We start from the raw sequence: 115,343 nt of genomic DNA, 5'->3' as shown, positions 1-115,343 counted from the left end.
CTACTGAAGTTCCCTGAGCTTCGATGGCGGCAATCCCTTCCGGACGTAAAAAAGGTTTTACTTTCGGATAAATTTCAGCTAAAATTTTAGTTTCTTCTTCCGTTAAAGGAGCACCTGCATCGCCGTCTACACAACACGCGCCTTTACAGGCAGACAAATTGCAGACAAATTCTTTTTCTAAAATTTCTTCCGATACGATGGTTTTCCCTAACTGAAACATAATTACAACTTCTATTTGCCGCAAAGTTACAAAGTTTAAAACCATAATTCCCGAAATGACAAAAATTAACGATTTATTAGTTATTTTAGCTCCATAAAGAAATACTTTTGCACCTTCAAAAAACGACACACTATGGGATTTGACTGGAAAGAAATTTTAACCATTGGAATGGTACTTTTTGCTGTAATTGATATTGTGGGAACCATTCCGATTATCGTGGACTTAAGATCCAAAGTAGGTCATATTCAATCGGAAAAAGCCTCGATTGTTTCCGGAATCATCATGATTACCTTTCTTTTTGTGGGAGAAGAAATTTTGAAATTCATGGGGGTTGATGTAAAATCATTTGCCGTTGCCGGAGCCTTCATTTTGTTCTTTCTGGCCCTTGAAATGATTTTAGGCATCACCCTTTACAAAGACGAAGAGCCCAGCACGGCTTCCATCGTGCCGTTAGCCTTTCCTTTAATTGCCGGAGCAGGAACAATGACCACATTACTATCGCTTCGTGCCCAATACCAAACTATTAATATTGTGGTAGCGATTCTGATCAATATCATTATTGTATATATCGTTTTAAAATCGTCTTCAAAAATTGAAAAAGCCCTTGGCAAAAATGGCCTTGGCGTGATTCGAAAAGTCTTTGGCGTCATTCTCTTGGCAATTGCTGTTAAATTATTTGCCGGTAATGTTAAAGGTTTGTTTGTTTAACCTGAATTTTACTAATTTCACACCTTGTTTGATAAATCTAATGAAGATGAAAGTTTTTACCTATGTTTTGATTGCCCTGGCCCTGGGTCTGATAATTTTCAACATTACGTTGCTTGATTTCCAGAATCTTTTTGAAGGAAACAGTCTGATTGCACTTATCGGAATTGCTGCCTCGCTTTGTGCGGTTTGCATTTTACTTATTTTCCGCATGTCGAAAATGATTGACGAAAAAACCAGAGGCAACTAGTCCGCAGACGGGAGTAATCAGTTTGCAGAAAGCATCTTTATAAATCCCAAGAAGGATTCATTCTTTAGAAATCGTAAATTCCAAAAAACAACCATGTTTGACGTACTGATTATTGGCGGCGGTGTTTCGGGAGTTTCCTGTGCCTTAATTTTGGGATCTGCCCATAAAAAAGCTTTTGCTGTCGATAAAAAAATCGGGATCATCACCCATCAAAAAGCTTCTTCGCTTCAGGATGCGGTATTTCACAACGCTTACGGCATTTCCAACGGAAAACTGGGCTCGGAAATCCTAACCGAAAGCACCCAACATTTAGCCGACGCTTACCCTCATATTGAACAGCTTGCAAACGAGAAAGTCATTTCCGTAACCGGTACAGCCGGAAACTTCACCATTACCACAAATAAAAATACGTACGCTTCAAAAATCATCGTGGTTGCCATTGGCGCTTCCAATTTGTTTGCCATTGAAGGACTGACACAGTATATCGAACCCCATAAAAAATCAATCGCTGAGAAAAACCGCATTCAGCTTAAAAACAACGATCATAAAGTTGCCGAAGGCATTTATGTTTGCGGAACCCTTGCCGGGCACAGAAGTCAGCTTTCCATTGCCGCCGGAAGTGGCGCAGCCGTTGCAACCGACATTTTGGTTTTGTGGAATGACGGAATGGAAACCCATAGTCACGACAGCATCAGAAAATAGTAGGCAGTCATCAGTAGCAGTCTGCAGAATTTTACTTATTCCTTTTTACTTTCTACCAAGAACCGCTTTGACCATCGCGTCTTCTTTGAGCACAATCTGAAAATACTTATTCTCATCAAACAACTGACGTGCGAATTCGGCAGCGATATAGCGTTTCACTACAGGTTTTTGAGCCTCCAGATTAAAAATCAGTCCGCTTTTAGCAATATAGCTTTTAAAATTATTGAAGTACGCATCGGTCGCATTTAGTTTTGCAACCATTTGCGGAAAAGTAAGCCCTTGAAACGCTTTTCGGTCTTTGTCCAATTGTTCAAACACAAAATAGCTCATCAGTCCGGATTGCATCAGCATCCCTAATGCTTCATCGCCGTGACTGCCTTCAATCGGTACGAAAATATCCGGAATAATTCCGCCGCCGCCATAAACGATTCTTCCTTTTTTGGTTTTGAATTTCAAACTATCAGCCACCTTAATACTGTCGGCCGCAAAAAGTTCACCGCTCACAAAACGTTTTTCGAAATCACTGAAATACTCGTCTGTTCCGTGATTGTAAGGCTTTTGAATGGAACGACCGGAAGGCGTATAATAGCGCGCAACGGTCAATCGAACCGCTGAACCATCACCCAAAGGCATTTCTTTCTGCACCAGTCCTTTTCCGAAAGAACGACGTCCGACAATAGTTCCCCTGTCGTTATCCTGAATGGCTCCCGCCAGAATTTCACTTGCTGAAGCGGAATTTTCATTGATTAGAATATAGAGTTTCCCGTTTTCAAAATTCCCCTCTTCGGTAGCCAACGTTTTATCGATGTTCCCTTTTTTGTTTTTGGTTTTAACTATCAATTCGTTGTCTTTCAGGAATTCATCGGCAATATCCGCCGCCATTTCCATATAACCGCCGCCGTTGTCTCTTAAATCGACAATTAATTCGGTAGCGCCCAGTTTTTTCAGCTCCAACAAACCGTTGTGAAATTCCTTGTAGGTAGTTTCGGCAAACCGATTGATTTTGATATAGCCCGTTTTATTATTCAGCATAATGGCAATATCCACACTCTTTATGGGTACTACGCCACGGGTAATGGTGACTTTGAATTTTTTTTGTTCCGATTTACGGTAAATGGTCAGATTTACTTTGGAACCTTCTTCCCCTTTTAGCTTGGAAAACAAGCTGTCCGAAGGCAGTTTCCTTCCGAAAAGTTTCGAAGTACCGGCATATAAAATACGATCGCCGGCTTTCAATCCTGCTGCTTCCGACGGACCGTTTTCAATAGGTTTGATAATCGCCACCGAATCGTTGTACATGTAAAAATTAACACCGATGCCCACAAAATCACCTTTCATGCTTTGCGTCACCTGCTCCATTTCATTTTTAGCAATGTATACCGAATGCGGATCCAGTTTTTCCAGAATGCCGTTCACGGTCAAATCGACTATCGAATCGGTATTCACATCATCAACATACTCACTTTCGATTAATTCCATAAGCTTGTTGAGCTTGCTTCGGTTCGCATTGGCCGTAAAATTTCTTCCCGGTCCTGAAAAATTCAGGTAACCGCCAATCAGTACGCCCACCGCTAAAGCCGTTGCTAAAATAATCGGTAAGTATAGTTTTTTAATTCGCATCGTTTTTATTCCAATTCGGTAATAATATCAACCTCAACACCCGCTTTTCTTAAGAATTCTAATCCGGAATCGTCCTTATAACCTTCATGATACACCACACGTTTCACACCCGACTGGTGAATCAGTTTGCTGCATTCCTTACAGGGCGACAACGTAATATACAATGTTGCTCCTTCACACGATTGGGTGGAACGGGCCACTTTTGAAATCGCATTGGCTTCGGCATGCAGCACATACCATTTTGTCAATCCTTCCTGATCTTCACAACAGTTTTCAAAACCGGTTGGTGTGCCGTTGTAACCGTCGGAAATAATCATTCTGTCTTTCACAATAATCGCGCCGACTTTTTTACGCTGGCAATAGGACAACTGTCCCCATTCTTTCGCGATTCGTAAATAGGCTTTATCGTATTTTTCTTTTTTCTTTTCTTTCATATCTTAACACACACGATGCTTTAAAACATTGTGCTTTTATCTTTATCTTTTATTCCAAAGCGCCAGTTTTGCTTTCAGATCCTTGTATTCTTCTGCGAAAGCGCCGTCCAGTGTCCCGAATTTGGTTTCAAAATCCAAAAAGTATTTTCTGGCTTTCTCACTATTGGAAATGGCGGCAACAAACAACTTATTGCACAACACCATTGTCTCATCATTCAATTTAGCATCTGCTTTTTCAAATGCTTTCAAAACCTGTTGAATCTGATTTTGAGTATACTTTTTTATTCCTTTATTGATTTGAAAAATACGTTGGAGCTTGGCACCAGAATAATAAAAAGTCTCGGTAGACCAAACAAAATCCCTGTATTCATAATCATTTCCCAGCGGCAATGGGAGTAATGTTTCGATATTTAATTTATCATTTGAAAATCGGGTAAGACATGTAGCAGTAGCCCCCCAGAATTCAATGATTTTATCGCTTCCGCATTCCGAAATTACGAACTCGGAATAATAGCTTTTATCATCGATAATTTCTTTATAACCACAAAGAGCGATTTGCCTGTTATTTGAAAATGAAAAAATAGTATCCGATTTCTGAAAAGATGTCACCTCCGATTTCGGACAAAAACACTCCGCTTTTGACTGGCTGAATCCCATCGCAGAAAGTAAAAAACATAGTATTATCAGGTATTTTTTCATCGGTTCCAAATCTCACTATTAATAATCATGGGCAACACCACACCAATTACAAAGGCCGAAATCACCAAAGACCAATCGCGTTTTGAAAACCTGAAAAACGTTTGTACGATATAAGAAAGGATCAGAACGGTCAATACAATTATGATTTGCGCCACTTCAATGCCAACGGCAAACTCCAGCAACGGTATCAATTTATCCGAAGCACTTCCCGGCAAAATGGTTTTGAAATAATTGGAAAAACCCAAACCATGAATGATTCCGAAGAACACCGTAACCAAGGCCACAAAAGTAATACTCTCCTGTTTTCCAGACTTCCCTGCTGTAAACAAATGAAAAAATGCGGTGATTAAAATCGTAATGGGTATCAGGAATTCGACCAGACCCGGTTTGATATACACCACTCCGTAAACCGAAAGAATCAAAGCCAATGTATGACCGATGGTAAATAAAGAAACCAATATAAATACCCTTTTCCAGTCCTTAAAAGCATAAGGCGTAACCAAAGCAATCAGAAACAACACATGGTCATAGGCATTAATGTCCAACACATGATGCAGACCAATATTGAAATACGTTAGAAATTCCGACATTTTAAACAGTTTAAAGATTGGGTATTCAAACTTACAATTTATTTTGATAATTGCTTTCTTCCGTTAAGAAAAGCTTATCAATTTAATCTGAAAGCAACAGAAAATTCGTAAATTTGAGTTTCACTAAAACATACAGCTATGTCATTTTCAGATTTATTCGACAGCGAATTCAAAAGTCGCAACAAAGGGCATTTTTCGGCAATTGTAAGAGTGGCAATAGCCGATGGTGATTTAAGCATTGAAGAGAAAACTTTTCTCGATAAACTTGCTGTTAAACTGGAGATTTCTCAGGAAGAGTATGAAGAAATTCTCGAAAACCCAATGAAATATCCCATCAACGCGCCATCACTTTATCTTCAGCGACTGGAACGGTTGTATGATTTATCCAGAATGGTCTATGCCGACAATGTTTTAGGTCCAAGACAAAAAGAGATTCTCACAAAGTTCGCGTTAGCGCTGGGTTTCACCCCGGGCAACGTGAGTCTGATTGTGGAAAAAGCCTTATCGCTTTTAATTCTGCATGTGGATTTGGATACGTTTATTTATGAAATGCAGCATATGAATAAATAGAGTGGCTGAGTGGCTGAGTGGCTGAGTGCAAAAATAAAATAAAATAAAAAAGGCGTAAAAAACCATGGTTTTTTACGCCTTTTTATTCGCAAAATTTACTACTTTATAACTCAGCAACTTTATTTATATTTTGCCATAAATTCTTCGGCTTTTGCCACCATGTTTTTGCTTCCGCAGAAAAACGGCACACGTTGGTGCAATTCTGTCGGTTTAATTTCCATGATTCTTCCGTAACCGTCTGAAGCTTTTCCTCCGGCCTGTTCTGCGATGAACGCCATTGGATTGCATTCGTACAACAAACGCAATTTTCCGTTGGGCGCTTTGGAACTTGTCGGATAAATATACACGCCGCCTTTAATCATGTTACGGTGGAAATCGGAAACCAAACTACCAATGTAACGCGAAGTATACGGTCGGTCGCCTTCTTCCATCTGACAATATTTAATATAATCTTTCACGCCTTGCGGAAAATGAATGTAGTTTCCTTCGTTCACCGAATAAATTTTACCATCCGCACTGTATTGCATGTTCGGGTGCGACAAATAAAAAGTTCCGATGGCCGGATTCAGTGTAAATCCGTTAACCCCATGACCAGTGGTGTACACCAGCATGGTTGATGTTCCGTAAATCACATATCCTGCTGCCACCTGTTGGTCGCCCGGTTGTAAAAAATCTTCCAGCGTTACCGGTGTTCCCACTGGCGTTACTCTTCGGTAAACCGAAAAAATAGTACCTACCGAAACATTTACGTCAATATTGGAAGAACCGTCCAACGGATCCATCAATACCACATATTTGTTATTGTCATCCCCTGCTTTTCCGTGAACCGTTATAAAATCATCGTTTTCTTCCGAAGCAATTCCGCAAACGATTTCACGGTTAATCAACGTCTGAATAAAAACCTCATTCGCGTAAACATCCAATTTCTGCTGATCTTCACCCTGAATATTCTGTTCGCCTGCAGCACCCACAATATCCACCAAACCCGCTTTATTTACTTTGTAATTTACAACTTTCGCTGCCAAACGAATGGCATTGATAATTCGGGATAATTCTCCTGAAGAATATTTAAATTCTTCCTGTTTTTCGATGATGTATTCACCTAACGTTTTATTGCGTTCTTTCATGATTGTTGTGTTGCGTTTCCGTATGCAAATATTGTTTATAATTTTTGATTTTCACTAAATCTGGTAAAGAAAATCGTTTTCGAAAAAAATCTACCGTAAAGTTATTTTATATTTGAATCAAAATTCAGAAAACTGAAATCAGTACACCAAAACGCAACCGTAAAAGCAGCTATTTTGGCACATAAATTGCAAATAAGCACATTAAAAATAATAAAATCTCACAAATGAAAAAAAAGACCTTATTTATAGCACTTGCTTCCTTAGTAATGGGAATGACTCAAGCCAACGCACAAATTAATCTTGGGGAAAAAGCTTTGGGAGCCGTTCAGAAAGGGGTAACAGGATTTACGTTCAGTGATGCGGATGCCGCGGCCTTATCCAAAGACGCGGTTATAAAAATGGACAAGGAAAATCCGGTGGCCGATGACAAAGATCCGTACACCATCCGATTGAAAAAAGTTTTTGGAAAACACGCTGCCGAAAACGGCATGACTTTAAACTTTAAAGTATACAAACTAAAAGAAGTGAATGCTTTCGCTACTGCCGATGGAAGTGTACGCGTTTATTCCGGATTAATGGACATCATGGACGACAACGAATTGCTGGCCGTAATCGGTCATGAAATCGGACACGTGGCCAACCACGACAGTCGTGATGCGGTTAAAGCAGCCTACAAAAAAGAAGCGTTGCTTGATGCTGCGGCTTCACAATCTGATAAGGTAGCTGCAGTTACCGACAGCCAGTTGGGTAAAATCGGAAACGCAATGATTGACAGTAAACACAGCCGTAAACAAGAATCGGAAGCCGATATGTATTCGTATGATTTCATGAAACGTCATGGTTACAATGTGAACGCGGTGGAATCTGCTTTTAATATTTTAGCCAAATTGAGCGAAGGAAAAGAAGCTTCGTTCTTCGAAAGAATGTTGAGTTCCCACCCCGACTCTAAAGAAAGAGCTGCGGAAGCCAAGGCAAGAGCGGAAAAAGACGGTTTATACAAACCGTATGTAAAACAAACTGCGAAACCGGCAACCGCTAAGAAAACGACTAAGAAAAAGAAAAAATAATTCGCATGATCATCAGAAAAGGAACTATAGAAGACATGCCCGCCGTACTCGATTTGATTCGGGAACTGGCCATTTTTGAAAAAGAACCGGATGCCGTTGTTGTAACCGTTGCCGATTTGGAACGCGATGGTTTTGGTGACAACCCGTTATTTCATACGTTCATCGCTGAAACCGACAACCAAATTGTAGGTATGGCACTATACTATTACCGTTATTCGACCTGGAAAGGCAAAACCATTCATCTGGAAGATTTAATCGTAAAAGAAAAAATGCGCGGTACCGGATTAGGGTTGGCTTTGTACACCGAAATAATGAAACAGGGCCAAGCCGACGGGGTGCGACGCATCGAATGGAATGTATTGGACTGGAACCAAAATGCCATCGATTTCTATGAAAAATCAGGCGCCAAGGTTTTAGACGACTGGAGAGTGGTTCAGATGACCGAAGACGGCATCATCACTTTTTTAAACAATAACTAACTATATCAACAACTAATAAATCGCTGATTTCGAGTTAATACTGATTTCGGAATTGGAATAGTAAACAACATGAGAATTTTCAAATTTGGAGGTGCATCGGTAAAAGATGCCGACGGAATCAAAAACGTGTACAGCGTTTTGCAGCAAGTAGGTTACGAAGATGTTTTACTGGTAGTTTCGGCTATGGGTAAAACCACGAACGCTTTGGAAGTCGTAATCAAAAACTACTTTGACAAGTCTAATGAACTGAATGCTTCGATTCAAGAGGTAAAAAAGTACCACAACCAAATTTTACTGGATTTGTTTGACGACGAAAAAAACGATGTTTTCACAGCCGTAAACAAGCATTTCACTGATTTGGAATACTTCTTACATTCCAACAAATCCCCAAATTACAATTTCGTGTACGACCAGATCGTGAGCTTCGGAGAGATTATTTCCACTACGATTCTGAGTCATTATTTCAATCATGTCGGACTAAAAAACAACTGGCTGGACGTTCGTAACCTAATCAAAACCGACAACACCTATCGTGATGCAATTGTCGATTGGGAAACCACACAGAAAACCATTTCCAAAAACGTAAAAAAGAAAGTCTTAAACATCACTCAGGGATTCTTAGGTGCCGATGAAAACAACTTCACTACAACTTTAGGACGTGAAGGTTCCGATTACACCGCGGCCATTTTCGCTTATTGTTTGAATGCGGAAAGTGTAACCATCTGGAAAGACGTTCCCGGCGTTTTAAATGCCGATCCGCGTTATTTCGAAAACACCACGTTGTTGAATCAGATTTCTTATCGTGAGGCGATTGAATTAGCCTTTTACGGCGCCTCGGTAATTCACCCGAAAACCTTACAACCCTTGCAAAGCAAAGAAATTCCGTTGTATGTAAAATCGTTTATCAATCCGCTTTTGCCTGGAACGAGTATTTCAAAAGGCGCGCATCTGGAACCGCAAACCTCGTGTTTTATCGTAAAGAAAAACCAATTGTTGCTTTCGCTTTCGTCCATCGATTTTTCGTTTATCATGGAAGAAAACATCAGTGAGATTTTCGCGTTGTTTCACAAATACAAAATCAAAGTGAGTCTGATTCAGAATTCGGCCATCAGTTTTTCGGTGTGTATTGAAGACAAATTTGGGAATTTCAACGAACTGAATAAAATCTTGGCCAAGAAATTCAAAATCACTTACAACGAAAACGTTTCCTTATACACGATTCGCCATTTTACCGACAAAGCCATCAAAATGGTGGAAAAAGACAAAACGGTTTTGGTAAAACAAATGAGCCGCGAAACGATGCAAATTGTAACCAAAGAATAAAGCTATATGCAGCAGGGCACGCTTACAGCCATCGGAAAACTGTTCCTGAAACTCGGACTGATTGCTTTCGGCGGACCGGCTGCTCACATCGCCATGATGCGTGATGAAGTCGTTCGAAAACACAACTGGATGTCCGACAGCCATTTCCTCGATTTAGTAGGCGCCACCAATTTGATTCCCGGCCCGAACAGCACCGAATTGGCCATTCACCTCGGAAAAGAAAAAGGCGGCTGGAAAGGATTGCTTGTGGCAGGCTTGTGCTTCATCCTTCCGGCGGTGTTCATTACGCTTTTTTTTGCCTGGCTGTACAAAGCCTACGGTACTTTACCCGAAATTCAGCCTTTTATTTACGGTATCAAACCTGCGATTATTGCGATTATCCTTTCGGCCGTATATCCGTTGGCGAAATCTTCCCTGAAATCGAACTTGTTAATCGGCATCGGAATACTTGCTTTGATCGTTTCATTTTTTGGCGTAAATGAAGTCATTGTCCTTTTCGGATGCGGATTGTTAGCTTTAGCAATACACTATTTCCAAAATTCCAAAACCGAAATCAAAAGCCTTTCCCCGATGGGATTTTTGACGGTGACCAACACCAAACTCTTTTTCATCTTTTTGAAAATCGGAAGCATCTTATACGGCAGTGGTTACGTTTTGTTCGCTTTTCTCGATTCGGAATTGGTGCAAACCGGCATTTTACCGCGTCAGACGTTAATCGATGCCATTGCGGTGGGACAATTTACGCCCGGACCGGTTTTTTCATCGGTAACCTTTATCGGGTATCAGATTAATGGCGGGATTGGCGTTTTGGTTGCTACTATTGGTATCTTTTTGCCTTCGTTTGTTTTTGTGGCGATGTTGAATCCATTGGTTCGAAAAATGCGGAGTTCAAAACTTTTGGCTTCTTTTTTAGATGCGGTGAATGTGGCTTCCGTCGCCTTAATCATCGTGGTCTGTTTTACGATGGGAAAAGATTCCGTAACCGAATGGAAAACAGTTTTGATTGCTGTTTTGAGCCTGATTATCACTTTTGGCTTCCGAAAAATCAACAGCGTTTGGGTGGTTTTGGGCGGTTCGCTTTTGGGCTACCTACTTTCGTTACTGTAATCTGAAAACAATTTCTCGATTAATTACACTACTTTTGGTATTTCCGAGTTATAGTAGTTATGTTGAAACGGGCGTATGTACTCCTTTTTTTCTTTTGTCTTTCTGTCGCTACAGCACAGGAAACGAAAACGCCGTATCAATCCAAAAAAATTAGGGTTTCCGAAAATCCGGTGACCATTGACAGCGTAAGCATCAACAAGGAATTTTTAAAACTTTTGGACCAATCGGGCAACGAAATCGACACTGTTTTTTACAAAGTCGATTTTCAGAAAGGAACACTGGTATTTAAAAACAACTTTCAGTCTTCCGATACGCTAACTGTCCGTTACCTCAAATTCCCCGAATACCTTACCAAAAAATACAGCATTTACGACAAAAGTCGGGTGGTAAACAACGAAGCCGGCCAGCAATTGTATCAGATTTCCCGAGAACCGATTTCTATTTTCAAACCTTTTGACGGACTGAGTACTTCGGGAAGCATTACCCGTGGCGTGACCGTGGGCAACAATCAGAATACGGTGGTAAATTCGAATCTGGATTTACAGATTACCGGAAAAATTTCGGAGAAAGTCAGCTTGAGGGCTTCATTACAGGACAGCAACATACCGCTTCAGGAAGGCGGTTATTCGCAAAAACTGGACGAATTTGATCAGATTTTTGTCGAATTGTATTCCGACAAATGGGCGATTCGTGCCGGAGATTTGTTTCTGGAAAACCGCCAGTCGCGCTTTCTGAATTTCAACAAAAAAGTGCAAGGCTTGTCGACGCATTTCACCTTTGGCAAACCCGAAAGTAAAACCGATGTTTTTGCCGCCGGCGCCATTGTTCGCGGTCAATACGCCCGAAGCACCTTTACCGGACAGGAAGGCAATCAGGGGCCGTACAAATTGAAAGGTCCTAACGGCGAACTGTATGTGTTGGTCATTTCCGGATCCGAACGGGTGTTTGTTAACGGAATTCTGCTGGAACGCGGGGAAAACAATGATTATGTGATTGATTACAATGCCGGAGAAATCCGGTTTACGTCTTTGTTTCCGATTACTTCCGAAATGCGAATTAATATCGAATACCAATATTCCGATCGGAGTTATACCCGATTTGTAACCTATGGCGGTGTGACGCACGAACGCGAACAATGGAGTATCGGCGGATTTATTTATTCCGAAAACGATGTCAAAAACCAACCGTTACAGCAAAATCTTTCACCCGAACAGGCACAGATTTTAGCACAGGCCGGCGACAATCCGGATTTGATGACCGCGCCTTCCGCGTACGAAGATGGTTATTCTGAAAATAAGATTTTGTATAAAAAAGTACTGATTGGTGCTATTGAAGTCTTTGAATATTCCAACAACCCTACCGATGTTTTATATAACGTAAAATTTTCCTTAGTGGGCAACAATTTGGGGAATTACAAATTAAAAAGCAATCAGGCAATAGGTCGGATTTACGAATACATCGCACCTGTGGCTGGTGTTCCGCAGGGAAATTACGAGCCTATTACGCGCTTGGTTCCGCCTACGAAAATTCAGATTGCGACCGTTTTGGGAAAATACAATCCGGGTGAGAAAACGAATGTCGATTTTGAAGTAGGCATCAGCAATAACGACAAAAACTTATTTTCTTCGGCAGACGATAACGACAACAAAGGCATTGCCGGAAAAATCAATGCAAAACAACGTTTGTATACCGGAAAGTGGAACGTGGATGCCTTTGCCAATTATCAGTTGGTCCAAAAAGAATTCAAAACCATCGAAAGGTTGTTTACCATTGAATTCAACCGTGATTGGAATTTGACGAATCCATTAGGCGACCAGAGTTTGCTGATTTCCGGTGTAAATTTCACCTTACCCAACAAAGGATTTGCCAAATATCAATTAGAGAAACTCGATTTTTCGGAAAGTTTCTCGGGAACACGACATGTGGTGGACGGTTTTTTCAAATTCAACCGATGGACGTTTTCCAACAACAGCAGCGCTTTAAAAAGTGATGGAACCTTAGCCGATTCGCGTTTCATCCGAAGTCAGACCCGAACAAAATACCATTTTAAAAAGAATTGGATTGGCGGCAGTTTCCGAATGGAAGACAACGAAGAGAAAATCAAAGCTACTAATCAGTTTTCGGCTTTGAGTCAGCGTTACAAAGAAATTGGCGCCTTTATCGGTCGTGGCGACAGCACGAAAGTCTTTACCGAAATCGGCTATCTGCAACGCACCAACGACAGTTTAGTTGGTGGATTGGTCAAGAAAGTCAACACTTCACATTCCTATTATCTGAAATCGAAACTATTGCAAACCGACAAAAGTGATTTGTCACTGTTTGTGAATTACCGCAACCTAAAATTCGAAGATCCGAACCAATCCGACGAACCGTCGCTGAATTCCCGTTTGTTGTACAACGATCGTTTTTTCAACCAACTGATTCAACTCACAACCGCTTACGAAACCAGTTCCGGAAAGATTGCGCAACAGGAATTCACCTATCTGGAAGTTGAACCCGGACAGGGAATTTACATGTGGAACGATTACAACAACAATGGCATTCAGGAATTGCAGGAATTTGAAGTGGCGCCGTTTCCGGATCAGGCGAAGTACGTTCGGGTGTTTTTACCGAATCAGATTTTTGTAAAAACGCATCAGAATAAATTTTCGCAATCGGTAACCCTGAACCCGTTGCAATGGCAGAATGAAACCGGTTTCAGAAAATTATTGTCTTATTTCTACAATCAGACTTCTTTTATGATGGACCGTAAAATCCTGCGACAAGGCGACAATTTCGATTTGAATCCGTTTTCCGGAAGCGATACCGATTTGCTGGGACTCAACGCAAGCTTTCGCAACAGTTTGTTTTACAACCGCGGAAAACAACGTCATTCGACCACTTACACGTATTTGACGAATCATGCTAAAAACCTGCTTTCGGCCGGTTCGCAGGAAAACAAAACCGATTCGCATCAGCTTCAATATGCCCATTTGGTGCAGAAACTCTGGTTGTTCGGATTCAACGGAAAAACCATTTCGAACACGCTGACTTCCGAAAACTATCCGAGTAAAAATTTTGATTTGAAAGGTTATCAATTGGCACCGAAAATCTCCTATTTGTTTTCTCAAAACGCGAGTTGGGATATATTTTACGAATTTCAGAAGAAAGAAAACCAAATCAATGCGATGGAAACCTTACATCAGCAACGATTGGGAACCTCTTTCAATTATTCCTCCGAAAAGAAATTTACCCTGAACGGCGAGTTTTCATTTTACAAAAACAAATTTATCGGAAATCCGTTATCGGCAGTTGCTTTTCAGATGCTGGAAGGACTTCAGGCGGGTGAAAATATGACCTGGCGTTTGCTTTTACAGAAAAACTTAACCCAATATCTTGATGTTAATGTGAATTATCAGGGCAGAAAAAGTGAAACCAGTCAAACGATTCACACCGGAAGCATCCAGTTAAGAGCCTATTTTTAATTGTACTAATCTGACATTTTTTTCATACATTTATACTGATAATCAATAATTTGCTAAATCATGAAAAAATTAATTTTGCTATGTTTGAGCATAGCGTTATCAATGGGTGCCTTTGCCCAGGAAACTACCGTTAAGAAAACCACCAAAAAAGTAAAAGCCAAAACGGAAAAAGCGGCTGAAAAAACGGAAGCTGCTGTGGAAAAAGCGGAAGCTGCTGTGGAAAAAGCAGCTAAAAAGACTAAAGAAAAATCAAAAGAAGTAGCCGATAAAACCAAGAAGGAAGTAAAAAAAGTAAAAGAAAATTCAGCTTCTGAAAAAGGAGAAACAAAATCGACAGCCGGAAAAACAAAAGCAGCGGCAAACAAAGCAGATGCTAAAATTAAAGACGAAAGCAAAAAAAACGTAAAAAAAGTAAAAGAAACACCGAGCAACGAAAAAGCACCTAAAGTGGCAGATAAAGTTACCGGAGAATACAACGGTAAAAAAGTTTACACGGGGCCGAGAGGCGGAAGATATTACATCAATTCCAACGGAAACAAGACCTATATTCAGGATTAATTCCATATTAAACAAACATAAAGAGGTTGACTTACGCATTTGTAAGTCAACCTCTTTTGTTTTAAATAAAAGTTAAACTTTCAAAATGTGATAGTAATACTATTAACTTTGAATTGTTAAATATCAAATCATGCAAAACTTACTTTCAAATTTAAAAATAACCCTCAACGAAAAACTGTATGTAAAAGACCCTGAAACATCAGAGTTAGGTCGTAATATTTTAAAAAACAGCATTCTGTTGATGAATGAAATTGGGTTCGAGGCCTTTACTTTTAAAAAATTGGGCGAAAAAATACAATCCAACGAAAGTTCCATTTATCGTTATTTTGAGAACAAACACAAACTTTTGGTTTATCTGACTTCATGGTATTGGTCGTGGATGGAATATCGAATGGTACTTGCAACAACAAACATATCCAATCCCGTGGAGAAGTTGGAGAAGGCAATTAAGCTGGTGACCGAAAATGTAGCAGACGATCAAACCACTCCGCATATTAATGAAGAAATCCTGAGTCGCATTATCGTGGAAGAGTTCGCTAAAACCCTAATGACCAAAGAAGTGGACACCGAAAACAAGGAAGGTTTCTTCTTGGTTTACAAAAGGGTAATCAACAGAATCATAGCGATTATTCAAGAAGTCAATCCGGAATATCCTTTTGCCAAAAGTTTGGCTTCCAGTATTGTGGAAGGTGCCTTACACCAACATTTTTTAAAGAATCATTTAAAAACGATTACCAATTTGTCGGAAAAAGAATGTGCAACTGATTTCTATACCGATATGGTTAAAAAAATATTACTATGACACCGTTAGAACGATTTAGAAACCTCATTTTAATCGACAAACAGGATATTTACCAGATTTTCCTGTATTCGATTATTGCTGGGCTCATCAGTTTATCACTTCCGCTGGGAATTCAATCCATCATTAATTTTATCCAGGCGGGAAAAGTAAGTACTTCGTGGATTGTTTTAGTATTGGTGGTTATCATTGGCGTTGCCTTTGTCGGGGTATTAAAAATAATGCAATTCCGAATCACCGAAAATCTACAACAAAAGATTTTCGTTCGCTCTTCCTTTGAATTTGCTTACCGCTTCCCTAAAATAAAATTTAGTGAATTGCACAATCAATATCCGCCGGAATTAGCCAATCGTTTTTTTGATACCTTAACCGTTCAGAAAGGATTTTCTAAATTATTATTGGACATATCCGGGGCGGCATTGCAGATCTTTTTTGGAATAGCCTTACTTTCTTTGTACCATTCTTTCTTTATCTTCTTCGGTATAGTTTTGCTTTTGCTGTTGTATCTGATTTTCAAAATCAACTTTAATCTAGGTTTACAAACCAGCTTAAAAGAATCAAAATACAAGTATAAAATTGCCCATTGGCTACAGGAAATTGCCCGAAATCATTTAAGTTTTAAAAGCAATTCCATTTTTAATTTCTCGTTGCACAAAAATGACAAACTGGTTAACGAATACTTAAAACAAAGGGAAAACCATTTTCAGGTTTTATTGAAGCAATTCATTCAACTGACCGGTTTTAAAATCATTATAACTGCCGGATTATTAATCATTGGGGGCTTATTGGTGATTAACCAGCAGATGAATATCGGACAATTTGTGGCTGCTGAAATCATCATTCTTAGCATTATTACCGCCGTTGAAAAATTGTTTTCGGGGCTGGAATTATTTTATGATGTGCTGACTTCCTTAGAAAAATTAGGCTCCGTAGTGGATATGGAACTGGAAGAAGACATTCGCAATTCCAACTATTTAGTAGATGAGAATAAAATTACCATTGAAACCGAAAACGTGGCATTCCAGTATCCGAAATCGGACAAAGAAGTTCTCAAAAATATCAGTTTATCCATTCAGCCCAAACAGCACACCCTGATTTTAGGGGAAAACGGATCGGGGAAAACCACCCTGTTGCGTTTGCTGGCCCGATTGATTGAACCAACTTCCGGAAATATTTTCATCAATAATACCAATTACAAAAAATATTCTTCCGATGAATACCGTTCAAAAATCGGCATTATTACAGCCCATGAAATGCCTTTTGAAGGTACCATTCTAGAAAACATTACCTGCAATAATCCTGAAATAAAGATGGATACGGTTTTTGAGTTAATCGAAAAACTGAAACTTACCGAAGCCATTAAGGCGCTTCCAAAAGGTTTGGACACACAAATCTCATCGGAAGGCAAACAAATTAATTCGTCGACGATTCAAAAAATCGTGTTGGCCCGTTGTATAATTAATCAACCGAAACTGTTGTTTTTAGAAAATCCGCTGGACAAAACCGACGAAGAAAGCGGCAAAGAAATTATTGATTTCCTGAGTGACGAAAAACATCCTTGGACACTGGTTGTTATCAGCAAAAACACGCATTGGAAACAAATTTGCAAACAAACGATTCTTTTGGAAAAAGGAGAACTTAAAGCTATTTAAATCATGCTCAATATCACAAAAAACAGAATTGACCAATTCGTAAAAATTGATGAATTTAAATCGACTGCCATTTTAAAAGAACAAAAGTACTACAAGGTAATCCGTAAAATTATCTGGGCTTTTGTGGTGCTTGTTGTGCTCTTTCTTTTCCTTCCTTGGACACAAAACATTCAGGGAACCGGAAATGTTACTACTTTAAAACCGAACCAACGACCGCAAACCATACAAACGGTCATCGCCGGCCGAATCGAAAAATGGTACATCAACGAAGGAGATTTTGTCAAAAAAGGCGATACTATTTTATTTATTTCGGAAATCAAAGAAGACTATCTGGATCCTAATTTGGTTGAAAACACCGGAAATCAGGTTAAAGCCAAAGAAAATGCCGTGCAGTCCTATGCCGATAAAGTAAATGCCCTGGAAAATCAGATGAGTGCGATTCAGAACGAGAAAAACCTGAAATTAAAGCAAGCGCAAAACAAATTAAGACAAGCGTATCTGAAAGTACAAAGTGACAGTGTCGATTTTGAAGCCACCAAAACCCAACTGAAAATCGCAAAAACACAATTCAACCGTTCGGTAAACTTAAACAAAGAAGGGCTGAAACCCATGACCGATGTAGAGGAAAAAAGAATGAAATTGCAGGAAACGGAAGCGAAAATCATCACTCAGGAAAACAAATACATTGCCAGTAAAAATGAGGTTTTAAACGCCACAATGGAGCTGAACCGGATCAATGCGGAATATGCTGAAAAAAACGCAAAAGCCAGCAGTGACAAACAAACCGCCCTGAGTTCGCAATTTGACACCGAAGCTCAGGTGAACAAACTGAAAAACCAATACAAAAATTACCAAATCAGAAACGGGATGTACTACATTACCGCACCGCAAGACGGGTATGTCAATCGAGCGTTACAATCCGGAATTGGTGAAACGATTAAAGAAGGCACTCCGATTGTCAGCATTATGCCGGCGCGTTTTGAGATTGCCGTTGAAACCTACATAGAACCGGTGGATTTCCCATTGATTAACCAAGGAGAGAAAGTACGCGTTTGGTTTGACGGCTGGCCCACAATTGTATTTAGCGGTTGGCCCGATGTTTCATTCGGAACGTTTGGTGGTGTCATTGTCGCTAAAGAAAATTTCATCAGTCCGAACGGCAAATACCGCATCCTGATTGCCCCCGATCCAAAAGATAAAAAATGGCCGGAGCAATTGAGCATTGGTGCCGGAACCCAAACACTGGCACTTCTAAGCAATGTGCCGATTTGGTTTGAAATTTGGCGTACCTTAAACGGTTTCCCTCCTAATTTTTATCAGGCAAAAGCAACCGAAAACACTAAAAAGTAATGAAAACGAAACTGTTATATGTAATTCTTTTCCTTTGCTGCAGTATAAAAGTACTCGGCCAAAACAACGCGGCCGAATTCAGCTTCAATGAGTTTTTGGGGTATGTCAAAAAATACCATCCTTTGGTAAAACAAGCCGATTTAAAACTGAATGAAGCTCAGGCTAATTTAATGCAGGCTCGCGGTGCTTTCGATCCGAAAATTGAAGTCGATTTCAAAGAAAAGGAATTCAAAGGCAAGGAATATTATTCATTGCTCAACAGCAGTTTCAAAATTCCCACCTGGTATGGCATTGAACTAAAAGCCGGATTCGACAATGCAGAAGGCATGTATGTGAATCCGGAAAACACCTTACCCAATAGCGGTCTGACATCGTTTGGGGTTTCGGTGCCCGTTGGTCAGGGATTGCTCATCAATCAGCGCATGGCCGATATCCGAAAAGCAAAAATTGCCCGCAGTTTAAACACCGCAGAGCGAAATCTTCAGGTTGTCGAAGTTATTTATGACGCAGCGGTGAGTTATATGCACTGGAAAAGAAGTTTTGACGAGGTGCAACTCTATGAAACCTATCTGAAAAATGCTTTACGACGCTACGAAGGGGTTTCGAAATTAATAGAAGAGGGTGACAAACCGTCCATTGACAGTGTGGAAGCCGGAATTGCGGTAAAAACAAGACGATTACATCTCGAAGAAGCCAAACTAAAACTAACCAAGGCCAAATTGGAGTTGTCGAATTATGTTTGGTTGGAAAACAACATTCCGCTGGAGCTAAATGACAATTTACAACCCGAAAGCCTTCTTTCTAAAACTCTTAAAGAAACCCTGCGGATAAACGAACTCAACCCTATTTCCTTGGACAATCATCCGAAAATCAAAGCTCTGGATGCAAAAATTGCAGTATTAAAAGTAGAGCGAAAACAAAAAGCCAATTCTCTCTTACCCAAACTGGATTTGAGTTACCATTATTTATCCGAACCCAGCTATATCGATACTTATCGTTTTGAAGATTATAAAATCGGACTCAACTTTTCGTTTCCGGTGTTTTTAAGAAAAGAAAGAGCCGGCGTTAAATTGGCCGACCTTAAAATTCAGGACTCGGAATTTGGTTTGCAGTTCGAACGAAAAAATCTGGAAAATAAATTCAAATCACAACAACAGGAAATCATCTCCTTAGAAAAACAGCGCGATTACAATACTAACCTGGTAAAAGACTACAACACGCTTTTAAATGCAGAAGATCGCCTGTTTGAAATGGGAGAAAGTTCCCTGTTCATCATCAACTCGAGGGAAAATGCACTGATTGGTTCTCAAATCAATGAAATCATTTTAGAAAACCGATACTTGAATGCCCTACTGGGATTATACAAAACCGTTGCAAATCCGGAATAAAACAAAATCACCGTACAAAATCGTACACCCTAAAAAACAAAAACCGCAGCTTAAAAAAGTTGCGGTTTTTTTTGTGGAGAAGATGGGGCTCGAACCCACGACCTCTTGACTGCCAGTCAAAGTAAGTATGTTAACTTATTTTAACAAATGCTTATAAATAAAGGGATTTCAAAGATTTCACTTTTCACTTGTTAACTTTTATTATCACTTTAAATTAAGAATGTTTGACCTATGTTTGACCCAATTATTAAATCCAACCCAGACAATACTAAGCTTTTTTTACAACTGTAAACAGTATAAGTCATATTATCATATAAAAAACATTTGAAGAAAATATTCCTTCTTGTTTTCTTGACTTCACTATTTGCAATTTCATCATCTTTTGATGCACTTTTTAAAGTGATAATTAAACTAAGAATATCACAATTATAGAATAGAAAAATCCCTTCTACTTTAACATCTTTTTCAAGATATTTATAAACTTGAAAATTTAAACCAAGATAACAGTCTATCTCCCCTAACCACTCAACATTAAATTCATTAAGATAGTACTGTTCTCCAATCTTGAACTTTTCAAGAACTTGCAGCTTCTTTTTCATAGAATAAAAAAACCACCTCAAAAAGGTGGTTTGAAATTATAATTAAAGATATTAATGCCACGAACTATTAACTGTTAATTGCTCTGTACTTGTGTTGAATAGTAAATTAATCTCATAACAAATATCAGCACAATTAACTAACCATGCATTAGGGTTAGTATCAATTAGCACATCTTGAGTTTGATTCCCTGTAACTTTTAAATGCAAACTATCAAATCCCTCACCAAGACCTGAATTTAAATTACTTGGATTGTAGTCTGTAAGTTTGAGTTTAATACCAATTACATTACCTGTTAAATCCCTACTTACTGTTAAAGCTTGTTCAATGTTGCTTTGTGCATTTTGGGTTGCAACAACATTACCATCCTGCAAAAATTCAAATGTTACTTTTGATGTATTACCAGTTGCATCACACCAATCTGTTTGATAGTTTCCAGTTAGTTCAATCTTGTAGCTTGTATCTACTATTGTACTACCTTCTCTTTCATAAATAACGAAATCTGTTGTGTTTCCAACTTCAAAGAGTTTTATCTTATCAGGATTAATGAATGTAATGTTGTCCTTTTGAATAACAGTTACTGTTTGAGGAAATGTGCGTGTAAGTAATCCATTTACTAAAGTCCATGTTCCATCTTCTTCATAATATTCTGAACATGAAGAATAACTTCTGTAGTTAATATTTCTATCAGAGGTAAAAATATGAGTATTTAAACATTGACTGTTTACTGCTGAAACAGTTTCTGTTCCATTTGAATTGACATGACCATAGGCAACATATTTCCAAGTCCCTAATAATGCCTGTTCTTCTACACTAAGGTTTGAATTACTACTTTCATCATTTGAACTACAGCCATTAAGCATAATTAATGTAAACAGTAGAAAAATTGTCTTGAATAAGTTTCTCATAATATTAATTTTAATTACAGTATTTCTGAATAAGTTGATACGCCTCTTGATAGCCCAATTCTCCTGCTTTACTTAAATCCATACAGCCTTCATTTTTATTTCCCGAATTTAATCTATAGAATCCTCTGACATAATAAGCTATTCCTTCATAGGGTTTATATTTGATTGCTTCTTCAGCATCTTGCATAGCTCCTTGACTATCATCCAGTTTTAATTTGCACAAAGCTCTATATGCATATGCTTCAGCATTCAAGTCTTTTAATACATCCCCAAACACATCACTTTTAAGAGTTTTTTGATGGTCTTTGACAACAACATCGAAATCCAATATAGCTCCCCTATAATCTTGCAGGTTCATCTTTAAGATTCCACGTGTTTTGTATGCATTTATATTATTCTTATTGATTTGAATTGCTTTTGCTAAATCAGTCATTGCTTTTGAAATATCATTTATTCCCATATAAGCATTTCCTCTTAATTCATAAGATTCTGAGTCTTTTGGATTTTTAGCAATTGACAATGTAAATTGACTTATCGCTTCTTTATAGTTTCCTTCAATAAGGAATCTGAGACCTTTTGTATGATTTTCATCTTTTTGTTGAGAATACATATTGAAAGCATATAATAGAAGTAAGAGTAAATAGATACTTTTTTTCATAATAATAGATTGATTTATAGTTATCTCACATGATAACCAACTAAGCAAAAATAACACAAATTTTGAGTTGTCATAAACAACAACTAAAAATTGCTAAAATTCGACAATACAGTTCACAAAAAAGTGGGCAAACGCATCAAGGAAATAAGGACAGAAAAGAATCTGTCCCAACAAGACTTGGCTGCTAAATGCAACTATGAGAAAAGTAATATGTCAAGAATTGAAGCTGGAAGAGTAAATCTAACTTTAACTACTTTAGATAAGGTTAGTAAAGGACTTGAAGTTGAACTTATGGAATTATTCAGATTCTAAAAAGGTATTTCATCTTTATCAATCCCCTCATTTAAAGAATTCAGGTTTTCTTTTTGCTGGTAAAAGCCATCCTCATGGTCAGCAATGTTCGAGAATGAAAAGACTACATCATTAATCAAGAAAATATTCAGATTATCAGTATTGATATATCCATCTTCAATTGCATAGCCAATAAATGTTCTATACTTTTTGTGTTCCCATTCCCTTTTAATGTTTTTGATAGCTTCTCTGTCATATTCAGTATAACAGATACGTTTCTTATTGCAGAATCCTAATTGCAAATCACATTTACAGGCAACTTTTGAAACTGATTCGTTTTCAGGCGCTAATAGATATAGATTGTAATAAGCTTTAACAAAGGGATTGTTCTGTAATACTTCCCAATCCCAATTATCTTTAAACTTCTCCAAAATCTCTGAATCCCAATTAATGTTGTGATTGTCTGAGAGTAGCTTGAAATCAATATTCTTCTCGTAGTCTGTTATATCATCAATTGTAAAAGGATATTCCAAGAAGAGTATTCTCTTGAAATATGCCTGTTGGTACTCAATGGGATAGTCATTAAACTTTTTAGGAATCATAAAGAGTTATCTTGTGTGATAAAATTAAGAAATCGCTATTAATAATAATATGAACATTTCACAAGTTTTAAAATGAATAGCAATTTGGCTGTATTAGACCAGGAGAACAAATACATATAAGTTAACAAATCCCATTATCTGCGAAACTGTAATATCCATTTTTTGTTACAATTATGTGGTCAAGTAGCTTCACTTCTAAAAACTCTGATGCACTTTTGATTTTCTTAGTTATCTCTTTATCTGTAGAACTTGGTTCAAGTTTACCACTTGGATGATTATGGCTGATGATAATTGAAGTTGCATTGCATTTCAAAGCCACTGCAAAGAGTAGTTTAACATCTACGACAGTTGCTCCACCTCCACCTCTTGACATGTTGTAAATTCCTAAAACATTGTTAGCTCTATTTAAGAGAAGCACCTTAAATTCTTCCTGTAGTTCCATTGTACCAGCAGTCCAAGAAGCTTGTAATAGTTCATAAGCAGCATGACTGCTTGTAATTATTGGTTTTACCCTACTATTTGTATTGTAACTAACCTGTATTTCTGCAAGTGTATTTTCCATGATATAAAAAAGTTCTGAACAATCATTCATTTTTACATGAACAATTATTCAGAACATTACTGATTAAACAATTGAATTAGTGTTGAAGTACTCCATTTGATGAGAAGCTGTTTCTCAATGGAATATTACCTACTAATTCCTCAACTGTAAATTCTGATTTTTCAACTGCTGGAGTTGCTGCTTCAACTTCATCAACATATTCAAATCTGTGATGAAGTGTGATTACTTCGCCAGTGTCTTTAATGACATACTCATAAGGTTCACAAGCTACTTTTGCAATTGTTCCCGGCATTTCAGTTCCAATTAAAGCCTTACAAGCAACTTCATCAAATGTTGATGAAATAGTAGCCTTATTGGCTGTTGCATAGAATTTGCCAGTTTCTTTGGATTTAACCATTGTTATCCCTGACTGGATTTCGAGAACAAAAAACTCCTTACTGTTCTCTGACATTCTTTTTTGATAGTTTACAATTCTTACCATACTATTTAATTTTTGAGTTAGAAATAAATGCAATGACTTTGTTATAGAACTGAAAAGATGTTTAAATACACATATCTTTTTCCTGCTGGTATAATTTTATCATTGCTTAGTATGGGTGGGGGCTTTGGATTGACTTAGTGAGGGGGTGGGTGTTTTGAGAGGGAAGCCTACGTGTACAAATCAATCATGTAATTTTTTTAAAAAAAAAGTAACTGACATCAAAAACCATAAGTAGTAAAATTCCCTATTTTTGTTTGAACTAATAGTTTATAAAGACATGTTCAAGAAAAGTTGGCTAAGAAACAGAACACATTCAGAAATCAAAAAAAACTACAATGAGTTATACAAATCTCGTTGGAAAAATTTATGTTTCAGATTTTCAGAGTTGATAGTAGAAAGTAAAAATTGGTGGATTGTAATTCTTACAGTTTTATCTATATATATAATTTCAGGGTTGTTAAACATTAATTTCTTAAATATTCTTGAAATAAAATATGAGACAGCAAAAATATTAGTAGACCAAAGAGCCAGTAACATTGCTACTATCATAAGTATTACATTAGTAGTTGTTGGATTTATGATAAACAATTTAGCTGTTAAAGAGCCTTTTGCTTATAGATTATTATTTAAAAAGTCTTATCTATACCCTATCATCTACTTTATTCTTTCTGTTATTGGTTTTTTTATAATACTATCCACTTTAAGAGACCATTTAAATGAGTTTTTATTCGTGAGATTAGTTTTAACTGGAACATATCTCGCTATTGTGGTTCTTTTTGTAATAGGTTCCCTTTTTGCAACAATCATTAAATTTTCAAACAAAAATGAAATAAAAAAATTATTTCGAAGGGAATTAACAAGTGAAGCCTATAAACATCTTAAGCTTCATTTATTGGAGAAAACAAGCAAACAGATTTTCAATGATACTTTACAAAGCATAGGATTAAAAAAATATGATTTCTGGAACAATTTTAACATCTCAAATTCAACAAAAGTAGATGTTGGCTATTATGATGACAAACAACAACCAAAAGAAGTAGAAAGGAAAGTTGTATATGATATAGATATAGAAGGAATCGCTAAAATTGTAAAAAACAGTAAAACAAAAGATTTATCATACAAAGAATTATTCATTGGAGATATAACAACCAGCCCTCATGAATCGATAATAGACCTTGATGAAAAATCAAAAAATAAATTGAAAAAATGTTTTACATTGAAAAAAGTAAGAAATAAAGAAAGTGAAAACAACAATTTAGCAAGAACTTTTTTTGATGAAAAGATTGACGAATATTCTTCAAATGGCAATCACAAAGACTTAGAAGACATCTTAGATGCCTATTATGAATTGTATGAAATAGAAATTAAATATCAATTATAATGTCATTAAAATTAACTGAAGGTATTTATTCTAACATTTACAGCTCACTGTATAAATCAATAGAGAAAAACAACATTGAGAGTGTACAAGTAATAAATACATTTATTAGAAAGGTTTTAAGCCTGAGTATAAAAAATGAATCATTAAAACAATTCAATGAATATATTGACTTTCCAAACATAACTTACTACATCACGCATAGTGAGTTCGCAAAAAACAACTCATTAGAGAAACTGTATTTGAGATTTTCAAGAAATTGCTCAATGACATTAAAAGAAATAATATGGTACAACATATCATTTCATGAAAGAAAGCATTCTGATGACTTACAAAAATTAGTTGTATTAAATGATTTCTACTATTCTACATATAAAAGTTTTAGCAAACTTCTATATTACATGGTTAAGAATACAGATTTTACTCAATTCAAATTTGCAATTGAAGAGATTGAGCAGATTAGTGATGAACGCAATACATTTGGTTTAAGGAACCAACTTTTTTACAATCCTCATATAGAGATAGTCAAGAAGGAGAAAATAGAACAAGAATATAATATTAGAATCCAGCCTTCAAATTATAGACGTCATTTATTGACAGGTATTAAATACTGGATATTTTTCTTATTTAATACAGGTAAAATAGATGCATCCACGACATTAAAATTTATATCAGAAATAAAAATTTACTATTATGACCCTGAAGAATCTTTAAGTGATATTTTATTCTTCAGAAGTAACCAGTTATACGGGAGTAGATATATGGGATGGGAAGATTGGGATTACACTGAAAGAAGGTCAGGTAAAGTTTATTCTCCTCCAATGCCTTCAGACTGGCTGGTTTTAGGCTTTCTCATTGAACAAATTAGAGGAAATGTTTTTTCAGTAAATCCAAATAAATATTCTAAAACAGAAATTCAAGATTCTGAATTCTTATTAGACCGTTTAAAACACTTTCAAAGTCATTTAGTAGCAAATATTGATAAATGGAAAGAGATACTCAACGTTAAGAATGAGGAAGAATTAAATAAAAAAGCAGGAGAACTCATTTCAAAAATTGCTTTGCTTAAAAGAGTTAACAAAAGTCAAATTGAGAATGAAATTGCAGGCACTAAACTGAGTCTTGAAAAAATAAATTCATTTAAAGAAAGTGTCGCGGAAACATGGAAATCAACCAAATTTATAAGAAATTTATTCGATTTTTTTAATGCCTCAAAATTAATAAGTGATGATACAATAAAACTAAAAAATATTGGACAACATTTATTCTTCGAAAGAGCAAAAATGATGTTTATTGATGGGAAAAACTATCAAGAAATATATGGAATGAATGACATGGGAAGTAGAATTGCGAGATGGGAAAACGATTTATTTTTTAATTATATTGCTGAATCAGAAGTCACTACTCTTCACAATAAAGAATTAGTAAAAATTTTAGATGATTCAATCTCTGAACTTAAAAATAGGGGTTTCATTCCTTCATTAATTTTAATCCCTTATGGATACAGATATGATAAAAACGCATTTGTAAACAATCCTCTTTTTGTTCCAAAAACTGAAAGCAATATTGAAGACAAGTTTTTAAAATCTGAATTTGCTGGAAAATATGATAATATTTCTGTTTTTAAACATTCTAATAGCAATTTCAGAAATAAAATACTTGTCTGTGATTTGAAAAGCACAATAGTATTAAAATACAAGACAAATGATAATTGGGAGCAACAGCATTTATATATAGATGTGAAAGAAATTGATGATGATGAAGCAAAAAAGAAATTTGATGAAAGACCTGATTATTGGTCAAATCAAGAAGACGGGATAGCAAAACTTGACGAAAAAGATGCATTAATACTGATTAAGACATCTGTTATAATTGATTACTGGTCAACCATGGACTTTGAAATTTTAGATAAAAATGCTTGTATTATAGGTAGTATTGTTTCAGAACAATTATAGTTAAAAAGAGTAGGTTTACAGTGCATAAAATATAAATAAAGGGTTAATTCAAATGAACTTGAATATGAATAAAAAAGTTTTTATTTCTTATAGCTGGGGCAATAAAGAGCATCAAGAATGGGTTGTGAATTTAGGCAAGAGATTAATGTCTAATACTGTTCTAACAATCTTGGACAAGTGGAGTCTAAAAGATGGTCATGATATTCATGAATTTATGGAATCAATGGTCAAATCAGATGACATATATAGAGTTTTAATTATTTGCGATAAAAACTATAAAGAAAAGGCAGATGGTAGAAATGGAGGGGTTGGAACTGAAACCCAAATCATTACCCCTGAAATATATAATAATCAAAAACAAGAAAAGTTTATACCTATTGTTGTTGAAAGAGATGAAAACAATAATCCATATCTACCAATTTTTTTAAGCTCAAGAAAATATATTGATTTTTCAAATGAGGAGTTCTTTGAAGATAGTTATGAAGAACTTTTGAGAAATATATTAGAGGCTCCTGCTATTCCAATGCCCAAATTAGGCACTAATGTACCATTATATATAACAGAATCTGTTATTAACAACACACCTACAAATTCAATCATAAGAACATTAGAAAACCAAATAAAGAAACACCCTGAAAAAATCAACAGCTATTCCTCTGATTTTTTAGATGCTTTTTTAGATGCTTTATGGGAGTTTGAATTTAAAAGCAACGCATATGACATTGATACTTTTGGAGAAGAGCTGTTTAACAACTTGATTTCATATAAAATCCTAAGAGAAGATTTTATTCAGTTCTTAAATATTACAACTAAACCAGAGAACAATCTTGATGTTGACGAATTGATTAACTTTTTCGAAAAAAAGCTTATTTACAATAGACCAAAAGACGAGTCAACAAGTTGGAATTCAAATAACTACGATAACTTCAAAGTGATTTTTCAAGAACTTTTTTTATACACTATTACAATATGCCTGAAAAACAAAAATTATAGTTTAGTTGGAGATTTGTTTCATTCAAAATATTACTTTAAAAGTAACTATGGGCAAATTGAAACAAAAAGGTTTACAGAAATTTATGAATATCATCAAAATATAGAAAATTACATTTTAAGAAAGTATAATAGGTCTTCAGGATTCGGACATTTTGTAATAACTAATCTTTCAGACAAGGTAAGCAAGAATGATTTTATTTTTGCTGACACATTATGTCATTATATAGGAGAATTATTTTCTAATGGACATTCTTTAGACAATTGGTTTCCTGCCACATATGTTTACAAAGAAACTGGAAACAATGATTTTTTTGAAAAAATGAGCTCTGAAAGACATTTTAATAAAGTAAAAAACATTTTTGATGTCAGTTCAATAGAAGAATTAAAAAAACTACTTAAAGACTATAGTGAATCTAAAAATGGTAAAAATAGAACCGGATATGGAAGGGGCTATTACATTCCTTTTATACACGAATTAATACAAGTTGAAAGTATAGGGCAAAATAGGTAATTAATCATTTTTCAATACTTTAAGCCTATTTAGATATCTATTATAAATAGGCTTTAATCCATTTATTTCCTTTTTTGAAGAAAGCCATTCTAATATATCATAAGTTTCTCTGAATTCTTTAGTTGTCTCTTTTTTGTAAACATCAAAAATCTTTATAGCAACATTTCTTGATATCCCTGATGAAATTAATCTAATAATAGCCCCTTCTTGTGTCCCAAGCTCTAACATTGTTGGAAGGCTAAGAGTTAGTTTATATTCTTCCTTCTGACTATCACTAAGTACAACATTTAAAATATCAACCAAAACTTTAATATACTTAGGCAGAAGATAAGTAGTTATAGTTGAATTGAATTTTATAGTATTATTAATAACGCTATTGATATCATCTATACTATTAGAATCAATTTTATCTCTGCTCTCTAAATAATTAATATTACTATTGATTATTTTTCCAATTGGTTCACCACTTAACCATTTTTTTGATTGATAACACATTGAACGTGCTGATACCCAATTCTTGTACTTTACTTTACTTTCTTCAATTATAGAGAATATAGAATCAAGCCTTTCTATTAAATCTACAAATTGCCAATAAAAGGGTCTATTGTGATATGATATATTAATTATTTCATCAGAAGTTAAAAATTCATTGTAATTTGAGTTTTTATTAATCACCCAGTCTCTAATATTTGATTTAACAACTTTGTCGTAAAGCTCATTCTGCAAAATAGGGTCAATAGAGGGATTGTTATTTAATACAATTATAGGTACTGATATTGACCGCAAAGTATCTCTTAAATAGCTCATTGCTAAATCAACTTGATTAATACTTAGCTTTTTACTTTTTAGATATTTCAAAGCATGATTTTCTCCTTTCAAAAATTTATGCCTTAAAAAAACGGATAATTGCTTTGCTGTGGATGTAGAAGTAGCTGTTTCCTTTTCAATCAAATTAATTGGTAGTTTCAAATCATTAATATCCAACTCATTTAAGGCATATGAAGAGAAAATTTCAATTTCTTTGTTGTATTCTGCATCAAAATAATCACTAGCTTTTATTTTATCATTCTCCTTTTCAAGATAATAAACAGTACCATATAATGATGATTGCAATCTTCCAGCTCTACCTATTAGATTTCCAAATTCAAATTTGTTTAATGGCTCAGAATCCTTTTTAGGCTGCATCGTAAAAAGGTTGTTAGCGGGTAAATTAACCCCTTCTAACAATGTTGAAGTACAAAAAATATTAGTTATTTTCTCACTTGCAAATAGCTCCTCTATTTCTTTTCGTACTATATCTGGAAGACTTCCATGATGGTAAGCAATCTTTTTCTGTAAACATTCGATTAAAAAATATTTTTTATGAATATCTTCTTTTAAGAAATCAATTAATTCTTTTACCTCTTCATCTAAATCATTAACATCCTCAGTTATTTGAGCATATTTCAAAGCCCAATTTTGAGCTAAATTACCATCTTGAACAAAAATTATATTAAAATCATTTGGAGCTATGTGTTTTACCAGATTCGCAATAGTAGACCCTAATGTTGATGTTTTAGATGAGTCAAATCCTAAATCTTGAATAAATTTTTGAGATTTACCACTTTCAGTTTTTAGCTCAACTTCAAATTGAAAATTCTGGAGTATCTTCATTATTATTTTAAACTGAAATACAGGTGACAATTTTGTAATGACAGAAAATGATTCTTTCTCAAAAATCTCTTTAAAAGTTTTTTCTGGGTAATCAATATTTGGACCAGCAGTAATAAGTTTTGCACTAGGAAAACAGTGAGGGATTTCATTATAGACATATTCAAATGTTAACCCCCTACCAAATATATCTGCTACCCCTTGAATTTCATCAACAAATATAAAATCTACTTTTAATTTGCTATTTAAAAACTTAACACATCTTTCAGGAGTTAAAACGTAAATTTCCTTATCTGATATTTCATTTTCTTCTACATATGATGTTTTTATATGAACATCATTGCCAATTTCAGCTTTGAATTCTTCACCAACCTGATTAATAAGTGCTCTTGATGGCACAATGTATAATACTCTAAAGCTTTGTGTTTTTGAAAATTGATTTAAAATGAATTGCTTAATAATAAAAGATTTCCCTGATGATGTAGGTGCTGAAATAGATATTTCAGAATGTTTTTCTAATGCTTTCCAAAGTTCTTTTTGGAAATCAGTAATCAAATAGGAGTTGCTTGATGCTTCAATTATTCTACTCTCTCTTTCGTGAATCAACTCATTTGTTATGAAACTCCCAAACTCATATTTAGACCTAAGATTGATTGGGTTTTTTTCTTTTTGTTCATATAACCCATCTAAAAACTTTGTTGCTGTTAAATTCCCTAATCTTGAAAAAAGAATATAGCAAGTCTTTAAAATTTCAATATTATCTTTAAAATTTAAGAACAATAGAGAAGAAAAAAGCTGTCCTTTTCTTCTGTGTGATTCTTCATTACTAGTGCATAAAATTGAAGCTATCCAAATACCTTTCTTTAAATCTTCTTCCTCAATCTTTATTTTTGGAATAGAGTTAAATTTCTCTGACAATATTATTAATGAAAGATTGAAAATAAGTTCATTAAGAACATTATGATTATATGCCTGAACTGAAAGTTTCCTCATCTTTATATCAAATTATCCATAGTGTTATTGAAATTTTCAATACTATCTGTAGGAACTAATATAAAATCCAAATAAACCCTTTCAAGAAAAGGGTATTCTTTAACCTTTTCTGAAATTTTCTCCAAAGTAGAGTCTATCCTTTTTTGTATATTTTCACTAATCATCTTTTCTAATTCTACATTATCTGAAGCTTTAATCATTAAATCATTATAAGCTTTGGTTTCATACATAATTAAAATAGGATGGACTGCAACCTGACTTTTAAATAATTTTGAATTAGGATTAACTCTATCATACAATTCATCAATATCTATTTCATCGTCACTAAACTTGTCAATATCTTTTTCTGCAATAAAAAACTCTAAAGATTTGAAAGTAGCTTGTACTTTGGGGTCATAAAATCTATTTATAGAGTCCAATGCATCAGTTTTGGCACTAGAATAGGTTTTCCAAACTTTAGACTCTCCTATCAAATAAGCCGGTTTTTCAATTCCGCTTCTTATCTTGTAATCTCCTAAAAAAATCCCGTCCCCTCCTTTAACTTCGTCATGATAATTAGTAAGATTTGATATTTTGTGAGCAATCATCTTACAATTAAAAATAGATTCAACTAATCCAAATAACATTAATTCTCCATACTTCCCGCTTTTTGAATCTGGATTTTTTTTCTTGAAAAATCTTGCTGCTTCTCTATAGTTTCTACCACTTATTAAACTAATTGCCTTCTCTTTCAATTCAATATCAGAAGCAGTTGTACCTTCATTAATTGTTTTATCAACTTCTCTTTGAATTTCTTTATTAATATTTGACTTAGTTTTAAAATAATTAGGTAATAAATCAAGTAATGCATTAGCTAAAGAAATACAATCAACAGTTGTCCCAGATGGTATTATTGTATACAAACGAACTTTGAGTTTATCATTGATATACTTATCATAATGATGAGTTAATTCCCTATCAACCCATTTTTTATCTATTGAAATTAAACTATCAAAATCAATTGCCATATTACATCCAGTTATGCTCTTTAACAAAAATATCATTTTAGATGTAATTTTCTTTCAAATTGTTAAATTAATTCAACCCAGTCTAAAAAAGACTGGGTCAAAGATTAACTCAAAAACCAAGAATAGCGAGAATCACTACTTAGTGCTTTTGAAATACCCTGAGCAAAGTCAAAGGCATTAACTCCTCTTTGAAGGAAGCTATCTATATATGAAGATTTATTACTTCCAGTAAGTAAATTGTAAAATTGCCACATACTCAAATTTCCATTTTCTGCCCTGCAAAATCTCTCATCATGATAATAATCTTTTGCAACTGTTGACAAATGACTATCATTTAAAAGCATCTCAGGAAGCGCATATTTATCTTTTTTAGGAAGATAATTATACAACCTGCACTTACCTATAATTTGAGCAAATTGTTCCTCAGTCAGGCTAAAATTAAGTAAAGATTCCATTTCTTCTAAGTGCTGTTGCATGTTGTAATTCTCAATCACTTCAACTACTTTACTCTCCAAGTCCAAAGGACTTGCAGCCTTAATATCTCCTTTCATTCCATCAGTGTTTACGCATAAATTACAGCACACCATATTCTGAAATCCAATGAAGAACTGAAAATGTTCTAACCTTTTTGTACTGTACAGATTTTCTGTAGAATAGCTCCTCACACCACCAGCAACAAGGGAAAGTGTATTTCCATTAATAACTTTAGTTACACTTGGAATTCTCACTATCCATGCCATTCTTTCATAGTAGATGGTCTTCTGATGTTCTTGCAAATCCTTAGCAGGTATATGTAATGCATCAGGAGTTCTTCCTTTGATTTGATGACTCACCCTAATCTCAGGTTCAGTTAAGCTATCTTCTCCAAACATCTTCTTTAAACCAGCAGAAGAAAAATGTATGAATTCCTGATGAGAGATAGTGATTTCATTATCTTTTGTAAATACTGGAATAATGTTTTCATCCCTTAAATGAAAAAGGCTAACACTTTCCGTATTAGCCTCTATGAAAGGAGATAATTGATGTGAATTATTTGGCAGAAAATGAGGAGGCAAATGAAGGGATTTTTCTGCATCATATCCCAACTCATGCTTTCTTTCTTCTGCTGGTTTATTGTAACCTTGCTGTACCATTTGAAGTTCCATTTCCATTTGATGTTATGTTAGACGTTAATTTTTGAAGTAAGTCCCTTTTTGCTACAAAATCTTGTTCAATAGTTTTTGCTATATCAAAATTGTTATGATACAACTCAGTTAACTCGTTCATGTTGTTACATTCTGTAATCATTACTTTCAACTGCTCTTTAGTGAGTGTACTGTTGCACCAATCAAGTATTTTTTTTCCTGTTTGAGAATTTATGATAAATTGAGGTTTTCCCTCAAAGAGAAGTGTTCTGTCTTTTGAGGCAGTTGCGAAGTGCTTTGAGTCTATATCAAACACAATGGTAAATTCGTAGCTTATCTCATCGCGTTGAATAGCTTTCAAACCTACCTTTTCAGGAACCATTTTACCATTCTTTTCACTCAAGACATAATCTTGTTTAACCCGCATAGTGGCTATGAAATGAACATCACTTTGAAGTATCTTATTTACAAATGCTTTTTCTAATGGTTTTATCTTAGCCCAATTAGCAAAAGAGTTACCAGCAAGAGAAGAATGATAATCAAGCAAATAATCCCAGCAATGTGAGATAGAATCTAAAATTATTACCTCCATTCCTGCTGCAAGACATACATCTATAGCTTGAATATATCTTTCTGGAGAATGTGGGGTATCTAATGAAAGTACATTGTAATCTCCCAAATGTGAATACAAGTTTGCACTCCCATTTTCACTGTCAATAATGGCAACTTTGCTTAAATTACCATTTGTCAAACCTTGTGCAAGTAATATAGCACTTGTTGTTTTTCCTGAACCACTTGGTCCTTGTAAAGCCATCTTAATCTTAGCTTTACTTCTTTCTGATTTTTTTAATTCCATAGTTTCTACTTTCTTGGTTAATAAAAAGACTTGCTAAACAGCAAGCCCTGAGTATTGTTTTGTTAGCTCATATAGTGAAAAAGATTCCATCAACAATCTCTCATTTGCATCATCAATAATATCATTGTCAAAGTCTTTTAGATAAGCAGTTGTTATACTTACATTTTGATGCCCCATAGATTGACTGATAACATCAGTAGAAATCCCCAATTCTTTCAAATTGGTTGCAAAACTATGTCTTGCAACATAACTTGTAACAGGTTTATTAATACCCACAACTGAAGCTATCTTCTTCAAGTCCTTGTTAAATTGCTTTAGTTTCTTATCCTTTCTGTTTTCAATTTGCAATGGAGTTAACCCTTCTTTTAGAATGATTGGAAACACATAATCTGTAAATGAAATTGTGTCCTTATAATAATCTAATATGTCCTGTGCTGGTTTTAGAATTTTGACTACAAATTTCCTTTTAGTCTTAGAGCGCACATAGATAATTCTATCATTCTCAATATTAGACCATCTTAACTTCATCATGTCATAGAAGTTCATCCCTCTTGTAAAGTATGAAAACAAAAACAACCTCTTTGCCTCTGCCAAATGTGGATGTTCAAATTCATTAAGTTCCGCTATAAGTTTAACTTCAGCTCTTGTTAAAGCTCTCTTGTTATTTCCTTTTTTAAGTTTGGATATTTTGTAGGTCTTAAATGGATAATATTTTTCAGCCACAACTCCTTTTTTTATGGCATCATTATACAACGCTCTCAACTCTCTCATTTTAACACCTACCCCACCATCATTGTTATTATTAGCTCTTAAATAGGTTTCATATTTATCTAATAGTGTTGGAGTAATGTCTTTAAACATTAACTGATTATTCTTCACAAACTTGAAAAACGATTTTCTTGTTTCATTATAGGCTTTAGCATTACCTGTTCTTCCTGCCTTATTTAGGTCTTCCACTTTTTCATTCCAAAAGTTCAAAACTGTAACATCACTACCTGACTTATCTCTGAATTTCTCATCAAATTGATTTAATGTAAAGTCAATCTCTTCTAAACCGAAATCATTAATAATCTTTAATGCTCTTTCTTTAAGCTTATTGAGAAGTATGTTACTTTGCAAACTATTTGGAAAACTCTTTTTAAACTGATTGTTTGCTTCATCCCAATCTTTAGCAAGACACTTAAACTTAAGTGAAATAAGTTTAGTCTTTCTGTTCTTGGTTATCCTTAAAACTACTGGATATAATCCTTCACTTGTTGGTTTATCTCTTAATATAATTTTGATACTTGACATAATAATTTTGATTTGAAGTTGACAAATTCCAACAATAGGAAGTGTGGAATTTGTCAACATTTTAGTTAACCATTAGTTCCTTAAATTTTGCAATAAGTTGCTCTCTTAAATAATTCTTCCTTTTTAAAAGCTTATAGTTTTCAAGCATCTTTAAATACTTCCTTTTATTATTCATTTTAGTTTGCCTTTGATTATTGTTAATCAAATTCTCCCAATATGAAAAGCTGGAATACATACCTAATTTTTGAACATCCTTATCACTTATTGACTCACTTGAAAACCCATCAACAATCAACAATTCATCATACCGTTTCAGTAAATAATTAAAAAGTTTATTTAAAACTTGAACATCCTTTAAGTCATTGATGTTATAAACTCCAAGAGGATTAAATTCCTTTGAGTTTAAAAACTTAATCTCAAATCTCAATATGTTATCTTTCTTGATTCTATACTGCTTAGATTTATCATAAATCTTAATCTTATAATTATAATGCTCAAATTCTAAAAGATATCCTCTCCCTTTAAACTTTCTGATTGCTGTATGCTTCTCGAAATTATGCATCAAAACATTTTTTGATATAAAATCTTCAGGCTTAACCGGAATCTTAATATTTAAACCAAATTCAAATTGAGTGATTTTATTAGAAGCAATATCAATTACATTATCGTTTAAAAAATCAATCATTGAACATAATTGAGAATAACTAAAATCATTATGATTGTGTTCATCGCCTTCTAATAAAAGGTTGTTTAATTTGTGAATTGAATTTTTCACATAACCACTTTTCTCATTTATAACAATTTCCATATTCTCAAGGTTTACTCTATATGGGTACATTATTACCCCTGAATGATATTCAAGCACTGTAAACGCTTTCTCAAATTTGGTTTTATCAAGAACAAAAGTTTCCAACTGGTTCTTGTCATCATAGTGAACTCTTATAAAATCAATCATAACTTTGATTTTTGAGTTCGACTTAAATAAGAGTCTATCTCTTCGCCTATTTCATCAATAGACATAGATTTACTTTCCAACACCCAGTTTTCCAAATCTATTCTTCGGAAATAAATCTTCTTCCCACCAGGATTGTAAAAAGGAATTTCCTTTCTGCTGGTAATTTTGTACAGAGCTGACTTAGATAAACACAAGTAGTTAGCAGCCTCATCAAGAGTTAAAATCTCTTTATTGAATGCATGTTGTCTTTTTAACAATGCTTCAATCTCTAATAATTTTTGGATTATGTCCATAATTAAAAAAATTATGGATAAGCGCTTATCCTGATTATTTCGAGACAAAGGAAGCGCATAAAAAAACCCTCATTTTCGAAGTGTAATGAGGGTGTAACGAAAAGTGTAAGATGTTGTGTAAGGCTATTTCAGGTATTTCTTTTTGAGGTTTTTAAAGGTTTCATCAATCTTTATTTTATCAACTGGTTTAACAGTTCCTCTTGATGATGCAGTATTCAAATCAACTTGATTGAAAACTTTCCCTTGCTTATTAAAAAACAATCCACTCTTTTCAATTGCTACACGATTAAAGTTATCAAAGAAGGATTCTAATTGGTCTAAGTAATATACAGCAATAGGGTTAAAAACACGAAATTGAATTTTACTTTCAGAATTTGAATCCGCAAACATAAACACATTCAGAAAATCATCTTCAGAAACTTCAACATCATCAATTAACTCTAACTGATATGCAGTTATGTCATAAAGCTCATTAAAGAACTTCTTAGGAAGATTATTTTTAGGGTAAAAACCAGTATTTATTGGCTTATCATCTTCCTCCAAAACTTCCCTATATAATCTATGCTTTATTCCTAAATAACCATATTTTACATTCAAAGTTGAAACTATAAAAATAATTGCCTCAAGCAAAAAGTTATATTTCCCTTGCCTAAAGTCCTCCAACTTGAGAAAATAAGATTGTAAGATATTAAGTTGGTCTATTAAATATGATTTTGAATCTGTTTTTGATATTACACTATTATCAATAATCTTTAATGAGTCATCTATATAGTGTCTAATTACTTTCTTAACATAAGTGTCAAAATGCAATTGCTCAGAAATGTCTTTTTTCAATAACCATGCTTCAAATGAAAACTCTTTGTTATGCTCTGAAACAAGCTTGTAATCTTTGGTGTGAATTGTTTTATAATAAAAGGAGTCACACAATTTGTCAAAGCCATCACCAAAGACCAAGGAATCTAAAAACTTAAAAGGGATTTCGATTGTATTATCTTCAAAATACTCTTCAGTATTTTTCTTTATTTCAATTACTTCAAATATCAAACTAAAATTCACAGCAAGATAATCCTTAATAAGTTTTAGCTCATTATTTAACTGACTCTTCAACCATTCATTTTTTTCAATATTAATGATTCTGAGTTTATACATTTCTAATAGAGCTGACAAGTCTATCAAGTACTGTTCCTTTTCAGGTTCAGTTAACAATTTAAAATCTGAGTTTATTTTATCAAATGCTTTTACTCTGAATTGATTAAGTAGAAATTCAAAGTAATCTTCAAGAGTATCTATCTTGAGTTTTTCAAACTCTCTTTTCACACCAAGTTCAACTACAAATAGTTTATCGCTATCAAAATCGCTACATAATTTCTCAATGTAGTTTTCAAATAATAATTGATGGAAAAAATAAAGCGGAGTCCTGAGAATGTATCCTGACATTGTAAAACGTTTTGAAGTCCTAAAAATAAGAATTTAAAATGTTTGACCTATGTTTGACCCAATAAAACAAAAAAGACTCCACATCACTGTGAAGTCTTTATTTACTTGGTGGAGAAGATGGGGCTCGAACCCACGACCTCTTGACTGCCAGTCAAGCACTCTAGCCAACTGAGCTACATCCCCAAAAATCAGATTCGTTTGTCTATAAAAGTTACAGGCTTGCGACTCATCGGTGCAAATATAATCTTATTTATGATATCTTGAGCAATAAATTCAACTTTTGGCGTAACTCTTAATTTTGCCCTGAAATGATCTTTGATATGATTCAATAATTCTTCAGACGGAACATCGGAAGCGATTTTAATCAGAATCTCATCCGTACCCAGATCGTTTGAAGAAATTTCAATTACATGGCTTTGCACCCCTTCAAAATACGTCAGCAAATCGTGCATTGCCGGCGGATACAATGTAGTCCCTTTGTATTTGATCATGTGTTGTTTCCGACCCACAACCGGCCCAACACGCATCGTATTTCGTCCACACAAACAAGGTTCCGAATGCAGTTTAACAATATCGCCCGTTTTAAAACGCAACAACGGCAACGCTTCCACTCCCAACGTGGTAATCGTTAATTCACCGCTTTCTCCGGCTGCTACCGGCTGATTGTTGTCGTCTAAAACTTCTGCAATGATAAGTTCCGGATGATGATGTCCTCCCGAGAAATGTTCACATTCGTTAAAAGCAGTGCTCATTTCGGTGGAAGCATAGGTTGAAAACAATTCAACATGCCATTTATCGGTGATTTTTTGGGCTAGAATCGATGGAGAAAAATCCTGATTGCGTAGCGCTTCTCCAATACAGATTACGCCTTTTACACTCGAAGCGTTATAATCGATGTTATTGTTTTCGGCGTATTCGATCATTTTGAGTAAAAATGACGGTACCGTAATCAGATATTTTGGTTTGTATTTCAGAATCGAATCCCATTGCAGTTCCGGAATTCCGGCTCCCACACGAATTACTCCAGCACCCAATTTACGAAGACCTAAAAAATAAGCCAATCCAGCCATGAAACGACGATCCATGGTAGTCATCAGCTGTACTACATCGCCTTGTTGAATCCCCGAGCAAGCGAACGAAATGGCTTCGTTATACGCCAAACGATCCAAATCACTATCGGTCAATCCAAACGTAACGGGATTCCCCAAAGTACCCGATGTTGTGGCATAATCAATGATTTTATGCATCGGTACACAAAAAAAGTCTTCATTTTTTTCCTGTAAATCGGTTTTGGTAGTCACCGGAAGTTGCTGTAAATCTTCAATCCTATTTATGGTACGGATATCGATTTGCTCTTTCGCAAAAAGCGCTTGGTAAAAAGGCGAATTTTCACTTAAATACACCAGCGTTTCTTTCAGTTTTTCTTCCTGAAATTTTTTTATTTCCTCTAAAGAAGCCTTTTCAATTGCCGGTATCATTTGCGTTTTCGTTTTATTTTTTCAAGATATTTTTCAATTTGAAGCCTGTCCGGAACCGTAGTAATTTCTTTAGTCAGTGCTTTTTGAAATTCTGCTTCAGCAGCTTTGTACCAACCGTTTTCATAATAGTACTTTCCCGCTTTATAATATACTACCCAATAATTCGGGTTAAGATATTGATAGTCTGTCACGAAATCGGAGGTCAATTTTGTTTTCTTTTCGATGGCTTCATCAATAATGCGATCCTGAATCCGGAATTTTTCGTAATTCGCATATACCTCCGTAGTCAAAAACTCATCTTTGGGAATATTCATTTCATCGGAGGCTGAAACTACATAATTATTTTCCTTTTTAGCAAAAATTTCAGTTAAGTCATAGGCCACAAATTCCCCTAATTGATACGGATTTGAAGACACCCAGGCCATTTTACTTTCCGGTTTAAAAATAACACTGTGATGGGCCAATAGCTGATTCAGCGATTTTTCATTTCCCAAGCCAATTTTCGCTTCCTTCAAACCTTCCTTATTCCGAAGAATTTCAGCCATTTTGGTTGGATTCATTTTGTTTTTTTCCACCAACAATTCCTGCATTCGGTCGAACCTGTATTTCGAATGGCTTTCCAAAATTTGTTCCTTATTGCGTTCGTCCGACTGATAGGGTTCACTCTGAAAATGATTGGAACACACCAATTGATTCGTATTAGGAACATCAAAAACGCCAAATTTTTCAGGGGACACTTCAATCAGAACCGCTTTCTTATCGTTGGCACTCCCTACCATAATCGATTCGGAAACGAAAACCGGTCTTTTTTTCGCTATCGTCACGGCTTCTTCAATGGTGGAAGCATATTGTAAAATCTCTCTTGCAACTATGGAAATGGGAGTTTTAGCGACCAAAGGAATTTCCGATTTTCCGGCATTTATCGTTACGGTCAATCCTTCCTTGTTCATTCCCGACACGGTGCCAATCATTCCTCCCCAAGTAACTGTCATGAACGGATGTCCTTGTTCCGGGGTTACAAAAGCAACTACTTTATCTTCGGCGAAGGCATCACCCGCGTAAAAATCGAAATTTCTGCCGATTATTAGGGTACCGTCTTCCGATTTATCACCCCAAACCGCCACAGAAGAACAACCCACCAAGGCCAGATCCTGCAAGGCATGACCAATATCGTGGGCGCCGTGCAAATATAAGGTTCGAAGGTATTGTGGCGCAATCGCATTGAATTGTGGGGAAGTATACTGGGAAATCCCGTAAATCTCGGTCTGATATTCTTCGGGCACATGCAGGTATAATTTTCGGTTGTACCATTTCAGAAATTGGCGCAACAACTGCTGTTTGAATTTTGACGGAATGATATCCTGAATTTTAGAAAAGAAAACGCGTTCCTGTTTTTTCACCAAATGTTCTGAAAGACTGCCCGCCAACAAACCTCTCTGCAAAGGATCGCCGGCAATGTGCAATTCCCATAATTGTTGCTTGTTTTTAATCAGATAATTTGGTCCTGAAGAAAAAAGCGTGTCGGAATACTTTACTACAACCGGTTTCTCCTGATTATAGCCTTCCAATTGCGGCACATGGTGAATTGATTTGGAAATACCACAGGAAAACAGGGTAAACAAAACACCAAAAAGAACCGCTATTTGAAACTTCCGAATCATACTTGTTCTTCTAATGTACGGTTAATTTTATTGATCAGATAATCTTTCCCTAAAATTTCCGAGCAGGTTACCACGGCACCAATCGTAACGCCTAAAACCCCGTGCATGTTGATGCTCTGTCCGGTTAGATACAGGTTTTCCAGTTTCGTTTTCGGGGAAATAAAGGTCTTCATCGGATTGTTCGAATCTTTGATATAACCGTACAAATTCCCGTTATGCCCGCCGATATAATCCCGGTAAGACAACGGTGTAGAAGTGTGCATCGATTGAACACAATCCCTGATTCCTGGGAATTTTTTTTCTATTTCGGATAAAAATGCTTCCGCTTTCTCCACTTTGTACTTTTCATACAATTCCCCGCGTTCGCCTTTTTCGGAAACGGTATTATGCGTGTTTTCCCATTCGGCAAATTCCTCAAATTTCAGATAGGTAATGGCGGTCAGACTTTCAGCCCACACCTGATTTTCCTCTGAAATATTCATCGAAGCCATATACGCTTCCGGCCAGGAATCCTGAGTATACTCGTTGGCATTCCATACTCGGGTACTTTCCCTGAAATGGTAATAATTATGGTTTAAATACTTAAACGTATTAGGCTTAAACACTAAATAAAGACTAAAGGCAGAAGGCAAAACCTCAAGACTCTGAATCCGACTGAAATACGATTTTCGGAATTTATCCTCACCCACCATTTTCAAGGTCGTTTTGGGTTCGATATTCGAGATGAAAAGATCCCCGAAATACTCTTCGCCATTCTTCGTTTTCACGGAAATTAACTTGTCGCCTTCAAATCCAAAGCCTGTCACTTCACGGTGTTTGTATACCTCACCGCCGTATTTTCGCAACTGTTTAATCAATAACTTGGTAATCTGGCTTCCACCTTTAATACAGCGCCATGAACTTTGAATGTATGAGTTTACGGAAAGGGCGTGAACATAAAAAGGCGTTTTATCGGCAATCCCGGCGTATAAGAAATTGGAACCCGCCAAAACCGCTTTCAGTTTCTCGTTATCGGTTAATTGGTCAAGATAGTCTTTTGCATTGATGGACAGGATTTCGCTTTGATAGCCATCGCCTTGTTTTAAATTGTATAGCGGAAACGAATCACAGGTGTAAATGAGCTTTTCACAATATTCCCGAATCACGTTTTCTTCCTTAGGAAAATGTACCGCTAACTGTTTGATGAAATTCTCATACCCTTGTGCATGCGGATATTCGGTAGTATCGTCGTCAAAAGAAATTACATCAAAGGCATCTTCACTCATTTTTTTGAGTTTCAGCTGGTCCATAATCCCGATATAACTGAAATATTTATAGAGATTTTGTCCTTCTGCCAAGCCGCCGATATAGTGAATTCCGGTATCAAAAATGGTTTTATCCCGAACAAACGTTTGAAGATTTCCGCCGTATTGGTTGTTCTTCTCCAGAACACAAACGCTTTTTCCTTCTTTCGCAAGAAGAATCGCCGAAACTAAACCGCCCAGCCCGCTGCCTATAATTACTATGTCGTATTTTTTATTCACTTTTTATTTCTTTAAAACCAATAAGTCCTTCTCTTCCGTACTCACTTCAAAACCAAGACTTATAAAATGGTTTTTCAACTCAAAATTATCAATTAAAACGATTTGTTTTACATTTTCATCGCATTCAATTCGTTTTACAACATCGGTATTCACTCCGAAAGAAATCAAAATAGTATCCCATTTCCAACTGGCTGGAGAAACCGAATCCAGATATTCGATTTTGCGTTTTTTCAGAATATAATTTGTGGTAGCAATCGCTCTTCTCTCTTCGTCTTTGATAAAACCGGAGATTTTACGTTTGGGTTGCTGCAGTGCCAACAACACATCCAATTGCCCGTAATCGTTGGCCAAATGCAGTATTTTAGCTTCTTCGCCAATAACGGAATTAAGCCTGAAATACAATCCTTTTCGTTGTTCAAAATCGGATTTCACGTGCTGAATGACTTCATATTCTTTGTACAGGAAACTCAGCAAGAGTTTATTTTTGAAATAATTTTCTCCTTCGAATTCCTTTCGCAAAGCCGAAAACTCCTCTCGGAAATGCTTGTTTATTTTTTTGGTGCGCTCCGAATAATTTGCTCCGAAGGCAGTATCGTTTGCTTCAATACGATTGCCGATTACCACCGTGATATTTTCATCGTAAATAATATGGTCACCTTTAGGCAATGCTTCTGAATTGCCATGAATGTACACTGGTAAAACATCGAGATTGAAATGTTCCGCCAGATAAAACGCCCCTTTATAAAAACGATGGATCACACCGTCTTCCGAACGGGAACCTTCCGGAAAAACCATCAGCGAGAATCCCTGTTCTACCTTTTCTCTTAAATGCTCCACACTCCCTTCCACGCCTTGCGACACGGGATAAAAACCGGCCAGTTTTACAGCTCTTCCGAAAATCGGTGAATTGTACACCCAATCGTTCACCAGAAAAATAATTTTCGGACTCAACATTCCAACGGCAAGCGTGTCCAAAAATGAAGTATGGTTGGAAATGATTACCGCAGGTTTATCAAACGTCTCGCCGTTTTTATTGACGATTTCTTTCTTCACGAACGGATTGGTATACAAAACCGATTTCATGAATTTAGACATCGTGCGTCGGAACCACATCATTTTCACTTCTCTGTTCAACGGAATGATTTTCATTACCAATTGCCCTGTTACAGAAAGCAAAAAACCGCCCAATCCGTAATAAATAAACGAAAGGGTAGAATGAAGCAACAAACGCAAGGATATAGGCGATTTCCCTTTTTTAACTCGATTGAAAACACAGATTTTAAACAAAATCGGATAAAAAATGAACGTGATTAGCAAGGCAGCAAAAACCCCAATTAACGAAACGGAAGAAATCGATTTTAAGGCCGGATGTTCGGCAAAAATCAACGCGCCGATTGCCAGAATAGTGGTTAACGCCGCTAAAATTATCGAAGTTCGGTACGTTGGCATTTCATCTTTACCGGTCGTGTATTCTTTTTGGAGCGCACTCGTCATAAAAATACTGAAATCGACCCCATGACCAAAAATCAGGGTGCAGACAATCGTACTGAAAATATTGAGCTGAATGTTGAAAATCCCCATAATTCCGGCGGTAACCACTCCGGTAATCACAATAGGAATCGTACTGATAATCACCAATTCGATCCGGCGGAAGAAAACAAACAAAACCAAAATTACCGCCACAAAAGAGTAGTTGATTAAATCATTAAAGTCATCGCGAAGTTTTCCCAGGAATGTTTCGTTCATTTGCTGACGATCGATAGCGATAACATCTATTTCCGACGCCATTTTATCCACAAAAACATCACGTTGAGCGTTGGATACTTTCACGACGGAAGAAATGGTGTAAAAGCCGTTTTTCTGCGAAACAAATTCGTCTAAGAAAAACGCTTTTACTTTGGCATATTCTTCGAATCCGATTGGAGCAAATGGCGTTTGAAGCAAATCGTAAAAACGCTGATGGGTTTGCGGTTTGAAACCGATGGCAGCGCCGCTATTTATCAGATTATTCTGAAGCGCGGCTTTCTTTTCCGGAGTCCAGAACGCATTCCATTTATCGATTTTTTGTTGCTGAACCGCTTTCGGCAGGACAATACCCCCCAATGAGCTGAAATTCAGAATTTCATGGCGGTCTTTTTTTGCCGATAATTTTTCAAAAAGCGAGCTGTTCTGTTGTAAAACCTGTTCCATCGACGTTCCGTAAGACGCCAGATAAATCGATTTTGATGTTAAATTGGTAGCGTTTTCCAGTTTGGCTTCGGCCTTCTTAATTTCGGTCGGAATAAAATTCAGCTCTGAAAGATTGTTGTTAAACTTCACTTTTCCGAAAGTAAAAAAGCTGACCGCAATCAGAATCACACTTGAAATGATTAAAAACTTATTGCGTTCAAACGAAAAACCGGCCGCTTTGTCCAAAACGGTCTGGCGGTTTTCCTCATCCATTTTCGGTTTATAAAGATGTGGGATAATCAGAAGGGAAAACAAAGCCGACACCACTACACTAATCGCCGCAAAAATTCCAAGATCTTTTAACGCTTCGGAATTCACAAAAAGCAAACACAAAAATGCTAGAGCGGTAGTGGTACTGCTCATAATCAGTGGCATGGTGATGTCTTTGTACAACGTTTTCAAATCGCTGTTGTTCTTGTAATGCGTGAGGATGTGCAACGAATAATCGATGGTCACCCCAAGAAGTACGGCGCCCACACTTAGAGAAATCGCGGAAATAGTTGTTCGGATAAAATAAAGACAGGCGACGGCAAACAAGACTCCGAATATGGTCGGAATAAAAATGATTACCGGAATCAGTAATTTTCTGTAAAACAGGATTAAAATCAGCATCAGCGTTCCCAGGGAAACTAAAATCGTCGTGATAATATCGTGTTTGATCTGTTTCGCGTTGGCTACTGCAATCAGGGAAGCACCAAAATAATCAACACTTGCTTTTCCTTTGAATTGCTTATTCAGATGATCCTTTATTGAAGTGAGCTTATCTGCGAATACCGTATTTTTTTCGGTTTCCGTACCGCTTAATTTCGGATTGATGAACAGTAAAAGTTTGGATTCGTCTTTGGTAACCAGAAACCCGTTTTTGAGTTGGAATTCATCGCCTACACTCAGCTGTTGTAGTTTTTTCAGTGCGATAAAAGAAATCCCCATAGGATCGTTCAGAATGAAATCTTTGGCCACAATTCCGGTAGGCGAAATTAACGTTCTGTAATTTTTCTCCACCTGAACCTCGACACTGTCTTTGTTTAGTTTTTGTCCTATTTGATCGTAATCCTTATCCTCTAAAAACAACGGTAAATTATTGTAAACAAAATCAAAGGTTTGCTGAATATTTTCGTCTTCTACTTTTCCCTGGATGTCTTTGATATAGTCGTTACAACCCGCAATACTGTCCAAAAAAACAGTGGCCGTTTCCGACATATCGTCTACGGTTCCGTTTTTGTCTTTTTCGATAATAACGGTGATTTTATCTGAAAAATTCAGTTGTTGCAGCACCTTGGCCGTAACATCCGACTTGTCATTTTTAGGAATGATGCGGGTGATGTCCTCTTCAAATCTGATTTTTGAAGCAAAAAAACCGAAAAGCAGCAAAAATGCTAGTGCGATTCCTATTGAAACCAGCTTGTTATGCTGTACAAAACGATGAATTCTTATAAAATAGTGATGCATTTTACCCTTTTGATTTTTTCGACAGCGAAAGTAATAAATAACTTCCAACCCCGAAAAGAATTGCCATTACAGTTGCTAACACAAAACTCCCGATCAGATACTGAACAACGTGTAATTTGATATGATCCAGTGTTATTGGGGTGTTTAAACTGAATTTTGCAGTATCTTCCACGAAAAGTCCGCCGACTTTAAGCGATCCGTAAATAATAAACGGAATCATGGGTGGAATACTCACATTTGAAAATGCGAAGGCCAACATTTTGTTCCACCGCAACACCACGGCCAGAAAAATCACAATGGCAGTCTGAAATCCCCAAAACGGCGCAATGCCAACAAACACTCCCAAGGCGATAGACAGTGCTTTAACGGAATTAGAATCGGAACTCGCTAAAATGTCTTCACGGAGGAATTCTTTAATGCTTTTTTTTTTGAAACTTCTGAAAAAGTTTCTCGGTTTGATGTACAAAAGTGTGATGATTACCAGAATGGTATTGAGAATACTGATTCGAGTAAAATCCTTAAACGGACGGAAATGGGTTACGCGTTCGTTGGGATCGTATAAAATATTAATCGGAATGTTTTTAACCGCAACCCCATTCCAGGCAGTGCGGACAATCACTTCGATTTCAAATTCAAATTTTTTGGTAAAAAAACGTTTCGGAAGGGATTGCAGCGGATACAATCGGTACCCGGATTGCGTGTCTTCCAGCGTGATTCCGGTTTCGAACCAAAACCAGAAATTGGAAAATTTGTTTCCGAAACTGCTCTTTTTGGGAACTCCGTCCTGTTCCATGTTCCGGCTTCCGATCAACAAAACCTTTTTATCGGAATGATCCAAAGCGTCCAGAAAAACGGGAATATCATCCGGAAAATGCTGTCCATCAGAATCTATCGTTATCGCGTAGTCAAAACCTAAGGCCTTAGCTTTTGCAAATCCTTCCCGCAAGGCATTTCCTTTACCTTGATTGCGGGGCACATGAATTTGGGTGAATTGCGAATATCCGGCTAAAATTTCTTTGGTTGTATCGGTTGAACCGTCGTTAACAACGATGATGTCTTGGGTATATTTCAAAACCCCGTCGATAACGCGACGCAGTGTTTTGTGATTATTATAGGTGGGAATAATAACACACAGGTTCCGATTTTCAATTCGCTCACTGATGGATAGATTGGGGATCATGGTGTGTTATTTAAGAATAATTTGCTTGTCTTTTTCGGTAAACACTTTAGATTGTTTGACGTAACCTTGAATGTATTCTTTTAAATCCTTGGGCAATTTATCAAAAGAGACTACAATAATTTTTTTGTCTTCTTCGATATTGCCTTTGTATTTTAATAGTTTTGGCGTGTTTTCCTGTATACTTAAACGAACCAGACGAATTTCGGCATTATGAGGTTCATTTTTAACGGCGTTTTCAACGAGCGTTGCTCCTTCAATAAACAATTCTTTCTTTTGTTTTATACCGGAAGCGAATTTCGATTTAAGCGTAATAGCCGCACCTTTATAAGCTAATAATGTACCGGAATTTTTATTGTAACCTGCAACCAGGTTGTAAAACTGATCAGCGTTCTGTTTTGTCTTTGAAGCCGAATTGTAACTTTCCCGAACGTCAGGAAGTTCCTGAACCGCCAGAAAAAAGAAAGACAATACTATGGAAAACACTACTTTCAAACTATGCTTTTTTATAGGTATTGGAAAGTTTCAACGCTACGGTTTCGTCAAAAATTGTAGTGTTTTTCACTTTAATTTCCGAATCAAGATCGCCTGAAATTTCCAATTCCAATTTCAGCACCGGATTGATTTCAGGATTGATAAGCGCCATGAATTTAACATTCGAAGAGCTTGTCATAAACAAAGAACTTCCAACAATTTCCTGTGAAAGTTCTTTGATAATCTGCATCATGCATACACCAGGCGTTACGGGATTTCCGGGAAAATGTCCTTTAAAAATAGCGTGTTGGTTGTTTAACACCACCACCGCATTGTATTTCCTGTCGGAAACATTTTCGAGTTTTTCAACCGTATAAAAATCCTTTAGTAACATGGTAATCTGGTATTTATATTATTTAATATCAAAAGTATAGGTTGCGCCCACTTGGAAAACAACATTGGTATAATTATCGGTTTCGTCACCCCAAGTATCATTAACCGGAATGATTCCTTTTTTGATTCGAGCTTCCACTCCGAAATTCTTGGTAAAATCGTAACCAACCCCTGCGAAGAACGCAAAATCAATTCCGGTATATGGGTTATAATTAAATTCATAATACTGAGAACTGCCATCGTTTGGAGCGATGTCTTTATGAGAATCGTTCACTTTAATATCGATGGTTGGCCCTACCTGAAAATTGAAATTTTTGAAGGTAAATTTATTGGCAACCCCAATAGACAAATACGAAACATCTAAAGTTTCTGTACGTCTTACATTGCTAGCATCAAAAAATTCTCTTTCAGCTCCTTGTCGGGTATACACCAACTCAGGTTGCAAAGTATATATTTTGGTCAATTTTAATGCACCGAATACACCTGCGTAAAAATCGGTCTTTGAATTAAATTTTTCGTTTGTTCTGTCCGTTTGTGTGAAATGCGAAAAGTTAACACCCGCTTTTACTCCCGGTCTGAAAGTTACCTGAGCATTCATTTGTATTACTCCGAAAAAGCACAATAATGCTACAACAATCGATTTTCTCATATTTTTAGATAGTTTAATTACTGATTTGATTCAATTCTATTTTTAATTTTATGTTTTTATGCTGAATCGCAATATGCTCGGCAAAAATACTGTTTTTTGATTCAAAACCGAAGATAATCTTTTCCTTACTTTTTGAAGCATTCACCAACTTCATCAATCGGTTATCTTTTTTGCTTTCGAAAAAATAATTGAACCGTTTTTTATCGGCCGATTTATAAATCACATAATCTTCATTTTCAAAAACATCCGTAACGGTATGACGGGTTTTTAAAAGCAGTCGAAAATCGTCCCGCAAAGTATTTACGATAATTTTCCGGTTTAAATCCTCCATGATGTAATTCACCTTGAAATCATTTTCAGACAACTCGAAATCCAGTAATTTATTACCAAAATCGGTTGTAAAAACCACGCGATGCAAGGTGTCGTTCATTCGTTTGGCGATAAAAATGCCACTCAACTGATTTCCGTAAACCTCGATATGCGCTTTGTATACGTAATCGGTTTCCGGATTCGAAAAATAGCGGTTATCAAATGTTGCCACTCCATTTTCCCTTTTTTTGGCATTTTCTATCTGATAGGATTTACACGAAAAAAAGAAAAGGGAAAGCAGACTAATTAGTAAAAACCGAGTCATCCACTTTTGCATTGATTTGTTTGTTTTTGAACACGATTCGCGTAAAATCACCTGAAGGCTCAATCAGTTTTACCTGTGAAACCGTTGCTTCATCCATCGGAAAATACAAATCAACCTGTTTGATGTATTTTTTAATGGTTGTGGTTTTTGGCGTTAACTTGGCAATATAGGCGTCTTTGTTTTTGAAATATGCGATGGCAAACTCTTTGTCATCAAACATGTTCCCGCTCACACTGCCTACAATCAGTTTGTTGATTTTTTCGAACATTTTACTGTTCGCATCCACCGTACTTTTATTGCCCTGATCGTTGATATATACTTTGTTATTTTTAAAAACAATGCTGTACTGATAAGGCTTGGTATATTGCCAGTTCAGTAAATTGGGTTGTTTAAAGTACATTTTACCGGAAGTTTCGATGTCTTTTGACAGAAAATCCAGGTGTTTGTATTGAATAAAATCGGTTTTCAGAGATTTTATATTCTTGGTTTCTTTTTCTATTGTCGCTTTAAAAACCGAAATTTCTGAAGCCGACATCTTTTGCTCTTGCGCAAAAATGGTCAGACTCATTATAAGAAGTAATCCTAAAAAAACGCTACGCTTCATATGCCGGAAGGTTTAATAATTTGTCGATGGCAATCACATCGTACTTTTCTGATTGCAAAAATAGCAATAACTGTTCCAAAACGTTTACTGTTTTTTGGGAAGTGTCGTGCAGAAGAATAATTCCTCCCGGAGCCACTTTGCCTTTTACTCTTTCAAGAATTTTATTCTCATCGCCGATAACCGTATCCAGCGAGCGGTTGTTCCAGCCAATCACCTGTTTTGCGGTAGCTTTGGCGGCCCTCGCTATTCTCGGATTGGTAACCCCGAACGGCGGACGAAAAAACAAGACGTTCTTTCCGGTTAAATCTTCTATTAAAGCATCGGTCCGGCGGATTTCTTCAGTTACTTTATCGGTTGAAAAAATACCGAATCTGTTGGAATGCGAATAACTGTGATTGCCCACAACGTGACCTTCGGCGATAATACGTTTGAAAATTTCAGGATATTTTTCGATTTGGGTTCCGATGCAGAAAAAAGTAGCTTTTGCCTGATATTGTTGCAGCACATCCAGTACTTTTTCGGTCATGGGATGCGGACCGTCATCGAAGGAAATGGCTATTTTACGTTCTTTTTCATTCGGATTGTTACAATACGTTTTCACAAAATACCCCAACCGAATGTCCGAAGAACCCCAAACCGTCATCACCAGCCAAAACAAAAAAAGTAGCAGGAAATTCCACCAGGCCACTTCAAAAAAGAAGCTTAAAACAGACAGAATGACCAAAACAGCAACACAAAAAAGAAGTATATTTTTATGTTTTAGCATTTTTAAGCACGATTAAACTATGATCTTTTCCGCGGTATTGATTGTACAATAACACAGTAGTATACTTTTCTTTTTTAAGGGAATTCAAACTCACGATTTCCGGAAGCTCTTGGTTCTTAATGATGTTACAAGCTACCCAAAAACCAAACGAAGAAGCGGTATTGTACTCGCCACTCAAATGCTTGTAAAACACCTGTGGTGTGGCTTCAAACATTGTTTTGGTACTATCGTAATAGCCGTCGAATTCACTATCGCCGTTATTTCCCAAAACCACCGCATCAATATCGGAAGGTTTTAAATCATGGGCTGCCAAAAAAGTGCCGATATAATCCTGAACCTCATCCATTTCCAATGCACTCATAATTGAAACTGCTTGAACCGAAGCATACGAATTGTCTTTTTTCTCATTTTCCAGCACAAAAAAACTTGCCCCTTCGCTGAACACTACCCCTTTAGAGTTTGGCGTTACAACCGAATAAGGTTTATCCGCTTCCGATTTTATGATATTGATAAGTTTAAACAATTCCAAAGTGTGACTCGAAGTTTCGTCAACACCACCAATAAGAACATTGTTGGCTTCTTCATTTTCCACCTGCATTTTGGCATCAAGCAAAGCTGTTTCAAACGAAACCGCCCCATTCACATACGTAAAATTATAGCCTTTGCATTGTAGACCCAACGCAATCTGTCCGCCCACGGTATTGTGTGTGGATTGAATAAACGAAGTTGGCGTTAAAAACTGCTCGTTGTTATCCAAAATCGCTTTCAGGAATTTCTCCGAATCTTCCACACATCCCATTCCGGTTCCGGTAATAATGGCATCCGGCAGGTCAAGATTGGCTTCTTTAAGTGCTTTTGTTGACGCAGCGATTCCCATTTTAACGCCTTTGGCCATACGACGTATCATCGCTGGCGGAATGAATTCCTTGTAGGAAGGCTGATTAGCAAAAAGCACATTTTCCGTTTCATTGAGGGTAACTTCCGATAAAAATTCGGTTTCAAACGTATTTTGAGTCGAAATACATCCCACTCCGTTGATATAGCAAGTCTTCATTATTTTTTCGAAAATATTACGGTGGAACAATTCCCTCCAAACCCGAAAGAGTTGGACAATACATGATGGATCGTCTTTTCTTTCAAGGTGGTTTGCGGCACCAAATCGAATTCTTCCATCGGTGTGTTAAAATTCAGATTCGGGAAGATACTATTGTTTTGCAATGCCAATACACTGTAAACGGCCTCGATAGCAGCAGCAGCGGCCAACGTGTGACCGGTAAATGCTTTGGTGGAACTGAATTCCGGTACGTTTTCCTCAAAAATACGAAGAATCGCACGGCCTTCTGACAAATCGTTGTTAGGAGTTGCGGTTCCGTGGGCATTGATGTAATCAATATCCGAGGGCTTCAGATTGGCAATTTTCAAGGCTTTTTGCATCGCAAGGAAAGCACCTTCGCCATTTTCAGAAGAAGCTGTCTGATGATAGGCATCATTCGCATTTCCGAACCCGGAAACATAAGCCAGTACTTTTTTATTTTCTTTTTGAACCACATCATCGGATTCCAGCACCAAAAATGCGGCCGCTTCTCCTAAATTCAGTCCTTTTCGGTTGTGGTCGAACGGCGTGTTATAGGTATCCGATAAAATCATCAGGGTTTTGAATCCGTTGATGGTGAATTTTGCCAAAGCATCGGTTCCGCCTACAATCACACGGTCCAATTGTCCCGACTGAATAAGGCGTGCCCCCATCATAATCGCATTGGCAGCTGAAGAACAGGCGGTACTTACGGTAGTCACCAGTCCTTTTAACCCTAAATGCTCGGCTATTTTATGAGTGCTGTCTCCTCCATCGTGACTGTTGATGTACTTTCGACAGGCTTCATTTTCAAAATATTCGTAATAATACTTTTCGGTCATGTCCATTCCGCCCACACTTGTTGCCGAAATAAGCCCCGTACGGTATTCGTTTATATGCTGAATTCCGGCATGTTCCACGGCTTGTTGTGCTGCGATAGCACCGAGCATGGCTGTCCTGCTGAAATTATTATCGGAATCAAGACCAAGTTGTTGCGCTAACTGTTGGTTCGTTAGTTTGATTTCTCCCACTTTAATCACGTCTTTATGGACTGTTTCAAAATTTTCGATGGTGGAAATTCCCGTTTTACCGTTTACTAACGCATGATAATTCGCTTCGACATTGTTTCCAATCGAAGAAATTATTCCCATTCCGGTTATAGCTACTTTCATTTAGATTACTGGATAGTTAGATTATTAGAACTTTAGATTATTCAGATTGTCTAAAAGTCGAACAATCTAAAAATCTAATCAATCTATTTAGTTCTGTTTGCTGCAATGTATTTGGACATGGTTTCAATCGACTCGAAAATCGCTTTTCCGTCTTTAGGATCGGTTAGTTTGATTCCGTATTCTTTGTCCAACAACACGATTAGTTCTAAGGCATCGATAGAATCCAACCCTAAACCATCGCCAAAAAGCGCATCGTTATCGTTAATATCTTCAACAGCGATATCTTCTAAATTTAATACTTCAATGATTTTTGATTTTAATTCCTGTTTTAATGCTTCCATGATTATTTATTGTATAATGTATTTACTGTTTCTTCGTTATGTTCTGTATGCCCTTGTTTTTCTACCAAATAAACTACGGCTTTGTAATTTTCCTGATAGCATTCCACCCAGCCGCAAAGTACTTTTTCCGCTTTATTGGTTTCCAGAAGCAGATTGGCGTAATTGGTTATGAACCCCGCGTTAAATTCTTCGAATACAAAAAAGGCGTTCTCCGACTGTAACTTGTACTTGATGCTGATTTCACCAATACAAATATTCGGCAAAGTATACACGAAAACGGCCGGGCTCGGAAAATAATTGTCCTTATCCGCAATCGAGTTCTGGTATTTCACATCAGTATCCAAACTGGACGACCGGTTGGCAAAAACCAGTGCAATATTATTATTTTCTTCCTGATTTACAAGCTCTTTCAATATAATTTCGGAACCTAAAAAAGCCAATTTACTCAAATTATCCATTTTAAAAAACTTCGGATACTCCATATTGAAGTTTTTATAGGCCGCTTTCGCGAATTCTGAAAACGAACCGTTTTGCAGTTCAAATTCTCGTCCGCTGTTAAGGATAACCGAATTATTTTCGATCACACAATAATTTGATATATAATTGTTTGCCTTCAAAATTAACTCACTTTTTCAAATAAAACGGCCGTATTACAGCCACCAAAACCGGAAGCTGTTTTCAGGAAATACTTAATTTCTTTTGCCTTCTTTTCGGCAACGACTTCGATGGGTTGCGAAACGCCCATCGCTGAAAACCCTTTGGAACCGATCAACTGGTTTTTACGGGCACTTTCAATGGCAATTACCGTTTCCAAAAGTCCGGAAGCACCCAAAGTATGTCCATAATAGCCTTTCAGACTGTTCACCGGAACCTTTTGCAATCCCAATCGGTTGAACGCTATGGCTTCCATTTCGTCATTGTATAAGGTTGCGGTTCCGTGCGCCGAAATATAATCGGTTACGTTTGTTTGCAATCCCGATTCGGCAAAAGCACTTTTAATACTGCGGAATAAACCTTCCCCTGTTCGAGAAGGTCCTGAAATATGGTTGGCATCATTGATTGCGCCATCGCCTACAACTTTCACATCGCCCTGACGCACCTCATCCGAATCAGAAGTCAGGTACACTGCCGCAGTCGCTTCGCCTAATGTCACGCCACTTCTTTCTTTGTCGTAAGGCGTACACGGCATGGCACTCATCGCCTGAAACGAATTGAAACCGGACAATACAAATTCGGATACTTCATCGCCGGCAAGCACAAAAGCGTTGTCGTAAACACCGGTTTGAATCATTCTTTTCGCCACCGCAATTGCCAAAACACCCGACACACAGGCGTTGGAAACCACAATGGGCTCGGTTACAAATCCGAAGAAAGTGCTTATTTTTTTGGCCAAAGCCGATAAATGAGCCTTTTCAATAGGATTATTTTCATTTTCCAGCAAACGGATATTTCCTTTGGTGGTGGAAAACACAAAAGCCGTTCGGTTGGTAATCTTATGTTGACCGATAATTGGCGCTAAAGCCAAAATCAGCATTTTTTCTAATCGGGTAAAATGATTGTCTTTTGAAATTCCGGAAAAAGCGGTATCCAGTTGTTCCGAATCAATCACCGCGGCATAAAACGACTCCAGCATGCCCAATTTTTCGTGCAAGCCAATGCCGGACTGTCCTTTTAATAAGGCATCCCAGTTTGAAACCACATCAAAACCCAAAGGAGTGACGCAGTTGGTATCGGTTATGTATACGTTTTTTTTCATTTTCTTGTTTCCTGATTGGCTAATAGTTTCCTTTTTAGCCCCGACAGTAGCGGTATCCTTTTTCTTTTTTTAAGAAAAAGATGTAGCGGAGGGCGGGAATTGCGTTCACAAACACACCCAAACCATTCGCTTCTTATTTCAATAAACCCACTTTACGTTTCCATTCTTCAAAAAAGGGCGGAAAATTCAGCGATAAATTGCCGTTTCCATCCACAAATACCTGAACGGTTTCCCCTGTGCAGGCAATTTCGTTATTGGCATCGTAAATTTTATACCTGAAAATCATTTTGGCAGCCGGAGAATCGACAATGGTTGTTTCAATTCGGGCCACATCGCCGTAACGTAACGACAATTTATGTTCGCAATTCGATTTTACAATAGGCGTTGTATAGCCGTGCTCATGTACATCCAAATAGGAAATCCCGTGTTGGCGGCCAAATGCTTCGCGTCCATCTTCAAAATAAGTGATGTAATAGCCGTGCCAGACAATACCCAACGGATCGGTTTCATTAAAACGAACACGTATCTCTTGGGTAACCGTAAGTTCCGTGGCTTCGTTATACTGCTCTTTTCTTTTTATCATAGCCGATTGCAATGGTTATTGTAATTATAAAAAACAAAAGTAATAAATTAATTTCGGGAAGGATTTCAACGATGTTTCCGTTGCGCAAAAGCACGTCGTAAAAAGCATTCAATCCCCAGTTCATCGGCGAAATATGGGACACATATTGCATGATTTTCGGCATCGCAAAAACAGGCACCCAAACACCACCAATGGCTGCTAAAATCACCACAGAGGTCGCTCCAAATGGTGCCGACTGTTCCTGTGTCTTAGCAATAGTTCCCAAAAGTATTCCGAATCCGATAGCGGCTAATCCGGAGAAAAGCGCCACGATACTCATCAGCAGTAATTTACCGTCGACATCCAAGACCGGCAATCCCAAATACGGGAAAAGATAGACACCTACAGCTACCATCAGGAAAAACTGTATCATGCAAATCATTAAATAAGTAGCGGTTTTACCGGCAATAATTACGGCATACGGCACCGGATTGGTAATCAATCGGATTTGTGTACCCTGTCCTTTTTCCTTCACAATATTGATGGAAAGCGGCACTACGATAAAAAATATGGCGAACAAAGCCCAGGCCGGAACATTGTGTTGTACCGAATTGGGAAGAATTTCCTTGTCGTTGACTTTTGGAACGATTTCTTTGAAGGTAATGAAACTTTCCTGTTCGAAAATCGGTTCATCACCTTCGCCCAACTGATCCTGAAACGTACTGTAAATGGATTGGGTTTCAATCTGAGAAATCATTTTGTCGATGGCACTTTTCACCGCATTTTTGAAGGTTAGCTGGGTGGCGGGATCAAAATAAAGTTTGACTTCTTTGGATTTCACCACTACTTTTTCTTTAACAACCGAAGTGGTGTCTTCCAAACCTAACTGGCTGACAATTTTCCCGACATTCTGGTTTACTTTCAGTTGTAAATCGGCACTCAATTTTTCGGGAATAACGATGGCCAATTGGTATTTCCCTTTAAAAACAGCTTCTTTGGCCGAAGCTTCGGTTACCGTTGCGCCGTCTATTTTGGTTACGATTTCAAAAGAACCGCTTTCGTTTAAATTTTCTTTGACGGTTTTGGATATGTTGCCGTTATCGTGATCCACCAAAAGAATCGGAATACGGCTTTCATTAACCGATTTGAACGTACTGTCCTGAATCAGCGTAATGGTAACAATCAGCACCAATGGCATCACGAAAAGGATTACCAATCCGCCGAAATCCCTTTTTAATAAGAGCATTTCCTTGTAGACCGACATTAAAAACTTATACATCATCACGAAGCTCTTTACCGGTTAATGAAATAAAAACATCTTCAAGATTGTGCGCATGCGGCGTTCCGTGAATCAGTCCGTCCGGCGTGCCTTCCGCATAAATTTTACCTCTGTCGATAATGGCAATCTTGGTACAGAAATCCTGTGCTTCCGTTAAATGATGGGAAGTATAAATTATTGTCGTTCCTTTTGAATTCAATTCTTTCAGATAGTCGATAATGACGTTTTTGGACTGTACATCTACGCCTACTGTCGGTTCGTCCAGAAATAAAACCGAAGGTTGATGCAGAATACCCGCAATCAGGTTCACGCGGCGTTTCATTCCTCCGGAGAACGTTTCGATTTTTTTATCGGCAAACTTCAGAAGCCCTAAATGGTCTAATGCTTCGTCTACTTTCCGATGCAATTCTTTGCCTTTCAAGCCATACATGCTACCGAAATAGCGAAGGTTTTCACGCGCTGTTAATGTGGGATACAAAGCATATTCCTGAGGTACAACCCCAATTGTTTTTTTTATTTGTGTGGCATTCTTATCGTAGGAAAGTCCGCTGATGGTAAATTTTCCTGCAGTGGGTTTCACCAATCCGCATAACATGGAAATCAGTGTAGTTTTCCCGGCACCGTTAGGACCTAACAATCCAAAAATTTCGTTTTTTTCAATCGACAGACTTAAGTTGTTGACTGAAAAATCATCGGCATCTTTATACTTTTTATAAAGCTCTGAGATATGGATTATCGGTTCATTCATGGAATTAAATGGCCTTTTTAAGTTTTTTGAAAAAAGCTTCTTCCAGATCGGCTAACTTTAATAATTCATCGGCCAGGCTGTTGTAAACATCAGTTTGATTGCTTCGGTTTTTGTATACACGGGCAGCGTTTACGGCAAAATCGCGCCATAAATCGCCAATCGTAGTCATTTCAAGGGAAAGTTCCTTCAGTTTTTCATTTTTCAGGATAACCGAAGCCTCCTGAAGAAAAGCCGCATAGATGAATCGGAAGCCCCCGCCTCCGGTTCCGATTTCTTCCTGCATACGCACCAATTGCGCCAAATAATGATTGGCTACTTTCACGCCTTTTTTAGCAGGCCATTTTCGGATACTCCGTGACAGAAAACGCATGGCCGATACTCCAACAATGGGCACCGGAGCCAGCATGTCGTTACACGTATTTTTTATTCCTTTCTTTATTGCTGTTTCCCAATCGATTACCGCCGGAATGGCAACCGGATAGTACATTTGTCCTTTCGGCGCTAATGCTCCTTTGGCAAAACGCACTTTCTCTAACTCTTTCTCGGTTAAAGTAGTAACGGTTTCCATAACGGGATCGCTGATTAAAAAGGTATCGTCTTTTTTACCGTACACCACCAGATTGTGGGCATTAAAATGAAAACGGTATTCGTCGGGGAAATATGTCAGATTGTAAACCCCAACCTGTAATCCGGAAGGAATATTGTTTTTAAGATTGTCTTCCAAGGCTTTTTGCGCCGATTGCGGATTGGAAAACTTAACGCGTTTTACTTTAATCCCCAATCGTTTCGCAGCTTTATTAAATATAAAACCAGGCATTGGACGGTAACTTATGGCCGGGGCGTGATTTACCTTTAGCAAAGGCAAATAGAAAAAAAACAGTCCCGAACCGATTCCGAAAACCATGGGTTCACTAATGTTTATTCCCTGATGCTTCAGTAAATTGGAAGCAACGCCATTCTCGCAGTGAGCGGACTGATGATGAACAAAATTAGTCTCCATTATTCTCCTTTATAATTTTTTAGCTCGGCTACCGAAATTTCAAAAGCTTCGGCATATTTCGCTAACATTTTATCATTCATTTTTTTAAAAACCGATGGCTTTCCGTGACGTTTAACGCGCCAGGTCCACATTCCTACATAACCTGCAAGCGTCATCCAGTCCATTTTATGTACCTCCATGAAATACACAATCGGACTCAATGTTCCGTTTTTCACTCCTGCTTTCGCTGCTTCGATGCGTTCGTTAATATCCTGTATCGAATTTTCCAACGCGATCGTTTTGGGTTCCCAACCGGTACTTAAGGCGGTGGTATAATTCCCGTTTTCATCGGTGGCATAGCAAAGCTCTTTCATGTTATTGGATGAAAGATTACTGTTATCCTGTGGTACTTCTTCCTTCTTCATTTATCGTTTCTCCTGTATGAATAAATTTATTTCTGCTTCAAAAAGCAAAACCTCATTGCAAAATGTGGTGCACATCATGGTACAAATACTGTAATCGTCCGTATCGAAACGGGAATGCAAAACCGCATTGGTATTGATGGTCGTTCCTACTTTTGGTAAGGACAACACTTTTACTTTTTTAATACCGCTGATGAATCCGATTACTTCCACATCGTCTTTTACCTGATGGTTTTCATCTAGAAAAAAGGACTGTCCTACTATTGAGGAACAGGTTTGCGCCGCATTTTCAATCAGTCCTACTTCGGCAAAAGCATCATTTTCCACAAAAACATTATCGCTTTTGATTTCAAAAACCGTTTTCACTTCCTGATGACTGAGTTCCAAAATCCAGTCAACCATCAGCATTGGTTTGCGGTGTGGTAAATAGTGCTTTATGTCGATAGTATTTTCGTACTGCTCCATAATTTAAGATGCTAAAACCGTTTTCATTTGTCCGCGGGCGATTTCCTTGTCGTTGACTTTAGAAACAATATTCACTAAGGTTACTCCCATAAACTCCTGAAGGACATTAACGGTAGTTTCAATTTTCTCACCCAAAACCGGTAATTCGGCAATGGTGATTGATTTTATAGAACCGATGTAACCTGTTGGCGCGGGTTCGTTTTTCAAATAAAACTGATACCCGGTAAACAAGGCAACCGATTGGGCCATGTGTTCGATCAACCCGGATTCCTGAAACGTTCCGGCATTGAAAAATATATTATCCTCTGCAACCGTCAACCCTGCCACCACTTCATTTTCAGAAAAAGAAAGCAGTTTGTCAACCATTACAAACGGAAATTTCTGTGGAATCAGACTTCCTACAAAATCTTTGTCCAGTATAGGCAATATCTTTTCCATTAGCAAACCGTTAAATATGCATAAGAATAAGAAAAACGACCGCTTTCCGGAACCGACAACAAGATTGTGTCGCCTTTTTTCAATTGTCCGGAATTCATCAATTCTTCCAGCATCAGATAGATTGATGCCGAACCCACATTTCCGACTTTTTTAAGGTTCATGAACCATTTTTCCATCGGAACTTCTATACCTTCTTCTGCCAAGGCTTTGTATAATCCCGCAACAAAATAGTGCGATGAAACATGCGGTAAAAAATAGGTGATATCTTCCGGTTTCAAATTGTTTTTCGCCATCGCCGCCTTCATACTTTCGGCACCTTTTACAAGGATATGTTTGTCCAGTATTTTCACATCCTGTTTGATGGAAAACACAGATTCGGTAAGCCATTCGCTCGATTTATAATCGCTCCAAGGCTTGATTTGACCGTTCTCCATTTTATCGCCTCCGGCATACATGCAGGCTTCCAGTTCATGAGCGTATGAAAACGCTTCCATCCATTCGATTTTCAAGGAATTTTCGCCTCTTGGTTTGTTTTCCAATAAAAAAGCAGCGGCGCCGTCAGACAACATCCAACGCAAAAAATCTTTTTTGAAAGCAATAATCGGTTGTTCTTCCAAACTTTTAAGATTCACTACTTCGTTTTCGAATTTATCAGCAAGCATCCAGGTAGAAACCCTTTCCGAACCGGTACAAACGGCGTTATTGGTGTTTCCCGATTTCACGGAAAGATAGCCGAATTTCAACGCATTCATTCCGGCATTGCAAACACCGGAAGAAGAATTTAGTTCCACCGAACGGTTTTTCATCAGACCGTGTACCATAGCGGCATGAGACGGCAATAAGGAATCCGGAGTTGACGTTCCGCACGAAAGCAATTCCACTTCGTTGCGTGTAAAATTGCTATCGAAAAGTGTTTCGATAGCGTTGTTGGTCAATTCCGCATTCGTATGGGTAGGTTTTCCCTCTTTATCCAAAGCGTAATACCGCGATGTAATTCCGTTATTGCGCAGAATTATTCGTCGGGCTTTTGAGGCCGAGTTGTTTATCAGCCCAAGGAACGATTCCATTTCTTCATTGGTAACCGCTTCGTTAGGCAAATATTTCCCCGATTTTGTTATGTAGACTTCAAGCATATTGTATCAAAAATTCCTTTTAAACCCCTTTATAGTAGGCTTTTTCTTTCTTAATTTTCGCATATTTCAGCGGATATGTAAAAAGGTGCAAGATATAGACAATTGGTGACATTACCCAAATTGCCACCAACAAATAAATATTAAATCCTTTTAACCAAGCTGGTCGTGAATTTGTTTTTTTGATGATTGCATTGGCCCATATTTTAAACATCTTATTGGCTTTTTTATCCATTTCAATCAGAAACGGACGAATTTCAACCGCATCGTTGGCCACCAATTCCTGCTGTAGTGTTTCGTAAGAATTCATTTTCAGGTGCTTCAGGATTACCGTTCCGAACTTTGAAGATTCCTGAATGTCTTTCTCCGACACGCCCGGTTTTGGAAAAATGCCGAGATATTTTTCTTTTTTCCCTGTAAACATCCATTCGACAATGGTAATCACACTCACATGATTAATATGACGGTCTACCAAAGCAATATTTCCAACCAATTGGGCACCGGTATTTTTCAGCAGCACTTTCATTTTTTCCTGCGCCAAAGCCCACATGTTCCGGCATCCGATTAGTGTAATTAATGGTGTATTCTCCAATAATTCTTTTGCAAACTCACTTTTCAGAAAGGAGTTTACCGGAATGGAAGGCGAAAGGTACCACACCTGATAAGCCAAAATAACCAAATCGTATTTTTTAGCCATCACTGCTTCCGAAGGACGATGAATTTTGGCCGGAATCTGCAAAAAGGATTCGGGAAAAACATTAAAAAACTCTTTCGCTTTCCAGGGAAAAGGAAAAGGTTTTTCCATGTCGACGGTACAAAATGTAACGGAAACATCAGGGTCGTTCAAAAGCGGCTGGGCCACATTTTTTGCAATTTCCCCCAACTGACCGGATTGTGTATAATAAACTACAAGTACGTTTTTCATTTCCTTATTTTAGCATCGGGGCAAAGATAAAATTGCTCCTGTTTTTTCAAAACTGTTTTTTACGAATTAACGGTTACTTCCTTGAAAGTTCGTTTTTTATCTTCTCGTTTCTTATGAATAAATTCACTCCACGACGAAGGATTTTCCGCATCAAAAATAGTGATTTTCTGATTTTCATCGGGAAGCAACAAATCATCCGACTTGCAGTTTAAAATTCTTGCCGCTGCTTCCAATCCGGAATAGGTTGCGCCGGTAACTCCGTGTGACAATGTACTGGCGCCACACAAATACAGGTTTTCAAATTCGGTTTTATTCTTAAATGAAAACGGTCCGACCTGACGCAGTGTTTTTTCGGTGCCGTACACATTCCCGCGGGTGGAATTGATGTAAAACTGATTCGTTTTCGGAGTCCCTAATTCGGCCTGAACAATGTGCTGGCGGGCATTCGGAATTATTTTTTCAACACTGTTTAAGAACTTCTCAATAATCCTGTCTTTGAACGCCTGATACTCCGGACCATGGTAATCCTCGGCATCAAACGTAGCAAAACTATCATAATCTACATACGTTACCACTTCGAAATTATGATACCTGCCGTTAAAACTCACCGGATCTTTAATCGTAGTACAACTCATGAAAAAGGCCGGAAACTCTTCCCCTTCAAGAATATTTCCTTTGGTTAGGGTTTCAAAATGACTATCGATATTTTCGTCCTTGAAATTCCAGATATTTCCGGAATCGATGCCGAATTTTGTCACGTCCATATCCAACGTCAGAAACAAAATAAGCGAGGTTACCGAATACTTTGTGCCTTCGAGTTTCTTTTTGAGTTTTTTGCTGATCTTTTCTTCACCAATCAACCGCAGATAGGTTGTGGAAGGATCGGCATTGGAAACAATAGTTTTGGCTTTGATTTGCACACCATCGATTAATTCGACTCCGATTACCTTTTTATTTTCTATCAGGATTTTAGCAACCGATTGCTGCGTGCGAATAACACCTCCGTGACTTTTAATTTTGGACGTCATGGCTTTTACGATACCACTTCCGCCGCCCATTGGGTAAAAACCACCGTCGGCATAATGATTCATCACCGAGCAATGTACCGGAAAACTGGCTTTGTTGGGCGGTAAACCGTGATCGCCACATTGTGCATTCAAAACGGCTTTCAACATAGGATCTTTCACATGCCAGTTCACCACTCGTTTCAAGCTAAAAAGCGCAAATTTCCCGAAATGTTTGGTACGAAACGGCACGGTTATGTTTTGCCAAAATCCTTTCAGTTTCGGGATCAATTGCAGTTCTTCGCTGACTTTTATAACCAAATGAAGGTATTCTTTTATGTTTTTTTCCTCTTTGGGAAAATGAACAATTAAATTATCTTTCAGATTTTCAATTCCTGCCGGAATATCAATTTTTTTCCCGTTTATGATACAATGATCGTAGGCTTTCGGATTCATTCGGAAGAAAACGATATCGTTGGCAACACCCAATCCTTTATATAAATCGCTGGTGGATTGCCCTTCGTCCAGAAGTCCGATATAATGTACTCCGGGACTAAACCGTTGTCCGTTTAAGGTAAAACTGTGGCACCAGCCACCGGGAACAGAATGTTGTTCCAGCACCAAAACTTTTTGTCCGGCACGGGACAGACATAGCGCAGTGGCTAAACCTCCGGCACCTGAACCAATAATAATTGCGTCAAACTCTTCCATAATTTTAAAGGATAATTAGCTAAAATTGGAAAGAATCGGATTTATCAATTTTCGCCGGATTTGTATTTTATTTTTCCGATTTGTTCCAAAACAAAAAGTAATTGAACCATTGCAGCGGATATTTTTCAAGGATGGACTCCACACTTTCGACATAAGCCTTCAACAATCCTTTTTCGTCACGTTGTTTTACATTAGCCATTCTTGCATACAAATGGTAATGTAAATTTGGTTCTTTCATTACATACACAAAAACCACGGGAACTTTTAATCGCGAGGCAATCAGAAACGGCCCTGCCGGGAAATGGGCTTCTTCTCCCAGTAAGGTTTCGGTCATGATTTTGCTTCCTTCGAAATAACGGTCGCCGGTAAAACAAATCAATTCGTTTTCGGACAAAGCTTTGTTGATTTCAAAAATATGGGACAAATCATCTTTTACGATGATAAATTTCACGGAAGGTTTTTTGGTAACACGCTCCAGATATTCTTTAATCACCGAATGTTCGCCGTCGGACGTCACCAGATTAATCTGGCAATCCAAATCGATTTCCCCGAAAAAATGTTCGGCGATTTCAAAATTACCCACGTGAGCGCTGATCAGTACACCGCCTTTTTTTTCTGCCAGAAGTTGGTGCAGTAAATCAACCCCGTCAAATTCATAGGTGAATTTATTGCGAAGTCCGGCTGAAATAGCGGTTTTATCAATTAATGTCTGCCCAAAAGTGAAGTAACTTCTGTAGACCATTATTTTGGCCTTCAGGTAAGAATACTGAAGTCGGTTTCGGAAATAATAAAATGTGGCCTGATTGGATTTCTTTTCAAACAGAAAATAATAAAAAGCTACAAAAATCAAAACAGAATAGGCTGCTTTGATTCCGAGCTTTTTTATGCAAAAAACAAAAATTTTATACCCTAAAAGAGTTCCTTTGGATTTTCCATCCCACTGACTCATAGCGTATTAATTCTTGTTCTGGATTTTGGTTTCAATTAGATTATAGAAGTCCTGAAAAGTCGCGATTCCTACAAAATCTGCTTCTCCCAGTTTTACGCCAAAGTTTGCCTCGATGGTTACTACCAAATCCACATAATCCAAACTATCTAAACCCAATGTATCTTTAAGGTTTGATTCCGGGGAGATTACTTCTGCATCTACTTCAAACTCATCCACTAAAATCTCATTAATCTTCTCTAAAATCTCTTCTGTATTCATATTTACTCTTTAAATTTCTTTACCACAACTGCTGAATTTGTTCCTCCAAATCCAAAAGAATTCGACAAATATATATCAAATTTTTTATTTACGGTCTCGGTCGCAATATTTAACTTTTGGGAATCCTCATCGGGATTTTCGAAATTAATATTCGGTGCGATAAAATCATTTTGCATCATAATCGTCGAATAAATCACCTCACTCGCTCCCGCCATCCAGCATTCGTGACCAGTCATGGATTTTGTGGAACTTACGTGCGGATTACTTTCCCCGAAAACTTCATGAATTGCTTTCGCTTCATTGGCATCACCAAGTGGTGTTGATGTGGCGTGTGCATTGATGTAGCCCACTTCACTCGGATGTACGCCCGCCTGTTCCAAAGCGCGTCGCATGGCTGTTGCCGGTCCTTCTACATTTGGTGTAGAAATATGCCCGCCGTTTGAGGAAAAACCATACCCTATGATTTCCGCTATAATTGGTGCGCCGCGTTTCACGGCCGATTCATAACTTTCTATAATTAAAGTTGCGCCACCACCGCTTGGCACCAGTCCGTCACGGCCGGCATCAAAAGGTCGGGAAGCTTTGGCAGGTTCTTGTTCGTTGGGTGAAAAAACGCCCAATCCGTCAAAACTCGCCATGGCGTATTTGTTGATTTCCTGTGCGCCTCCGCAGATGATCATGTCCTGCATTCCCTGTTTGATTAACAGAAAACCTAATCCTATGGAATGCGAACCACTCGCACAAGCCGCACTGATGGTCATGTTTACACCGCGCAATCTGAAAATGGTAGACAAGTTCATGGTTACGGTAGAGTTCATCGATTTGAAAATCGCTCCGGAACCGATTAACGCCGTATCTTTCTTTTCACGAATGATATCGGTCGCTTCAATAATGGCTTTCGAAACACTGTCGTTTCCGTACAGGATTCCCACTTCGTTTTCATCGAAATAACTGTCTTCGATTTTAGCATTTTTCAATGCTTCGATTGTTGCCATATAGGCATATTCCGTTTCTTCCCCCACACTGATGCGTTGGCGACGGCTTAACAGGTTTTTTAAATCCGGTTTCGGAACCATCCCACTGATGGCCGATTGAAATCCGAATTCTTTTCGTTCCTCATCATATACTATCCCTGATTTTCCTTCGTAAAGCGATTGTTTCACTTCTTCCAACGAAGTTCCTATACAGGAATAAATTCCCATTCCGGTAATAACGACCCTTCTGTCCATTTTTTAAAAAGTAATGTTATGAATAAATTCCCCCGTTAATATTAATAACTTCTCCTGTAATATAGCCTGCTTTTCGTGACGCTAAGAAACCAACCAAATCGGCCACTTCTTCCGCTTCCCCGAAACGGTTGGCCGGTACCATTTTAATCAATTCTTTTTCATCCAAATCGCTGGTCATGTCGGTACGGATAAAACCGGGCGCTACTGCATTCACGGTAATATTACGTTTTGCCACTTCCTGAGCCAAGGCTTTGGTTGCTGCTACAACAGCGCCTTTTGCTGCCGAATAATTGGTTTGTCCCGCCGTTCCTTTAACCCCGGAAACCGACACCATATTTACGATACGGCCGTATTTATTGCGTAACATTCTTTGGATGAAGAAATTGGTCACGTTGAAAAAACCATTCAGACTGGTGTTGATTACATTGGTCCAATCTTCGTGCGACATCCACATGAACAAACCGTCGCGTGTGATGCCCGCATTGTTCACGATAACTTCAACCACTGCTTCCGGATTGGCTTCCTGCCACGCGGTCAGTGCATTTTTCACTTCTTCCGCATCGGAAACATTGAATTTTATAATTTCACCGGTTGCGCCTTTTTTTACCACTTCTTCCAAAGTTTTTTCGGCTGCTTCCTGATTGAACTGATAATTGATCAGTATATGATAATTTTTATCTTCTGCTAATTTCTGACAGATAGCACTTCCGATTCCTCGGGAGCCTCCTGTTACTAAGGCACATTTCATATCTTCTTATTTTTCAAATAATTCGGCATTTTCAAACCACTTTCCGCCTAAAACGCTTCCGTCGGGTTTGATATAGCCCCATTGTTTTCCGGATTTGACCCGTGCCAAACCGTTAAGGAATCCTTTATCACTCTTTTTAAACAACGCGGCTAAACCACCTGCTGTGATTTGGTAATTAGCAGGAATCACCATTTTTCCGCTGGTATTGATGAAGCCCCATTCCTTGTCTTTTACCGGCGCCAATCCGTCTTCAGAAAAAACTTCGGCATCAGCATAGGCAGGTTGTACTACATAGTCTCCTTTTAAATTGATGTAGCCCCATTTTTTTCCTTCCGAAACCGGCGCCATATTTTTCACAAAAGCTCTGGCTTTATCAAATTTAGGCTCGATAATCCACTTTCCTTTCATATCAATGAAACCGATTTTATCCCCTTTTTTGGCATAAGTATTGTCCTGTGTATGGAAATCCCAGATTTTATCCACGCCTTCAATAGCGGTAAATTTATTGCCGGAAACCAACCCAAATACTTCGCCTTTTCTGGCCCAAGTGGTATTTTTGAAAAAGTTTCCGATTTCATCGTATTCAGCATTCACCACCAACTTACCGGCTTTATCGATAATTCCCCATTTGTCGTTCAGTTTCACGCGGGCAAAACCTTCGTCAAATGATTTAATAATCTGATAGGTCGGCTGAAGGATAATATCGCCTTTTGGATTGATCAATCCAATTTTTTCATTTTGTTTTATGAATGCTACGCCTTCTTCAAAGTCAAATACTTTATCGGAAGTTGGCATTTTTAAGGTTTCCCCTTTTTTGTTAATGTAGAACCACTGCTTTTCTTTTTCGACCACACAGATGCCGCTGTTGAAATATTTCGCATCCGAAAACGACGGCTGGATTACCCAATCCCCTTTCGGGCTGATAAAACCCCATTTCCCGTTTTCTTCGGCAGCCGCCAACCCTTCTGAAAAATTCTTTGCCACTTTAAATTTCGGTTGAATGGCAAACTCTCCGGTTTTAGTGATATATCCGAATTTCCCGTCCTGACGCACCAAGGCTAATTCTTGTGCCGAAACCAACTGTACCAACAATACTAATAATAAAGCGACTTTTTTCATAATTAATAGGGTTTTAAAAGGTTTTATTCTGCCATTAAATACTCTTTCACTTTCTGAACAAACGGATACATCACCTGATCCTGTTTAAATTCAGGAATAATTACACGCACTTCATCGTACATTTTTCGGGTTACCGTAGAAACCTCGTCTTTAAATTCCAAAGCATCAATCGCCTGAACAATGGTAATCAATTCGATAGCCAAAACTTCAAATGCGTTTTCGATTACTTTACCGGTAATTACAGCCGCATTGGTTCCCATACTCACGATATCCTGATTGTCGTTGTTGTTCGGAATACTGTGAACATACATTGAGTTGGATAACATCTGGCTTTCCGCCGTAGTGGAAGTCGCCGTAAACTGAACACCCTGCATCCCGAAATTAAATCCTAACGTACCTAAATTCACAAACGGAGGCAAGATTTCATTTAGTTTGGAATTCAGCAAATAATTCAGCTGACGTTCCGCTAACATCGTTAATTTGGCCACAACTAATTTTAATTTATCCATTTCCAACGAGATGTAATCCCCGTGGAAATTTCCACCATGGTACACGTGTTGGTTTTTCACATCCACAATTGGGTTGTCATTGGCCGAATTGATTTCGTTTTCCAATACCGATGCCACAGTGTTTATGGTATCCAGTACCGGCCCTAGAATTTGCGGTACACAACGTAACGAGTAATATTCCTGTACTTTTTCTTTGAAAACGTCTTCGGTATTTTCACCGGTATAAAGATGATCTTCGCGTTTTCTTACCAACGCACTGTCGGTTAAATTTTCACGCATCATTTTAGCAACTTCCTGCTGACCGAAATGACGTTTGGTATTGTTTAATTCAGCCGATAAATGATCGTCATATGCCTGAACGATTTCGTTGATGGCACAAGAAAGTTTAATCGACCAGTCAAGTACTTTTTGAGCATTGTGAACATTCACAATTCCGATTCCGGTCATTACCGAAGTTCCGTTCATCAAGGCTAATCCTTCACGGATTTCCACATTGATGGGTTGCAAATTTTCAATTTCGAAAACCTCTTTTGTTGCTCTTCGTTCGCCTTTATAAAAAACCTCGCCTTCACCGATTAACGTTAACGCCAAATGGGCCAACTGAACCAAATCGCCGCTGGCTCCTACGCCGCCGTGTTCGAAAATAAGCGGTGTAATGTCACGGTTGATGAATTCCTTCATCAGGTGAATTACGGACGGATGCACTCCTGAATTCCCTAAGGAAAGTGTATTCAAACGCGCCAAGATAGCCGACTTCACACAAACCGGACTTAACGGTTTTCCGGTTCCCGAGGAATGGCTTCGAATTAAATTGTATTGCAATTGCAAACGGTCTTCGTCCTTGATGCGGTATTGCGCCATCGGTCCGAATCCGGTGTTTACTCCGTATATTACTTTATTCCCTGAGAATTCTTTTAAAAAATTAAAGCTTTCTTCCACTCGGTTTAAAACCCCGTCACTTACGGCAACTTTGTTGTTTTTAAACACGATTGCCGTGAATTCTTCCAAGCTTAAATATTCATTTATTGTATTCATTAAAACTGTATTTTTTTGCTTAAATATTATAAGCAATTTTATTTTAAAATTGAATTTATGTCTTTACATTTGAATGCTTGCAAAGGTAACATATTATTAAAAAGAAAAAAGAAAAATATGACACAGGAGTTTGTAGATGTTTTGATCATCGGTGCCGGACCTTCCGGTTGTGTTTCAGCATCTTACCTACACAATAACGGAACAAAAGTAAAAGTAGTTGAGAAAACAAAATTCCCGCGTCTTGTGGTTGGCGAAAGTCTGATTCCAAGAGTAATGGATCATTTTGACGAGGCAGGTTTGTTCCCGGCACTTGACGCGATGAACTTCGAGAAAAAACTCGGTGCACGATTCATAAGAGGGGAAGAAATTTGTGTTTTCGACTTCAGCAAAAAATTCGGAGAAGGCTGGGATTGGACCTGGCAGGTACCGAGAGCGGATTTCGACAATACGTTAGCACAGGAAGTCATTCGAAAAGGGATTGACCTGGAATTTGAAAGCGAAGTTTTGGCTGTGGAATTTAACGGAAGTGATTCGATTACTACTGTGAAAGACAAAGACGGCAACATGAAAGAAATCCATGCGAAATTCATTATTGATTCAAGTGGCTACGGACGTGTTTTACCTCGATTATTAGACTTAGATACACCATCCAAACTGGATCCACATTCTTCTATTTTCACGCACGTGAAAGACATTAACCGTCCGGAAGGCGAAGAAGGCACCTTGATTTCTTTTGATATTCTGGAAACCGAAGTTTGGTTGTGGGTAATTCCGTTTTCCAATGGCAACACCAGCTTAGGTGTTGTAGGCCCTACATCTTTCATCAATTCCCTTTCTGAAAACAAAGACAATGCCGAAGCGCTGAAAAATGCGATTCAGCTATCGGATTACTATATCAAACGTTTTGGCGGAGTAGAGTTTTTATTTGAACCGGTAAAACTGGAAAATTATTCCCGTTCGGTGAAGAAAATGTACGGCGACGGCTTTGCGTTAACCGGAAACAGTTCGGAGTTTTTGGACCCGGTGTTCTCTTCCGGAGTGGCTTTTGCTACGGAATCCGGAATGCTTTCCGCAAAACTGATTCACCGCCAGCTGAACGGAGAAAAAATTGACTGGGAAGTGGAATTCACCGAGTACATGCGAAGAGGTATTGGCGTGTTTACCACTTATGTAAAAGAATGGTACACCGGAAACCTGCAAACCTTATTTTTCCACCAGCCGGAAAATCCGGATGTGAAAGAAAAAATCTGTGCGGTTTTGGCAGGTTACGTATGGAATCAGGACAATCCGTTTGTGAAAAAACACGACAACGTGATTAAAAACATGGCTCATATGATTCAGCTCGAAAAAGAGCAGGCCAAATAAAAATAAAAACCCCGATGAAAAATCGGGGTTTTTATTTTTACAAAAATCTCTTCAACTGAATCACCATGTTTTTGGCCAGTTTTTCATAAGCGCCCGCCATTCGTTCACCTCTGTGACCGTTGTATTGATTGTCTTCCAAACCGATGGATTTCTCAAATTCCAGTGCGGCCAAAACATTCTTAGGATTCTCTGTTTCGTAAATAGTAATGATTGCGGTTATTTTAGCAGGTTCCACCACATAACCAGGATAGACCCAAACTGTTTTTACGTTCATGGTATATTGTAGGGAAGCATCTTTTACCAACTTGATTTCCCCTTTTGCAAATCGCTTGTTAAAATAAGCTATAAACTGAGGTTCGTAACGGTTTTCCCTGTCGCTGAACCATTCTTCCCTGAATTTTTCAGCTTTGCCTTCCACGTTCCTTCTTTTGTCCATTTTATCATTCAAAAAGGCCTCTTCGGTTTCATAACCGTGGACTTTCATATTCGAATAATCAAAGGTTATATTGTATTCGGAGATGCCTTTGAGATTTTTCAAATCCCCTTGCAGGAGTTCATATCGCTGGGCAGTCATTGTTGCCGAAGCCAAAAACACTAAAAAAAGGAGTACTCTTTTCATAACTGATTTATTTCCCGTTAAATTCGCTCATGGTGTTTCCCAAACCGGCCAGCGCAAACGATTTTACTGCAGCTATTGCCATATCGAGTCGCTCGGGCAAGGCTGTTTTTTCCTGATCGTCCCATTCGCCCAATACGTAATCCACCTGTTTTCCTTTTTTGAATTCGTCGCTGATGCCGAAACGGAACCGCGGATAGTCGGAAGTATTCAAGGTTTGCTGGATGCTTTTTAGTCCGTTGTGACCGCCATCGCTACCTTTGGGCTTGATGCGGATGGTTCCGAAAGGCAGATTCAGATCGTCGGTAATTACCAATACGTTTTCTTTGGCAATTTTTTCCTTTTCCATCCAGTACTGCACGGCTTTTCCGCTCAGGTTCATGTAGGTATTGGGTTTTAAAAGCAACAGCGTACGGCCTTTGATTTTACATTCGGCCAACGCCCCTAATTTTACAGTTTCAAAGGAAACACTTTCCTGTTTTGCCAAATGATCTACGACTTTGAACCCGATGTTATGACGGGTGTTGACGTATTCGGCACCGATATTACCTAAACCTACTATTAAAAATTTTTTGCTCACTTCGTTTTCATTGTTTTGTGGAGTTCGCAGAAGCTCCGATTTCATCGAATCGATTGCTTCTTTTGAAGAATTTTCTTTTTTGAAGATGTTTGTAAACCATTTCATAGCGCAAAAGTAATGTAATTTGTGAATTTGAAAATTAAAAATGTTTCCAAAAATTCAATACCGATACTCCAATAGCCCCGATTGGAGTGGCTCCCGATTTTTCATCGGGAAGAACGGAAAGCGGGAATAAGGATCCCTAATAAAGCCCGAGCGATTCGCTCCTACTAAAAATAAAAATCTGCAAACCTGAGGTAAACCAACATCGGTAAAAAAACACATAAAAAAAGTCCCGAATACATCGGGACTTTCGTGATATTGAAAAATATAGAAATTATTTTTTCTTTTTTCCTCCACCTTTTTCTGCTTTTGCAGCTTCTTGAGCAGCTTTCATTGCAGCACGAGAGATTCTCACCTGACACACTACAGTGTTGTCTGGGTGTAATAAACGGAAGTTGTTTGTAGGGATTTTAGTCACATACAATTTGTTACCCATTTCTAATGGTGTAATGTCTGCTTCTACGAAGTCAGGTAAATTTGCCGGTAAAGCTCTTACTTTTAATTTACGTTGGTTAAGACGTAAAACACCTCCTAAAAGTACCCCTGGAGAAGTTCCTGTAACTTTCACCGGTACTTCCATAGTAATTTCTTTGTCATCGTGTAATTGATAAAAATCCATGTGTAAGATTTTATCAGATACCGGATGAATCTGAATGTCCTGAAGAATAGCGTTGAATGATTTTCCGCCTTCCAACTCAATCACTACAGTGTGTACGTTTGGAGTGTAAACCAAGTTTTTAAATGCTTTTTCCTCTGCTGAGAAATGTACTGGTTGATCTCCTCCGTATAACACGCAAGGAACCATTCCAGCATTACGTACCGCTTTTGTTGAAGCTTTGCCCACGCTTTCTCTTTCTGATCCTTTAATCGTAATTGATTTCATTTGAACTATTTAAATATTAATAAAATACTACATTAAAAATTTACCGCTGATTGAGTTGTTGTTTTGCACCATGTGCATTACTTCTGCAAATAGTGGCGCACAACTTATCGCTCTAATCTTTTCGCTTTGTTGTTTCAAAGGAATCGAATCGGTAACTATTAACTCTTTAATTTGTGAGTTTTCAATTTTTTCGTAAGCGCCTCCGGATAAAATCGCGTGCGTACAAATTGCTCTCACGCTTAACGCACCTCTTTCCATCATCATGTCGGCTGCTTTTGCCAAGGTGCCTCCGGTGTCGATCATATCGTCTACCAAAATCACATTTCTTCCTCTTACATCTCCGATCAGCTCCATTGTATCAATTACGTTAGCCGCTTTTCTTTGTTTGTAACAGATTACCACATCGGATTCTAAAAATTTAGAATACGCATAAGCTCTTTTAGAACCACCCATATCCGGTGATGCAATCGTTAAATTCTCTAAATTTAAACTTCTCACATACGGAAGGAAAATGGTTGAGGCAAACAGGTGGTCTACCGGTTTTTCGAAGAAGCCCTGAATCTGATCGGCGTGTAAATCCATCGTCATGATTCTTGTAGCTCCTGCGGTTTCCAATAATTTGGCTACCAGTTTTGCTCCTATCGGCACTCTCGGTTTGTCTTTTCGGTCCTGACGCGCCCATCCGAAATACGGAATTACAGCGGTAATGTGTCGGGCCGAAGCTCGTTTAGCTGCATCAATCATCAACAAAAGCTCCATCAAATTGTCGGCGCTTGGAAATGTCGAGCAAACTAAAAACACGCGTAATCCGCGGATTGACTCTTCAAAAGACGGCTGAAACTCGCCATCACTATATTTTGAGAACGTTACCTTGCCCAGCTCCACACCGTAATGTGCTGCTATTTTCTCAGCAAGATAGACACTTTGTGAACATGCAAATATCTTTGCTTCCGGTTCAATGTGTGACATTTTAATTCGTTGTTATGTAGTTAGTTAGTGTTGTGTCGCGTTAACGAGGTGCAAATTTAGAAATTAAATTCAACTCTGAAAGCAATTTTTTCTTTTATTTTTTGATTGTTTGAAGAATTTTTATTTACATTTGCACCCACAAATTGAAACAATCAATTGTTCAGATGTTTTTGTTTTAGCTTTTTTGAAAACAGATTTATTTGAATTTGAAAAATAGATTCTTCACTGGTTTTCCAAACATCGAATTCTATTCTTCATTTGCCCGGATGGCACAACTTTAATTAATTTTTTCTAAAAATTAGTAAGTAAAACATCCAGCAAAAACGCCCGGATGGCTTATCTTTAATTAATTTTTCTAAAAAATTTAAAAGAACCATCCAATCCATTAGCCCGGATGGCGGAATTGGTAGACGCGCACGACTCAAACTCGTGTACTTAGGTGTGTGGGTTCGATTCCCACTCCGGGTACTAAACCTCTCAGCAATGAGAGGTTTTTTTATTTCCGACAATCCCCCTTCAACAAAATTTTTTACTTCGTTCCTAATTGCCTATTTTTGAACCGAACAAACTAATGATGTATGAGTACAACAACTAGACACAATTGGACCAAAGAAGAAATCATTGCGATATACAATAAACCTTTAATGGATTTGCTTTACGAAGCCGCTTCCGTTCACCGTGTAAATCACGACCCGAATGTAGTGCAGGTTTCTACTTTATTATCCATCAAAACAGGCGGTTGCCCGGAAGATTGCGGGTATTGTCCGCAAGCCGCACGTTATCATACCGATATCGAAGGCAACGACTTAATGTCGGTTTCACAGGTAAAAGCACAAGCCTTGCGTGCAAAATCAGGAGGATCGTCCCGCGTATGTATGGGTGCCGCCTGGAGAAACGTAAAAGACGGACCGGAATTCGATCAGGTTTTGGAAATGGTGCGTACCATCAACAAGTTAGACATGGAAGTATGTTGTACTTTAGGAATGCTAACCGAAAACCAAGCACACCGTTTGGCAGAAGCAGGATTGTATGCCTACAACCACAATTTAGACACTTCCGAAGACTATTATAAAGAAGTAATCTCCACCAGAGGATTCGAAGACCGTTTGCAAACCATTGAAAATGTTCGTAAAACGAATGTTACGGTTTGTAGTGGCGGAATCATCGGAATGGGAGAAAGCATCGAAGACCGTGCGGGAATGTTAGTTGCCCTGTCGACTTTAAACCCACAACCGGAATCGGTGCCAATCAATGCTTTGGTGGCCGTAGAAGGTACTCCAATGGAAGACGAAAAACCGGTAGAAATCTGGGAAATGATCCGTATGGTTGCTACAACCCGTATCGTGATGCCGGAAACTCAGGTACGTCTTTCTGCAGGAAGAACCCAAATGTCGCGAGAAGGACAGGCGATGTGTTTCTTTGCAGGAGCGAACTCGATTTTCGCCGGAGACAAATTATTAACCACACCAAACCCGGATGTAAACGAAGACATGAAAATGTTTGAAATGTTAGGATTACAGCCTCAGAAACCATTCATCAAACTGATGCAGCCGGAAACCGTGGAAGCGGAAGATTCTAAATTCCAGGCGTTAGGCGAAAAACCAAAATGGTCGCGTCCGGAACACAAAATCGAAAGAAACCTGGAAGCTCAGGCGAAAGGAAAATAATTTTCTTTCCACATTTAATTGACATAGAATACTTTATACAATACATTAAAGATTTTTCTTAACTTTGCTCTTAGCTGCCCCGCTAAGAGCATTTTTTTTTGCAAATCCTTTTAATCGCCGAATATGAAGTTACAGTTAACCGAAATAGCGCGTGTAAAAACCATTTCCAAAGAAGATTTTTACAACCATTATGTAAAAAAGCAAATTCCTCTCGTGATTGAGCAATTGACCACAGATTGGCCGGCTTACGAGAAATGGAATCTTAACTACATCAAAAGCATTGCCGGAGAAAAAACGGTTCCGTTGTATGACGACCGCCCCGTTTCCCATACCGACGGTTTCAACGAAGCGCATGCGGAAATGAAAATGAGCGATTACATCGACTTATTACAATCAGAGCCGACGAATTACCGCATCTTTTTGTACAATCTGATGAAACAGGTGCCCCAACTGCAAAACGACTTCATATGGCCCGATATCGGCCTAAAACTAATCAAGCAGTTGCCAATGCTGTTCTTTGGCGGTGAAAATTCGAAAGTCTTTATTCATTACGACATTGACTATTCGAATATTCTGCATTTTCACTTTCACGGAAAAAAGCAATGTATTCTTTTCGCACCCGACCAAACCCCATTTCTCTACAAAGTGCCGCACGCCTTGATTTCAAGGGAAGACATTGATTACGACAATCCGGATTTCGAAAAATGGCCGGCCTTAAAACAGGCAAAAGGATTGATATGCAATTTAAATCATGGCGAAATGCTCTACATGCCGGAAGGATACTGGCACTACATGAAATACCTGACACCCGGTTTTTCCATGAGTCTGCGCGCGTATCCGCGAAAACTAAGCAGTTTTTATTATGCGGTTTACAACATCGTGGTAATGCGTCATTTTGACGAACTGATGCGCAAATGGAAAGGGCAACAATGGATTGATTACAAAAACGAGCAGGCCATTGTGAGAACCCACAAAAAACTGAACCTCCCTAAATAAAAAATCCCGATACAAATCGGGATTTCTTATTTTATATTTTGCGATTAATAAACAACCTTCTTGGTTACCACTCGTCCGTTCTCTAAAATCACCTTAACGATTAAGGCACTTTGCGAAGGCATTATGTTACTTACTGCCGTTGCTTTTTCACGGATGTTTTTCTTTTCAGCAATTACCCGTCCGGATACATCATACACGGTTATACTCTTAATCTGTTCCGAAGAAGAAGTAACATTAATACCTTTATCAGCATAAATCAGCACCGAATTTGTTACGGCTTCGAAATCGGAATTTGACAGAGTCGCATTGGTAAAACGCAACACGAATCGGTCGTTAAATTCTCCCACTGGTGAAGAAAACACATAACCTGAAGTTTTCAAATCATGGATAACATTCAATTGTCGGTCTTCCAGATAAACATTCTGATTCTTTAAGATTCCCTCAACCATATCGATTGAAATAGTATAGGTTGTTTCAAAATTCGACTGGAATCCTAATACTACAAAATCATTCACTTCAAAAGCTCCCCTTCCCTGAATCTTGTATTTTTCACCTTCTATTATGGAATAAAGCGCTGCCGGTGTATTGGTTTTGGTATACGGACCATCATAACCATAATCCACACCGGAAGTAGCCTCAGAAAAGAAACCGGTTAACACCTGACTGAAAACGCCTTGAGTATTGGTCAAGTTAAGCCAAATTCTGTCGCGTTCCATAGTGGCACCTGCTTCACTTCTGTAAAAATTTGAATTGGCATAGGACCCACTTCGCATACTGTTATTGAAAACAACATTTCCGTTTACGGAAGCATCTACCTGAAACCCTTGTCCCGAAGCAATGAAACCGTTAGGCTGCGTGGTATTTCCCGTTCCGGTTGCTGCCGTAGCCGTTCCTCCGGAAAGATTGTAATATGCAAAATCATTCGGACTGTACTGACCTCCCGTCATATTGCCCACATGCGTCCAAAAATAAAGCGTTCCTGAAATCACCCCTGCATTGGCATTGATAAAATCATTAGCACTGATAGAGGACGGATACGGATTTCCGATTAAATTAAAATCGTCGTTATTTTTTGTATTGTCTAAACTCAGATTTACCGGAATATTGATAATTCCGTTGTTTACTTTCCCGTTGAAAACCACACTGGCCTGTCTAGGAAAAACACCCGACACATCTGCCATTGCAGCATACCCTCTTCCCGGAGTCATCGCTTCAGCCTGTGGTGTAAACACCCATGCATCACCATTATCATCTCGAGTATCATTATTATCGTCTCTGAAATTAGCTGCATTTAACTTGTAAATCGCCGCTTGATTCCATCCCGATAATACATTACCGATAGTGGTAGCCGCAACCGGTGAAGACCAAAACGTATAATCGTAACGGTCAAAAGAGGCCGATGTTTTGTTTATTGTTGTGGTACCGTTATTGGTCACCACTCCGGCATCATTGGTCATTACCAAAGATCCATTATGAAGTACGTTTAGCGTTCCGGCAGCATTTACCGTTAGATCTCCGGTGATTTCCACGTAATTATTAGCACCGATTGTAAGCGTATTTCCGCCATTAACAATTAAACTACAGCAAGTAAAACTTCCATTGGTAGCCGTATTGTAATTTCCGCTGATGGTAGCCACTTTCTTTTTAGAAGGGGTTCCGTTAGACCATGCCGCTCCGTTCCAAGTGGTTGTTATATCGCCACAAGTCCAGAAAGAACCGGTAAACATACCGCGACCAAAGGTTGCTGCTAAAATAGTTTTATCGATGGCGCGATAATCGAAAGACATTACTTTTACATCGCTCATTCCGTTATAAGACTGTACCCAATTCGGACTGGCCGCTGTAAAATTAGCCGTTCTCCAAACTCCTAATTCGGTTCCGACGATTACTTCATTTGCATTTCCCGGATTTTGTAAAATACATTTCACCGGCAGGTTAGGCAAGTCGCCTTCCTTATTTTGCCAGCTGGTTCCTCCATTGGAAGAATACCAAACGCTGGTTACTCCATAATTATGAAACGTTACAAAAATATCGTTGGTCGTGTTACCAAAACGAATGTCGGACACCGCACCTACCCAAGATGCGTCTCCAACCGAAGACCATGCCGGAGCACCACCGTTGGCACCCGTAATTTTAAGCAATCTTCCGGTAGCCGTACCCACGAATAAGGTTGTAGGTGTAAAAGGATTCACACGGAAGAATGTCGGCACCTGATTTAACAAGGCGTTACTCAAAGTAGCTGTTGCTGTTGTACTGGCTGCGCCTAGTGTATACCTGTAAATCTGATAGGTGGCACCGGAAGAACCATTGGCATATAAAATATCATTAGCACTATCCAAACCGCACTGATTCACGAAATCACCATCGGCTTGATTGTTCGCAATATCATACACCCATCCGCCATTAATATTGTGTCGGCTATAAACGTTGTACACGTAAGAAGAAATCATGTATTGATCTCCGGTATCGGTAAAATTCCAACAACCATCCCCACCATTAATTTCAGTTGCTCCAGAAATCCCAGCCGGTGCATTATTGATAAATTGCGTACCGTTATCCTGAGCGCCCGCCATTAATTTTTGGGTTGCACCGGTTTGGTTGATCGCCCCCATGTAAAACTGCGTCACGTTATAACCGTTATTACGTTCTGAAATGGTTGTTCCCGAATCGTTACTGTAATACACTCCTCCGTCGTTTCCGAAAACCATACGGGATGTTGTGGCAAAGGTCATACAATGCTGATCGGAATGCACGCCGTCTAAAGCGCCGTTTACTCCGGTCCAATCGGTTAATTGTGTCCAGGAAGTTCCGCTGTTAGTGGTTTTGAAAATCTCAATACCTCCTACAAAGACATTGGCATCATTGGTAGGATCAACCCCTATCATTAAATCGTAAAAATTCTGACCTCGGGTAAAATCGTTTGCGGCCGGCGGTTGTCTTCCGATACTCGTCGGAATCGTAACCGCTGTATTTACTGTTGCAAAACCGTCGGTAGACATTTTTATTTTAACTGGAGCAGCTGCCGCCACACGATCTTCCAACAAAACATACATTTTGCCTGCTGTGGTTTTGGAACACGCTACTTCCACCCTTCCGTTGGTACCGAAATTCCTTACATTGGTCCACGCACTTCCGTTAGATGTTTTAAACAACATCCCTCCAGCTGTTCCGTAAGTATAATTGTATTTTGTTCCCATGAAAAGATTCCCGTTCATGTCGATATCAAAACTATTGGGTGCATAGAAACGAGAAGAGCCATCGATGAAAGGAGCACCCGTCATTCGGGCGAAATTTGTTCCGTCCGTGCTGCGGTACAAACCAATGGTATTCAGACCCAACCATGCCCAACCCGGACCTGCCGCTACCTGTTCGCTGTAGTTCATCGCATCGGCGCCAAAGAAAACTTCCGTTTGGTTGGTTGTTGGATTGTTCCAGGCGATAATATCCTGAATGTACACAATATTATTATTTACATTCGCTCCCGGTGTTCCGAAAATTCGTGCCCAATTGTTTCCGCCATCGGTAGATTTATATACACCGTTTCCGTTTACCGAACCCCAAGTATATACTTCACCGGTACCCAAATACATAATCTGCGAATTGTTCGGATCCACGGTGATACAGGTTATGGAAAGATTACTCGGAACGCCGTTTACCCGTTGCCATTGTGTGGCAGCCGAAGTGATATCATTGTTTACCCATAAACCACCGCTTACACCTCCGGCAAACACTTTAACGGTAGAGCCGGGAGCGAAAAGCAAGGCACGCGTTCTTCCTCCTACGTTATTGGGTCCGCGTTCTTCCCATGGATTATCTGCATCTTCACCCGGAGATTTCATCGCTTTGCGCATCTCAGTCAATTCGTCGTTAAGTGCAAATAATGCTTCCGGTTGCGGACGTCCCAAAACAGGATTCATACTGTAGAGCCAATCCTGCTCGTTGTAAGCATTTGGCGGCATTCCTATTTTTTTTCGTTCCGCTTTTGACAAAACCATTGCTTTACGCATAGGATGATTTTCTAAAATATAAGAATAGCGTTCCCGCAGTTTGTTTACGGAATCCAATTCTTTATCGGAATAAGTATTAGGTAAAACCTCTTTTTTAAGAGGAAGCGATTTTAAATGTTGTGATTTTGGCCTCTTCTTGTTTTCGGCATACGTTTCTTTGACTGTCGTATTTGTCTGTACAACCGTTTTTTTAAGTATTGGTTTTGCTTCCGGGATTGATGTTTCCTTACTGTTTCTGTTCCAGAAAAAAGTCAGAGCAACCGCAGACAAAACAAAAATTAAAGCAGCACCCTTACGCATTTTATTATTCATAACTCCTACTATAGATTTGGAACACAAATATATATTTTTTAACAATTAGAATACAAATTATCAAAAAAAATCACAAAACGTTATAAATAAGAATTTACCTAACAATTTAACAAGCATCTTAGCAGCGTAATAAAACAAAAAAGGTTGCCCAATGGACAACCTTTTTTGTTTTGATATCGTAAACTTTAGTAGAGTACTTTCTTCGTAACGGTTTGACCGTTTTCCAAAGTTACTTTTACTATTAAAGCACTTTGTGTAGGTCTTACGTTGGTAAGCACAGTTTCTTTATGGTTTACATTTCTCTTATCGGTGATTAAACGACCTAAAACATCGTATACCACCACATCTTTGATACGCTCTAAAGATGAAGTCACTGTAATGCCCTGATTCGCATAAATAATCACGGAATTTGCAGTGGATTGGAAATCATCGTTACCTAATGTGTTATTTGTAAAACGTAATACAAATCGGTTGTTGAATTCACCTGCTGGTGTAGAGAATACGTAATTAGACGCTTTCAGATCATGAATTACATTCAACTGTAAATCTTCAAGGTAAACATTCTGATTGGTTAGTACACCTTGGATATCCCCGATAGAAACTGTATATGTTTTTTCATACGCCGAACGGAAACCTAACGGAATTCTGTCGTTCACATCAAAAGCGCTTCTTCCCTGAATTTTATAAGGTGTATTCCCAATCATGGAATAGAAAGCCGCATAGGTTGGCGATTTGGTATAGTAACCATCATAACCTCTGTCTACGCCCATAGTAGCCTGCGGGAAGAATCCGATTAACTGCTGACTGAAAATACCTTCTGAATTCGTAAGATTCAACCAGATACGGTCTTTCTGAGGTGCTGGACCTGCAGTTGCATCACGGTAAAAATCAGTATTGATGTGCGTTTTGTTACGCATTGCATTGTTAAAGGTTACAAAAGTAGCTGCATCAGCATCGACTTGGAAGCCTTGACCAGAAGCGATAAATCCGCTTGGCGCATTGCTGTTTCCGTTACCGGACAACAAACCGGCTCTTGTTCCGGTTCCTCCTGCCAAATTGTAATAAGCAAAATCATCCGGACTGAAATTCATGTTCATCGGACCAGGATTGATGGCTGCTACCTGAATATTACCTTCATGTGTCCAGAAATAAAGCGTTCCTGAAATATCCGGATTCGCAGTAATAAACGCATCAGCACTAATCGCAGAAGGATAAGGATTACCGATAAGGTTAAAATCATCATTGGCTTTCGTGTTATCCAAACTCAGGGCAATAGGTTGCGTAACAACACCGTTGTTAACCGCACCGCTATAAACCGCTCCTTGCTGTGCAGGGAAAGTCTGTGCAATTTTACCCATGGCCGCATACCCTCTGCCTGCCGACATAATTTCCGCTTGTGGGGTAAACACCCATGCATCCATATTGTCATCGTGAGAATCGTTATTATCATCGCGGAAAGCAGCCGTATTCAGTTTAAAAATATAATTCGTTTGCCATTGACTGAAAATACTGATTGGTGCATTTGCAACCGGTGACGACCAGAACGTATAATCGTATTTATCGAACAATGTACTCATTTTTCGCACATTGGTAGTTCCGTTATTGGTTACCACACCGGTATCGCTCACCATAATCAGTGACCCCTGGTTTTGAACTTCAAGTGTACCATTAACTGTTAAATCGTTTTGGATTAACACATAGTCGGTATCTTTAATATCTAAAGTATATGTTGCATTAATCTGCAAACTACAACATTCGAAATCACCGTTCACGGCAGTGTTATAATTTCCGTTGATGATCGCCAACTTACTTACTGTTGGCACTCCGTTGGACCATGCTGTTCCGTTCCAGGTTGTAGCATTCGAATCTGCAATTTTCACAGCATTCGTTGCAGTATAACAAGTTGCTAAATTCTCTCTGATCTGACAGTAATATTGGTAATTTACAACCGTTGCAACTGATGATATAGTTAAAGACGCCGTTGTTGCACCACTATAAATACCCCCATCAGTTACAGCCGTCCAAGTTGCACTTCCCGGCGCAACATAATACCATTGATACGCTAACGTTAATCCGCCGGCATAACCTTCCGTTCCCGCTGTTGTTAATGTTGCCGATGTTGTACCACATGTTGGTGAATAAGTTGGCTGTGCCGTTACTATTGGTGTAGTTCCTGTAGAAGATGGCAGTACTAATCCGGCACTCGGGTAACATTCACCCGCAATTAAAGGCGTCGTACTCCAGTCTGCCGCAACATAAGAAACTCTTGCGCTTAACGCCCCTGTGTTTCGCACCATATAGTAACCCGGTGCAGTAGGATACGTATCCACATCGTCGATAATAACCGTTCCGGCGGCATTTCTTAACTGAATACCGTCATCTTCATTAAATCCGCCATCTATAGTACCGTTTGTTGATGCCGGTCCGCAACTACCTACAGAAACTTTTAATATTCCTAAAGCTCCCGGAGCAATGGTACCCGTTAAATTAGCATAATCAATTTCATTGCCATCATCATGAATACTTGTTCTCCAAAGAGTATAATTTGTTAAATCAACGGTAGCTGCCGTTCCATTGTATAGTGTTATGAATCCACCCGAACCGGTTTTTTCGTCGTGAATATCATAAATAATTAAATCCGTAGTAGTAGCAGCTCCTTCACATGAAGTATTGTTTTTAGTGATAATTACATAAGCATTATCAACAGCACAAGGCTGACTGTCTTTTACAGACAACATCCCTGAAGTTGCGCCTGCCGGTATAACAACCACCATTTGAGTTCCTGTATTTGAAACTATTGTCGCATTCACTCCGGAAAAAGTTACCGTTGCCCCTGTTAAACCGGTTCCGTTAATAGTAACTTCTGTTCCTACCGGACCCGATGTTGGTGTAAATGATGTTACCGTATGCGTCGGAACACAAGCTGATAAAACATTTATAGTATAATCTTCAACTTCACCATACGTAAAGTTTGCGCCTCCGTTACACGAATTTGATACCGTTCCGTCAACCACAATTACTCGCATTCTGGTATTTCCGGTTAAAGCTGTAACCGGAGGCGTAATGGTTCCTGTAGCAGTAAAACTGGTTGCAACTGCCGTATAAGTCATCGGGATAGTCTCTCCGGCATCTAACCAGTCTCCATCCTGATTCCAATCCACAAAAGCATAAACATTATCAGTAGTATAAGATGGTGTTATCGTTACCGATATAGGCGTACCCGAACCAATTGTTGTATTGGCAACCTGAGCCGTATAATTAGCATACCCGCTACTTGCTGTATTGTTATTAATATCTGTACCAACCGTTACGTTGGAAATATGTTCAAAACTGGTATTGGTTGCTGTTAAAGTACAATATACCAAGTTAGGTGTCTGACAAACGGAAACGCCGTCGCTCCAAGTATTCGAATTAATATCCCTAACAAATACTTTATAGCAATAATTTAATCCGTTTGTTAAACCGGTAACCGTCACACCAGTTCCGGTACCTTTGTATACTACCTGATTAGCCCCAGAGTAAACTGTATTAGCTGTATATGCAGAACCATCACCCGAAGGCGTAAAAACTACAGCACCCTGATTGGCAACAACCAAATACTCATTACAAGCGGTAGGTGTAGGACGAGTCCATGACAGAGCCGATTGTCCGCCCGCTATCGATGCTGCTAAAGCTGAAACTTCCGGAACGTCTACGGTTACATTCGTAACCCTCCACGAACCAGGACTGTTGATTCCATTGGACCAGCCGGTTTGGGCAGCCCCAATATAAGCCACAACAGTAAACGAATAATTAGATAAATTGGTCAATCCTGTTATAGTCGCAGAAGTACCAGCACCTTTATAAACACACTTCCCTAAAGAAGGCGTTACCACTGTTGCCAATGAAAAATCGGAATTTGCCGTATACAAACTCGCGTTTCCGGGAGTCCCTGACGCTGGAGCAGTCGCTCCCGCTAATGCAAAAACCATGTATCCGTCCGGCGGAGTTCCTGTTGATGCCGTCCATGTTATGACTGTACTTGTATTTCCATAACATGCCGTAACTGCAGTTGCATTATTTGGAGCCGTATTATTAACGGTTAAAGTTGCATTATTTGAGGTTACGCTACCACAAGGCGCAGCCCCACTCACTACGCAATGATACTGATAGCCATCCATCGCCAAAGTTGTTGCGGGTGTGGTATAGGAATTTGTTGTACCTCCGGTACCTGAACTGACATTATTCCAAACCGTTCCTCCATCAGTGGAGAATTGCCACTGATAAGTCAACCCAGTACCTGCAGCCGTAACCGTAAAAGTTTTGGTAGCAGGAACATTCGCAGTTTGACTAACCGGATGAACCGATATACTTATTGGCGTATTCACCGTCATTACAATACTGCTTTGTGCCGACCAACAACCGGTTGTGTTATTTCTAGAGCGCACATAATAAGTTCCTGAAGTCGCAACATTATAAGTGGATGCTGTTGAAGATGTTGTACTGACTCCGTTGCTGGTTGTTCCTTGCCAATAATAGGTTTCTCCAGCTGGCGGCACCATTACATTTAGCGTAGTCGCACCACAAGAAGGATTTGCAACTGCCGTAGGCGCTGGCGGTGCAGCAGGCAACGCATTTACGGTAACCCCTCCGGAAACATTACTTGTAACCGGCGCTCCACAAGCAGCCGTAACCACGCAATAATAATATAAAGTTCCCGCAACAGCGGTTGAAGGTGTATAACTTGCACTTGTTGCGCCTGCGATAAGTGTTCCCCCTACATTTGAGTTAGCAGCATTACTATACCATTGGTAAGTTAAAGTTGTACCCGTAGCAGTTACCGACAAAGCCGTAGCTGCCGAACTCTGACAAAGGTTTTGAACCGTTGTTGAAGGTTGTCCTGTTATGGCCGCAGCTGTACATCCAGCGCTCGCTGTTATGGAAACATCATCCATTGTCATATTAGAAGTCCCTTTAGTAAATCTCCAACGAACAAATCTAGAAGCAGCATTTAGAGTATATGGCCCTCTAGTTGCACAAGTCGTAGGTAGATCTGTAGACCCAGACAAATTAACTACCGTAGAATAGGCGACTCCATCTGCCGACTCTTCCACCAATAAAGAGGATGTTGTTGCCGCGTTCGATTTCACAACAAAAGTTAACTGATTTGGACTCGCGTTAAAATTCACAATTTTCAAATCACCTGTTGTATCAAATTTGGCCCCATTACTACCAGAACAAGCGAAAATAGTCAAATAATTATCCAATGGTGAATCTGTCCAACCAATGGGAGTTACATCCCAAGCAGTTCTAGTAAGCGGTAAAGATGCCTGCCCCCAACCCAAGGTTGCGGAGAATAAAAAGGATAATAATAGTAATTTAAATTTCATACGATTTGAGGTAAAATTTTAAATAATTTCCTATATTTAGTCCGCTTTTTACAAACCTTTTCACAAAAAGCGGGCATCAAAGGTACATATTTTCAACAGAATTTCAAGTACTTACGATTAATTTAATGTTAAGTTATGAGCAATTTATGAACACCGACCCTATAAAATCCTTTACGGTAGACGAAGCCAAGCGAAAACTGGAGTATTACTGCAGCTATCAGGAGCGCTGTCATTATGAAGTGGTGGAGAAATTGCGTGGGATGAACATGATTCCGCAGGTAGTGGATACGATTGTGGTGCACCTCATCGAAAATAATTTCCTGAACGAGGAACGTTTTGCCCAAAGTTTTGCCCGTGGGAAACACAACATTAAAAAATGGGGAAAAGTCCGCATTGTGAACGAACTGAAATTCCGCAACATTTCCAAATACAATATCGAAAAGGCGCTGAAAGAAATCCCACAGGAAATTTATCTGAACACGTTTCATGAAACCGCCCAAAAACACTGGGATTCGATTAAGGAAACCAATCTTCAGAAAAAGAAAAAGAAATTTTGCGATTACTTACTCCGCAAAGGATTTGAAAGCCATTTGATTTTTGAAAAACTTAACGATTTATCCGAAAACTAAAGCGGTCCGGACAACAGCACACTTACTGCATTTCCGCCAAATCCAACCGCATTTACCAAAATCTTACGGATGGTTTTACGTTGTGGCTGTTCTTTAGCAAAAGGAACCGGAATAAATTGCTGATGTTGCAGCATGAAAACCGCCATCTCCAGACTTAAAATCCCGGACGACCCAAACGTATGCCCGATTTTCCATTTGTTAGTGGTAAGCATCGGCAAATTATCACCAAATACATTTTGAATCGCCTTATATTCCGACAAATCCCCTTTAATCGTTCCCGGCGCGTGCATTACAATCGCATCAATTTCGGTTAACGGAATGTCGCCAATCGCCATGCGCATCGATTTTTTAAAACAGTCGGCCTCCGTGGAAATGGAAATTCCATGCTCCAGAATATCCGTTGCATAACCGATTCCTTCCACATACGCTAACGCCTTTTCATGTCGACCCATTTCGAGGCAAACCACTCCGGCACCTTCTCCTAAAACCATGGTGTTTTTGTCTTTTTCCAAATCAAAAGCCTTGCACGGATAGTCGCTTTTGTCAGTGGAATAAATCTTTAACGCCTGCATCTGCGCGAGGGTAAACGGAGTTAGCGGGGCTTCACTTCCGCCAATCAAAAACTTATCTGCCATTCCGGCGCGCAGCCATGCTACGCCATTTAACAACGCATGCAAAGCCGTGGAACAAGTAATGGAATGTGATATTTCCGGACCAGTCGCTTTTAAATCATGCGCCACCCAAGACGAAATGTTCCCCATGGTGGTGGTTGGAGAAGCCAACGTTGACGTTTTTCCCGTGGTTACAAACTCTTCGTGAAAATTTTCAAACAGTTCGGTTGCCCCGCGGGACGATCCGATATTGATGCCGAAAACATCTTTTGCTGTCCATCCGGCCTGTTCTACTGCCATTCGGGAAGCCAGCATCGCATACAAAACCGAATGGTCCAGCGATTTGTACTTGTGATCCGAGGCTTTCAAATCAGCAACCATTTGTTGCAACGAAGCAGGCAGCGACGCCACCGGCAGATGGTACGCCCCAATTTGTCGCTCTTTAACAGCGGTCGTACTTTTGAGGTATTCGTTCCAAATCGATTCGGGCTGATTTCCCAACGAAGAAAAAGAGGCTAAGGCGGTGATGGCAATGGATTTCAAAATCTAAATTTTTACAAAGTTAGCATTCTGTCAACGCTTCTTCCAGTGTTTGGTAAATTTTTTCCAACTGCGCATCGGAAATCACATACGGTGGCAACACATAAACGATATTTCCCACCGGACGCAGGATAATCCCTTTGCCGATAAAGAAATTGTACAGTTTGTTTCTGAAAGCACCATAATAACTTTCCGTTCCGTCGGTTTTAATTTCCAAAGCAAAAATTACACCTAAAACCCGCGTGGTTGCGACTCTCGGATGATTTTGAATCCGTTGCTGAAAGGCTAAATGTTGTTTATTCACCCGTTGAATATTTTGCTTCATGACATCGGATTCCAACAATTGCATACTCGCCAGTGCAGCCGCACAGCCTGTCGGATTGGCCGTAAATGTGTGTCCGTGGAACAAAGCTTTATTCACATCGTCATCGTAAAAACCTTCGAACAATTCCTGAGTGAATGTGGTAATGGCCATAGGAATTGTGCCTCCGGTTAACGCTTTCGACAAACACATCATGTCCGGCTTTTCAGTTAAATAATCGCAGGCGAAATTTTTTCCGGTTTTCCCGAATCCTGTCATGACTTCATCAGCTATGGTAAACACCCGATGTTTTTTACAAAGCGCCATCAGTTTATCGAGTTCGGCAGGCGCATACATTACCATTCCGGCAGCGCCTTGCACTAACGGTTCGAAAATAAATCCGGCAAACTCATTGGTTTTCAGAAGTCGCTCCAAGGCTTCATAACTATCGGCTTCATGGCTCGGAGTTGGCACCGGAATACGAATCACTTCCAAAAGCGAACCTTTAAACGCTTCGGTAAAAAAAGAAATTCCGCTCGCCGCCATAGCCGCAAACGTATCGCCGTGAAAGGCATTTTCAAAAGCAATGATTTTGGTGCGGCGTTCGCCTTTATTGTAAAAATACTGCAAGGCAACTTTAATGGCGATTTCCACCGCAGTCGATCCGTTATCGGAATAAAAAAGTTTCTGCTGATTGTTGGGCAACAACTGCATAAGTTTTTCTGCCACTTGAACAGCAGGTTCATGCGTGAAACCACCAAACAAAACGTGTTCTAAAGTGGTTAATTGTTTATAAATCGCATCGGCTATGAATCGGTTGGAATGTCCGTACGGATTCACCCACCAGGACGCAATGGCATCAATGTATTCTTTTCCGTTTTCATCCCACAACAATGCGCCTTCGCCTTTCGTAATGGCAATATGCGGTTGCGCGGTTTTGTGTTGGGTGTAGGGATGCCAATTGTATTGTAAGTCTCTTTCGGATAGGTTCATTTTCAATTGCAAATTATTAATTACGACAATTCAAGTAAGGTTGTTCTGAATGTATCGGCATAATATCGGATAACATTGGAATCAAAATACGGTTCGTTATCGATGCGGCCAATGCATTTCAAACCCGTTTTTTTCAGAATAATGGTTTCCGATGCAGGATTTTCATCGCCGTTAAAAACAATTCCGGCAATATCCAGTTTTCTGTTTTTTAAAGCTTCAATCGTCAATAATGTGTGGTTGATGCTGCCCAGGTAATGTCGGGAAACCACAATTACTTTATAATCGGACTGAATCAAATCGATAACGCAATCGGTTTCATTCAACGGAACGAAAACGCCACCCGCGCCTTCCACAACAAGATTGTTTTTTGTTTTTGGTTCTTTGATTTTTTTCAAATCGATAGTAACACCGTCCAACTCTGCCGCCAAATGAGGGCTCGCAGGCGTATTGAGCGCATAGGCATTGTCAAAGAAATGCGTTTTGCCGTTTGAAATGTATTTTTTGATTTTATGCGTATCGGAATTGTCCAAATCGCCGGCCTGAACGGGTTTCCAGTAATCTGCTTCCAATGCTTCGGTGATGATAGCGGAAGCGATGGTTTTACCAACATCGGTTCCGATTCCTGTGATGAATAGTTTCATGATTCAATAATCTTTCTACAAAAATAAAAAACCCATCCTAAAGATGGGCTTTTATTATTCTTCTTTTAATTCGTCGATTACTTTCCGGATTTCTTTAGCATATTTCCCGTAAAAATGATGTACCCACCATTCGAGTGCTAACCCCATAATTAAAATGGTAACACCAACCACAACAAACAAAACGGTTAAATGTGTATTGTTCAAACCGGTTGAAAAATCGGTTTTTTTAGAAAATTCCAAATACGTAAACCCTAACATAAACAAGACCACAAACGGCGTTAAGGCAAAACCGAATGTTTTATACAATTCCATGTTCAATCGGATATCAAAATAGGTTTCATACAAACTGTCTTTGGTACTTAAGGCAGTCTTATTTAGTCGTTTATAGAAAATATACAGTTTCACCAAGTAATACACACAAACGGCCACAAAAATGGTAAACAGCAAATAAAATGGCGCGAAAGCTTTTTCCGGCAAACGATGAATAAATGGCACAAATCCAAGCAATACTATGGAAATGATCTGGTAAACGAACTCGTTTTTAAGGTTCTTTTTAATCATATCCAATGGCGTATTGGCCGATTGCAGTTTTTCTAAATGATTCGGAACAACAACATTTTCTGTCTTCTCATTGTTCCAAGCGGATTGTATGTCGTTAAAGTCCATATCCCTGATTTTTTATAATTTCTTTTAATTTTTCTTTTGCTCTGTTTAATTTCACTCTGGCATTACCTTCCGAAATACCCATATTCCGGCCAATTTCTTTATGCGAAAACCCCTCGAGTTGGTAAAAGATAATCGCTTTATCAATTTTATCCAATTGCTGCACCGCACGGTAAAAATGTTCCAACTGATTTTCTTTAACGTCTGCATCACTTTCTTCTTCACCGATGTTTTCGGAAGCAATTTCGTATTTGTCGACTTTTCTTTTTTCCTTTTTCAGAAAGACAATCGACGTATTAATTGCCACGCGGTACATCCAGGTAGAAAACTGACTTTCGCCCTTAAACGTTTCATAGGCCTTCCAGAGTTGACAAACTATTTCCTGAAACAAATCCTGTTGGTCGTCCGGATTGTCCATATACATCTTGGAAACCTTATAAAGTATGCCTTTATGGGTTTCAATCCGGGTTAAAAATTTTTTTTCCTTTGACTCCAAAACAGTTTACTTATTCTTTTCAATTCTGATTGATTTCCTGATGTTTCTTGATTGATGATTGAAATACCGCTTTTATTTTTTCCGCATTAACTGCATTGACATCATACTTTTACCGAAAATGATTGCAGCTATAATCAGTCCTATTGCCGAAACTTCTTTATCAAAGACAAAATAACTTACCAGAGAATAGCTTAACAGAAAAGAAGACAATAAGATTAAAGTAATAACAGCGATTGCTTTTACTTTGTTTGGAGTAATTTCTGTTTTCATAATTGTTTTGTTTAGTGGATTACGTCTCGTAAGTAATTCAAATTCCAAAACGTTACAGAATTTTTATATGTTTTTTTAAAGAAGCGAGGAAATACATGCCATAACAGCCGAAATTTCCTCTTTCGAATTGTAGCTGTGCAAGCAAAAACGAAGGCGTTCCTGTCCTTCGGGAACCGTAGGCGACAAAATGGCTTTAACGTCAAATCCTTTTTCCTGAAGCTGTTGCGCTATGCTTTTTACTTTCTCGTTTCCGGGAATGATGGCCGATTGTATAGCCGACTTACTGTGCACAAACAAAGGTTTTAAACCGAAGAGGTTTTTCTGCTGATTGAAATGTAGTATGTTTTCTCGGAGCGCATTGATTTTTTGAGCTTCCAATTGTTGGTACGCAATTAAAATAGTCGCTACCGAATGCGGAGACAACCCAGTGGTGTAAATAAAACTCCGCGCGAAATTGACCAGATAATTTTTTAACGGCTCACTACCTAAAACTGCCGCTCCATGACAACCCAAACCTTTCCCAAAGGTCATGATTCGGGCAAACACTTTATCCTGAAGGTTCATACTTTGCACCAATCCTTCTCCTTTTTCCCCGAAAACCCCCAAAGCATGCGCTTCATCCAACACCAAAAGACAATTGTATTTCTCACACAATACCGTAAGTTCTTCCAGATTCGGACAATCGCCATCCATGGAAAAAACGCTTTCCGTAACCACATAAATTTCGGAAGTATCGGTTTTAAAGCGTAACATCAACTTTTCCAACGCTTCGAAATCGTTGTGCTCGAATTTATAGGATTTAGCGTTCGACAACTGAATCCCGTCGCGAATGGAAGCGTGGCTCAATTCGTCATACAAAATCACATCGCTGCGCTGCGGCACCGAACTGAAAAAACCCACGTTGGCGTCGTAACCCGAATTAAAGAGTAATACACTTTCCGATTGGTGAAATTTCGCAATAAAATCCTCCGTTTCGGCATACAAAACATGATTGCCCGACAACAAACGCGAACCCGTAGCACCGTTGGTTTTTATGTTTCGATCCGATAAAAACCAGTGGGTTGCCTCAAAAATAGCTTCACTTTTCGCAAACCCAAGATAATCGTTGGACGAAAAATCTATCAGATTGTTTGGTTCCGATAACTTTCGCAACGAATGGCTCTGAATGCGTTGCTGTAACTTGTTCGCTAAAGATTTCGGGAAGTGTTTCATGCTTCAAAAATAAAAAAAGCACAAGAATTTCATAAGACTTTCGTTTTTTATTTAACAAGTACAATTTCAAAATTCTTTCAATATCTTTATTCGATGAAATCTACATCCGAAATCCTTCAAATCATCAACCATTACCATGAAATGGGCGAACCTGCTTTGGCCGGTGCCTTTGTGATTGAAGAATTCGGTCTGGCGCAACCCAATTTTCAAGGTTTTGAATTCCGGGAAAAAGCCAACCCAGACTATATTCTGATGACGACTGAAGGCACTTTCGGTACACCGCAAATCATCCGTATTCCGGAAAACGCTTTTGAATTCCCGTTCCCACTCATCATCAACCTCATCGCCCACGAAATGGTGCATGTGATTCAGAAAGCTTCAGCAACGATGGTTTCCGACAAAAACGAACGCGAATGGCAGGCCTATTGTGAAATGTTGTTTCATCATCATTTTCCATTGGTTCCCGAATGTTCCGATTATCACAAAAAGTTCTTCGCTTCAAAAGCCATCGAATACTACAACCGCATGGGCGAAGGCTCGGAATTGCAACAAAAATACGCCCAACAGAAATTGGAAGTGGAAAATTTAGTAGCTTCGCTGTCACAATAACAACTCTTTTCAATGGCAATACGATCCAAAAAGCAAAAGTTTTTTCTTTTTCTGAAACTCTTCGCAGTACTGTTACTGCTGGCTTTGGGCGGAATGTATTTTTTCCGCGATTCCTTATTGCAAAAAGCCCTCAACAAGGCCGAACATAAATTCGACAAGGAATATGACTGTCGTTTTTCGGTAAAACAGGCCAACTTTATTGGAATTTCGGGGGTAGAGATGCACGATATTGTGCTGATTCCCAAAAACGCCGATACGCTTTTATCGGTACAGAAAATTAAAACCAGCTACAGTCTGCTGGAACTGCTTACCGGCGACATTCAGTTGAAAAACCTGGAAATGAACAACGGTTTCATCCAATTGGTAAAAAACGAAAACGGCCGCAATTTTGACGCTTTCCTAAAAAGAGACACCACAGAACAATCCAATGAAAAACGCAATTATGCGAAATTGGCGTACCGTTTGTTGTCGAAAGCGCTAAATCTGGTGCCCACCGAAATGAAACTCCAAAACCTCTCGCTACGCATGGACGACATGGGCCGAAAGGTAACCTTACACATGAACGATTTACAGTTGGAAGACCATCAGTTGCAAACGGCTATCCATGTAAAAACCAATACGTTTTCGCAAAACTGGAACATCAAAGGATTCGCCGATCCGCGCGAAATGAAAGCCGATCTGAAATTCTTCAACAGCGACACGTCTAAAATCCAATTGCCTTATATCGACGAGCGTTTCGGACTCAAATCCAGTTTCGACAACATCCGCCTAAAACTGGACAAACTGGAAATGGAAAGCGGCGAATTGCACATCGATGGCTTTACTTCGATTGACAATTTCACCATCAATCACCCGAAAATTGCTAAAAAAGATGTGGTAATTCAAAACGCGCGATTCGATTACCGTTTCTTGTTGGGAAGCGATTTCATTTCGATTGACAGTACCTCATCGGCACAACTGAATAAGATTAAAGTACGCCCATTTGCCGAATACAATACCGAAGCAGACACGATTTACAAACTGAAAATCGACATCCAAAAGATGAAAGCACAGGATTTCATCACCTCGTTACCACAAGGCTTGTTCACCCATTTTGAAGGCATGGAAGCCGAAGGAATGTTCGATTACCAACTCGACTTCGAATACAACAAAAACAAACCGAACCAACTGGTTTTCGACAGTAAACTCAACAAAGAAAATCTCCGCATTGTAAAATACGGTGAAGCAAATTTGGCGAAACTCAACGGCGAATTTACCTATCGAGCGATCGATAAAGGCGTAGAACAACGCCCTATTTTAGTCGGTCCCGCCAACCCGAATTACACGCCTTTGGATCAGATTTCCCCGTATCTGGAAAAAGCTGTTTTAACCAATGAAGACCCGTCATTTCGCCGTCACCGTGGCTTTATTAATGAAGCTTTTAAACAATCGATTGTAAAAAACATTCGTACCAAAAAATTTGCCCGTGGCGCGAGCACGATTAGCATGCAGTTGGTGAAAAATGTCTTCTTAACCCGGGAAAAAACGCTTTCGCGGAAACTGGAAGAAATCCTGTTGGTCTATATTTTGGAAAACAACCGTATTGCGTCCAAATCCCGTATGCTGGAAGTGTATTTCAACGTGATTGAATGGGGGCCGAATGTGTATGGTATTGGCGAAGCAGCACAATTCTATTTCCAGAAAAGACCGAGTGACTTGACGCTGAACGAATGTTTATACCTGGCTTCCATCGTACCGAAACCCAAGAAATTCATGTGGCAGTTTGACAACGAAGGGAATCAGAAACCGTATGCGAAGAAAAATCAGAATTACATCAAAAACCTGATGTTGCGCCGCGCGTTAATCAGTTCTGATGACACCATTGGACAATCGGTGCCGATTTACATTTCCGGTCACGCCCGTTCGTTTTTGAAACTGAAAGTCGTACAGGATTCGATCCCAAGTGATTCGCTTTTGGTGGACGAGTTTGATTTTTAAAAAAGAGACTTATTTAAACAAACGGCTTTGACATTCCGACAAAGGAGGAATCCCATCAATTTATGAGATTTCTCACCGCAAAGCTTCAAAATGACAACTTACTCTGCTTGTGTAACTATTTAAAATTCCGCAGAAAATCGTCTTTGTAAGTTGGCGAAATTTCGATTTCCGCACCGTCATTCAGCATAATTGAACCACCCTTATTATAGGATTTTACGAAATTGATATTGATGATGTGCGACTTGTGTACGCGTAAAAAAGGAAACGGCAAAATTTCCGAAAAGTGTTTCAGAAAACGACAGACCATTTTCTTGCTACCGTCCGACAAATACAAATCGGTGAAATTTCCATTGCCGCGCAAACGCACGATGTCTTCCATTTTTACCACTTCAAAACCTTCTAAAGTGGGCAAAATTACCTGTTTTTTTTCGGGTTGGGTCTCGCGGAAATTTTCTACGATGATTTTGTTCCGATTGAACAATTCGTTGTTCAGAATATGTTGTTGTACTTTATTTACTGCGACAATTAATTCTTCAATGCTAATCGGTTTCAACAAATAATAGGCTGCGCTTTGGTTTAAAGCTTTCAGGGAATATTCGGAAAAAGCGGTTACGAAAATCGTTTCGAACTGCAAATCTTTACAGGCTTCCAACACGTCAAAAGCATTTCCGAACGGCATTTCCACATCCAGAAAAACCAGTTGCGGCGTAACTTCGTGCAATAACGGCACCGCTTCTTTGATGTTTTGCGCTTCACCAATCACTTCGACTTGCGGACAATATTTGCTCAGATAGTTTTTGAGCACTTCGCGGGCAGCGGCTTCGTCTTCTACAATTACGGCGCGTATTTTCTGTAAGGTCATCATGGTTTGTCGAGTATGGGAAACGTGATTTCTACTAAAGTTCCGGTGGTTCCGCTATTTTTTTCGGTGATGGAAAAAGCAATATTCGCTTTATACAATTCATTCAGCAAACTGATGCGTTCTTTGGTATTGGTCAATCCGCGCGACTGATGCACTTTTTGATTTTGGGTTTTCAGTTCGGCACTTTTGGTCAAACCGATGCCGTCATCGTCAATCAGAACCGAAATTTTATTGTTTTTTATACCGAAACACAATTGCAACAAACCTTTCGTTTCCCGATAGCGCAAGCCATGCCAAATCGCGTTTTCCAGATGCGGCTGAATGAGCATGTTGGGCACAAAAGTCGTTTCGGTGTCGAGATTTTCGTCGACTGTAATTTCATAATCGAATTTGTCCTGAAAACGCAAATGCTCCAAATCCAGGTATTTTTTCAACTGCTCGATTTCACTGCTCAGACTGATGAAATCCTTATTGGAGTTTTCCATCATGTTGCGCATTAAGTGCGAATACGACGTTAAGTATTTGTTGGCTTCCAGTTCTTTATTCTGCGAAATGAATTGGTTGACGCTGTTCAGACTGTTGAAAATAAAATGTGGATTCATCTCGCGACGCAACGACTGCAACGCAATTTCCTTATTTTTCGTTTTGATGGAATACAGCGCTTTGACAATCAGTCCGAAAAACAACAGCAATAACACCATCGATCCCATCAGGAAATAATTGAAGGTGTTTTTCTTGGAAATCAATTCGTCTTTTAAGGCTTTTTCCTTTTCCAGCTGACGGATTTTTTCTTCGGTAACCTGAAACGTTTTTTCATCAATCAACGAACTGTCGTTTTGAATCAGTTTATCAAAATGCTGAAAAAAATCGTCATACAACGCAATGCTTTCCTTGTCTTTTCCATTCGATTTATAATACTGTAGCAACTGCAACAAACTGGTTTTCACTTCCGCCGTTTTACCTTGTTGCATGGCAAGTTGATACGCCTGCTTTAAAACCGTGATTGCTTTTTCGGGTTCGTTTTTCTTGAAATAAATCGTCGCCAATTCCTGCAATTGTTTGATTTGGATGTCGAAATCGTTTTTTGCTTGGGCTTCGGTCAGCAATTTTTCGTTGATGGCAATGGCTTTGTCGAACTGATTGTCAGATGCGTACACTTTTGCAATTTCGTTTTTCAGTTTTACAACCGCTTCGGGTTGGTCTTTCGAATAGGAAATCGCTTTTTTATAGCTTTCGATGGCGACTTCCTTATTTTTTTGTTGCAGACTTACCTCCGCCTGTTGTACATAGGCATCGGCAACCTCAGCTTTTTTATCTTCTTTTTCCAGCAGTTGAATATTCGACTTGTTATAAACCGCCTGCGCCGCAGGATTATTGATGCTGCGCAAACGGTTCGCATCGTTTTGATTGACCTGCTCGTAGCTTTTATCCATCGAGGCGGCTCCGGCTGCTTCATAATTTTTGATGGCAGCTCCGACTTTATTCTGTGCTTCCTGCACTTTGGCCAATGCACGGGTCACACGGATTCTGTCTTCGGTACGCTTTAATTTAAGATAGCCTGCCAATGCTTTTTTGAGGTATTCTTCGCCTTTGGCATAGTCTTCCTTATCGATAAATCCCTGTGCGAGGTTTTCATAATTCTTGGCGATGCCCAATTCGTCATTGGAATTTAAGGATTCTTTTAAATCGTCTGCCGCTTTACTGATTTTGGAAACCGACGCTTTTTTGCTCTTCATAACCGGTTTAATAGTATCCTGTGCTAAAGCTTCCGAACTGAAACCCAGCATCAAAATTCCCGCTAAAACCATTTCTTTCAACCGCATCCGATTCGTATTTATTTCTAAATGTAAAGTAAATTATTTTAAAATCCTTTTCCTAATGGTTTCACCAAGTCAAAACCCCGTTTCACCCATTCTGCAAAAAACACCTGTTTTCTCTGAATAATTTTGGGATAGAATCATAAAACGAAAAACCATGAAAACCGAAAATTTAGCAATAGTATTGAATGCAACTGCATTAATCACCGGAATCCTTCTGAAAGACAAAATCACTCCGGAGAACAAATTCATCACACCTTATAAAAAAACCTTAACCGAAGAAAAACCTTGTGTATTTATGTCGGTCATGGGCGAACAATCCGTTACGGGTTACAACACCTACAAACAGGATTCCAAAAATACGTCGGCCATATCGCAAGGTGAAAATTGGCTGCTAAAAGCACAAAATAACGACGGTGGTTGGGGCGCCGGTTCGCACAACAATCAGGGAGAAATGAATCCGCATGCCGTGAGTTCAGATCCTGCTACAACAGCAATGGCAGCGATGGCCTTATACCGTTGCGGCTATACTGTTGAAAAAGGCGCTTACAAACAAAAACTTTCCGATGCCTTACATTTCTTATTAAACGAAGTCGAAAAAAACAAAGACAACGAATTCATTACGCAGGTGCGCGGCACGCAAATCCAAACCAAATTAGGTCAGAATATTGATGCCGTACTGACATTACAATTCCTAAATCAGGTGGTGCCGACTTTATCCGATAAGAAACTGACGAAAAGAGTCGAAAACGCGATTCAGATTTGCGTCGACAAAATTGAAAAATCCTATGACGGTAGCGGAAAAGTTTCTGGTGCGGGATGGGCCGGTGTTTTACAATCGTCGTTTGCCAATTCCGGTTTGGAACAGGCGGCAAAAAACAAAAACATCAAAGTGAGTAAAGACAAAATGGACGCCGCCCGTAATTATCAGAAAAGCAATTATGATGCCGACAGCAAAACGGCAAAAACCGAAGACGGCGCCGGAATCATGTTGTATGCCGTGAGCAGTTCGGTTCGGGGAAGTGCTGCCGAAGCCAAAGAAGCCGAAACCCTTTTCGAAGAAGCCAAAGCCTCAGGGAAAATCGACAAAAAAGCCACTTTAAACCGTGCCAATCTGGAAAAAATCGGCATCACGAAAGAAAAAGCCGCAAGTTATGAAGTAGCCGATAAAGTATACAAAGCCGCCAAAGTACAGGCGATGGACAACAACGTGATGAACGGCTTTGGGAACAACGGTGGCGAAGAATTCCTGAGTTTTCTGCAAACCGGCGAATCGATGATAGTAAAAAAAGACGCTGACTGGAAAACCTGGTACGACAACGTGAGCGGCAAAATGATTAAAATCCAAAATCAGGACGGTAGCTGGAACGGACACCATTGCATTACCAGCCCGGTTTTCTGCACCGCCACTTCCCTGCTGATTTTAACCATCGAAAACGACATCAAAACATTACAACAATAACTAAAAAAGCAACTCCCATGAAAAAGCACATCACCACCGCCCTTTTTGCAACCGCCTTATCTTTTGCAAACTGTACGAATGCCAAGACCCTCAACGAACCGCAAATTGCTAATCAACCCATTTCTGTGGAAAAACCTGTAAAAAAAGAAAACACCAAAATTCAGGTGGCGATTCTTTTGGACACCTCCAACAGTATGGACGGTTTGATTGAGCAGGCAAAATCCCGATTGTGGAACATCGTAAACACCTTAACAACGTTGAAATACCACGGAAAAACGCCGGATATCGAAATCGGATTGTACGAATACGGGAACGACGGACTTTCGCCGCAATCGAATTACATCCGTCAGGTCGCACCGTTGACCACCGATTTGGATCTGATTTCCGAAAAACTGTTCTCCTTACGCACCAATGGCGGAAACGAATACTGCGGTGCCGTAATTGCTGATGCTACGAAACAACTTTCATGGGGTAAAGACGAGTCGAACATGAAACTGATGTACATCGCCGGAAACGAACCGTTCAATCAGGGGAACATCAACTATAGAGAAGCCATCAGCGATGCATTGCGCAACGACATCTACATCAATACGATTTTCTGTGGGAATCAGGAAGAAGGCATTCGCACGTTTTGGAAAGACGGTGCCGATGCCGGAAAAGGAAAGTATTTCAACATCGATTCGAACCGTGCCGTATTGTATATTGCCACGCCGTATGATGTTAGAATTTCGGAATGCAATGCCAAAATCAATGATACCTACATCGGTTATGGCTCGATGGGACACTCTAAAAAAATGAATCAGGTGGCGCAGGATCAGAACGCACAAGGCGTTTCGGCAGCAAATTATGCGGAACGTGCGGTAAGCAAATCGAAAGCCGTGTATAAAAACGAAAGTTGGGATTTGGTCGATAAAATGAAAGATGACAAAGATGCCGTAACCAAACTGAAAAAAGAAGAATTGCCTAAGGAGCTACAAAACAAAAGTAAGGAAGAAATTAAAGTGTACGTCGAGAAAAAATCGAAAGAACGTGAGGCGATTCAGAAAGAAATAGGCGAATTGGCCAAAAAACGTCAGGCGTATATCGATGCGGAAGCCAAAAAATCGAAATCACAAGACGATTTGGGTAATGCGATTAACACTTCGGTCATTGCTTTTGCGAAAGTGAAAGGCTATACCGTAGAAAAATAAAACCATCCTTGTTTCTTACTCAAATCCCGGCCAAGTGTCGGGATTTTTATTTAACTTTATGATATCCAAACCATTAAGCCATGAAAGTATTTTTTCTTTTTATCGCTTTGGTCTTTGTCCAATGCATGCAGCACTCCCAAACCGTTGCACCCGTCATTGGCCTGCAGTCTTTTGCCACCGGTTTTTCTGCTCCTGTGGAAATCACTCATTGCGGTGACAGCCGTCTTTTTGTGGTAGAACAGGACGGACTCATCAAGATCCTGAATCCCAACGGAACCGTCAATACCACTCCTTTTCTGAATATTACCAATTTAACCAATGCTAATGGCGAACAAGGTTTATTGGGTTTGGCCTTTTCACCCGATTATGCTTCCAACGGTTTATTTTACATCAACTACACCAACCTCAGCGGAGATACCGTTATTGCACGATATTCCGTCAATTCCAACAATCCCGATACGGCCAATCCTTCCGGAACGGTTCTTTTAACGATTCCCCAACCCTATTCCAATCATAACGGCGGTACTTTAAAATTTGGGCCCGATGGGTATTTGTACATAGGCATGGGCGATGGCGGCAGTGGTGGGGACCCGGAAAATCGGGCGCAAAACACCAATGAATTATTAGGCAAAATGCTTCGGATTGACGTTAACACGGGGCCTCTTTACGGAATTCCGCTCAACAATCCGTTTGTAGGTGTGGCCGGAGCCGATGAAATTTGGGCCATCGGACTACGAAATCCCTGGAAATTCAGTTTCGACCGACAAACCGGCGACTTATGGATTGCAGATGTGGGCCAGAACCTCTACGAAGAAGTCAACCGTGCCGGAGCTACGGAAGCGGGGTTGAATTACGGCTGGCGCTGCTACGAAGGTAATGCTGCTTTCAACATAACGGGCTGCGCAGCTCAAAACACCATGAAAACGCCACTGTTTGTGACCAATCACAGTAATGGATTTTGCTCTATTACGGGCGGTTATGTCTATCGCGGAGTGGCTTATCCGAATTTTAAAGGAAAATATTTTTTCTCCGACTACTGTAAGGCGCAGATTGGTATGGCCGACAGTTCCGGTACCGTAACCTTTTCGCAAACCTTTAGCGGTAATGCTTTTGTAACGTTCGGAGAAGATGCGAATGGGGAACTTTATGTGGGTTCCATCAACAATGGTGTGATTTACAAATTGGTCGACAGTTCGCTGAATGTTGCTGAAGTAAACCGAAAATCATTTAAAGTGTATCCGAATCCTGCAACCTCAGAGGTATTTGTACAAAGCAATGACGAAGAACTCTTTGCGACCAATTTGGAGATTATTGATGGCAACGGAAAAAAACTACTGTCCCAAAAAACAGAAAACCTGCCACTACTTTCCGTGAATACGGCAACGTTAGCAACAGGTTTGTATTTTTTGAAAGTCAAAACCAATACGGGCTTGGTTTCCATCTATAAATTCCTGAAAAATTAAGGTGCCGGATTCGGAATTGATTCCTGAATTTTATCGATTTGTGCGATGACAGCATCAGTCAATTGTACCTCAAACGCGTTGATATTTTCTTCCAATTGCGCCAGTGATGTAGCGCCAACAATCGTAGAAGTCACAAACTGCTGATGGTGCACAAAAGCAATCGCCATTTGGGTTAACGTTAATCCGGAATCCTGTGCCAATTCTTTATACAATTGGGTGACTTTATAGCAATTTTCATTCGTATAGCGTATGAAATTGGGGAACAACGCCATGCGGTAATTCGGCTGCATTCCGTCCAGGTATTTACCCGATAAAAAGCCGAATCCTAAAGGAGAATACGCCAGCAAACCTACATTTTCACGCATGCAGATTTCGGACAAGCCTACTTCGAACAAACGGTTCAGTAAGGAATACGGGTTTTGGATGGTGGCAATTCGTGGCAGGCTGTGTTTTTCACTTTCGTTTAAAAACTTCATCACGCCCCACGGATTTTCATTCGAAACCCCGATGTGTTTGATTTTCCCTTCCTTGATCAAGCCGTCAAAAACGGTTAAAACCTCTAAAATATTGTCCTGCCATTTAGTGTCGATTTCCGAAACCCCGCGTTTCCCGAACATGTTCATCACGCGCTCCGGCCAGTGCATCTGGTACAAATCGATATACTCCGTTTGCAGGTTTTTCAAACTCAGATCTACCGCTTCGTGTAAACTTTTTTTCGAAAAATCCAGCGGCTGACGAATGTATCCCATGCCGCGATTGGGTCCGGCTATTTTAGTGGCTACAATCAGTTTTTCCCTTTCCGATTTTCCAATTTTATTCAACCAGGTCCCTATGAAACGCTCGGTACTTCCGAAAATATGTTCGTTCCCGCCAATCGGGTACATTTCGGCCGTATCGATAAAATTTATGCCTTTTTCGATGGCAAAATCCAATTGGGAGTGCGCTTCGGCTTCGGTATTTTGGTTTCCGAAAGTCATCGTTCCAAGGCAAATTTTGCTGACTTGTAAATCGGTATTAGGTAAAGTCGTGTAGTTCATATTTTAAGTTGCTGAGTAACTAAGTAACAAAGTTTTTAAAGTGCAAATATAAAGCGCAAAATAGGTTTGAAATTCAATTTAACAGAAAAAGGTTCAGCGCTTTCACGTGAACCTTTTTATTAATAGACTAAATAACTCAGAAACTAAGCTACTCAGTCACTTTGTAACTTTTCTTAAATATCATTCAACATCTTCGTGATTTCATCCAATTTTGGTGTCAGGATGATTTCGATACGACGGTTTTTCGCTTTACCTTCAGCCGTTTCGTTGCTCATTAAAGGTGAATATTCGCCACGACCTGCAGCGGTTAGGTTTTCTTTTCGAACCAAAGGGTTTGTCGTTAGAATGTTTACAATGGCTGTAGCACGTTTGGTGGATAAATCCCAGTTGTTTTCCACACCACCACCGATGGTACCGGTAATTTTATCGTTATCCGTGTGACCTTCGATCAATACCGAAATGTCCGGATTGTCGCCCAATACTTTTCCGACTAAATCCACCGCTTTTTTACCCTCAGAACCCACTGTCCAGCTTCCTGATTCGAAAAGCAATTTATTTTCCATGGAAACGTAAACTTTCCCGTCTTTTTGATGAACGGTCAGTCCTTTTCCTTCAAATGCTCTAAGCGATTTCGAAAGGGTTTCTTTTAGTTTGTTCATGGCTGCTTCTTTCGCTGCAATCATGCTTTCCAGTTCATTTACACGATCGGAACGGTCTTTCAGGTCTTTGTTTAGTTTGTCCAAACGGTTTCTTTCGGCAGCCAAGGCTTTTTCTTTCGCTTCCAGTTGCGCCAACAACTCACGGTTTTTGTCCATGTTGTTTTTTAACGCTTCGTCGCTGTTTTTTTCCAAAGCATTGTAAGACGACTGCAATGTTTTTAAATTATTGCTTGCTGCAGCATAATCCGAAGCCAATTTATCGCGTTCGGCTTTCAGTTTGTCTAATTCCGACTGCAACGTGGATTTTTCGTTTTCCAATTGCGTTTTAGCGGTAGACAATGCAGTATTATCGTCCGCCAACTGACGGTTTTCTTTTTTTAAATCGGCGAATTTGGTTTCTAAGTCGGTGTACATCTTTTTAGAAACACAAGAAGTGGTTAAGGCCAGCGCCAAAATTCCTGCAGATACATGTTTTATCATCATTTCGTGGTATTTATTAGTATTCTATTTTACTTTTTATTTGTTTTTTTGATTGGAAACCCTGCTGAATTCTTTTTCAAGCCGAATGTCTTTTTTATCACCATGCCCTAGCCCCGATGGGAGTGGCATCCTTTTTTGGGTGACTGAGGTTCTCGAAGGCAGCCAAAAAAGATAGAACGGACAGCGGGATCAAGCTCCTGAAAACTAATCGATTTCCACCAACACCGGACAATGGTCGGAATGTTTGGCTTCCGGTAAAATCACGGCGCGCTTTAAACGGTTGCGCATGGGCTCACTCACCAGATTGTAATCGATTCTCCAGCCTTTATTGTTGCCTCGCGCACCGGCACGGTAACTCCACCAGCTGTAATGGTGCGGCTCTTTGTTGAAATGGCGAAAACTGTCGATGAAACCGCTTTTCATGAAATTGTCCAGCCACGCTCTTTCGACCGGTAAAAATCCGGACACTTTTGCATTGCGGATTGGATCGTGAATGTCGATGGCCTCGTGACAAATGTTGTAATCGCCGCCGATAATCAGATTCGGGATTTCTTTTTTCAGGTTATCGATGTATTTCTGGAAATCGTCCATGTACTGGAACTTGTGTTCCAATCGGTCAATATTCGTTCCCGAAGGCAAATACAGGCTCATCACCGAAAAATCATCAAAATCCACTCGCAGATTACGGCCTTCTTTGTCCATGTAGTCGATTCCGGTGCCGTATACCACATTTTTGGGTTGTACTTTTGAGAGAATCGCCACGCCACTGTAGCCTTTCTTCTCGGCCGGAAACCAATAATGATACGGGTAACCGGACAGTTCAAAATCCAACGTAGGGATCTGTTCCGGGGTCGCCTTAATTTCCTGTAAACAAATTACATCAGGGTTTGCGCTTTGCAACCAATCGAGAAATCCTTTGGTAATAGCCGCCCGGATGCCGTTGACGTTATAGGAGATAATCTTCATCTGAATGTTTAATTTTTTCAAAAATAACTAAAAAACAATCATTTTTGTAACACATTTTTCAATTACTTACAAAATACTGATTATCAGTAGAATAACTTTAAAAACCTCAGAATTTACATTTATCCGCCTCAAACATTTTAACCATTCACTATTATTGCTATCTTTGTTTTTCGCTCAAAAACCAAAACTAAATGGGTTTAGTTACCGCTAAAGAAGTTGCAAAAGCAATAAATGCTGACAAATACGGCTTTTTAGGAACCTTTTCAGGCTGGTTACTGATGAAGGCACTGAAAATTTCCACACTTAACAAAATATACAACAGGAACAAACATTTAAAAGATGTTGAATTCCTGAATGCCATATTGGATGAATTTCAGATTAAATTTGAGATCCCAGAAGAAGACCTGAAACGCTTGCCGAAAGACGGCGCTTACATTACCGTTTCGAACCATCCGCTGGGTGGAATCGACGGAATTTTGCTTTTGAAACTAATGCTCGAAAGAGAACCGAATTTCAAAATCATCGCCAATTTCCTGTTGCACCGTATCGAACCGATGAAACCGTATATCATGCCGGTAAATCCGTTTGAAAACCATAAAGACGCCAAATCCAGTGTAATCGGAATTAAGGAAACCCTGCGTCATTTAAGCGACGGAAAACCATTGGGAATGTTTCCTGCCGGAGAAGTTTCCACCTATAAAGACGGGCAGTTGGTGGTAGATAAACCTTGGGAAGAAGGTGCCATTAAAGTGATTCGAAAAGCTCAGGTACCGGTAGTTCCTATTTATTTTCACGCCAAAAACAGCCGATTGTTTTATTTCCTTTCCAAAATAAACGACACCTTGCGTACGGCAAAATTACCATCGGAATTGCTGACACAGAAAGACCGTGTGATTAAAGTGCGCATCGGAAAACCGATTTCGGTAGCGGAACAGAACGAATACGAAACCATTGAATCGTATTCGGAATTTTTACGCAAAAAAACCTATATGTTGGCAAATCCTTTCGAGACCGAAAGCAAATTGCTGACAACTCCGAGTCTGAAATTACCAAAAAACCCAAAACAGATTGCCAAACCGGCCAATCATGATAAAATTCTGGAAGAAGTAAGTTGTATCCGAAAAGGAAATTACCGCCTTTTGCAGAGTAAAAATTATGAAGTTTTCTTTGTTACTGCTGATAAAATTCCGAACATCTTACACGAAATAGGTCGTTTGCGCGAAATCACGTTCCGAGAAGTGGGCGAAGGCACGAATGAAGCCATTGATTTAGACCGATACGACAACTATTACCACCACATGTTTTTGTGGGACGACGATACCCAGCAGATTGCAGGAGCGTACCGAATGGGATTGGGTGCCGAAATTTTTGCCAAATACGGAATTGACGGCTTTTATCTTCAGGAATTGTTCCGATTTGAGCCCGAATTGTTTGACATGATGAGTAAATCCATTGAAATGGGGCGCGCTTTCATCATCAAAGAATACCAACAGAAACCGATGCCGTTGTTCCTGCTTTGGAAAGGAATCGTTCACACTACCTTGCATTATCCGGAACACAAATTCCTGATTGGCGGGGTGAGCATCAGCAATCAGTTCTCGGAATTTTCAAAATCCCTGATGATTGAGTTCATGAAGTCGAATTACTACGATCCTTACATCGCACAATACGTGCATCCGAAAAAGGAATACAAAGTAAAACTGAAAGACGCCGATAAAGATTTTATTTTTGACGAAGCCGAATCCGACTTGAATAAATTCGACAAAATTATTGACGAACTGGAACCGGGTAGCTTGCGTTTGCCGGTTTTGATTAAAAAATACATCAAACAAAACGCAAGAGTGGTCGCTTTTAACGTAGACCCGTTGTTTAACAATGCGGTGGACGGCTTGATGTACATTCGAATTGCCGATATTCCCGAAAGCACAATGAAACCGGTCATGGAAGAGTTTCAGGCAGAACTGGAGCGAAAACTTGCCGAAAAAGGAGAGAACATTTAACCAATTTATAACCAACCAAAAACCTTTTAATTTATGGCAGCAGCTTTACTAACTATTGTATTGTTTTTCTTCGGATTTACTTTATTTCTTATTATTTGCCAGTGGAAAGTTTTCACTAAGGCAGGTAAACCGGGATGGGCGTGTTTAATTCCGATTTACAGCGGAATTGTATTGTTGGAAATCATCAAAAAACCAATCTGGTGGATCTTCATGTTATTGATTCCGTTTGTGAACATTTATTTTGCAATTGTGATTACCAACGAATTATCAAAATCTTTCGGAAAAACAGCTGCTTTTACGGTAGGGCTAATTTTCCTTCCATTCATTTTCTATCCGATGCTTGCTTTTGGAGATGCGAAATACATCTACAATCAAACAGAAGAAATCAGCGAAATTGGAGTAGCTCAGGCATAAAAAGAAAAGGCCCCGAAATATCGGGGCCTTTTTTTATTAATCAAATTGATTATTTGTATGCTTTTTTCAACAACAATTTAGCCAATGATTTTCCGGTTTTGGCATAGCCTTCACCAATTCTGTCTTCGTTACTGAAAGAACCACCGAAAACATCTCCGGGCGCTTCTTCACTTTTAATTTCCAACAAAACATTATTTCGGTTTGCCGTTTCAACAAATTTAAGGTTGGTAGACACTTTAGCTCCTTTTTTAGCCATAACCACGTTATATCCAGGGTAAATCCAAACCGCGTCTACAATTAAAGTGTATTTTGCCTGTTTTAAATCTTCCTGAAAAGAAATATCTTTTTTCTCTTTAGTATGAACAACATTCATCAATTCAATGAACTTGTTTTCGAATAACAAATCTCTACTGGCATACCATTTTTTCTTCCAGGTTTCACCAACACCTTTACCTTTTTCGTTTAAATCAGCAACCCTTTCAGCCACATACTGTTCGTCTGTAAGGTTTTCTTTCATCAATTTCAAATTGTCGTAGGTAAACTCTACATTAATTTCTTTTTGATCCTTAAGGAAGCCAAAATCACCTTTCGTTACTTCCATATCTTGTGCCATCATAAAAGTCGAGGCGAACAAGAATGCTAAAACCGTAATTTTTTTCATATAGATTTGTAATAATTATTGATAACAAACATAGCTATTTTATGTTAATTTTGAACCTTCTTAAAAAAAAATAACAATATTCCTCTATTTTTGTGATTTTGAAATCAACCCACCACAAATGAGACTACTTTTTCTTTTGCTCTTAATTGGATCAAACATCGTTCATGCACAGTTGAGTAAAAAGCACTGGATTCCACCAATTCACGCAAGAGGCGGACAGAATTTTGTCAGCGAACATTATATTTACCTCTCTACCCCCGAAGCAATCCCTTTTCAGGTCACAGTATCTGCTGGAGACGGAACACCAATTCCCGGTTCACCTTTCACCATATCCAGTGGAAATCCGGTAAGGGTATCCATCGGCAACGGGCAACCATCGACCATGTTTATAGCAAATAGCGACTTGAACATCGTAAAAACACGAAAAGGATTAATTCTGGAAGGAACCAAAGATTTTTACGCTACTTTTAAAGTGCGCGCTGCCAATCATGCCGAAATATTAGTAGCAAAAGGATATCAAGGAATCGGAACACAATTCAGACTTGGTAGTTTACCGCAAAATACATTTGGCGACGTCCGAAATTTTTTCGCCAGTTTTATGGCAACGGAAGACAACACAACAATAACACTTTCCGATTATGATCCGGAAGTTCAATTTGCAATAAACGGATCTACTTTAACGAGTCCGACTCAAACATTTACCATGAACAGTGGTGAAACTGTAACCGTTTCAGGTTATACCGACATACTTCCTAATTTAACCGGTTTTGTGGGCGCTTTAGTTACCTCAAACAAACCCATAGCCGTTAATACCGGAAATGCTTTAGCAGGAATGTCAACTCCTGAAGAAGGTCAGGATTTTACTTTTGACCAGATTGTTCCTTTGGAAGAAGTAGGAACCGAATACGTTGTTGTTAAAGGAAACGGAAGCGATAATGTAGAACACCCCTTAGTAATTGCTACGGAAGACAATACCGAAATTTTCATAAACGGATCTGCAACCGCATTTACCACACTAAATGCCGGCGATTTTGCATTGATTCCTACCTCATTTTATCAGGGTACGAACAATCAGAACATGTATATTACCTCTTCAAAACCGATTTATCTGTACCAGATTTTAGGAGGAGCATCTTCGGATGCAACTTCCGGTTTAAACTTCATTCCACCATTAAGTTGTTATTTTCAAAAAACGGTGGACTTAATTCCTAGCATTAATGCCATCGGATCCACCACGTATAGCAGTGAAATCATAGCCATAACGTATGCCGGATCTACACTTACTATAAACGGCACACCTATTTCAGGTCTTCCCGAACCCGTTTTAGGAAACACCCAATGGGTTACCTACAGACTTCAGGGCTATTCAGGTAACATAAAAGTAGAATCAACCGGCCCTTTGGCGGTAGGTTTATTTGGCTCCAGCGGTGTTGTGGGCTTTGCAGGATATTATTCAGGATTTGGAAGTGAACCAAGGGATACAGAAGTTACCGTATGTTCCAACACCACTACTGATTTATTTGAAAAAATAGAAGGAAATCCCGATCCGGGAGGCGTATGGACACCTCCTTTGGCAAGTGGTACTGGGTTTTTTGATCCGAATGTAGACACAGCCGGAGTATACAATTACAACTTCACAGGATTATGCGAAATCGTAAACGTACAAGTTACGGTTACTATACAACAGGCGTTGAATCCCGGAAACAACAATCAGAAAACTGTTTGTAAAAACGACCCGACGTTTGATTTATTTGCTTTATTGGGGCCAAATGCAAGTACAGGAGGAACCTGGTCTCCAGCTTTAGCCAGCGGCACCAATATTTTCAATCCTGCTGTCGATCTTTCCGGCGTATACACCTATACCCTTCCCAATACGGGAGCCTGTGTGGCCGTGTCGGCTACGGTTACCATGACCGTAAATCCAATGCCGGTAATCAGTCCTATTTCCGACTTCAAAATCTGCGATGACGCTTTAGACGGAGACGACACTAATGGATTTGCCACATTTAATTTAAACACCAAAAACAATGAAGTCCTTAACGGACAAACAGGAATCATTGTAACGTATCATTTGTCTCAAAACGATGCTGATACCGGTGCAAATCCCCAAACGACATTATATTCCAACAGTCGGATTATACATGTCCGTTTGCGAAACGCAACAACAAACTGTTTTGTAACCACAACATTCAATGCCGTAGTTAACCCACTTCCCGTAATCAACAACACGATTGTTTTCAAACAGTGTGATGACAATCAGGACGCCATAACCGCTTTTAATCTAACTGAGGCGAATACTTTGGTCTCTACTGATCCAAATGTTACATTCTCCTATTTCACATCTAACGCCAATGCCTTAACAAACACCAATCCCATTACAAATTTCACCAACTTTGTTTCGGGAGGCACCACGATTTGGATCAGGACTCAAAACGCTGAGGGCTGTTTCAGAATTACTACAGCCACTCTCTTGGTTTCCGCTACCCAGATAACAGCTGCAAATTTGCAAACACTGGAAGAATGTGACGTATACCTTTCTCCGAGCGACCCTGAAAACGATGGGTATGCTTATTTTGATTTCACACCGGCAACTTCTGCCATTTTGAATTCTTTTACAAGCAGTGCAAACTTAAGCGTTACTTACTATGAGAACCTAAACGATGCTTTAGCCGAACAAAACCCAGTTGTCGGTACCGCTGCCAATCCGTTCAGAAACACAGTTACCAACAACCAAACACTTTACGTTCGTGTTGACAGTAGTTTGAACAACGATTGCGTTGGTTTGGGCCCGTTTTTAAATTTAACGGTTAATCCGATTCCACAGGTTGACTTAGGGTCAGATTTCACACTTTGTCTTGATCCGGCTACCGGTTTAGGATCACAAAACATTAATGCGACACCTTCCAATACCGGTACTTTCAGCTACAGTTGGAATCCGGCCAATCCCAATACAGATGCTGGTGGCAACCAAAGCGCCATTTACGACATAACCCAACAGGGAACCTATACCGTAACGGTTACAGAAACCACCACAAATTGTACGAGTACCGATACTATCGTTATCGATGCTTCATCTGAACCACTTTCTGTTTCCGCGGTATTGCTTACTCCTCTGTTTTCAAATGGGCTGGCCACCATTCAGGCGACTGCTCAAGGAGGATATGGTGTATACGAATACAGTCTTGACGGTTTGCATTGGCAGCCTACAGGTATTTTTTCCGGTCTTACAAACGGTACTTATGTTGTTTCGGTAAGAGACAAAGCCGAGTGTGGCATAACCGCATCAAACTATGTTTACACGGTTACCTATCCTAGCTTCTTTACCCCGAATGGCGACGGATTTAACGACACTTGGAAAATCGACAATTTATTAGCTTCCTATGAAGCCAAAATTTACATATTCGACCGCTACGGAAAACTATTAAAGGAAATCAGTCCGAACGGTATCGGCTGGGACGGAACTTTCAACGGAAATCTTCTTCCGGCAGACGATTACTGGTTCAAAATAGAATATACGACCAACAACATTCGAAACGAATTTAAAAGCCATTTCGCACTTAAACGATAATTATGTCATCAAACAACGGCACTTTAACAACGACCATTCACCATAAAATTGCAACCGTTACTTTCGGTCATCCTGCCAGTAATTCATTTCCAAGTGAACAACTGCAACGACTGACAAATGAAATTAATTCGTTGAGCAACAACAATGAGGTTACTGTAATACTACTGAAAAGTGAAGGTGAGGGTGCTTTTTGTGCCGGCGCTTCTTTTGATGAGTTACTAGCCGTTTCCAACCTTGAAGAAGGCGCCAGATTCTTTTCGGGTTTTGCCAATGTAATCAATGCCATGCGAAAATGCTCCAAACTAATTGTCGGGCGCATTCACGGCAAAGCGGTTGGCGGTGGTGTTGGTTTGGCTGCTGCGTGTGACTATGCGCTGGCAACTACTGAAAGCGCTATAAAATTGTCGGAATTGGCAATTGGCATCGGACCTTTCGTAATTGAACCGGCCGTTTCCAGAAAAATAGGAAAATCCGCTTTAGGCGAAATGACATTAGCGGCCCACGAATGGAAAAAAGCATCCTGGGCCCGCGAAAAAGGATTGTATGCCAAAGTTTTTGATTCTGTAACGGAATTGGATACCGAGCTGGAGCTTTTCACCGAAAAATTAGCAGGATACAATCCGGATGCCTTAGCCGAGATGAAAAAAGTATTGTGGGAAGGCACCGAAAACTGGGACACTTTACTGTATGAAAGAGCCGGAATTTCAGGCCGATTAGTGCTTTCCGATTTTACCGTAAAGGCGTTAAATCAATTTAAGAAAAAATGATATCCCTGCTTCTTTTAGTACAACAGACCAATATTGAGGAAAAAATCAAAAATGCCCCCGATTCGGGTTATCAGATTGGCGTGCTCATCGGAACATTTCTTCCTTTTGCAGTTTTAGTGGCTATTGCCTATTGGATGTATTACCGCGCGAAAAAAAGAGAAAAAAATTTATAACATCATCGTGTTTTCAGCCATCCGGTAATGCTCAAACGAGGTTGCTTTACCGGTTTGACTTCATGTTCTAATACCTGACTTTCAAAAATAACCATTCTTCCCTGTTCGGGAACAATATTGCGTTCTGTTTCCACGCCGTTTTCGTTCAGATAAATGGTAAGCTCTCCGCCAAAATCTATTTGCCAGTGTTCTTCATTCAGGTAACAAACCATGGAAAGTTTTCGGCGGCTGTCGTTTTGAAAGGTGTCCAAATGGCGTTTGTAAAAAGTCCCTTCCGGATACAAAGCGTAGTGAAATTCCTTATCCTGAATTCCTAAAAAACAGGTGCGGTTAAGATACTGTACAAAATCATTGATGCGGTTAAAATAGAGTGTTTCGGCCTCATCCGCGTTGGCTTCGTCCAACCAAAAAATAAAATCGCCACGAACGGCATCCACAATCTTCTCATTCGCCTGATTGCCGATGGCCGATTTCTTAAAATGATTCTCCTTAAATTTTTTTAAAAGACTTTTTCGCAACACCATTACTTCTTCAAGTGAAAAAAAATGATCGGCGATACTGAATTTCTGATACATCAGATCTTCAATAATTTGTTCGTACAACGGATTGAATTCGGAAGTATTCATAATCATTAAATATGTTATCAAAGATAAGATGAAACCCTATCAAAAAAACAATTTTTTTTCTATAGAAACAAAAAAAGCATCCTGATTCTGAACTTTTCAGAAAGAAAAACCAAAAATGTACGACTCGATTTTATTTACTAAATTTGTGCCCTAATTCAAGTACGATGAGCAACATCAGAATCACAAAACAATTTACGTTTGAAACCGGGCACGCGCTTTACGGCTACGACGGAAAATGCAAAAATGTACACGGCCACAGTTACAAACTTTCGGTGACCGTGATTGGAAAACCAATTACAGATACTTCGAACGTAAAATTCGGAATGGTAATTGATTTTGGCGATCTGAAAAAAATAGTGAAAGAAGAAATTGTTGATGTTTTTGATCACGCCACGGTTTTCAACCAAAACACACCCCATATTGAATTGGCAAACGAATTAAAAAGTCGCGGACATCATGTGATTTTGGTAGACTATCAGCCTACCAGTGAAAATATGGTGATTGATTTCGCCGAAAAAATAAAAAGCCGTTTACCGCAAAACATACGTTTACATTCCCTAAAACTGCAGGAAACCGAGTCGTCGTTTGCCGAATGGTACCAATCCGATAATTAATTCAATTTCACTTTAAGCATAAAAAAAGCGCCCCATAACGGAGCGCTTTTTGTTTTAAATATGTTCTTTCCGATTGTTTATTTCTTCACAATCATGAACTCTGAACGTCTGTTTTTAGCATGTTCCTCAGTCGTACACTTATCACACTGTACTTTCGGTTCGCTCTCTCCGTAGCCTTTTCCTTCGATGCGGTCCTTGGCAATCCCTTTCGAGATTACGTACTGCACCGTTGCTTTGGCA

General features: G+C 38.9%; 106 protein-coding genes and 2 tRNA genes (1 of these 108 running past the window's edge). 34 read left to right on the top strand and 74 right to left on the bottom strand.

The features are described 5' to 3' along the window. Positions 1–220 carry the 5' end (the start) of a DUF3109 family protein gene (locus FCR2A7T_RS06650; RefSeq protein ID WP_035117815.1) on the bottom strand. 347 nt of this gene lie to the left of the window's left edge, so 220 of the gene's 567 nt are visible here — the first part of the coding sequence; it begins with the start codon at positions 218–220; the stop codon falls past the left edge of the window. Between the two features lie 132 nt (positions 221–352). Here FCR2A7T_RS06650 and FCR2A7T_RS06645 point away from each other — a divergent pair, with 132 nt between their 5' ends. The 3 genes from FCR2A7T_RS06645 to FCR2A7T_RS06635 all read left to right on the top strand — a co-directional run bounded on the left by FCR2A7T_RS06645 (position 353) and on the right by FCR2A7T_RS06635 (position 1,877). Beyond that, a complete protein-coding gene (locus FCR2A7T_RS06645; protein ID WP_023570512.1) occupies positions 353–928 on the top strand; it encodes a MarC family protein in 576 nt (191 codons plus the stop codon). Positions 929–974: 46 nt separating this feature from the next. Continuing rightward, positions 975–1,175 carry a hypothetical protein gene (locus FCR2A7T_RS06640; protein WP_035117813.1) on the top strand — a complete coding sequence of 67 codons (201 nt, stop codon included), beginning with the start codon at positions 975–977 and terminating at the stop codon, positions 1,173–1,175. Positions 1,176–1,268: 93 nt separating this feature from the next. After that, positions 1,269–1,877 (top strand): FAD-dependent oxidoreductase, encoded by a 609-nt coding sequence (locus tag FCR2A7T_RS06635; RefSeq protein ID WP_023570510.1) that lies wholly within the window; start codon positions 1,269–1,271, stop codon positions 1,875–1,877. A 45-nt stretch (positions 1,878–1,922) separates the two neighbouring features. Here the strand turns inward: FCR2A7T_RS06635 and FCR2A7T_RS06630 are convergent, their stop codons facing one another. From FCR2A7T_RS06630 to FCR2A7T_RS06615, 4 genes are read right to left on the bottom strand one after another with little or no spacing between them, the layout of a single operon-like run. Further along, on the bottom strand, positions 1,923–3,497 hold the full coding sequence (locus FCR2A7T_RS06630; RefSeq protein WP_023570509.1) for a S41 family peptidase: 1,575 nt from the start codon (positions 3,495–3,497) through the stop codon (positions 1,923–1,925). A gap of 5 nt (positions 3,498–3,502) precedes the next feature. Beyond that, on the bottom strand, positions 3,503–3,931 hold the full coding sequence (locus FCR2A7T_RS06625) for a deoxycytidylate deaminase (protein WP_023570508.1): 429 nt from the start codon (positions 3,929–3,931) through the stop codon (positions 3,503–3,505). A gap of 42 nt (positions 3,932–3,973) precedes the next feature. Continuing rightward, a complete protein-coding gene (locus FCR2A7T_RS06620) occupies positions 3,974–4,630 on the bottom strand; it encodes a hypothetical protein (RefSeq protein WP_023570507.1) in 657 nt (218 codons plus the stop codon). Beyond that, the gene (locus FCR2A7T_RS06615) at positions 4,627–5,220 is read right to left on the bottom strand and encodes a HupE/UreJ family protein (protein WP_035117677.1); all 594 of its coding nucleotides are present in this window, start codon (positions 5,218–5,220) and stop codon (positions 4,627–4,629) included. The genes FCR2A7T_RS06620 and FCR2A7T_RS06615 overlap by 4 nt, the downstream gene beginning before the upstream one ends. A gap of 138 nt (positions 5,221–5,358) precedes the next feature. On the opposite strand from FCR2A7T_RS06615, the gene FCR2A7T_RS06610 reads away from it, so the two are divergent. Further along, on the top strand, positions 5,359–5,790 hold the full coding sequence (locus FCR2A7T_RS06610) for a tellurite resistance TerB family protein (protein WP_023570506.1): 432 nt from the start codon (positions 5,359–5,361) through the stop codon (positions 5,788–5,790). 119 nt (positions 5,791–5,909) lie between these two features. Here FCR2A7T_RS06610 and fbp read toward each other — a convergent pair whose 3' ends face one another. Next, on the bottom strand, positions 5,910–6,917 hold the full coding sequence (fbp, locus tag FCR2A7T_RS06605) for a class 1 fructose-bisphosphatase (RefSeq protein ID WP_023570505.1): 1,008 nt from the start codon (positions 6,915–6,917) through the stop codon (positions 5,910–5,912). A gap of 224 nt (positions 6,918–7,141) precedes the next feature. On the opposite strand from fbp, the gene FCR2A7T_RS06600 reads away from it, so the two are divergent. The 10 genes from FCR2A7T_RS06600 to FCR2A7T_RS06555 all read left to right on the top strand — a co-directional run bounded on the left by FCR2A7T_RS06600 (position 7,142) and on the right by FCR2A7T_RS06555 (position 20,104). Next, entirely contained in the window at positions 7,142–7,984 is an 843-nt protein-coding gene (locus FCR2A7T_RS06600) for a M48 family metalloprotease (protein ID WP_023570504.1), read from the top strand. Positions 7,985–7,989: 5 nt separating this feature from the next. Next, entirely contained in the window at positions 7,990–8,463 is a 474-nt protein-coding gene (locus FCR2A7T_RS06595; protein WP_023570503.1) for a GNAT family N-acetyltransferase, read from the top strand. A 69-nt stretch (positions 8,464–8,532) separates the two neighbouring features. After that, positions 8,533–9,786 (top strand): aspartate kinase, encoded by a 1,254-nt coding sequence (locus FCR2A7T_RS06590; RefSeq protein ID WP_023570502.1) that lies wholly within the window; start codon positions 8,533–8,535, stop codon positions 9,784–9,786. A gap of 6 nt (positions 9,787–9,792) precedes the next feature. After that, positions 9,793–10,893 carry a chromate efflux transporter gene (gene chrA / locus FCR2A7T_RS06585; RefSeq protein ID WP_023570501.1) on the top strand — a complete coding sequence of 367 codons (1,101 nt, stop codon included), beginning with the start codon at positions 9,793–9,795 and terminating at the stop codon, positions 10,891–10,893. Between the two features lie 59 nt (positions 10,894–10,952). Beyond that, positions 10,953–14,357 (top strand): hypothetical protein, encoded by a 3,405-nt coding sequence (locus FCR2A7T_RS06580; RefSeq protein WP_023570500.1) that lies wholly within the window; start codon positions 10,953–10,955, stop codon positions 14,355–14,357. A 60-nt stretch (positions 14,358–14,417) separates the two neighbouring features. Next, complete coding sequence (locus tag FCR2A7T_RS06575) at positions 14,418–14,915, top strand: hypothetical protein (protein WP_035117674.1); 498 nt, start codon at positions 14,418–14,420, stop codon at positions 14,913–14,915. A gap of 130 nt (positions 14,916–15,045) precedes the next feature. Further along, entirely contained in the window at positions 15,046–15,717 is a 672-nt protein-coding gene (locus tag FCR2A7T_RS06570) for a TetR/AcrR family transcriptional regulator (protein WP_023570498.1), read from the top strand. Next, positions 15,714–17,366, top strand: coding sequence for a peptidase domain-containing ABC transporter (locus tag FCR2A7T_RS06565; RefSeq protein WP_035117672.1), 1,653 nt, complete (start codon positions 15,714–15,716; stop codon positions 17,364–17,366). The genes FCR2A7T_RS06570 and FCR2A7T_RS06565 overlap by 4 nt, the downstream gene beginning before the upstream one ends. A gap of 3 nt (positions 17,367–17,369) precedes the next feature. Then, entirely contained in the window at positions 17,370–18,716 is a 1,347-nt protein-coding gene (locus FCR2A7T_RS06560; RefSeq protein ID WP_023570496.1) for an HlyD family secretion protein, read from the top strand. After that, positions 18,716–20,104, top strand: coding sequence for a TolC family protein (locus tag FCR2A7T_RS06555; protein ID WP_035117670.1), 1,389 nt, complete (start codon positions 18,716–18,718; stop codon positions 20,102–20,104). The genes FCR2A7T_RS06560 and FCR2A7T_RS06555 overlap by 1 nt, the downstream gene beginning before the upstream one ends. Positions 20,105–20,313: 209 nt before the next feature. Here the strand turns inward: FCR2A7T_RS06555 and FCR2A7T_RS06550 are convergent, their stop codons facing one another. Genes FCR2A7T_RS06550 through FCR2A7T_RS06540 form a run of 3 tightly spaced genes read right to left on the bottom strand, consistent with a single transcriptional unit; the run spans position 20,314 to position 22,267 of the window. Then, positions 20,314–20,703: a hypothetical protein gene (locus FCR2A7T_RS06550; protein WP_023570494.1), complete on the bottom strand. Its 390-nt coding sequence runs from the start codon at positions 20,701–20,703 to the stop codon at positions 20,314–20,316. Between the two features lie 51 nt (positions 20,704–20,754). Continuing rightward, positions 20,755–21,609 (bottom strand): hypothetical protein, encoded by an 855-nt coding sequence (locus FCR2A7T_RS06545; RefSeq protein ID WP_023570493.1) that lies wholly within the window; start codon positions 21,607–21,609, stop codon positions 20,755–20,757. Between the two features lie 10 nt (positions 21,610–21,619). Then, on the bottom strand, positions 21,620–22,267 hold the full coding sequence (locus FCR2A7T_RS06540) for a tetratricopeptide repeat protein (RefSeq protein ID WP_023570492.1): 648 nt from the start codon (positions 22,265–22,267) through the stop codon (positions 21,620–21,622). Positions 22,268–22,390: 123 nt separating this feature from the next. On the opposite strand from FCR2A7T_RS06540, the gene FCR2A7T_RS06535 reads away from it, so the two are divergent. After that, on the top strand, positions 22,391–22,579 hold the full coding sequence (locus tag FCR2A7T_RS06535) for a helix-turn-helix domain-containing protein (protein WP_240471461.1): 189 nt from the start codon (positions 22,391–22,393) through the stop codon (positions 22,577–22,579). Here FCR2A7T_RS06535 and FCR2A7T_RS06530 read toward each other — a convergent pair. The 3 genes from FCR2A7T_RS06530 to FCR2A7T_RS06520 all read right to left on the bottom strand — a co-directional run bounded on the left by FCR2A7T_RS06530 (position 22,576) and on the right by FCR2A7T_RS06520 (position 24,203). Next, positions 22,576–23,160 (bottom strand): hypothetical protein, encoded by a 585-nt coding sequence (locus FCR2A7T_RS06530; RefSeq protein ID WP_023570490.1) that lies wholly within the window; start codon positions 23,158–23,160, stop codon positions 22,576–22,578. The genes FCR2A7T_RS06535 and FCR2A7T_RS06530 overlap by 4 nt on opposite strands. Before the next feature lie 121 nt (positions 23,161–23,281). Then, the gene (locus FCR2A7T_RS06525) at positions 23,282–23,722 is read right to left on the bottom strand and encodes a JAB domain-containing protein (protein WP_023570489.1); all 441 of its coding nucleotides are present in this window, start codon (positions 23,720–23,722) and stop codon (positions 23,282–23,284) included. 76 nt (positions 23,723–23,798) lie between these two features. Further along, positions 23,799–24,203: a hypothetical protein gene (locus FCR2A7T_RS06520; RefSeq protein ID WP_023570488.1), complete on the bottom strand. Its 405-nt coding sequence runs from the start codon at positions 24,201–24,203 to the stop codon at positions 23,799–23,801. Between the two features lie 250 nt (positions 24,204–24,453). Here FCR2A7T_RS06520 and FCR2A7T_RS06515 point away from each other — a divergent pair, with 250 nt between their 5' ends. The 3 genes from FCR2A7T_RS06515 to FCR2A7T_RS06505 all read left to right on the top strand — a co-directional run bounded on the left by FCR2A7T_RS06515 (position 24,454) and on the right by FCR2A7T_RS06505 (position 29,040). Continuing rightward, positions 24,454–25,584 carry a hypothetical protein gene (locus FCR2A7T_RS06515; RefSeq protein WP_131473103.1) on the top strand — a complete coding sequence of 377 codons (1,131 nt, stop codon included), beginning with the start codon at positions 24,454–24,456 and terminating at the stop codon, positions 25,582–25,584. Further along, positions 25,584–27,536, top strand: a complete 1,953-nt coding sequence (locus FCR2A7T_RS06510) for a hypothetical protein (protein WP_023570487.1) — start codon at positions 25,584–25,586, stop codon at positions 27,534–27,536. The genes FCR2A7T_RS06515 and FCR2A7T_RS06510 overlap by 1 nt, the downstream gene beginning before the upstream one ends. Positions 27,537–27,600: 64 nt before the next feature. After that, complete coding sequence (locus FCR2A7T_RS06505) at positions 27,601–29,040, top strand: toll/interleukin-1 receptor domain-containing protein (RefSeq protein ID WP_023570486.1); 1,440 nt, start codon at positions 27,601–27,603, stop codon at positions 29,038–29,040. On the opposite strand, the gene FCR2A7T_RS06500 is transcribed toward FCR2A7T_RS06505, so the two are convergent. From FCR2A7T_RS06500 to FCR2A7T_RS06300, 41 genes are all read right to left on the bottom strand, one after another. Continuing rightward, entirely contained in the window at positions 29,041–31,683 is a 2,643-nt protein-coding gene (locus tag FCR2A7T_RS06500; protein ID WP_023570485.1) for a DEAD/DEAH box helicase, read from the bottom strand. Between the two features lie 2 nt (positions 31,684–31,685). Continuing rightward, entirely contained in the window at positions 31,686–32,690 is a 1,005-nt protein-coding gene (locus FCR2A7T_RS06495; RefSeq protein ID WP_035118986.1) for a Hachiman antiphage defense system protein HamA, read from the bottom strand. A gap of 104 nt (positions 32,691–32,794) precedes the next feature. Beyond that, on the bottom strand, positions 32,795–33,841 hold the full coding sequence (locus FCR2A7T_RS06490) for a DUF3871 family protein (RefSeq protein WP_051369518.1): 1,047 nt from the start codon (positions 33,839–33,841) through the stop codon (positions 32,795–32,797). Beyond that, entirely contained in the window at positions 33,801–34,670 is an 870-nt protein-coding gene (locus FCR2A7T_RS06485; RefSeq protein WP_023570483.1) for an AAA family ATPase, read from the bottom strand. The genes FCR2A7T_RS06490 and FCR2A7T_RS06485 overlap by 41 nt, the downstream gene beginning before the upstream one ends. Before the next feature lie 33 nt (positions 34,671–34,703). Beyond that, the gene (locus tag FCR2A7T_RS06480; RefSeq protein WP_023570482.1) at positions 34,704–35,963 is read right to left on the bottom strand and encodes a site-specific integrase; all 1,260 of its coding nucleotides are present in this window, start codon (positions 35,961–35,963) and stop codon (positions 34,704–34,706) included. Between the two features lie 61 nt (positions 35,964–36,024). Next, positions 36,025–36,918 carry a hypothetical protein gene (locus FCR2A7T_RS06475; RefSeq protein WP_023570481.1) on the bottom strand — a complete coding sequence of 298 codons (894 nt, stop codon included), beginning with the start codon at positions 36,916–36,918 and terminating at the stop codon, positions 36,025–36,027. Next, positions 36,915–37,211, bottom strand: coding sequence for a helix-turn-helix transcriptional regulator (locus FCR2A7T_RS06470; protein WP_035117660.1), 297 nt, complete (start codon positions 37,209–37,211; stop codon positions 36,915–36,917). Before FCR2A7T_RS06470 ends, FCR2A7T_RS06475 begins: the two co-directional genes overlap by 4 nt. Before the next feature lie 123 nt (positions 37,212–37,334). Beyond that, a complete protein-coding gene (locus FCR2A7T_RS06465) occupies positions 37,335–38,648 on the bottom strand; it encodes a hypothetical protein (RefSeq protein ID WP_023570480.1) in 1,314 nt (437 codons plus the stop codon). 106 nt (positions 38,649–38,754) lie between these two features. Continuing rightward, a tRNA-Ala gene (locus FCR2A7T_RS06460) sits at positions 38,755–38,831 on the bottom strand. A gap of 5 nt (positions 38,832–38,836) precedes the next feature. After that, the gene (locus tag FCR2A7T_RS06455; protein WP_035117657.1) at positions 38,837–40,126 is read right to left on the bottom strand and encodes a phenylacetate--CoA ligase family protein; all 1,290 of its coding nucleotides are present in this window, start codon (positions 40,124–40,126) and stop codon (positions 38,837–38,839) included. Continuing rightward, positions 40,123–41,787 carry an acyl-CoA--6-aminopenicillanic acid acyl-transferase gene (locus tag FCR2A7T_RS06450; protein ID WP_035117655.1) on the bottom strand — a complete coding sequence of 555 codons (1,665 nt, stop codon included), beginning with the start codon at positions 41,785–41,787 and terminating at the stop codon, positions 40,123–40,125. The genes FCR2A7T_RS06455 and FCR2A7T_RS06450 overlap by 4 nt, the downstream gene beginning before the upstream one ends. Then, positions 41,784–43,310, bottom strand: a complete 1,527-nt coding sequence (locus FCR2A7T_RS06445) for a phytoene desaturase family protein (protein ID WP_023570477.1) — start codon at positions 43,308–43,310, stop codon at positions 41,784–41,786. Before FCR2A7T_RS06445 ends, FCR2A7T_RS06450 begins: the two co-directional genes overlap by 4 nt. 3 nt (positions 43,311–43,313) lie before the next feature. Further along, positions 43,314–46,988 (bottom strand): MMPL family transporter, encoded by a 3,675-nt coding sequence (locus FCR2A7T_RS06440; protein ID WP_023570476.1) that lies wholly within the window; start codon positions 46,986–46,988, stop codon positions 43,314–43,316. A gap of 1 nt (position 46,989) precedes the next feature. After that, positions 46,990–48,168, bottom strand: a complete 1,179-nt coding sequence (locus tag FCR2A7T_RS06435) for a DUF2062 domain-containing protein (protein WP_023570475.1) — start codon at positions 48,166–48,168, stop codon at positions 46,990–46,992. Between the two features lie 6 nt (positions 48,169–48,174). Beyond that, complete coding sequence (locus FCR2A7T_RS06430; RefSeq protein WP_023570474.1) at positions 48,175–48,660, bottom strand: hypothetical protein; 486 nt, start codon at positions 48,658–48,660, stop codon at positions 48,175–48,177. 1 nt (position 48,661) lies between these two features. Beyond that, entirely contained in the window at positions 48,662–49,033 is a 372-nt protein-coding gene (locus FCR2A7T_RS06425; RefSeq protein ID WP_023570473.1) for a beta-hydroxyacyl-ACP dehydratase, read from the bottom strand. A gap of 18 nt (positions 49,034–49,051) precedes the next feature. Beyond that, complete coding sequence (locus tag FCR2A7T_RS14755) at positions 49,052–49,681, bottom strand: porin family protein (RefSeq protein WP_023570472.1); 630 nt, start codon at positions 49,679–49,681, stop codon at positions 49,052–49,054. 13 nt (positions 49,682–49,694) lie between these two features. After that, positions 49,695–50,315 (bottom strand): hypothetical protein, encoded by a 621-nt coding sequence (locus FCR2A7T_RS06415; protein ID WP_240471459.1) that lies wholly within the window; start codon positions 50,313–50,315, stop codon positions 49,695–49,697. Beyond that, complete coding sequence (locus FCR2A7T_RS06410) at positions 50,293–50,919, bottom strand: LolA family protein (protein ID WP_035117650.1); 627 nt, start codon at positions 50,917–50,919, stop codon at positions 50,293–50,295. Before FCR2A7T_RS06410 ends, FCR2A7T_RS06415 begins: the two co-directional genes overlap by 23 nt. Next, entirely contained in the window at positions 50,909–51,685 is a 777-nt protein-coding gene (locus FCR2A7T_RS06405) for a polysaccharide deacetylase family protein (protein ID WP_035117648.1), read from the bottom strand. The genes FCR2A7T_RS06410 and FCR2A7T_RS06405 overlap by 11 nt, the downstream gene beginning before the upstream one ends. After that, on the bottom strand, positions 51,672–52,739 hold the full coding sequence (locus FCR2A7T_RS06400; protein ID WP_035117646.1) for a beta-ketoacyl synthase N-terminal-like domain-containing protein: 1,068 nt from the start codon (positions 52,737–52,739) through the stop codon (positions 51,672–51,674). The genes FCR2A7T_RS06405 and FCR2A7T_RS06400 overlap by 14 nt, the downstream gene beginning before the upstream one ends. Next, complete coding sequence (locus FCR2A7T_RS06395) at positions 52,739–53,929, bottom strand: beta-ketoacyl-[acyl-carrier-protein] synthase family protein (RefSeq protein ID WP_023570468.1); 1,191 nt, start codon at positions 53,927–53,929, stop codon at positions 52,739–52,741. Before FCR2A7T_RS06395 ends, FCR2A7T_RS06400 begins: the two co-directional genes overlap by 1 nt. 83 nt (positions 53,930–54,012) lie before the next feature. Beyond that, positions 54,013–54,270, bottom strand: coding sequence for a phosphopantetheine-binding protein (locus FCR2A7T_RS06390; protein WP_023570467.1), 258 nt, complete (start codon positions 54,268–54,270; stop codon positions 54,013–54,015). A gap of 2 nt (positions 54,271–54,272) precedes the next feature. Then, positions 54,273–54,854, bottom strand: coding sequence for a hypothetical protein (locus FCR2A7T_RS06385; RefSeq protein ID WP_023570466.1), 582 nt, complete (start codon positions 54,852–54,854; stop codon positions 54,273–54,275). 35 nt (positions 54,855–54,889) lie between these two features. After that, positions 54,890–56,026 (bottom strand): beta-ketoacyl synthase N-terminal-like domain-containing protein, encoded by a 1,137-nt coding sequence (locus FCR2A7T_RS06380; RefSeq protein WP_023570465.1) that lies wholly within the window; start codon positions 56,024–56,026, stop codon positions 54,890–54,892. Between the two features lie 133 nt (positions 56,027–56,159). Next, positions 56,160–56,609: an acyl-CoA thioesterase gene (locus FCR2A7T_RS06375; protein ID WP_035117642.1), complete on the bottom strand. Its 450-nt coding sequence runs from the start codon at positions 56,607–56,609 to the stop codon at positions 56,160–56,162. After that, on the bottom strand, positions 56,584–57,870 hold the full coding sequence (locus FCR2A7T_RS06370) for an ABC transporter permease (RefSeq protein ID WP_081709371.1): 1,287 nt from the start codon (positions 57,868–57,870) through the stop codon (positions 56,584–56,586). The genes FCR2A7T_RS06375 and FCR2A7T_RS06370 overlap by 26 nt, the downstream gene beginning before the upstream one ends. Then, entirely contained in the window at positions 57,860–58,615 is a 756-nt protein-coding gene (locus FCR2A7T_RS06365) for an ABC transporter ATP-binding protein (RefSeq protein WP_023570462.1), read from the bottom strand. Before FCR2A7T_RS06365 ends, FCR2A7T_RS06370 begins: the two co-directional genes overlap by 11 nt. A gap of 4 nt (positions 58,616–58,619) precedes the next feature. Beyond that, positions 58,620–59,615 (bottom strand): BtrH N-terminal domain-containing protein, encoded by a 996-nt coding sequence (locus tag FCR2A7T_RS06360; RefSeq protein ID WP_035117638.1) that lies wholly within the window; start codon positions 59,613–59,615, stop codon positions 58,620–58,622. Next, on the bottom strand, positions 59,615–60,019 hold the full coding sequence (locus tag FCR2A7T_RS06355) for a hypothetical protein (RefSeq protein WP_023570460.1): 405 nt from the start codon (positions 60,017–60,019) through the stop codon (positions 59,615–59,617). Before FCR2A7T_RS06355 ends, FCR2A7T_RS06360 begins: the two co-directional genes overlap by 1 nt. Further along, positions 60,020–60,481, bottom strand: coding sequence for a darC2 protein (locus tag FCR2A7T_RS06350; RefSeq protein ID WP_023570459.1), 462 nt, complete (start codon positions 60,479–60,481; stop codon positions 60,020–60,022). 3 nt (positions 60,482–60,484) lie between these two features. Continuing rightward, positions 60,485–60,919: a hypothetical protein gene (locus FCR2A7T_RS06345; protein WP_035117636.1), complete on the bottom strand. Its 435-nt coding sequence runs from the start codon at positions 60,917–60,919 to the stop codon at positions 60,485–60,487. Beyond that, positions 60,919–62,052 carry a beta-ketoacyl-ACP synthase III gene (locus tag FCR2A7T_RS06340; protein WP_023570457.1) on the bottom strand — a complete coding sequence of 378 codons (1,134 nt, stop codon included), beginning with the start codon at positions 62,050–62,052 and terminating at the stop codon, positions 60,919–60,921. Before FCR2A7T_RS06340 ends, FCR2A7T_RS06345 begins: the two co-directional genes overlap by 1 nt. A gap of 19 nt (positions 62,053–62,071) precedes the next feature. Beyond that, complete coding sequence (locus tag FCR2A7T_RS06335) at positions 62,072–62,974, bottom strand: hypothetical protein (RefSeq protein WP_023570456.1); 903 nt, start codon at positions 62,972–62,974, stop codon at positions 62,072–62,074. Between the two features lie 59 nt (positions 62,975–63,033). Beyond that, positions 63,034–64,689: a phytoene desaturase family protein gene (locus FCR2A7T_RS06330; protein WP_023570455.1), complete on the bottom strand. Its 1,656-nt coding sequence runs from the start codon at positions 64,687–64,689 to the stop codon at positions 63,034–63,036. Positions 64,690–64,756: 67 nt separating this feature from the next. Continuing rightward, entirely contained in the window at positions 64,757–65,638 is an 882-nt protein-coding gene (locus FCR2A7T_RS06325) for an LpxL/LpxP family acyltransferase (RefSeq protein ID WP_023570454.1), read from the bottom strand. A 6-nt stretch (positions 65,639–65,644) separates the two neighbouring features. Continuing rightward, positions 65,645–65,896, bottom strand: coding sequence for an acyl carrier protein (locus FCR2A7T_RS06320; RefSeq protein WP_023570453.1), 252 nt, complete (start codon positions 65,894–65,896; stop codon positions 65,645–65,647). 2 nt (positions 65,897–65,898) lie between these two features. Beyond that, complete coding sequence (locus tag FCR2A7T_RS06315) at positions 65,899–67,125, bottom strand: beta-ketoacyl-[acyl-carrier-protein] synthase family protein (RefSeq protein ID WP_023570452.1); 1,227 nt, start codon at positions 67,123–67,125, stop codon at positions 65,899–65,901. A gap of 16 nt (positions 67,126–67,141) precedes the next feature. Further along, positions 67,142–67,873: a 3-oxoacyl-ACP reductase FabG gene (fabG, locus tag FCR2A7T_RS06310; RefSeq protein WP_023570451.1), complete on the bottom strand. Its 732-nt coding sequence runs from the start codon at positions 67,871–67,873 to the stop codon at positions 67,142–67,144. 6 nt (positions 67,874–67,879) lie between these two features. After that, positions 67,880–68,992 carry a WG repeat-containing protein gene (locus FCR2A7T_RS06305; protein ID WP_023570450.1) on the bottom strand — a complete coding sequence of 371 codons (1,113 nt, stop codon included), beginning with the start codon at positions 68,990–68,992 and terminating at the stop codon, positions 67,880–67,882. Positions 68,993–69,015: 23 nt separating this feature from the next. Then, positions 69,016–70,536 (bottom strand): HAL/PAL/TAL family ammonia-lyase, encoded by a 1,521-nt coding sequence (locus tag FCR2A7T_RS06300; RefSeq protein WP_023570449.1) that lies wholly within the window; start codon positions 70,534–70,536, stop codon positions 69,016–69,018. Positions 70,537–70,653: 117 nt separating this feature from the next. Here FCR2A7T_RS06300 and FCR2A7T_RS06295 point away from each other — a divergent pair, with 117 nt between their 5' ends. Beyond that, complete coding sequence (locus tag FCR2A7T_RS06295) at positions 70,654–71,901, top strand: NAD(P)/FAD-dependent oxidoreductase (protein ID WP_035117799.1); 1,248 nt, start codon at positions 70,654–70,656, stop codon at positions 71,899–71,901. Between the two features lie 37 nt (positions 71,902–71,938). On the opposite strand, the gene FCR2A7T_RS06290 is transcribed toward FCR2A7T_RS06295, so the two are convergent. The 4 genes from FCR2A7T_RS06290 to FCR2A7T_RS06275 all read right to left on the bottom strand — a co-directional run bounded on the left by FCR2A7T_RS06290 (position 71,939) and on the right by FCR2A7T_RS06275 (position 75,051). Then, complete coding sequence (locus FCR2A7T_RS06290; protein ID WP_023570447.1) at positions 71,939–72,520, bottom strand: hypothetical protein; 582 nt, start codon at positions 72,518–72,520, stop codon at positions 71,939–71,941. A gap of 7 nt (positions 72,521–72,527) precedes the next feature. Next, positions 72,528–73,142 (bottom strand): aminoacyl-tRNA hydrolase, encoded by a 615-nt coding sequence (pth, locus tag FCR2A7T_RS06285; protein WP_051369527.1) that lies wholly within the window; start codon positions 73,140–73,142, stop codon positions 72,528–72,530. Between the two features lie 331 nt (positions 73,143–73,473). Next, the gene (locus FCR2A7T_RS06280; RefSeq protein WP_023570445.1) at positions 73,474–74,082 is read right to left on the bottom strand and encodes a 50S ribosomal protein L25/general stress protein Ctc; all 609 of its coding nucleotides are present in this window, start codon (positions 74,080–74,082) and stop codon (positions 73,474–73,476) included. A gap of 27 nt (positions 74,083–74,109) precedes the next feature. Continuing rightward, positions 74,110–75,051: a ribose-phosphate pyrophosphokinase gene (locus FCR2A7T_RS06275; RefSeq protein ID WP_023570444.1), complete on the bottom strand. Its 942-nt coding sequence runs from the start codon at positions 75,049–75,051 to the stop codon at positions 74,110–74,112. A 388-nt stretch (positions 75,052–75,439) separates the two neighbouring features. Here FCR2A7T_RS06275 and FCR2A7T_RS06270 point away from each other — a divergent pair. The 3 genes from FCR2A7T_RS06270 (at position 75,440) to FCR2A7T_RS06260 (ending at position 77,714) form a co-directional block, all read left to right on the top strand. After that, a tRNA-Leu gene (locus FCR2A7T_RS06270) sits at positions 75,440–75,519 on the top strand. A gap of 110 nt (positions 75,520–75,629) precedes the next feature. Beyond that, the gene (gene bioB, locus FCR2A7T_RS06265) at positions 75,630–76,718 is read left to right on the top strand and encodes a biotin synthase BioB (protein ID WP_023570443.1); all 1,089 of its coding nucleotides are present in this window, start codon (positions 75,630–75,632) and stop codon (positions 76,716–76,718) included. A gap of 123 nt (positions 76,719–76,841) precedes the next feature. After that, entirely contained in the window at positions 76,842–77,714 is an 873-nt protein-coding gene (locus tag FCR2A7T_RS06260; RefSeq protein WP_023570442.1) for a cupin-like domain-containing protein, read from the top strand. Positions 77,715–77,758: 44 nt separating this feature from the next. Here FCR2A7T_RS06260 and FCR2A7T_RS06255 read toward each other — a convergent pair whose 3' ends face one another. Continuing rightward, positions 77,759–82,033 (bottom strand): T9SS sorting signal type C domain-containing protein, encoded by a 4,275-nt coding sequence (locus FCR2A7T_RS06255; RefSeq protein ID WP_023570441.1) that lies wholly within the window; start codon positions 82,031–82,033, stop codon positions 77,759–77,761. Positions 82,034–82,218: 185 nt separating this feature from the next. Next, the gene (locus tag FCR2A7T_RS14750) at positions 82,219–87,402 is read right to left on the bottom strand and encodes a T9SS sorting signal type C domain-containing protein (protein ID WP_081709370.1); all 5,184 of its coding nucleotides are present in this window, start codon (positions 87,400–87,402) and stop codon (positions 82,219–82,221) included. A 146-nt stretch (positions 87,403–87,548) separates the two neighbouring features. On the opposite strand from FCR2A7T_RS14750, the gene FCR2A7T_RS06245 reads away from it, so the two are divergent. Further along, positions 87,549–88,031, top strand: coding sequence for a regulatory protein RecX (locus tag FCR2A7T_RS06245; protein ID WP_023570439.1), 483 nt, complete (start codon positions 87,549–87,551; stop codon positions 88,029–88,031). On the opposite strand, the gene FCR2A7T_RS06240 is transcribed toward FCR2A7T_RS06245, so the two are convergent. The 7 genes from FCR2A7T_RS06240 to FCR2A7T_RS06210 form a co-directional block, all read right to left on the bottom strand. Next, positions 88,028–89,188, bottom strand: a complete 1,161-nt coding sequence (locus FCR2A7T_RS06240) for a beta-ketoacyl synthase N-terminal-like domain-containing protein (protein WP_035117633.1) — start codon at positions 89,186–89,188, stop codon at positions 88,028–88,030. The two genes, FCR2A7T_RS06245 and FCR2A7T_RS06240, sit on opposite strands and share 4 nt — an antisense overlap. Positions 89,189–89,204: 16 nt before the next feature. Next, positions 89,205–90,476, bottom strand: a complete 1,272-nt coding sequence (gene bioA, locus FCR2A7T_RS06235) for an adenosylmethionine--8-amino-7-oxononanoate transaminase (RefSeq protein ID WP_023570437.1) — start codon at positions 90,474–90,476, stop codon at positions 89,205–89,207. A 20-nt stretch (positions 90,477–90,496) separates the two neighbouring features. Beyond that, on the bottom strand, positions 90,497–91,117 hold the full coding sequence (gene bioD, locus FCR2A7T_RS06230; protein WP_023570436.1) for a dethiobiotin synthase: 621 nt from the start codon (positions 91,115–91,117) through the stop codon (positions 90,497–90,499). A 54-nt stretch (positions 91,118–91,171) separates the two neighbouring features. Further along, positions 91,172–91,783 carry a hypothetical protein gene (locus FCR2A7T_RS06225; RefSeq protein ID WP_035117631.1) on the bottom strand — a complete coding sequence of 204 codons (612 nt, stop codon included), beginning with the start codon at positions 91,781–91,783 and terminating at the stop codon, positions 91,172–91,174. Beyond that, entirely contained in the window at positions 91,773–92,276 is a 504-nt protein-coding gene (locus FCR2A7T_RS06220) for an RNA polymerase sigma factor (RefSeq protein WP_035117622.1), read from the bottom strand. The genes FCR2A7T_RS06225 and FCR2A7T_RS06220 overlap by 11 nt, the downstream gene beginning before the upstream one ends. Positions 92,277–92,348: 72 nt before the next feature. Continuing rightward, complete coding sequence (locus FCR2A7T_RS06215; RefSeq protein WP_023570434.1) at positions 92,349–92,546, bottom strand: hypothetical protein; 198 nt, start codon at positions 92,544–92,546, stop codon at positions 92,349–92,351. Between the two features lie 75 nt (positions 92,547–92,621). Continuing rightward, entirely contained in the window at positions 92,622–93,758 is a 1,137-nt protein-coding gene (locus FCR2A7T_RS06210) for an aminotransferase class I/II-fold pyridoxal phosphate-dependent enzyme (protein ID WP_023570432.1), read from the bottom strand. Between the two features lie 93 nt (positions 93,759–93,851). On the opposite strand from FCR2A7T_RS06210, the gene FCR2A7T_RS06205 reads away from it, so the two are divergent. Continuing rightward, the gene (locus FCR2A7T_RS06205; protein ID WP_035117617.1) at positions 93,852–94,367 is read left to right on the top strand and encodes a hypothetical protein; all 516 of its coding nucleotides are present in this window, start codon (positions 93,852–93,854) and stop codon (positions 94,365–94,367) included. Positions 94,368–94,385: 18 nt separating this feature from the next. Then, positions 94,386–96,344, top strand: a complete 1,959-nt coding sequence (locus tag FCR2A7T_RS06200) for a transglycosylase domain-containing protein (RefSeq protein WP_035117793.1) — start codon at positions 94,386–94,388, stop codon at positions 96,342–96,344. A gap of 115 nt (positions 96,345–96,459) precedes the next feature. Here the strand turns inward: FCR2A7T_RS06200 and FCR2A7T_RS06195 are convergent, their stop codons facing one another. After that, positions 96,460–97,209, bottom strand: a complete 750-nt coding sequence (locus FCR2A7T_RS06195) for a LytR/AlgR family response regulator transcription factor (protein WP_035117614.1) — start codon at positions 97,207–97,209, stop codon at positions 96,460–96,462. Next, the gene (locus FCR2A7T_RS06190; protein ID WP_023570429.1) at positions 97,206–99,029 is read right to left on the bottom strand and encodes a tetratricopeptide repeat-containing sensor histidine kinase; all 1,824 of its coding nucleotides are present in this window, start codon (positions 99,027–99,029) and stop codon (positions 97,206–97,208) included. The genes FCR2A7T_RS06195 and FCR2A7T_RS06190 overlap by 4 nt, the downstream gene beginning before the upstream one ends. A gap of 151 nt (positions 99,030–99,180) precedes the next feature. Here FCR2A7T_RS06190 and FCR2A7T_RS06185 point away from each other — a divergent pair, with 151 nt between their 5' ends. The 3 genes from FCR2A7T_RS06185 (at position 99,181) to FCR2A7T_RS06175 (ending at position 103,138) form a co-directional block, all read left to right on the top strand. Next, positions 99,181–100,485, top strand: a complete 1,305-nt coding sequence (locus FCR2A7T_RS06185) for a hypothetical protein (RefSeq protein WP_023570428.1) — start codon at positions 99,181–99,183, stop codon at positions 100,483–100,485. A gap of 17 nt (positions 100,486–100,502) precedes the next feature. Then, positions 100,503–101,675: a vWA domain-containing protein gene (locus tag FCR2A7T_RS06180; protein ID WP_023570426.1), complete on the top strand. Its 1,173-nt coding sequence runs from the start codon at positions 100,503–100,505 to the stop codon at positions 101,673–101,675. A gap of 80 nt (positions 101,676–101,755) precedes the next feature. Further along, positions 101,756–103,138: a PQQ-dependent sugar dehydrogenase gene (locus tag FCR2A7T_RS06175; protein WP_023570425.1), complete on the top strand. Its 1,383-nt coding sequence runs from the start codon at positions 101,756–101,758 to the stop codon at positions 103,136–103,138. Here FCR2A7T_RS06175 and FCR2A7T_RS06170 read toward each other — a convergent pair. The 3 genes from FCR2A7T_RS06170 to FCR2A7T_RS06160 all read right to left on the bottom strand — a co-directional run bounded on the left by FCR2A7T_RS06170 (position 103,135) and on the right by FCR2A7T_RS06160 (position 106,280). After that, positions 103,135–104,175 carry an aldo/keto reductase gene (locus tag FCR2A7T_RS06170; RefSeq protein WP_023570424.1) on the bottom strand — a complete coding sequence of 347 codons (1,041 nt, stop codon included), beginning with the start codon at positions 104,173–104,175 and terminating at the stop codon, positions 103,135–103,137. The genes FCR2A7T_RS06175 and FCR2A7T_RS06170 overlap by 4 nt on opposite strands. 173 nt (positions 104,176–104,348) lie before the next feature. Continuing rightward, the gene (locus FCR2A7T_RS06165) at positions 104,349–105,314 is read right to left on the bottom strand and encodes an OmpA family protein (RefSeq protein ID WP_035117611.1); all 966 of its coding nucleotides are present in this window, start codon (positions 105,312–105,314) and stop codon (positions 104,349–104,351) included. A gap of 204 nt (positions 105,315–105,518) precedes the next feature. Then, a complete protein-coding gene (locus FCR2A7T_RS06160; RefSeq protein ID WP_023570421.1) occupies positions 105,519–106,280 on the bottom strand; it encodes an exodeoxyribonuclease III in 762 nt (253 codons plus the stop codon). Positions 106,281–106,471: 191 nt separating this feature from the next. Here FCR2A7T_RS06160 and FCR2A7T_RS06155 point away from each other — a divergent pair, with 191 nt between their 5' ends. After that, the gene (locus FCR2A7T_RS06155; RefSeq protein ID WP_023570420.1) at positions 106,472–108,280 is read left to right on the top strand and encodes a GNAT family N-acyltransferase; all 1,809 of its coding nucleotides are present in this window, start codon (positions 106,472–106,474) and stop codon (positions 108,278–108,280) included. Positions 108,281–108,313: 33 nt separating this feature from the next. Then, positions 108,314–108,694 carry a DUF5684 domain-containing protein gene (locus FCR2A7T_RS06150; RefSeq protein WP_023570419.1) on the top strand — a complete coding sequence of 127 codons (381 nt, stop codon included), beginning with the start codon at positions 108,314–108,316 and terminating at the stop codon, positions 108,692–108,694. 49 nt (positions 108,695–108,743) lie between these two features. Here FCR2A7T_RS06150 and FCR2A7T_RS06145 read toward each other — a convergent pair whose 3' ends face one another. Further along, entirely contained in the window at positions 108,744–109,355 is a 612-nt protein-coding gene (locus FCR2A7T_RS06145) for a hypothetical protein (protein ID WP_023570418.1), read from the bottom strand. A 118-nt stretch (positions 109,356–109,473) separates the two neighbouring features. Here FCR2A7T_RS06145 and FCR2A7T_RS06140 point away from each other — a divergent pair, with 118 nt between their 5' ends. The 3 genes from FCR2A7T_RS06140 to FCR2A7T_RS15200 are packed head-to-tail and all read left to right on the top strand — an operon-like array spanning position 109,474 to position 113,863. Further along, entirely contained in the window at positions 109,474–112,923 is a 3,450-nt protein-coding gene (locus FCR2A7T_RS06140; protein ID WP_035117609.1) for a T9SS type B sorting domain-containing protein, read from the top strand. Between the two features lie 2 nt (positions 112,924–112,925). Further along, positions 112,926–113,690, top strand: a complete 765-nt coding sequence (locus FCR2A7T_RS06135; protein ID WP_023570415.1) for an enoyl-CoA hydratase/isomerase family protein — start codon at positions 112,926–112,928, stop codon at positions 113,688–113,690. Beyond that, complete coding sequence (locus FCR2A7T_RS15200; RefSeq protein ID WP_165551943.1) at positions 113,687–113,863, top strand: hypothetical protein; 177 nt, start codon at positions 113,687–113,689, stop codon at positions 113,861–113,863. Before FCR2A7T_RS06135 ends, FCR2A7T_RS15200 begins: the two co-directional genes overlap by 4 nt. Positions 113,864–113,865: 2 nt before the next feature. Here the strand turns inward: FCR2A7T_RS15200 and FCR2A7T_RS06130 are convergent, their stop codons facing one another. Next, positions 113,866–114,489: a 2OG-Fe(II) oxygenase gene (locus tag FCR2A7T_RS06130; protein WP_240471457.1), complete on the bottom strand. Its 624-nt coding sequence runs from the start codon at positions 114,487–114,489 to the stop codon at positions 113,866–113,868. Between the two features lie 164 nt (positions 114,490–114,653). Between FCR2A7T_RS06130 and FCR2A7T_RS06125 the strand changes: the two genes are divergently transcribed. Beyond that, positions 114,654–115,103, top strand: coding sequence for a 6-pyruvoyl trahydropterin synthase family protein (locus tag FCR2A7T_RS06125; RefSeq protein WP_023570413.1), 450 nt, complete (start codon positions 114,654–114,656; stop codon positions 115,101–115,103). Between the two features lie 77 nt (positions 115,104–115,180). Here the strand turns inward: FCR2A7T_RS06125 and FCR2A7T_RS15360 are convergent. Next, positions 115,181–115,343 (bottom strand): OmpA family protein (locus FCR2A7T_RS15360; RefSeq protein WP_165551940.1); only part of this gene is annotated, 163 nt, incomplete at its 5' end.

It is taken from the genome of Flavobacterium cauense R2A-7 (assembly GCF_000498475.1).
Lineage (GTDB): Bacteria > Bacteroidota > Bacteroidia > Flavobacteriales > Flavobacteriaceae > Flavobacterium > Flavobacterium cauense.
Note: the sequence above shows the minus strand (reverse complement) of the source record. Positions and strands in the feature narration are given on the sequence as shown.

Excerpts from the sequence above, each read along its gene's own strand:
- FCR2A7T_RS06195 (WP_035117614.1), bottom strand. The coding sequence starts at position 97,209 with ATGATGACCTTACAGAAAATACGCGCCGTAATTGTAGAAGACGAAGCC.
- FCR2A7T_RS06590 (WP_023570502.1), top strand. The coding sequence starts at position 8,533 with ATGAGAATTTTCAAATTTGGAGGTGCATCGGTAAAAGATGCCGACGGA.
- FCR2A7T_RS06190 (WP_023570429.1), bottom strand. The coding sequence starts at position 99,029 with ATGCGGTTGAAAGAAATGGTTTTAGCGGGAATTTTGATGCTGGGTTTC.
- FCR2A7T_RS06370 (WP_081709371.1), bottom strand. The coding sequence starts at position 57,870 with ATGATGTATAAGTTTTTAATGTCGGTCTACAAGGAAATGCTCTTATTA.
- FCR2A7T_RS06595 (WP_023570503.1), top strand. The coding sequence starts at position 7,990 with ATGATCATCAGAAAAGGAACTATAGAAGACATGCCCGCCGTACTCGAT.
- FCR2A7T_RS06405 (WP_035117648.1), bottom strand. The coding sequence starts at position 51,685 with ATGCTAAAACATAAAAATATACTTCTTTTTTGTGTTGCTGTTTTGGTC.
- FCR2A7T_RS06345 (WP_035117636.1), bottom strand. The coding sequence starts at position 60,919 with ATGGAAAAGATATTGCCTATACTGGACAAAGATTTTGTAGGAAGTCTG.
- FCR2A7T_RS06450 (WP_035117655.1), bottom strand. The coding sequence starts at position 41,787 with ATGATTCGGAAGTTTCAAATAGCGGTTCTTTTTGGTGTTTTGTTTACC.
- FCR2A7T_RS06435 (WP_023570475.1), bottom strand. The coding sequence starts at position 48,168 with ATGATCCCCAATCTATCCATCAGTGAGCGAATTGAAAATCGGAACCTG.
- FCR2A7T_RS06525 (WP_023570489.1), bottom strand. The coding sequence starts at position 23,722 with ATGGAAAATACACTTGCAGAAATACAGGTTAGTTACAATACAAATAGT.
- fabG (WP_023570451.1), bottom strand. The coding sequence starts at position 67,873 with ATGAAATGTGCCTTAGTAACAGGAGGCTCCCGAGGAATCGGAAGTGCT.
- FCR2A7T_RS06125 (WP_023570413.1), top strand. The coding sequence starts at position 114,654 with ATGAGCAACATCAGAATCACAAAACAATTTACGTTTGAAACCGGGCAC.
- FCR2A7T_RS06490 (WP_051369518.1), bottom strand. The coding sequence starts at position 33,841 with ATGGAAATGGAACTTCAAATGGTACAGCAAGGTTACAATAAACCAGCA.
- FCR2A7T_RS06475 (WP_023570481.1), bottom strand. The coding sequence starts at position 36,918 with ATGATTGATTTTATAAGAGTTCACTATGATGACAAGAACCAGTTGGAA.
- FCR2A7T_RS06375 (WP_035117642.1), bottom strand. The coding sequence starts at position 56,609 with ATGATAAAAAGAAAAGAGCAGTATAACGAAGCCACGGAACTTACGGTT.
- FCR2A7T_RS06625 (WP_023570508.1), bottom strand. The coding sequence starts at position 3,931 with ATGAAAGAAAAGAAAAAAGAAAAATACGATAAAGCCTATTTACGAATC.
- FCR2A7T_RS06620 (WP_023570507.1), bottom strand. The coding sequence starts at position 4,630 with ATGAAAAAATACCTGATAATACTATGTTTTTTACTTTCTGCGATGGGA.
- FCR2A7T_RS06315 (WP_023570452.1), bottom strand. The coding sequence starts at position 67,125 with ATGGACAGAAGGGTCGTTATTACCGGAATGGGAATTTATTCCTGTATA.
- FCR2A7T_RS06470 (WP_035117660.1), bottom strand. The coding sequence starts at position 37,211 with ATGGACATAATCCAAAAATTATTAGAGATTGAAGCATTGTTAAAAAGA.
- FCR2A7T_RS06550 (WP_023570494.1), bottom strand. The coding sequence starts at position 20,703 with ATGAAAAAGAAGCTGCAAGTTCTTGAAAAGTTCAAGATTGGAGAACAG.
- FCR2A7T_RS06325 (WP_023570454.1), bottom strand. The coding sequence starts at position 65,638 with ATGAGTCAGTGGGATGGAAAATCCAAAGGAACTCTTTTAGGGTATAAA.
- FCR2A7T_RS06540 (WP_023570492.1), bottom strand. The coding sequence starts at position 22,267 with ATGAAAAAAAGTATCTATTTACTCTTACTTCTATTATATGCTTTCAAT.
- FCR2A7T_RS06185 (WP_023570428.1), top strand. The coding sequence starts at position 99,181 with ATGAAAACCGAAAATTTAGCAATAGTATTGAATGCAACTGCATTAATC.
- FCR2A7T_RS06215 (WP_023570434.1), bottom strand. The coding sequence starts at position 92,546 with ATGAAAACAGAAATTACTCCAAACAAAGTAAAAGCAATCGCTGTTATT.
- FCR2A7T_RS06395 (WP_023570468.1), bottom strand. The coding sequence starts at position 53,929 with ATGAAAGTAGCTATAACCGGAATGGGAATAATTTCTTCGATTGGAAAC.
- FCR2A7T_RS06225 (WP_035117631.1), bottom strand. The coding sequence starts at position 91,783 with ATGGACTTTAACGACATACAATCCGCTTGGAACAATGAGAAGACAGAA.
- FCR2A7T_RS06400 (WP_035117646.1), bottom strand. The coding sequence starts at position 52,739 with ATGAAGACTTGCTATATCAACGGAGTGGGATGTATTTCGACTCAAAAT.
- FCR2A7T_RS06255 (WP_023570441.1), bottom strand. The coding sequence starts at position 82,033 with ATGAATAATAAAATGCGTAAGGGTGCTGCTTTAATTTTTGTTTTGTCT.
- FCR2A7T_RS15200 (WP_165551943.1), top strand. The coding sequence starts at position 113,687 with ATGATATCCCTGCTTCTTTTAGTACAACAGACCAATATTGAGGAAAAA.
- FCR2A7T_RS06480 (WP_023570482.1), bottom strand. The coding sequence starts at position 35,963 with ATGTCAAGTATCAAAATTATATTAAGAGATAAACCAACAAGTGAAGGA.
- FCR2A7T_RS06365 (WP_023570462.1), bottom strand. The coding sequence starts at position 58,615 with ATGAATGAACCGATAATCCATATCTCAGAGCTTTATAAAAAGTATAAA.
- FCR2A7T_RS06600 (WP_023570504.1), top strand. The coding sequence starts at position 7,142 with ATGAAAAAAAAGACCTTATTTATAGCACTTGCTTCCTTAGTAATGGGA.
- FCR2A7T_RS06555 (WP_035117670.1), top strand. The coding sequence starts at position 18,716 with ATGAAAACGAAACTGTTATATGTAATTCTTTTCCTTTGCTGCAGTATA.
- FCR2A7T_RS06160 (WP_023570421.1), bottom strand. The coding sequence starts at position 106,280 with ATGAAGATTATCTCCTATAACGTCAACGGCATCCGGGCGGCTATTACC.
- FCR2A7T_RS06580 (WP_023570500.1), top strand. The coding sequence starts at position 10,953 with ATGTTGAAACGGGCGTATGTACTCCTTTTTTTCTTTTGTCTTTCTGTC.
- FCR2A7T_RS06455 (WP_035117657.1), bottom strand. The coding sequence starts at position 40,126 with ATGATACCGGCAATTGAAAAGGCTTCTTTAGAGGAAATAAAAAAATTT.
- FCR2A7T_RS06465 (WP_023570480.1), bottom strand. The coding sequence starts at position 38,648 with ATGTCAGGATACATTCTCAGGACTCCGCTTTATTTTTTCCATCAATTA.
- FCR2A7T_RS14750 (WP_081709370.1), bottom strand. The coding sequence starts at position 87,402 with ATGAAATTTAAATTACTATTATTATCCTTTTTATTCTCCGCAACCTTG.
- FCR2A7T_RS06390 (WP_023570467.1), bottom strand. The coding sequence starts at position 54,270 with ATGGAAGCATTAAAACAGGAATTAAAATCAAAAATCATTGAAGTATTA.
- FCR2A7T_RS06415 (WP_240471459.1), bottom strand. The coding sequence starts at position 50,315 with ATGACTCGGTTTTTACTAATTAGTCTGCTTTCCCTTTTCTTTTTTTCG.
- FCR2A7T_RS06205 (WP_035117617.1), top strand. The coding sequence starts at position 93,852 with ATGAAATCTACATCCGAAATCCTTCAAATCATCAACCATTACCATGAA.
- FCR2A7T_RS06505 (WP_023570486.1), top strand. The coding sequence starts at position 27,601 with ATGAATAAAAAAGTTTTTATTTCTTATAGCTGGGGCAATAAAGAGCAT.
- FCR2A7T_RS06320 (WP_023570453.1), bottom strand. The coding sequence starts at position 65,896 with ATGAATACAGAAGAGATTTTAGAGAAGATTAATGAGATTTTAGTGGAT.
- FCR2A7T_RS06495 (WP_035118986.1), bottom strand. The coding sequence starts at position 32,690 with ATGGCAATTGATTTTGATAGTTTAATTTCAATAGATAAAAAATGGGTT.
- FCR2A7T_RS06165 (WP_035117611.1), bottom strand. The coding sequence starts at position 105,314 with ATGATAAAACATGTATCTGCAGGAATTTTGGCGCTGGCCTTAACCACT.
- FCR2A7T_RS06305 (WP_023570450.1), bottom strand. The coding sequence starts at position 68,992 with ATGAAAAAAGTCGCTTTATTATTAGTATTGTTGGTACAGTTGGTTTCG.
- FCR2A7T_RS06640 (WP_035117813.1), top strand. The coding sequence starts at position 975 with ATGAAAGTTTTTACCTATGTTTTGATTGCCCTGGCCCTGGGTCTGATA.
- FCR2A7T_RS06180 (WP_023570426.1), top strand. The coding sequence starts at position 100,503 with ATGAAAAAGCACATCACCACCGCCCTTTTTGCAACCGCCTTATCTTTT.
- FCR2A7T_RS06500 (WP_023570485.1), bottom strand. The coding sequence starts at position 31,683 with ATGAGGAAACTTTCAGTTCAGGCATATAATCATAATGTTCTTAATGAA.
- bioD (WP_023570436.1), bottom strand. The coding sequence starts at position 91,117 with ATGAAACTATTCATCACAGGAATCGGAACCGATGTTGGTAAAACCATC.
- FCR2A7T_RS06410 (WP_035117650.1), bottom strand. The coding sequence starts at position 50,919 with ATGAAGCGTAGCGTTTTTTTAGGATTACTTCTTATAATGAGTCTGACC.
- FCR2A7T_RS06440 (WP_023570476.1), bottom strand. The coding sequence starts at position 46,988 with ATGCATCACTATTTTATAAGAATTCATCGTTTTGTACAGCATAACAAG.
- FCR2A7T_RS06635 (WP_023570510.1), top strand. The coding sequence starts at position 1,269 with ATGTTTGACGTACTGATTATTGGCGGCGGTGTTTCGGGAGTTTCCTGT.
- FCR2A7T_RS06340 (WP_023570457.1), bottom strand. The coding sequence starts at position 62,052 with ATGCTTGAAGTCTACATAACAAAATCGGGGAAATATTTGCCTAACGAA.
- FCR2A7T_RS06610 (WP_023570506.1), top strand. The coding sequence starts at position 5,359 with ATGTCATTTTCAGATTTATTCGACAGCGAATTCAAAAGTCGCAACAAA.
- FCR2A7T_RS06425 (WP_023570473.1), bottom strand. The coding sequence starts at position 49,033 with ATGTTACTAAAGGATTTTTATACGGTTGAAAAACTCGAAAATGTTTCC.
- FCR2A7T_RS06275 (WP_023570444.1), bottom strand. The coding sequence starts at position 75,051 with ATGTCACACATTGAACCGGAAGCAAAGATATTTGCATGTTCACAAAGT.
- FCR2A7T_RS06150 (WP_023570419.1), top strand. The coding sequence starts at position 108,314 with ATGGCAGCAGCTTTACTAACTATTGTATTGTTTTTCTTCGGATTTACT.
- FCR2A7T_RS06645 (WP_023570512.1), top strand. The coding sequence starts at position 353 with ATGGGATTTGACTGGAAAGAAATTTTAACCATTGGAATGGTACTTTTT.
- pth (WP_051369527.1), bottom strand. The coding sequence starts at position 73,142 with ATGAAATCGGAGCTTCTGCGAACTCCACAAAACAATGAAAACGAAGTG.
- FCR2A7T_RS06570 (WP_023570498.1), top strand. The coding sequence starts at position 15,046 with ATGCAAAACTTACTTTCAAATTTAAAAATAACCCTCAACGAAAAACTG.
- FCR2A7T_RS06245 (WP_023570439.1), top strand. The coding sequence starts at position 87,549 with ATGAACACCGACCCTATAAAATCCTTTACGGTAGACGAAGCCAAGCGA.
- FCR2A7T_RS06350 (WP_023570459.1), bottom strand. The coding sequence starts at position 60,481 with ATGGAGCAGTACGAAAATACTATCGACATAAAGCACTATTTACCACAC.
- chrA (WP_023570501.1), top strand. The coding sequence starts at position 9,793 with ATGCAGCAGGGCACGCTTACAGCCATCGGAAAACTGTTCCTGAAACTC.
- FCR2A7T_RS06355 (WP_023570460.1), bottom strand. The coding sequence starts at position 60,019 with ATGAAGAAGGAAGAAGTACCACAGGATAACAGTAATCTTTCATCCAAT.
- FCR2A7T_RS14755 (WP_023570472.1), bottom strand. The coding sequence starts at position 49,681 with ATGAGAAAATCGATTGTTGTAGCATTATTGTGCTTTTTCGGAGTAATA.
- FCR2A7T_RS06510 (WP_023570487.1), top strand. The coding sequence starts at position 25,584 with ATGTCATTAAAATTAACTGAAGGTATTTATTCTAACATTTACAGCTCA.
- FCR2A7T_RS06175 (WP_023570425.1), top strand. The coding sequence starts at position 101,756 with ATGAAAGTATTTTTTCTTTTTATCGCTTTGGTCTTTGTCCAATGCATG.
- FCR2A7T_RS06575 (WP_035117674.1), top strand. The coding sequence starts at position 14,418 with ATGAAAAAATTAATTTTGCTATGTTTGAGCATAGCGTTATCAATGGGT.
- FCR2A7T_RS06170 (WP_023570424.1), bottom strand. The coding sequence starts at position 104,175 with ATGAACTACACGACTTTACCTAATACCGATTTACAAGTCAGCAAAATT.
- FCR2A7T_RS06290 (WP_023570447.1), bottom strand. The coding sequence starts at position 72,520 with ATGAAAAGAGTACTCCTTTTTTTAGTGTTTTTGGCTTCGGCAACAATG.
- FCR2A7T_RS06380 (WP_023570465.1), bottom strand. The coding sequence starts at position 56,026 with ATGAAAAAAAACGTATACATAACCGATACCAACTGCGTCACTCCTTTG.
- FCR2A7T_RS06155 (WP_023570420.1), top strand. The coding sequence starts at position 106,472 with ATGGGTTTAGTTACCGCTAAAGAAGTTGCAAAAGCAATAAATGCTGAC.
- FCR2A7T_RS06560 (WP_023570496.1), top strand. The coding sequence starts at position 17,370 with ATGCTCAATATCACAAAAAACAGAATTGACCAATTCGTAAAAATTGAT.
- FCR2A7T_RS06145 (WP_023570418.1), bottom strand. The coding sequence starts at position 109,355 with ATGAAAAAAATTACGGTTTTAGCATTCTTGTTCGCCTCGACTTTTATG.
- fbp (WP_023570505.1), bottom strand. The coding sequence starts at position 6,917 with ATGAAAGAACGCAATAAAACGTTAGGTGAATACATCATCGAAAAACAG.
- FCR2A7T_RS06530 (WP_023570490.1), bottom strand. The coding sequence starts at position 23,160 with ATGATTCCTAAAAAGTTTAATGACTATCCCATTGAGTACCAACAGGCA.
- FCR2A7T_RS06565 (WP_035117672.1), top strand. The coding sequence starts at position 15,714 with ATGACACCGTTAGAACGATTTAGAAACCTCATTTTAATCGACAAACAG.
- FCR2A7T_RS06280 (WP_023570445.1), bottom strand. The coding sequence starts at position 74,082 with ATGAAATCAATTACGATTAAAGGATCAGAAAGAGAAAGCGTGGGCAAA.
- FCR2A7T_RS06520 (WP_023570488.1), bottom strand. The coding sequence starts at position 24,203 with ATGGTAAGAATTGTAAACTATCAAAAAAGAATGTCAGAGAACAGTAAG.
- FCR2A7T_RS06545 (WP_023570493.1), bottom strand. The coding sequence starts at position 21,609 with ATGAGAAACTTATTCAAGACAATTTTTCTACTGTTTACATTAATTATG.
- bioA (WP_023570437.1), bottom strand. The coding sequence starts at position 90,476 with ATGAACCTATCCGAAAGAGACTTACAATACAATTGGCATCCCTACACC.
- FCR2A7T_RS06210 (WP_023570432.1), bottom strand. The coding sequence starts at position 93,758 with ATGAAACACTTCCCGAAATCTTTAGCGAACAAGTTACAGCAACGCATT.
- FCR2A7T_RS06335 (WP_023570456.1), bottom strand. The coding sequence starts at position 62,974 with ATGAAAAACGTACTTGTAGTTTATTATACACAATCCGGTCAGTTGGGG.
- FCR2A7T_RS06615 (WP_035117677.1), bottom strand. The coding sequence starts at position 5,220 with ATGTCGGAATTTCTAACGTATTTCAATATTGGTCTGCATCATGTGTTG.
- FCR2A7T_RS06295 (WP_035117799.1), top strand. The coding sequence starts at position 70,654 with ATGACACAGGAGTTTGTAGATGTTTTGATCATCGGTGCCGGACCTTCC.
- FCR2A7T_RS06330 (WP_023570455.1), bottom strand. The coding sequence starts at position 64,689 with ATGGAAGAGTTTGACGCAATTATTATTGGTTCAGGTGCCGGAGGTTTA.
- FCR2A7T_RS06140 (WP_035117609.1), top strand. The coding sequence starts at position 109,474 with ATGAGACTACTTTTTCTTTTGCTCTTAATTGGATCAAACATCGTTCAT.
- FCR2A7T_RS06485 (WP_023570483.1), bottom strand. The coding sequence starts at position 34,670 with ATGGAATTAAAAAAATCAGAAAGAAGTAAAGCTAAGATTAAGATGGCT.
- FCR2A7T_RS06300 (WP_023570449.1), bottom strand. The coding sequence starts at position 70,536 with ATGAATACAATAAATGAATATTTAAGCTTGGAAGAATTCACGGCAATC.
- FCR2A7T_RS06260 (WP_023570442.1), top strand. The coding sequence starts at position 76,842 with ATGAAGTTACAGTTAACCGAAATAGCGCGTGTAAAAACCATTTCCAAA.
- FCR2A7T_RS06130 (WP_240471457.1), bottom strand. The coding sequence starts at position 114,489 with ATGAATACTTCCGAATTCAATCCGTTGTACGAACAAATTATTGAAGAT.
- FCR2A7T_RS06135 (WP_023570415.1), top strand. The coding sequence starts at position 112,926 with ATGTCATCAAACAACGGCACTTTAACAACGACCATTCACCATAAAATT.
- FCR2A7T_RS06630 (WP_023570509.1), bottom strand. The coding sequence starts at position 3,497 with ATGCGAATTAAAAAACTATACTTACCGATTATTTTAGCAACGGCTTTA.
- FCR2A7T_RS06360 (WP_035117638.1), bottom strand. The coding sequence starts at position 59,615 with ATGGAGACTAATTTTGTTCATCATCAGTCCGCTCACTGCGAGAATGGC.
- bioB (WP_023570443.1), top strand. The coding sequence starts at position 75,630 with ATGAGTACAACAACTAGACACAATTGGACCAAAGAAGAAATCATTGCG.